Here is a 115,343-nt window from a genome sequence, read left to right on the forward strand (position 1 = left end):
GGATACGTCCCGCGGTAGTAGGCGTAGGTCGGCCGGACGACGCGGCGATAGCGATACCCGTAGGAGACCGGCGCAGTGTAGTAGGTCGTGGTGTAGCCGCCGCTGCAGCGATAGGGCTCGTCGTACCCATAGTGGTAGGCGTAAGGACCGCCATAGTAGCCGGCACCATATTAGCCGGGGCCGTCGTAGTAGCCATAGCCCGGCCCCCAGCCATATGCCGAGGAGGCGAGCCCGCCGATGACGGCGCCCGCAACCAGGCCGCCGGCGATGCCCGGTCCCCAGCCACCCCAGCCGCCTTGCCTATGAGCTTCGGCGGGAGACGCCGTGGCTACCGATGCCAGACCAAGAGCGCCGACCATCAGCGCCGACATTGCAATCTTCTTCATCGAGGATCCTTTCCACATTGCGCACGCCCCGGCGATAACGGGAAAACAGGCAATGGTTGCTGCTGGCCCCCGGCGGCGAGGGGCAATGGAAGGCTCGGCGCCGGGGCAGCGTCACTCGAAGCTTCGGGCTTGGAACCCAACGTTCATGGGTGAGACGAGTTCGATCACAATGCTGCGGCGCGAATTGCGCAAGCCGCCCGGAGGTCGCGTTAACAAAGTTGAATTCGCCGCCGGGCTTTTGCGCTAAGCTCCATTTCTCGCTTTTGGGGGGTCTCATGTTCGATCCGGCCACGACCGCGCTTCTGCGCGCCGTCCTCGAAGAGGTTTGCGAGGAAATCTCGCGTTCGGAAACTGGCGCTCGCACGCGCGTCGCCTCGCGAATTCTGGAAGCCGCCGCCAAAGGCGACGTCGCACCAGAGAGTCTGAAGCAGGTCGGCCGCGAAGCGCTTCACGACGCGCCCACCATGTGCCGATAGCGCGGGGCGCCGAGGCGTGAACTTCCAGGTCACGGTACTCAAGATCCTGGTGAGTTATCCCGATGGATTCGCCGTCATGGCGGACCTCAAGCGCGACATGGCGATCCTGTCGACGAGCGGGCGGGACTGGGCCGAGCGAACCAGGCGCCTCGCCGCACGCGTGCCGGACCTCGATATCTTTTCGCAGGCGCTGGTCGAGCGTCTGAACGGAGGATGGCGGATCACCGACAAGGGCCGGACGGTGCTCGAGTTCATGGGGAACAGGCCTTCCGCGCCGCAAACCACGCCGGCCGCTCCGGTCGAAAATCTCGCGACCGCAGGACCCGCGCCCTGACTTCTCGTCTCTACAAGGGACGGCCGCAGCCAACGCCTGCAGCGCCGCCGCGCCGCGCGAGCGCGCGCGTGTGCCAAGGCGTCCTGACTCCTTCGTCTGAGGATCGGGAAAAATCGGAAACCTTCCGGAGCGCCTTGAGTTGGCAACGACTGGGTTTGTCTCCGGAGAGTGAGCATGGCCGAAGACGTCGTCTTGAAGAACGCCACGGAGACCGCCTGGACCGTGTATCGGGCGCGGCACCCCAACGTCGACGCTCATGATGGCCGGCGCTGCCTCATGGAGCGCCATCTGCATCGGAGATGGGAAGAGCGACAGAGCGATACTGAAGAACTTGCCACCTTCGGGTTAGCCTACCTGCACCGGCTCCCCAGAGACGGACGTTGACGAGCATGAAAATGCTCGTCGCGCACCTAGCCAACGGAAGCACAAGGCCCGGTTGGACGTTGCTTGCGATTTCGTTTCTGATCTCCGCGACCATCGTGATCGGCCTGCGCATCGCGTTCGGGGCCTAGCTCGATGCGGATCGCTCAGCTTGCCCCGTTGGCCGAAAGCGTCCCTCCGAAGTTGTACGGTGGTACCGAGCGGGTGATCGCCTGGCTGGTCGACGAACTGGTCGACGTCGGTCACGACGTCACTCTGTTCGCAAGCGGCGATTCGAGTACGAAAGCCAAGCTTCACGCGGTGTGGCCCCGCGCGCTGCGCCTGGGGCGGCGCGGTGTCGACGCCAACGCCGCCTGCTCGCTGCTGATCGAGACCATCGCCGAACATGCGCACGAATTCGACGTCATTCATTCCCATGTCGACTGGCTTCCGCTGCCGGTACTGAGCCGGACGGGCGTGCCGTTTCTAACGACGATGCACGGCCGGCTCGACCTTCCGGGCTTGCCCGACGTGATCCGGACTTTCCCCAAGGCGCCGTTCGTCTCCATCTCCGACAATCAGCGGCGTCAGCTTCCGAGCGCCAACTGGATCGCGACGATTCAGCACGGATTGCCGAAGGATCTGTTTCGTCCCTCCTACGAAGCCGGGTCGTATCTGGCTTTTCTCGGGCGGCTGACCGCGGAGAAGGGGCCGGAAGCCGCGATACGCATCGCACACGCGGTCCAGCTGCCGCTCCGGATCGCGGCCAAAATACCCCGGGCCGAGGCGGCCTACTTCAAGAAGAAGCTCGAGCCCGAGATCGACGGCGAGAAGGTCCAGCTCATCGGCGAGGTGGACGAAATCCGGAAGCAGCCTTTCCTCGCCGGCGCCGCCGCCTTGCTGTTTCCCATCGATTGGCCGGAGCCGTTCGGCCTCGTCATGATCGAGGCGATGGCGTGCGGGACGCCCGTGATCGCCTACCGTTCCGGATCGGTGCCGGAGGTCGTCGAGGACGGCATCACCGGCTTCATCGTGGAAGGCGAGGCGCAGGCGATCGAGGCGGTCAAGAAAGCCGTCCGGCTGGACAGAAGAGAGGTGCGCGCCCGCTTCGAGGAGCGCTTCGTCGCGTGTCGCATGGCGAAGGAATACGAAGTTCGGTATCGCGAATTGACCTCCGCCCAAGCGCGACACCCGCTTCACGCAGCGGGTAAGTGACGAATCCTTTGGCGTTAGTCCCCGGCGTCTCCTACCGGGAACAAGCGGAACTGCCGGGCGTTGTGGGGGCGGCATCCGACCGGATGCTGGTCCACTGGAGGATATGATCTATGAAAAGGATTCTTGCCATCGCTCTGCTTGGCACTGCCGTGATCGGCGGGGCTGCATTCGCGCAATCCACGCAACCGGCCGATCGCGCTGCGCCGGCCGCCACCGCCGCTCACACGACCGACGCGAAAATGGCATTCAAGGGCAATTGGCGCGCCTCGAAGCTCATGGGCCTGAACGTCTACAACGAGAACAACGAGAAGCTCGGCGACATCAACGAGCTGCTCGTCGACAAGAGTGGCAAGATCAACGCGGTGGTGATCGGAATCGGCGGCTTCCTGGGAATGGGCGAGCACGACATCGCCGTCTCCATGGATAAGCTGAAGTTCGTCGAAGAGCCTGTCCGGACAAGCTCGACCAGCACCACTACCACTACTACGCGCGACAAGACCACCGGCGCGGCTTCGACCAACACCACGACCCGCAACGCTAACGATTGGGTCCCCGACCACGCCGTCATGAGCGGCAACAAGGAGCAGTTGAAGGCGCTCCCGCAGTTCAAGTACTCAGACTACAACTAAGGGGACGAAGCGTTCTCGGATCGAGGGCCTCCATTGGAGGCCCTTTTTCTTTGAGGTGCGATGACGCGGGCACAAACAGAAACGGCCCATCCGGATGCCGGACGGGCCGTTCGTACGAAAGTCAGTAGCTCAGTGCATATGAACCAGGAAATAGCCGACGCCGCCAACAACGAGGACGGCAGGAACGGCCCACAGAATCAATACGGGCATTTTCTCCTCCAATTGCTGTCAGTAGGTTCGCGGGCTTCCTTCGGCCCCCGAATGGTCGCTTACTGCTCGGTGCAAACCTTGGTGGTCTTCACGGCGGACTCGGCTTCCGTCTTGGTCTTGTAGACGCCGTCGCCCACGACCGTGGTGGTGGTCGTCGTCGGCTTGGTGTCGACGACGGTGCACTTCTTGGTGGACGCGTCGCGCACGATATAGAACTCGGCGGCGCTGGCGGCCTGGGTGCCAAGGGCGAAGGCGGCGAGCGCGCCGCACACGATCAACTTCTTCATGATGTCCTCCTCAGTGTTCGTAAGTAGTCACTGCCAACGGGGTTTCGTAGACGAAGTTCCGGTTGTTTCCACCCGCTCAAACCATCGTGCCATTTCGCTACAGCAGGAATCCTCCACGCCGGAAGAAACAAGAACGCTTTGCCTTTCCCGGAATCGGAACCGCGCGCGCCGGTAATGGTTGATCGTCGTCCACATTTGGAGGTTTCAGATGAACAAGCGTTTATTCTTGGCCACTACCGCTGCAGTCGCCCTAGCGACTTCGGCCTTCGCGCAGTCCTCTCCGAGCACGTCGAGCTCGAATCCAAGGGCCACCGAGCGTCAGCAGGATTCGTCGACAACGTCGCCGTGGTCCTCGACGTCGATCCCTTCCACCAGCTCGTCTTCAGGATCCGCGCAGTCTTCGACGAATTCCGCCCAGACGCAGTCTCCGTCTTCGACGGGACAGACTGCTGCAGGCCAGTCGTCCAATTCCGGTACCGGGACCAACACTACGCAGGCGCCGACCTCGAACAACTCCAGCAACCAGGCCCAGACCAATCAGCCGTCCGGCCAGAACACGACGCCGTCCAGCGAGGCGCAGACCAACACTCCGTCGAACACGAGCAACCAGACGCGGAGCGCCAACCCGCCGTCCTCCAGTACCAATCAGGCGCAGTCGCCGTCGGGTAGCGGTTCGACCAACACGGCCCAGCAGCCGACCAATCAGCAGAACGCCCCCGATCGTTCGTCGAACACCAACGTGAACGCGTCGGTGAACATCAACGACCAGCAGCGGACCCGCATCAGCGCGTTGATCTCGCACCTGAACGTGCAGCCGCTTACCAACGTGAACTTCTCCTTGTCGGTGGGCACCGTCGTCCCTCGCGATGTCCGCCTGCAGCCGCTGCCGGCCGAGGTCGTCGAGATCGTGCCGCAGTATCGCGGCTACAACTTCGTCTTGGTGAAGGACCAGATCGTGATCGTCCAGCCGTCGACCTACAAGATCGTGACGGTCCTGCCGTTCTCCGGTCGTTCGATCGCCGCTGCGCCGGCGCGGACGGAGCAGCGTAAGACGACGTTCACCGACCGCGATCGCGAAGTCGTCCGCAAGCACGCCAAGGCGCGCCCGGTCGAGGGCGAGAAGCGCGTGACCACCGGCAGCTCGGTCCGGACCGAGATCCGGACCGGCGAGCGCGTGCCGGAGGGCGTGGAGATCGAGGCGTTCCCCGAAGACGTCTATCGGGATGCTCCGACCCTTCGCGAGTACCGGTACATCAATCGGGACAGCCGCACCTACATCGTCGAGCCCCACAACGTCGCGTCATCGAAGAGATCGATTGATCTCGCAACGGAAGGAGAAGAACGTGAAGACCATTGTGCAGGGAGCGCTCACGGCGAAACCTGATGGCGGCGTCCGCGAATGCTGCGCCTCTTGCGCCCGCGGCCATCGCCTCGACCGGGGCTGTCGGCGTCGAGCAGATGCGCTGTCTGTGACGAGTTTGGCCGCTGCTACCGGACCCGCGGCCCCCTATGTCCAGCGCTACTACGGCGGGGACGACGGGTATGTGATGCGCTGAAGCTACGGCTACTATGGCGGTGGCCCGAGCATCGGGCTCAGCTTCGGTACCCGGAGCTGGTGAACTCAAGAAGGGGCCGCTCTCCGGCGGCCCCTTCGACGTCTGTTCCATCTGTGCGGGAATGAGATGTCTGCTGTCGCCAAGCTCCTGAATCAAAAAGGAGCAGTTGCTCGTGCGCCTCGTCCAGGTCCGAACGAGCGGGCCGAAATCCAGGCGCTTCTCGCGAGGATCGAGACGGCGCTAAAGTTGCTCGCCAGCCAGGGTTCCGCCGCTGTCGCGGCCGACGAATAGTGCTCAGCGAGCGGTTTCCGTGAAGCTTTTCCGAAGGACCCCCTGCCGGAGATGAAGGCCCCAGCTCTGCGGGGTAGGGGGCTATGAGCTGGGGCCAGTACGGGGTTCGCCCCTGGGGCAGGGGCATCGGGAAAACTTGGCACGCGCGCTATCGTTCCTTTGCGCGCAACGAGGTTTCGCGTGGATCATCGGCGACGCTCTTCTGGCCGGCGCCTGCAGGGGTGCGGAAGTTAAAATTAGCCGCGAGGATGCAATGCTCCCACAGCACATCGGTGCTAAGCTACCCCGAGCGGGGGGATGACAGTTGGCGATCTATCGGATACTTCAAAACTCACCTCTGGGGCCGGAAGAGATCGCGCGGCTTTCTAGGGCCTACGAAGAGGCGCTCCGCAGGATCGGCGTGCAGGATCGCAACGATCCTCTGACCGAACTGATCGCCAAGAAGATCATCGAGGTCGGTCAGACCGGCCTCAAGGATCCCGCCGAAATCTGCGGCCGGGCGGTCGAGGAATTAGGCCTGCCGAAAGGATGAGTCCGTGGCAAGCGCAGTACCGCGAGCCGTTCGACCTGGAGTGCCCCGTATCGCAGGTGGCGGCCAGTACCGCTGCTCTGAAGGATCGTGAGCGCGGCGGGCAAGGCCACTCGTTGACAGAAACGCGGCTTCGGGTGGTCAGGGCAACCAGTTGGGCCCCGCTTTGCCAAAATGGAACGACGTTCGTAGCGCATGCCGAGGCCGAACCCGGGCCATGGCCTAGTCGTGGTCAGCCTTCTTGCCTGTCTCCTGCTGCTCGGTGGACAGGCTTGCCTCAAGCTCAGCGATGATGTCCTGCAGCAGCCGCACGGCAAGCGGGTCGGTCGCCTCCGCGTGCAGCCTTCGGTATCGCTGCAGTTCTTCGAGTATCTTCGGCGATTGGGTGGCCATGGTCTGTCGCGATCTCCAAACTCTCTACGCCAGAACGGGTTTGGGGTTGCAGACACCTTCGGCGAAATTCAGCGCCTGCCGCGCTCATGCGTCGCGCGCGAGAGAGACCTGCACCTCGCAACCCTCCGGAAGAGGCCTTCTCATTACCGTCCCCTTCATCTGCGACGCCAACAGGCTGATCAACCGCGTGCCGAGCCCGCTCCTGACCTCGGTCGGACAGCCGACGCCGTCGTCCTGCACCGTCACGAGGATGCGGTCGTCCTTAGTGCGCACGTCCACCTCCACCGCGCCGCTGCGACCGTCCGGGAAGGCGTACTTGAAGCAGTTCGTCACCAATTCATTCACGATCAGCCCGATCGAAGCCGCTTGCGAGCTCCGCACCTCGATATTCTCGCAGCGGACACCGATCGAGATCGTGCGTACGCCACGATGGAAGTCGGCGAGGCTTCCGCATAGAGCTTCGATGTACGGCGCAAGGGCGATTCGGCTGCTGTTTGCGGTATCGCGCAAACGGTCGTGGACCTTGGCGACCACATCCACCCGGCTCACCGCTGAAGCGATCGCCGTCTGGACTGCCGGGTCGGTCGCCGAGCGGGCCTGAAGCCTGAGGACCGAGACTATGGTGGCGAGGTCGTTGCGCGTTCTATGCGCGAGCTCCTGCAGCAGAACTTCCGAATACTGGTTGGCTTCGGACAATTTCCGCAGCGTGCTCCTGAGGAGCTCGGTGACAGCAGCGATGCAGATGCCCGTCAGAATGAACAGGATGAGTGGGATCGCAGCGGAGGATGGGGGCCCCGGCATCAAGTAGGCGGCGGCGAGCGCGGCACCTGCCGCGGTGGCCACGATACCGCTGCCGCGATTGAAGAGGACGGCGGACAGAAATATAGCTGGTATGAACAGCAGAACAGGGTAGGAGCGCAGCTGATCGTCCAGCATCACCCGGGCGATGAAAGCGATGCCCACCAGACCGAGTGTCAAGGTATAGCGCACCCAGATCGGAAAGTCCGACCTCGCCGTCATGAGGCTTTGCAGAAAGGCTTCCATCCCGGAGCAACGTGCCCTCGAGGCTCGATGTTCCGATCAGAAGCCGCTCTTGCTTCGCAGGGGTTGCTTGCGCCAGGCCGGCCCGATCCAACGACCGCGTTTTATTCGGCCATCCAGCAGGAAGTTTTGCATCCGCTACTACGAAGCCGGTAAAGCTCGGAACGAGGAGCTGAGACAAAAGCTGGAGGCCCTGGGCATTCGAGGGCAATTGCCGCGGTGGCCGTCCGTTCCCTTTTTCGCGCGACCGGAATGCCGGTCAGGACGAGCCTCGGCTGCGCAACGTTGTCTGGTATCGATCCCGACCCAAGAGGAGGATGACGATGGAAACGGAACGGCGTGAAACGGGTACGCTCATCGGCAGCGACAAGGTCGAAGGCACCGCGGTGTACGGCGCCGGCGACAGAAGATCGGCTCGATCGAGCGCGTGATGATCGACAAGGTAAGCGGCCAGGTCTCTTATGCGGACCTCGGCTTCGGCGGCTTCCTGGGCATCGGTGACGATCACTATCCGCTGCCATGGCAGTCCCTGAAGTACGATACGAACCTCGGCGGCTATCGGACTAACCTCAGCGCGGACAGGCTGCAAGGAGCACCGCACTACGGCAACGACAACGAGTGGAATTGGGACGACCCGGGACGGGCGAGGGCGGTGAACGACTGCTACACCGGGTTTTAGGCGTCGCCACTCTTCCGAGCGCGCAGACGACGAGCGCCTCGGCGTTCCGGAAAGAGCGCCGAGGACATGGGCGTCTCGCCGCGAGCCCGCCTGAGGGCGTTCCGCCGCGCTACGTGCGCGTTGCCTGTGAGGACGATCCTGCTTGATCCCACCGCCCTCAACTGGGCGGACAGTCCGCTGAAGCCGCCGGCCAAGTAGACCCGAACGCAACTCGGCCTCGATAGGCGCTTGCTGTCGAGGCCGATCGCGCTGTCAAATTGTCCAAACGCCTTCGCCCCTCAACCCGCAGATCCGAACGTCGTTCCATCGAACGTGCCAACCGCGCCGCACTTGGGCGGACCCCTTGTCTGCGGGGGGACGGAGGGCGGAGCCCGGAGTGCCTAGGAGTCCGGGTCCCCGCAACCGTAACCGCAGAGGAGCACGCGCTCCTCCCGCTCGGTACATAACCAACTCTACGCCTGCGGGCCCGGTTCGCCTTGAGCCACCTCAATTTCGCGTGGCCGAATTGGACGCGATCTTTCCGCGGCGCTCTCGGATTTCCGCGGCGCAGCGCCTTACACGGATGAATCTCGGAGACAGCAAGGTGGAGCGTCGGAACTGGGTGCCGTCGTTCGTCTTGAATCCAGGCCGCTCAAAGGAGTTCAGCGTAACATGGCCCCACGTGCCAACTGGAAAGGCTTCCTGCGTCTGTCCCTGGTGACCTGTCCGGTCGCGCTCTATCCGGCCACCTCCGAAAGCGAGAAGATCTCGTTCAACCAGCTGAACCGCGCGACGCGCCACCGGACCCCCTCGGAAGCACCCTGGGAATTGAGGCTCCGCTCTTTCTCAAGGGATCAAGACACCGGTTGGTTCCAGTCTGAGGTGGACATGATCTGTATGGGGCACAGAATCCGGATCTCAGGCGAGGGCCGGCCGGGTTCCTTGTGAAAGCGCGTTGCGGATGTTGAAGCGGTTTAGCTAGTTCAGACAATCGCCATAAAGCTCAACGACACGCTCCCACAGTCAATCCTCACCAAGGCCGCTATGTCCCAATATTCGCTCGATCTATTGCGTCAGCGCTATGTCGTCGAGAGAAGACCGCTCGAGGCCAACGTCGAGCAGATCTTGCGGGCCGACACCCGTGCGGGAGCGCGGGCGATCCTGGCTTCGATCGATAAACGCCGCTTTGAAAATCGTTCCGAAGGGCAGCGCCTCCGCAAGATGCTCCGCTTCGAGACCTCTCTTTGGGAAAGCGGCCACCATGCCGTGGCAGGGGTGGATGAGGCTGGAATGAGCCCTCTCGCTGGGCCGGTCTCCGCTGGCGCCGTGATTCTGAAACCCGGCACGCGGATAGTCGGGATCGACGACTCGAAAAAACTCGACGCCGCGGCTCGCGAAGAACTCGCGAAAGAGATCAAGGAGAAGGTGGAGAGTTGGTGTGTGGCGTTCGTTGAGGTCGAGGAGATCGACGCGATCAATATCTATTGGGCAGGTATCCAGGCTATGCAGCGCGCGGTCCGGGGACTAGGGTTGACGCCGCAGCACTTGCTGATCGATGCGAAGCGGTTGAAGGAAATCGACATCCCTCAGCAGGCCATCATCAAAGGTGACGCCAAGTCCGCCAGCATCGCCGCCGCCTCCATCCTCGCTAAAGTCGAGCGCGACAGGGTCATGCGGACGCTCGACGTGCGTCACCCCAGCTACGGATTCGCGGATCACAAGGGCTACCCGGTGCCGGCTCATTATGAGGCGCTCGCAAGGCTTGGCGCATGCGCAGCTCACCGGCGATCGTTCGGACCAGTCCGTAAGGCTCTTGGGTTGCCGCCCCTCCCGCCATGGCCTTCGGCAGTTGAGCGCGAAGCGGGCTGAACACATCGTACGCTTCGTCTCGGCGGCGCTATTTTCGCGACCAGTTCTTTTCGCGAACGACGTCCTTGGCGTTCTTGTCGGACCGCAGGCCGAGATAGACCGGCTGGCGAAGCTCGCCCTTGCTGGTCCACTCCGCGAACTTCACTTCCGCAACCAACGAAGGACGCACCCAGGTCGTGACCAACTCGTCCTTCACCTTGGCAGGAAAGGGCGACTTGGCAGTCTTGAGCCTCACGAGCTTGCCGTGAACCTCCTTGAGAACTTGGTGGCTGAAGCCGGTACCGACGTGACCGATGTACCGCCAGGCCCCGTCTTCGCGAACCGCCAGCACGAGAGCGCCAAAGAAGGGCCGGGTTCGCCTCGGCGCCGTGAAGCCGGCGATCACTACCTCCTGCCGCTGCGCGGTCTTCACCTTCAGCCAATCCGCGGTCCGGCCTCCGGATGCATACGCGCTATCGGCGCGCTTCGCCATGATGCCTGTCAATCGGCGTTCGACTGGGACCCCCTATCGGCATCCAAAAGGGACCCCTTTGATCGGCGCGCTCTGCTGGTAGCGCTCGGGTCGTCGGAGCTGGTCGGGGTTGCGGAGACGGCGCGAGCGCGGGTTGTTTGAACATCGTCGCGGCTTTTGAAGCGCCAACTGTCGTTGCCGGTCTCAACGATGTCGCAGTGATGGGTCAATCGGTCGAGTAGCGCGGTGGTCATTTTGGCATCGCCGAACACGCTGGGCCATTCGCCGAACGCAAGATTGGTGGTGACAATGATGGAGGTGCGCTCGTAGAGCCGGCTGATGAGATGGAACAGGAGCTGACCGCCCGATTGCGCGAACGGCAGATAGCCCAGCTCGTCGAGAACGATGAAGTCCATGCGGGTCAGATGCTCAGCGAGCCGTCCCTGCCGTCCGTTGCGGGTCTCGGTCTCGAGCCGGTTGACGAGATCGACGACGTTGTAGAAGCGTCCTCTAGCACCATCGCGGATGCAACTTCTGGCAATGGCGATGGCCAGATGGGTCTTGCCTGTGCCGGTGCCGCCAACCAGCACGACGTTGCGTTGCTGGGCGATAAAGCCGCCGCCAGCGAGATCATTGACGAGAGTTTGATTGATCGGCGTGCCGTCGAACTGGAAGTCCGCGATGTCCTTGGCAAGCGGCAGCTTGGCAATGGTGAGCTGGTATTTGATCGAGCGGGCTTGCTTCTCGTTGATCTCGGCGTTGAGCAGGTCGCCGACAATGCGCTGGGGTTCGTGCTGGCGCTTGACGGCAGTTGCCATGATCTCGTCGAAGGCAGCCTTCATGCCGTAGAGCTTGAGTTCGCCCATGAGGTCGAAGATTTGGGTTCGTTCCATCAGATGGTCCTCCGGAGGTTGTCGTAGCGGGCACAATCGGCGATCGGTGCATGACGGAGTGTCAGTGCGGCCGGCGTCATGATGTTGGCCGGTGGGGCGGGTTCACGTTGACGGGCCAGGATATTGAGAACGACATCGGCGGAATGGACGCCATGACCGAGCGCTTCGGCACAGGCCGCTTCCACCGCGGGCAGACCGTCAGTCAGCACCGCGTTGAGGATGTCGACCATCTGCCGATTGCCATCGTCGGTGCTGGCAAGCTTGCGCCGGATCCGCTCGATCGCAGCCGGCAGCACCCAGTCTTTGAAGGGAGCACCGTTGCGCAAGGCGCCGGGTTTGCGGGCGAGCACCGGCACATAATGCCAGGGGTCGTAGACGGTATCGCCGCGGCCAAAGGATCGCGGGTGCTCGGCAACGATGCGCCCATCCTGACGGATCACGATACGATCGGCATAGGCTTGAACCTCGACCGGTCGTCCGACTGCGCTGGCTGCGACGGAGTACTTGTTGTTGTCGAAGCGCACCAGGCAGGTCTTCGAGACCGATGCCGTCACCGCATGGAAGCCGTCGAAGCGGCCGGCATAGGGAACGAGTTTGGGGCGCTCGGCTTCGAACACGTCCCAGATCGTCTGATCGGTCAGCTCCGGATGGCGATGAGCCTTGGCGTAGGCGATGCATTTGTCGAGCAGCCAGGCGTTTAACTCGTCGAGGTTCTTGAAGCGCAGCCGCGGGGTGAAGAAGCGTTCGCGGACCAGCCCGACCTGGTTCTCGACCTGCCCCTTCTCCCAGCCCGACGCCGGCGTGCAGGCGACCGGATCGACCAGATAGTAGCTGCACATCTGCAGGAAGCGGCGATTGTAGAGACGGCCTTTACCGACGAAGATCGTCTCTACGGCGGTCTTCATGTTGTCGTAGATGCCGCGGGTGCAGGTGCCTTTGAACAGGGCGAACGCCCGGTCGTGGGCGTCGAACACCATCTCCTGCGTCTCTCGCGGATAGGCCCGCACGAACAGCATGCGGCTGTGACAGAGCCGGACATGAGCAGCCTTCACCATCACTGTGGTGCCGCTCAGCAGGACGACCTCGTGGCTCCAGTCGAACTGGTAGGCTTCGCCTGGTGCAAAGCTCAGCGGCACATACGCCGACGCTGTCGAGGTGCCGCGTTCCTTGCTCCACCGTCGTGCGTATCGACGAACCGCATCATAGCCGCCGACATAACCGAGGCCGCGAAGCTCTTCGAATATACGGATCAGCGTCAGCCGTTCCCGCGCCGACTTGCTCTCATTCCCTGCCAGCAACCGGTCAAGCTCGGCACTCCAGGCACCCATCTTCGGGAGCGGCTGCGTCTCGCGCTCATACCGGAACTCCGTCGCTTGAGAACGAATGACCTTGCGAACCACCTTCCGCGATACGCCAAGTTCTCGGCAGATCGCCTTGATCGGACGACCATCAACAAAGTAGGCGCGACGGATCTTACCAATCGTCTCCACCACCAGCATCCCAACCTCGGCTTCCATGACTCGATGGAAGCCACTGTGGACCCTTGTCCCGGGGTCCCGATTGGATGCCGATTACCCCGAATACGGGGTCCTTATTCCATGCCGAAACACAGATGCCTTCAAGGCCTTTCTTCTCGGCCTCAGCAAAGAACTTTTTACCCTCAACTTTTCGGTGCCGGCTGAACGCGATCAGCGTGTCGCGCGGCAGGATGGCCTTCAGCCTTTCCTTGCGCTCGAGCAGAGGACGCTTCCGAAGGTCTTCCCCGTCAGCGAACATAAGATCGAACACGCAGTAAAGGAGCTTGGCTTCGTGTCTCAACGCGTTTTGCAGCAATTGGAAGTGCGAAACGCCGTCCTTACCGAGGGCGACGAGCTCGCCATCGATCACGGCGTCGCCCTTCACGCCTTCCAGGGCCTGCGCAACCTCCGCATACGAATGGCTGATGATCTTGCCGTTGCGGCTGTACAAGGCCACCTTGCCTCCGCGGATCTCGGAGACCATCCGAAAGCCGTCGTACTTGTCCTCAAACACCCAATGGGGATCGTCGAAAGGGGCATCGGTGAGCGTGGCCAGCATCGGCTGCAGGCGCTTAGGCAAGGTCGACTTTCGGGTCATTTCGAAGCCGACTGCCGATCGAGAACTGTCTCATCGGTGCGGCCGACACGGAATACGCCGAACACGCGCGTCCGAACCGAGACGAACACTTTCCAGAGTTTCGCAAACCAAGAGATTGTGAGCAGCTTCGGCTTCACAATGGCAAAAAGCCGCTCGACCACCAGAAGGCTGAATGCGTAGCACGCAATGATCATCGCAGTCCCGGTGATCCAATGGCCCTCTCCTGCCACCGCTGCCGCGACGAGCTTCAGAGGCTCTACGGTAGCTGCCGGTAGAGCCAGCAAGAAGAGCGACGGGTAGGGACCAAGTCCTTCGATCAACTTTCTTAAGCTCATGCGATGCTCCTCCGGGGAAGAACGAGGGCATCCTGCCGGTGGTTCCCGGTAACGGAACATACGTCGCCTGTTCTCGTTCCAGGGGTGCGGCGGGTGAATCTGACCTAAGTTGAAAGTGGCGATGGAGAGCCAAGCGAAGGCTCACCGGAAGATGGCCGCGCAGCGAGCCAAGATGTCCGCCGGAGCCTAGCTCTCCCGAGCAGTAAATTCCGATTGGGCTCGGGAACAATTGTCCGCTTTGGTACTTATTGAGTCGCCTTTGGCAGGGTGATTCCCGTGAACTTTTTCAGCAGCGACAGATTTTCGGGACCGAAGACACGGGAAGATCAGCGCTGCAAATGCGGCGCGCAACCCCGATTGGTTCACACGATGATGGACCCAGTGCGCGGCCTGAACGTGCGCATGTTCGAGTGCCGGTGTGGCGAGCGCTCTTGGACTGAGGACAAGGAGTAAGGCTTCTCGGTTTGATGCCTCTTGTCTGCGAGCGTAGTGGGCCGGGTTGATCTTGAGGCGTCGCCTATTCTGGAACGTGCACTCGTCTGTCAGCATTACTGGCATATGCCGCGCTATGTCTTCCACGTGACCCACAAACACTACGAACCTGACCTCGAAGGCGAGGAATTTCCGGACAAGCACGCCGCTTGGCATGAGGCCACAGTGACGGCGAGTCAGATGCTCCAAGGCCTCGACGGGAAGCTAACGCCGGACTGGACGCCTATCGAGATCGTGCGTACGCCACGATGGAAGTCGGCGAGGCTTCCACATAGTGCTTCGACGTAGGCTGCGAGTTCGATGCGGCTGTTGTCTGCAGTATCTCGCAAACGGTCGTGGACCTTGGCGACCACGTCCACCCGGCTTACCGCTGAGGCAATCGCCGCCTGGACCGCAGGGTCGGTCGGCGAGCGGGCCTGAAGCCTAAGGACGGAGACTATGGTGGCGAGGTCGTTCCGCGTTCTATGGGCTAGCTCCTGCAGCAGGACCTCGGTATACCGGTTCGCCTCGGAGAGCTTGTGCAACCTGCTCCTGAGCAGCTCTGTAACGGCAGCGATGCAGATGCCTGTGAGGATGAACAGGACGAGCGGAATCGCAGCGGACGATGGGGGGGCCCGGGATGAAGTATGCAGCGGCAAGCGCTGCCCCTGCCGCGGTGGCCACGATACCGCTGCCGCGGTCGAAGGGGACGGATGACAGGAAGATGGCCGGGATGAAGAGCAGAACGGGGTGGGAGCGTAAGTGATCGTCCAGCATCACCCGGGCGAAGAACGCGATGCCGATCAGGCCGAGCGTCAAGGTGTAGCGCACCCAGATCGGAAAGTTCGACCCAGCCGTGAAGAGGCGGTGCAGAAAGGCTTCCATTCAGGAGGAACGTGCCTTGCAGGCTCGATGTTCCGAGCGCTTGTCAGGCCGCTTCCGAGAGTTTTCCCAAGCGGCTCGCCTCGCGGGGCGGGCTTTCGCCTGCGCGGGCGAGATATGGCTGCTACGCCCCATCACAAGATGCGGAAGATGCATTCTCATCCCGAGAGCCGGCGGACTTCCCCTGGTTTGAGGTTTATCTCGCCGAACGTTTTCAACTGCTTCTCGGATAGAACCGCTGGGACGACCTGCGCTGTCCATCCCTCCGGTACGGCCGCGAGGACCAGGGTTACCGCCTGACTCGGCTTGGCAGCGCAAGCCAAATCTCAGTCGTCGATCCCGAATCGGCTGTCAGCTCAACGACCGAAAAGGCTTTTCCGAACGACTCTGCCATAAGGACCAATTCACGCGCAGTGCAGCCGTTTCTATCTGGCGGGCTCACTCAGGCGGTTTCAGTCCGGGGGATTGAAGCCACTGGTTCATGTGCGAGCCGGTCTCACACCGTCGCGCCTTTCGCACGATCTGATCGCGCAGGGACCCGTGAGGGAGCAACTCGGCTTGCTCACGCAAGCGCTTGGCCTCTTCAGCGAGGCGCTCTTCCAAAGATAAGGTCTGTTTGAACGACGGCGCTTCGACATGGCGCTGCTCCCTGGTTGGAGGGGGCGGGAGCGCTACCGGCGTTCTCATCACAGATAGTCTTTCGCGACCTTTCCGGAACTCTTTAGGAATGGCTCAAAGGACGCAATCGGCTCAAACCAAGGATTGGCGGCACTTGGATCAATTGGCATTTGACGCGAAAGCTCTTGGCCGCCCCGCACGATTGCGTGGACGGGCCAACTAGCCGACGGCCCTCTCGCCCTCGAGCGAAACATCGCGTGCCGCCGCCATCAGGCGGCCCGAGAGAGCGAGCGCCTCTTCTGGCGGAAATAGCGCGCAATCTCGGGCAAGGTCATTGCATTCAGCACCCTTTGCGGGGGCACGCCACCCTTCCGGGCCATCACGACGCCCCAGTGCATGTGGTCGAGTTCGGGGATCGAGTGCGCGTCCGGATTGATGCTCAGCATGCAGCCGAATTCGAGGGCCGCCCGGTGCCAGCGCCAATCGAGGTCGAGCCGCCATGGATGGGCGTTGATCTCGACGACAACGTCGTGCTTGGCGCAGGCCCGAAGCACCTTCTCGACGTCGATTTCGTAGCCCGGTCGCCGCTGGAGCTGCCGCCCGGTCATGTGCCCGATGATGGTCGTGTGAGGATCGGAAATGGCCCGAAGCAGGCGCTGGGTCTGCGCCATGCGGTCCAGTTTGAAGCGGCCGTGGATGCTGGCGACGACGAAGTCGAAACGTTCAAGCACCTCGGCGTCGTAGTCGAGCGACCCGTCCGTCAGAATGTCGGATTCGATGCCTTTCAGAATCCGGAAATCCTTGCCGAAGCGCTTGTTCAGCCGGTCGGCTTCCCGGTGCTGCTGCGCAATCTCCTCCACTGACAGACCTCCGGCATAGTGCGCAGACTTGGAATGGTCGGCGACTCCGAAATACTCGAACCCGCGCTGGCGTGTCGCCTTCGCCATGGTCTCTAGCGTCTCTGTCCCATCTGAAGCATCGGTGTGGCAGTGCAGGATTCCGCACAGGTCCTTGTCGGTGACGAGCTTCGGCAACTTACCCTTCAGAGCCAGCTCGACTTCCCGGCGGCCCTCACGAAGCTCGGGATCGATGAAAGGCAGCCCGAGAGCCTGGTAGATGTCGGTCTCCTCGCCCGCGACCAGTGTGTGACCCTTGTGCAAGCCGTCAGTGTCTAACCGCATGCCCTTCTCGGCGGCCAAGGCTTGAAGCTGCTCGAGGTGAGCGGCAGAGCCGGTGGCGAAGAGAAGGGCGGCGCCGAAATGTTTGCGGTCGCACACGCGGACTTGCAATCCTTCGGCCGATGGCGTCGACGCCTTGTCCGGCTTGGCTGCCTCCGCAACGATGGCGAGGTCGCCGATAAGCTCGCAGCCTCGACGGAAATCGCCGGCGATCGTCACGTGCCTGAGCTCAGGCCGGGCCTTCCGGATCGAGTCTTTCGCGTGCGCGAGCAGGGCGGCGGCCCTGTGCAGGTGGAGGCGGCCTTCTCCGCTTTTGGCTATCGCCAGGTTCTGAAGGATCTTGGTCTGCAGCGCGGCGCCGAGTCCCTTGGCCTTCTTGATGCGGTCGTCCTTGGCCGCAGCCTCCAGTTCTGCGAGCGAGGCGATGCCCAGATCTTTGTAGAGCCGGAGCACTTTCTCCGGACGAAGGCCAGGCACGGCGAGCATCTCGAGCACACCGTCGGGAATCTCCTTTCGCAGCTTTTCGAGGCTCGGGTGAGAGCCCGTCTTGTGAAGCTTGGTGAGGATGTCGGCGATGGCATCGCCGACGCCCGGGATCTCCGTTAGACGATCCTCGGCGATGAGCACGTCCAAAGGGACGGCAAGGGCCGCCACGCTGTCGGCGGCCCGGGAATAGGCTTTTGCCCGGTAAGGATTGCCGCCTCGCAAAGCCGTACGCTGCGCGTACTCTCGCAGGAGACTTGCCACAGCGCGAGCGTCGAGCGAAGGCATTCAGCGAGCCTCCCGGTCCACGCTTCGCGGCGCAACCGGGGCAAGGCGACCGCCGGAGCGGTCACTTGGCCGGCCATCAGAAGAGCGTTCGAGCTTCTGAGCTGCGCGAAAGTCCTCGAGGTGCTGGATATTGGGGCCGTAAGCAGCCTCCTTCTTGAGGAGATTGTAGATCCGGCCGGCCACCAGCTGCAGATGCTTAATCCTGCCCTGCGGCATAGATCTCGCTTTGCACAGAGCTCGGACGGCGTAGGCCCGAAGGTAGTCGAATGCGTCTGACATGATAGGTAAACGCCCGCTATCGATCGGAGTTCGATGCGGGAAGGATTGGCCTATTCGGCACTGCACTCTGAGAACGCGTTGTGGGCCGCTCAAATTCGATAGCTCATGGACCGGTGGGGTCGGAACTCCTCCCAGCCTGCGAAGTTGCGAGACTCGTTGAGTAAGGTAGGTAGACTGCCCGCCGTCGGCCCCAACCCGGCGGTGGGTTTTTTGTGAGTTGCGTAATGGCAAAGCGTACAAAGGCGCTCCGGGCCTCTGGGCCGGAGGTCCCTCCAATGCCGGGGTTCATCGGACCCAGTTGGCGAGCCTGAAGATGAAGGCACCTTCGGATTCTCGGTGGATTCACGAAGTCAAATACGACGGGTACCGCATCCAGCTGCGGATCGACGGTGACGATCGCCGGGCCTACGCCCGCAAAGGCTACAATTGGGTCAGCAGGTTTTCGAGGATTGCTGCCGCCTTCGATATCGGAGGTCAGGCAATTGTCGACGGGAAGTCGTCGTTATCCATCAGGCGCGCACGAATTTTTCCGAACTGCAGGCGGACCTCGGCGCAGGCGATTAGGACCGCCTGGTCTGCTTCGCGTTCGATCTGCTGTGGCTCGACGGCAAGGATTTACGGAAAGAGCCACAGATCGAACGAAAGAGGCTACTCAAAGAGCTCACCGATAAGCACAAGCTCGAGGAGCCCATCTACTACAGTGAACACCATGAAGGGGGACGGGCAGGCGCTCTTCGTTGCCGCCAGCAAGTTGAACTATGAGGGTATCATCTCCAAGCGCGCGGATGCGCCATACCGATCGGAGCGCGCCGAAGCCTGGCAGAAGATCAAGGTCGTCCAGAAGGGCAAGTTTCCCGTGGTCGGCTTCATCAAGGACCCATCCGGCGTGGCCGCGCTCTATCTGGGCAAGAGGGAAGGCAAGGATCTCGTCTACTTGGGGAAGGTCGGCACGGGGTGGAATCGAACCACCTCGGCGCAGATCCGCAAAGCGCTCGACACGGTGGTGAGCCCCAAGCAGAAGCTTACCAAGACGATCAGAAAGCCGAAGGCCACGTGGGTCGAACCCAAGTTCTACGCCGACATCGAGTTCCGTGACATCACCTCCGAAGGTCTCCTGCGGGCGAGCTCATTCAAGGGGCTGAGCAAAGGAACACGTCGTTCCTAACCGCGATTTCCGTGTATGTGGAGTACCGGTCATGGATCCGGAACAGCGAGTCGCGAAGGCCTTGGAAGACGCTCAGGGCATCCGGGCCCGGTATGTCGAGCCCGGCCCCAGAGATTGCGAGCAAACCAGAAACCAGCTGCTGGATGTGCTCGACGACGACGCCGTCGTGCAGGCGCTCAAGGATTCAAAGATGGAAAAACCAACTGCAGAACAACTCGCCGAGCTCAAGAGGCTCAACGCGATCGCACGGGTGCCGGACGAATGGGAGATCGTCACTTCGAAGGAAGAAGCCGAGATCCGGATCCGCGATCTGAAAGACAAGACGCGGATGGAATGATGCCTGAGAAGCCGATTAATGGCGTGGAGCCCGAACGCTCCGAGGATGACATCCAGCGCGCAGAGCTCGGTCCTCGTGGCGTACCTGGTAAGGCAAGCCCGGCGAAGATGACGCCTCAGCGGGAGAAGAAGACGCTGAAGCATGTTGACTTTGGACATCCTGAATGAATTCGATGGACACCTTCAATCCCGACTTGCCGTGTTGTGTCCATGACGGGTTCAACGACCAGATTATCGAAGGGAGACCTCAAAGGGCATTGATGTATGGCGAGTACCGGCGTGAAATGGGATGAAGGTGTCATAGCTTGGGACGGTCTGTTGCTCGACGGATGGGCTGCTCCCATCATGCATTCGCATCCCTGCGCCCACTGGGCAGTTTGATCGAAGCCCCGAGAGATGCAGGTGATTCCGATGCGCACAATTGGTGCCGCCAGCTTTGACCGCCTCGGCCGGCACTAAGAGCGGAACCCGAATGGCGGCGGACTGAACGAGCCGTCCCAAACGGGAAGCCACATCACGTTCACGGCTTCCTTTCGAAGTTTCGAGCGGACTGCCGGTCGCAATTCGACCATGCTACGCGATTTCGCACTCAACGATGCCGAGCTCGTCGGCATCGCCCTTTCGATGACGTCGACCTCCAGGTTGGGAATACTGTCAGGCGCTCGGCGCCGACGTTCCGCAAGTCATGCTGCTGCAGGAATGGTTCGCATCGCGGCACGAAAGGATGCGGGCCAGGCTTGCCATGCTGCTGCCGGGCACCGCCAGAATACTCGGGATGATGAATCCACGACGCCTCAGGCCTCCATCATGCGCATGAAAAGCCAGTAGCCACTGACCAGGCTGATCACAGCGGATACGGCATAGACCAGCCCAGTCGCCCTCATCGGCTTGGCGCGGTCAGTCGTGATCAGCCGGTCGAACAGGCCGAGCACCGGGAATACGATCGCGACGATCGCGACTTGGCCGATTTCGACGCCGATATTGAAGGCAGCAAGCGCCGGTACGATCGCATTCGTCGGCAGGCCGACTTCATGAAGCGCGCCGGCAAAGCCGAAGCCGTGGATCAGCCCGAACACGAAGGCCACGCGCCAGCGCCTGTCTATGTCGCGCGAGAAGAAGTTCTCAACGGCAACGAACATAATCGAGGCCGCGATCGCTGGCTCCACAACGCGGCTGGGGATCACGACGAGGTCGAGCGCCGCCAGAGACAGCGTGATCGAATGGGCGATGGTGAAGGCGGTGACGATCTTGACGACCGGAATGAGCCGGCGCGCCCACAGCACGACCGCGATCAGAAAGGCGATGTGATCGTAGCCGAGAAAGATGTGCTCGATACCAGTTAGGAGATAGCGCTGCATTGTCGACCCTAGCGGCGCCGCCGGCGCCGAGAGTGTGACGGTGGTATTGCCGGCATCGAGCAGCGCCTGCGCTTCAGACTTGCCCTGCGTGACTAGCACCACCTGGCGCGCGGTCGGATCCTTCTCGGTCAGGACGGTCGAGTGATAGACGATGTCGCCGGCAACGCCCTCGCAGGCAAAGCTGTTGCGATAGATGACACCGTCGCCATCGGCCAGGATGGCCGCAATACCGGGGGCGCAGGCCGTCCCTTCGGTCCCCAATACGGCCAGATGTGCCTTCATGTAGGCGAGGATGAACGCAGCGGCCGCGTCGACTGCGCCGGGATCGACCGCGTCTTCCTTTGCGTCGTAGATCTTGGTGCCGACGAGCCGGTCTATGTCGCTGCCCTTGAGCGCGACCTCGACGGTCACGGTGCGATCGGTAGTCAGCGCCACGCGCGCTGTCGAAAGGTTGACTTGGTGCGCGCGAACCGGCGCGCCGAAGCTGAGCAGAAACAAGCCGAGCAGCAAGAGGCGAGCTAAGTTCACGATCCCGCTCCGATGGCGCGGAGCAGCTCCGTCAAGCGGCGCATCTCGAACTCGGCCACGGTGACCACCGCGCCATTGGGCGCGAGCCGTGCGTAGCGGTCGAGTCTATCGGCGGATGCACCGAACTCTAGTCTTGCCAGCGGCGCGGCCGCATCGCGCGAGAATACCAGCACGATGAGGGTCGGCAGGTTGAGCCCATAGCGGGCGACTTGCGACGGATCAGCCGGTCCGACGCGCGTCTCGACTGCGGCGGCATCCAACGCGCGTATCGCCGCGTCGATGACGCGGGCCTGCTCGGGATCGGCGACGTGCACAACATTGCCGGCGGCGTGGTTGTGCTGGCCGAGGTGGCGGAACCAGTTGCCGTCAATGTCGCGCTCGAAGCGGGTGAGCTTGCCCGCGAAGATGATCTCGAACGCCCACACCTGCGCTATAGAGATGGGCAGCAACAAGCTCTTGCCACGGCTTGCCGCATCCGGCCCGGCTGGGCCGCGCAGGCGGCGCGCCATATCGAGCGTGACCTGCCACTCCTCGCCGAAATGACGCGGCATCAGGTACACAGCGGGACGCCCGGCGACCCGGACATAATAAGAGGTGCTCGCCGGATTGAGCGCGCCCAAATTCACGGAGATCGTCGAACCATCGGCCGTATCGATCACGGCCACGGTTGCGGGCGGGTCGAGCCCAAATGCAGCGAATTGTTCCACAGCGAGCTCGGCGGCCGGAATTTCGCGCGCGGGCTCGCTGACGGCGACGAGCCGCAGCGCTGTTTCGAGATGCGATCCGAGCTCGGCCGGCACGGCGCCATCCATCCCCTCAATCATCCACTCGCCGGTCTTGCGAAGCAGGACAACGCTCCCGCTACCCGAACGAATCTCCACCCGCCGCGCGTCGGCAGGCGCGATGGCCACGAGGCCCTTCGGCGCAAATGCGACCTTGCTGCGCAGCTCCGGCCATTGCCCGCTGACGATCAGGACGCCCAGCAGCGCCACCAGGCACACAGCGAGCAGCGGCACAAGCCATCGGGTCGTCCCGCGCTTGGCTCCCCCGTCCGTCACCGTCGCCTCCACCACATCGCAACACCGAACAGAGCCGTGCTCAGCGGCAACAGCGCCTCCAGCACGATGAAAGTGTCGCGCATCTGGCTGCTGGTCAACACGATCTCCGGCAGCTTGAAGGTCTGCGGTGCGACGCTCGGCGTGGCATCATCCTCGGCAAGCCAGCGAAGCATGGCAAGCGAGAGCTCGCCATTAGAGACGTAGGGGAAATATTCGTTGCTTGCGAACTTGCTGGTGCCGGCCACGACGAGGCGGAAGCGCTTGCCCGGCGAGGCCTCCGGCCAGCTGCCTTCGAGCGCGACCGCAAGCGGCTGTGCGCTCCGCCGCGTGTTCGTCGTGTCTCTCTCCGTCACGGCGGGAGCAGACTTGGGCGAGCGCAAATAACTATCCTGGCTGCTCGCCGCCAGCACGATCAAGCTGACCCCGGACGGCGGCTGCGCCACCGCGATCGGCCGCGCCTGCGGAAACACGGTCAGCGCCAGACGCTTCGTGATCGGATGCGGCGGATAGTAGGGCACGGCGACCTTGTCCGCATCGGTACGGAAATGATTGAGGGGATCGATGACGATCATGGCCTGGCTCGATAGTCCCACGGGCTTGAGCAGCAATCGCTCGAAATCGCCGTCGAGCTGGGACAGCGGATCGATCAGGAGCAGAAGCCTGCCTCCACCTCTTACATAATCGCCGAGCAGGGCAGCCTCGTCAGCGGCAAAGGCTGTGCGCGGGCCGATGTCGGCGACCGCCGAGCAGTCAGGTGGAATGCTGGACGCCGTCGCCGTGACGAGCTCGCGCATTTCGAAGCCGATCTGGTCGAGGGCGAGCAAGAGCCGGTCGAGTTGCTCGGGCGCCGTTTCCAGCACGTCGCCGGCGCCGGGCGTCTCGTGCCCCTTCAAAGTCTCGACATGGCTGAAATGAAAATGCGAAGGCAGCGGGCGGAACGTCTCGCCGTGGCCGGTGACGAAGCAGACGGTCTCCACGCGCTTGCGCAGCACGCGCAACGCCGCATAGCCGATGCGGGCGGGATCGATGACGTTTTCGACGAGGATCTTGCGATCGTCGGCCTGCAGCACGGCGGTGTTGTAGGCGCGTACACCGAGGTCGCGGGCAAGGCCGGGCTCCTTGTCGAGATCAATGGCGCGGAAGGCGAGAAGCGGATGGTTCCGCGACGCGGTCTGAACGAGGTCGCGGACCGCAATCGCATTGGCATCGCTCGCATTGTAGAAATAGGTCAGCGCGAGCGGTGTGCGCAGTTGCGCGATCACGTCGGTGAGCTGTTGCGGCGGCGTATTGCGACCTTCCCGGCTGACGTCGAAATGCACGTCGTGGCGATAGAGCGCCATGTTGGCGCCGAAGACCGCCGCGACCGCCGCGACAACGATCGGCGCGTTCCCGACCAAGGCCGACCAGCGCGAGCCGCCGCCGCGCAAAGGGAGTCGAATTGCCAGCGTGAAGAGTGCGAGCAGCGCGAGAGCGCAGCCGACGAACAAGAGGATGTTCGATGCAGTTTCGCCGAGCCCCGCGAATCCGAGCGCGCCGCAGAGGATGGCGCCAACCGTCAGGACGAGGAGAGCGACATTCGATCTAACGGATCCGCTCATCGCCTGCGCCTCTCACCGCCGTGCCAGGGCGCGGACTGTCAACAGCAGCGTCAGCAGGGTGGCGCTGAGGAAGAAGCCCACGTCGGACAGATAGATCGAGCCGACAGCGAAGGGGCGGAAATGGACCGAGAGCGACAAGTTCACCACCAGGGTGTCCGCGGGGCTCGGCAGCAGCCAGCCGAAATTGTCGATGATCCAGAGCAGGAGGAACACGCTGAGCGAGATCAGGGCGGCGATCACCTGGTTGGCCGTCAGCGCCGAGGCCAACAGGCCTGTGCCGACCAGTGCCGATCCGAACAGCAGCAACCCGAAATAGCCGCTGTAGATCGGCCCGAAATCAGGATCGCCGAACCAGGCGAGCGCGGCCGCGTAGGCTCCCGACAGCACGAGCATGACTACGATCAGGCTCATCGCCGCCAAGAACTTCGCCAGCACGATCGCGACTTCGGAGAGCGGGGCGGTCAGGAGAACCTCCAGCGTCTTGAGCTTCCGCTCTTCCGCGAACAGTCGCATCGTGATCAGCGGTACGGTCAGCATGAACAGCACGAACATCTGGAAGAATATGTGCACCATGCTGGGCTGGTGGCTAAGGAACAGGGTGAGCGTGAAGCTGTAGCCCATGATCAGCAAGAACACCGTCATCAGCACGTAGGCGATCGGTGAGGAGAACAGCGCGGTCACTTCCTTCTCTAGCAGCACCGCGAAGCTTCTCATGCGACCGCCTCCGGTCGCCGGGTGAGATCGAGGAACACCCGCTCGAGATCAGGCCGTAGCTCGGTCAGCTCGCGCACTGGAATTTGCGCGGCGACCAGCACGGAGACCAGCTCGGCTGCGAGCGACGGACGCCGCTGCGCCCTGACGAGGAAGCGTCCAGCACCCTCGGGATCCGAGACAACCTCGCGCACGCCGGCGACGACCTTCGTCGCGCCGTGGACGGCCTCTTCCGACGCGTCTACCGACAGGCGCAACGTTTGATCCTGTGTGACATCTTTCAGCGCATCGGACGTCAAGAGCACGCCGTCGAGCAGGATCATCACGCGCGAGGCAATTTTCTCGATCTCGGGCAGGATGTGCGAGGCCAGCAACACGGTGTGGCGTCCGGCCAGCGACTGGATCAGGCCGCGCACGGCGATCACCTGGTGCGGATCGAGCCCGCTGGTCGGCTCGTCCAGCACCAGAACTTTTGGATCGCCCAGGAGAGCCTGCGCGATCGAGACACGCTGGCGAAAGCCGCGAGACAGTTTGCCGGTCGTGAGCCTCATGACGCGCGCAAGGTCCAGCCGCTCCGCCGCCTCATCGATCGCGGTCCTCGCCTTCGGCCCGTGCAATCCCTTAATACCGGCCATGAAATGCAGGAATTCGCCGACCCGCATGTGGTCGTAGAGCGGTGCATCTTCCGGCACATAGCTGATGGCACGACGCACGCCGAGGGAGTTCTCGACCACGTCGTGGCCAGCGATCTCGATGCGTCCTGAGGTTGGAACCAGGTAGCCCGTGAGCATGCGGAAGATCGTGCTTTTGCCGGACCCGTTCGGCCCGAGCAGGCCGACGATCTCCCCCGGCGCGATCGCAAAGGACACGTCGGCGACGGCGCGTCGTGGCCCGTACCATTTTGTGACGCGCTCGGCGAGAACGACCGGAGAAACAGCCGGAAGCATGGAAACTTTAGACCCCCTCTGGCGGACACCGCGTAAGACTACCGAGCAAAATCCCGGGCGCGAAGGCCCGGGATGACGACTCGTGCGGGATGTCCCTGGGCTACTACCACTCACTCGTAGAATTCGGGCGAGTGCTTGTGCGCCTTGAAAGTGTCGGGGTCGTGGGCATAGATGATGTCGGCGCCCTCGGTGTCGCGAACGCGCTTCACCCAGGCGTAGGCATCGAGCATGCCGACGGGATCATAGACGCTGCCGATGCTCGGCAGGATGTTCTTGTCCAGGTTCTCCTGGAGATAAACGGCGTCGCTGGTCAGCACCACCGTGCCAGTTTTCGGCAGGCGCACCACCAGGATCTGGCTTCCGGGCGTGTGCGACACGGTACGGTGGATGAAGACGCTATTGTCTCCGAACAGGTCGAGATCGCCGTCGAGCTCGATGGTCTTGTATTTGGAGGGCATCCCCCCGCCGACGCTGTTGCGCAGCATGGCGAAATCTTCAGAGATGAAGAAGGTCGCGTAGCCCGGCGCAGGCCAGAACGCGTTCCTCATCTCGTCGCGCTGGTACACGAAGGTCGAATCCAGGAACTTGCCGATGTTGCCGGCGTGATCGACGTGGAAATGACCGAGGATGACATATTTGATGTCAGATGTCTTGACGTTGATCTTGGAAAGCTGAGCGTCGATGGCGATGTCGGGCGAACGACCCGGATCAAGCGCCTTCACGAATGGCCCCCAATAGTCCGGCTCCTTGATAATGCGGTCGTTGTTGCCGCAGTCGAACAGCACGTCGCCCTTGGGGTGGCGGATCAGGAAGAAGCCGACAGGAATTTGGATCTTGCCGCTACTGCCGTTCTGAATGATCGACTTGTCGAGATTGAGCGCCCCCGAAGAGAAGACGTAGAGCTTCATCTCCTTTGGCGGTTCAGCGGCCATCGCGGTAGCCGACATAAGAAAAAGTCCTGCGGCCAGCGAGCCAAGGACTTTTAACGCAGTCCCCCGCATGTCGTCCTCCCTGTTTTCGACGCGCTTTTTTCAGCGGATGTAGCATCCTACCATAGTTTAATGCGGCTGTGCAGGCTCAATGGGCGCGAGCGGGCGAATAAAAGATCAAGATGCGAGGCCTGACACTTTTGTGCGACGCAATTGTCCCACTGATGACCCCGTCCTGCTCAGGCGACAACGCCGGCCACGACTGCCTTCAGAACGTCGTGCACGTCGGCTGGTTTGAGCCGAACCTGCAAGCCACGTTGACCGCCATTGATATAGACTGCTCCTGCCGAAGCGCGCTCTGCTCGACCACGGCGCGCACGAGTCTTCACTGCCCGAAAGGGCTGATCCCGTCGATCTTGAAGCCGGCAAGGCGTTCCAGCCGGCCTCATCATCTGCGCCGACTTGCCGCCGCCGGCAGCGGCGAGCTTCTTCATCGACGATCCTCGTCGGACGGCACGAGGACTCGGACCGGCTTCCTGTCAACCACCGCCTTCAGCGTCCTTCGCGCAGGATCCTCGCCGAGTGCTGCAGTCCGATGCTCTCGTTTGCCGAGGCTACGGTTCAGCGCTGAAAGACGACCTTGCCGCCGACCAGCGTCAGATCCGCCTTGATGTCTTTGATCTGCTCTTCCGGCACGGCCATGTAGTCCGCGGAAAGCACCACGATGTCGGCAAGCTTTCCGGGCTCAATCGTCCCTTTCCGCGCTTCATCGAATGTGTAGCGCGAAGCTGCGCTGGTGTAGAGGCGCAGGGCCTGCTCGCGAGTAACGGCTTCCGCCGCCCCAAAGACGTTTCCGTTCGGATCCTTCCTGGTCACCATAATGTACATGTTGAGAAAAGGGTTGATCGGATTGACGGGGAAGTCCGTTCCGGCGCCGAGGCTATCAAGGCCCATTTTCGCGATCAACGTCCTGGTCGGCACGGCGCGGTCAGCGGTCGCCCGCCCCAGAAACCGCTCGACGGTCGCGGCCTTGTCCCACAGGAAGACGTTCTGGAAATCGATGCGGACTCCTAGATTGTGCGCGCGCTCCATCTGCTCCGGCCTGATCAGACTGGCATGAATAAGGACGAAACGACGATCTCGGATCGATTTTTCTTTGTCGGCTGATTCGAGCGCGTCGAGCACTTGGTCGATGCCGAGGTCGCCGACGACGTGCACGCCGACACGCCAGCCGTAGCGGTTGCAGATCGAGACGAGTTGCTTCAGCCGGTCGGGTGTCTGCTGCGCAATGCCGTGGTAGTTGTCATGTGAATCGGGATAGACGTCGCGCATGAGCGCTGTTTTCAGCGTCATGCCTCCATCGTAGAAGATCTTGATGCCGGCGAACTTGAGCCAGTCGTCGCCAAAGCCCGACGAGGCCCCGTTGCCCGACATGATAGCTTCCACGCGGTCAGATCAGCTGGCGGTTCTGGCCGGAACATCACGCCGATGCGCAAGGTGGCTTTTCCGGACGCGGCAAGCTTCTGCAGCGTGCGGATATCACGGGCTTCCGTTGCGCCTTCGACCGCGCTGGTGATTCCAAAGCTGTTCAGCACGCTCTCCGCAATCGTGAACTGCCGAATCTCGTCGTCTTCCGTCCAAGGCGGCACGGCTTTCTCGACCCGATCGATCGCTGCTTCGACAAGCACGCCGGTCAATTCGCCGGTAGCGTCGCGCTCGAATGATCCACCGCTCGGATCCGCGGTGGTCTTGTCGACCCCTACCGCTTGCAGGGCCATGGTGTTCGCCATCGAGAAATGCCCGACGGTGCGCAGGTAGACCGGATTGTTCGGGGCGACGCTGTCGATCTCTTGCCTGGTCAGATAGCGTTTCTCGGAGAGTTGCGACGGCGGATGCCATGCGCCACCCACGATCCACTCGCCCGGCTTCTTCTTCGCCCCGAACGCCTTGATCGCCTCGAGCGCGTCCGCAACAGTCTTCGCTCGGCCCATGGCGACGACATAGTCGCCAAGTCCAGCGGCCTTGAAGTGAGCGTGCGTATCGATCAACCCGGGAATGACGCTCTTGCCGGACACATCGAGCACGCGCGTGCCAGCGCCGGCAAGCGCCCTGATCGATGCGTTGCTTCCGGTGGCGAGAATCTTTCCGTCTCTGATGGCGACCGCCTCTGTAACGGTGGATCGTTCGTCCAGCGTCAGAACGTTTCCGTTGATGAGGACGAGGTCAGGCGCGTTGAAGTTTCCCTGCTGGCTTGCCGCAGGTGCAGCGCCAGCGAGCCACATCCCCGTCCCGAAAACCGCAAGTGCCATCAACTTGGAGACCATTGGATCCTCACCAATTTTGTTCAAGAGACGAACGTTTGTTCTATTTTTGAGGCTAGTTCCAATCTCGACGCGGTTCAACGCCTCTTGGCAAAGCCCGGCGACAGTTCACCTTGGGTCAAAAGCAGGCGCCCCGCCACTCGGTTGAGCGCCGTCTGGCTTCCATCGGATAGCAGACGTGCCGATGGGCTCCCGTAGTATTGAGATTAGGGCTAGTTGCCGACTTCGGTAGAGAATGCACAAGACGGCGCTTGCTCTTTATGTTGCTTCAAGTTTGCGACGTCAACAACATGGTCTGGACGCAACTCCTCCAGTAGCGCGGAGGCTACCCCGCGTTGGCCTTCAGCCCCGCCGCCTGGATGCCCGCGACCGCACAGGCCTCGTCATTGTCGGAGGTATCACCGGACACGCCCACCGCGCCCAGAAGGGTCGCGCCGTCCATGATCAGCACGCCACCAGGGACCGGCACCAGCGCGCCCTTGGCGATCGTGTTGACGGCATCGATGAAATAGGCCTGCTCCTGGGCGCGCTGGAACAGGGCGCGCGAGCCCATGCCCATTGCGAGTGCGCCATAGGCCTTGCCGTGCGCGATCTCGGCGCGCATCAGGCTGGTGCCGTCCTGCGCGGCGGCGATCTTGAGTACGCCGCGCGCGTCCAGGATGGTGACGACCAGCGGCTTCAGCTTCAGCTCGACGGATTTTGCGAAGGCGGCGTCGAGGATCTTGCGGGCGGTGTCGAGGGTGAGGTCAGCCATGGCTGGTTTCCTTTGCAGCGGTTGAGGTGGAATTGGTTCCGGCACGATCGAGGCTCATTGCCAGGACGCGTGCGACGTGAAGCGCCTCGCGCTGGGCACCGTCATGGATCTGGTGCCGGCACGAGGTGCCGTCGGCGACGACCAGCGTGCTCTCGTCAGCGCGCCGCACCGCCGGCAGCAGCGACAGCTCGGCCATCTCGATTGAGGCATCATAGGTGTCGGCACCATAGCCGAAGGCGCCGGCCATGCCGCAGCAGCTGGACTCGATTGTTTCGACCTTCAGGCCGGGCACGAGCCGCAGCACCTGTTCGACCGGCTTGAAGGCGCCGAAGGATTTTTGATGGCAATGGCCGTGCACGACGGCTTTTTCGGCGATCTGGCCGAGCGGCAATTGCAGCCGGCCGGCCTCGGCCTCGCGCACCAAAAATTCCTCGAAGGTGAGCGCATGGGCGCCGACGGCCTTGGCGTCGTTGTCCTTGCGCAGTGAGGCGAGTTCGTCGCGCAGCGTCAGCAGGCAGCTCGGCTCGAGGCCGACGATCGGCACGCCGCGCGCGGCAAACGGCGCGAAGGCGGCGACGAGACGGTCGAGCTCGGATCTGGCTTCATCGACGAGACCCGCCGAGAGGAACGTGCGGCCGCAGCAGAGCGGGCGGTTGCCGCTCGCAGGCTTCGGCAGATGCACGCGATATCCGCCGGCCGTCAGCACGCGCAGCGCGGCCTCGAGGTTCTCGCGCTCGTAGATGTGGTTGAACGTATCGGCGAACAGAACGACCTCGCGGCCGGCCTCCGGTCCGACGCTGTCGGCCGGCGGCACGAACACGTCGCTGCGGAAGGCGGGCAGGGCGCGGCGCGCGCTAATGCCGGCAAAGCGCTCGAACAGCTTTCGCAGCAGCGGACTGCTGTTGCGCAAATTCGTCAGCGGCGCGAAGCGCGCGGCGAGGCCAGCATAGCGCGGCAGATAGCCGACCAGGCGGTCGCGCAGCGTCAGGCCGTGGGAGGCGGCGCGCGCGGCCAGCACCTCGATCTTCATCTTGGCCATGTCGACGCCAACAGGGCATTCATGGCGGCAGGCCTTGCAGGAGACGCAAAGTTTTAGCGTCTCCATCATCGCGTCGGAGGCGAGCGCATCGGGGCCGAGCTGGCCGGAGATCGCGAGGCGCAAGGTGTTGGCACGGCCTCGCGTGACATCCTTCTCGTTGCGCGTGGCGCGATAGGACGGGCACATCACGCCGCCCTCGAGCTTGCGGCAGGCGCCGTTGTTGTTGCACATCTCGACCGCGCCCTGGAAACCGCCGCCGGCGCCGGGCCAGGCGGACCAGTCGAGCTTCGTCTTCAGTTCGCCCACGCGATAGTCCGGCTTGAAGCGGAACAGCGAGCGATCGTCCATTTTCGGCGCATCGACGATCTTGCCCGGATTGAGCGTGCCGTCGGGATCGAAGCGGTGCTTCACCTCCCTGAAGTCGGCGACGAGGCGCTCGCCGAACATCGTCTCGTGGAATTCCGAGCGCACCAGGCCGTCGCCATGCTCGCCGGAATGCGAGCCCTTGTATTCGTGCACCAGCGCGAAGGCTTCCTCGGCGATGGCGCGCATCGCCTTGACGTCCTTCTCCAGCTTCAGGTTCAGCACGGGCCGCACATGCAGGCAGCCCTCGGAGGCGTGCGCATACATCGTGCCGCTGGTGCCGTGCTTCGCGAAGACCTCATTCAGCCGCGCGGTGTAATCGGCGAGATGCGGCAGTGGCACGGCGCAGTCCTCGACGAAGGAGACCGGCTTGCCCTCCTGCTTCATCGACATCATGACGTTGAGGCCGGCGGCGCGGAAATCGGCGATGCCGCTCTGCAGCGCCGGTTCGGTGATCTCGACCACGCCGCCCCATTTGCGCGGGTCGTTATTCCAGCCGAAGCCGAGATCGCCCATCAGTTCGGTGAGCTGCTTCAGGCGTTGCAGATTGTCCGCCTGGTCTTCCTCTGCGAACTCGACCACCAGCACCGCATCCGGATCGCCCTTGATCGCGGCGGAGATGATCGGGCGGAACATCGCGATGTCGCGGCCGAGCGCGATCATGGTGCGGTCGACCAGCTCGACCGCGATCGGCTTGAGCTTGACCAGGTGCTGGGCCGCGTCCATGGCCTCGTAAAAGCTACCGAAATGGCAGACGCCGAGCGCCTTGTTGCGGATCACGGGCCAGAGCTTCAGCTCGACCTTGGTGGTGAAGGCGAGGGTGCCTTCGGAGCCGACCAGCAGATGCGCCATGTTGTTCGGCGCGTTGCGCGGCGCCAGCGCATCGAGATTGTAGCCGCCGACCCGGCGCTGCACTTTTGGAAAGCGCGCCGCGATCTCGTCGGCCTCGCGCGTGCCGAGATCGAGCATGTCGCGAAACAGCGCGCGGGTGCTGTCGGGTGCCTCGACGTCGGAGAGATCGCGCGACACCTCGCCAAAGCGGCTCAGCGTGCCGTCGGCAAGTGCGGCCTCCATCGATAGCGTGTTGTCGCGCATGGTGCCGTAGCGGAGCGAGCGGCCGCCGCAGGAATTGTTGCCGGCCATGCCGCCTATGGTGGCGCGCGAGGCGGTGGAGACGTCGACGGGAAACCACAGGCCGTGCTTTTTGAGCTGGCGGTTGAGGTCGTCGAGCACGATGCCGGGCTCGACGACGCAGGTGCGGCCTTCGACGTCGAGCGACAGGATACGGTTGAGATGCTTCGAGAGATCGACCACGAGGCCGTCATTGACGGTCTGGCCGCATTGCGAGGTGCCGCCACCGCGCGGGGTGACCTTGCGGCCCTCATCGCGGGCGATCGCCAGCGCCCGCAGCGCCTCGTCCATGGTCCTGGGGACCACCACGCCAGCCGGCATGATCTGGTAGAACGAGGCGTCGGTGGCGTAGCGGCCGCGGCTGAAGGGGTCGAACAGGACGTCGCCGGTTACTTCCGACCGCAGGCGCCGTTCGAGCGAGGAAGCGTTTGTCATCCCTGATCCCGGACTGCCCCAGCGAGGCCCAGGCCTTGTGAGTCATTCATTACGGTTCCCGATCGATTATATTATGAATTCAAAATGAGCAAGCCGGCTGCCCTCAAGGCGAAGCCGGCGCGTGCTCTTGGGGCTCGGTCAGGTGCTCGATCGCAGCGGTCCGCTTGTTGCGCAAGTGCTGGAACAGGATGTCGCTGAGCTCGCTGGCGGCTCTGCGGCGCAGCGCATCGAGGATGGCCTCGTGCTCGCGCATCGCCTCCGCCCAGCGCTGCCGCTTGCGGGCGAAGTTGGCGGAGTAGCGGACGCGCCGAATGCGGCCGGCGAAGTTGGCGTAGGCGGTTTTCAGCGTCTCGTTGCGCGCGGCCGCGACGATGCTCTCGTGGATGCGCTGGTTGGTCTGGAAGTAGCCGTGCATGTCGCGGTGCAGGTAGTGGCCGTACATCTCGTAATGCAGCTGCTCGATCGCGGTGATTTCCGCGTCTGTAATGGCCTCGCAGGCGAGGCGCCCGGCAAGGCTTTCCAGTCCCGCCATCACGTCGAACAGCTCTTCCAGGTCGCGCTGGCTGAGCTGGCGGACGCGCGCGCCACGGTTGGGCAGCAGCTCGATCAGGCCCTCGGCGGCGAGCACCTTCAAGGCCTCGCGCAGCGGCGTGCGGGAGATGCCGAGCATCTCGCAGAGCTGCCGTTCCGGAACGCGCGCGCCTTCGGGGATGTTGCCCTCGACCACGTAGTCGCGCAGCCGCAGCAGGATCTCGCCGTGAAGCGAGGCTTCGTGACGGTTTTCCTGGCGATCGCCGCCATTGCTGGCGGGCGGAGGGGCGATCGGAACCCCGGTGTCGGGAATCGTGGATTTCATTTGCTGCACAGTAGTTTGCTCGCTCGGGCGCGTCGACATCCACAATCGAATACCAAATTTCGATTGAAAGGACAAAAAATGAATGCAAAATTCCTCCAGAGCCGGCCAGAATTCGCCGACAGGGAGGTTTTTATGCATCAGGGACGCCATTTCCTTCAGATTCCGGGCCCGAGCCCGGTCCCCGAGCGCGTTCTGCGCGCCATGGACATGCCTGTGATCGACCACCGCAGCGCCGAGTTCGGCGAGCTCGGCCGCACCGTGCTCGAAGGCAGCCAGAAGATCTTCCAGACCAAGGGCCCGGTCGTGATCTTCCCCTCCTCGGGGACCGGCGCCTGGGAAGCCGCGATCGTCAACACGCTGTCGCCGGGCGATAAGGTGCTGATGGTCGAGACCGGCCATTTCGCCACGCTGTGGCGGCAGATGGCGGGTCGCTTCGGCATCGAGGTCGATTTCGTTCCGGGCGACTGGCGCCGCGGCGCCGATCCCGCCGTGATCGAAGCAAAACTCACCGAGGACAAGGCGCGCGCAATCAAGGCCGTGATGGTCGTGCACAACGAGACCTCGACCGGTGCGACCAGCCGCATCGCCGAGATCCGCGCCGCGATCGAGCGCACCTCGCATCCGGCGCTGCTGATGGTCGACACCATCTCCTCGCTCGGCTCGGTCGACTACCGCCACGACGAGTGGAAGGTCGACGTCAGCGTCAGCTGCTCGCAGAAAGGTTTCATGCTGCCGCCCGGCCTCGGCTTCAACGCGATTTCGGAGAAGGCGCTGGCTGCGTCCAAGACCAACAAGATGCCGCGCTCCTATTTCGACTGGGAGGAGATGCTCAAGCCCAATGCCAAGGGCTTCTTCCCCTACACACCGGCGACCAATTTGCTCTACGGGCTGCGCGAGGCGATCGCGATGCTGCTCGAGGAGGGGCTCGACAACGTCTTCGCGCGGCATCAGCGGCTGGCGGCTGCGACGCGCGCCGCGGTCAATCATTGGGGTCTCGAGATCCTCTGCCAGGAGCCGTCGGAATTTTCGCCGGTGCTGACCGCGGTGCTGATGCCGCCCGGCCATGACGCCGACCAGTTCCGCAAAGTTGTGCTCGAGAACTACAACATGTCGCTCGGCTCAGGCCTGTCGAAGGTCGCCGGAAAGGTCTTCCGCATCGGCCATCTCGGCGAATGCAATGCGCTGACGCTGCTCGGCGCGCTTACCGGCGTCGAGATGGGCCTGTCGGTCGCAGGCGTGCCGCATCGCTCCGGCGGCGTCGATGTCGCGATGAAGCTCTTGGAGCAGCGCCCGCAAGGCAATGCATCGCCACACCTGAAAGTGGTCGCCACTTAAGCCGCGCGGGACACGCGGCCGAAAATCATAACAAAGCGATCAGGGAGGGTGGAGATGAAGATTCGGTTCAAGGCCACACATGTCGTGCTGGCGATGCTCTGCGCGATGTATTTCATCACCTATGTCGACCGGGTGAACATCGGCACCGCCGCGAGCGAGATCCAGAAGGAGCTGGGTCTGTCGAACACCCAGCTCGGTCTCATCTTCTCCGCCTTCGCCTATCCCTATCTCTTGTTCCAGGTGATCGGAGGCTGGGTCGGCGATCATTTCGGCCCGCGCAAGACGCTGTTCTGGTGCGGCATGATCTGGACGGCCGCTACCATCATGACCGGCTTCGTCAACGGGCTCGCGGCACTCTTCATCGCACGCTTCGCGCTCGGCTTCGGCGAGGGCGCGACGTTCCCGACGGCCACGCGCGCGATGCAATATTGGACGCCGGCGAACCGCCGCGGCTTCGCGCAAGGGCTGACCCATTCCTTCGCCCGGCTCGGCAACGCGGTGACGCCGCCGGTGGTGGCCCTCTTGATCCTGTGGCTGACCTGGCGCGGCGCCTTCGTCGTGCTCGGCTTCGTGAGCCTGATCTGGGGCGTGATCTGGGTCTGGTATTTCCGCAACGAGCCGAAGGACCACGCCTCGATCACCGAGGCCGAGCTCGCGGCGCTGCCGCCGCGCCCGACCGGCGAGCGGCCGCGCGTGCCGTGGGGCCCGCTGCTCGGGCGGATGTGGCCGGTGACGCTGACCTATTTCTGCTACGGGTGGTGCCTGTGGCTGTACCTGAACTGGCTGCCGCTGTTCTTCAAGAACAACTACAATCTCGACATCAAGAACTCGGCACTGTTCGCCTCCGGCGTGTTCTTCGCCGGCGTGGTCGGCGACAGCGACGGCGGCGTGCTCTCGGACAAGATCCTCGACCGCACCGGCAATGTCCGCCTGGCGCGGCTCATCGTCACCGTAACAGGGTTTACGGGGGCGCTGCTCTCGCTGCTGCCGATCCTGTTCGTCCACGACATCACCATCGTCGCGCTGTGCCTGTCGGCGGGCTTCTTCTGCGCTGAGCTCGTGATCGGCCCGATGTGGTCGATCCCGATGGACATTGCTCCGAAATATTCCGGCACCGCGTCGGGACTCATGAACACCGGCTCGGCCTTCGCGGCCATCGTCTCACCGCTGGTCGCGGGCTTCGTGATCGACTCGACCGGCAACTGGTACCTGCCGTTCCTGATGTCGATGGGGCTTTTGCTGCTCGGCGGCTTTTCGGCCTTCCTGATGCATCCGGAACGCCCGTTCACCGAGGCCGAGGGCCAACTGCCCTCAGGCCGGGTGGTGGCTGCGGAGTAGGGGCGTTCACAATTGCCCGTCATGCCCGGGCTTGTCCCGCCTGCGCGGCCGAAGCCGCTTCGGCGCGGCGAAGGCCCGGGCATCCACGTTCTTCGCGCTGCGGGGCAAGGCGAGGACGGCCGGGACAAGCCCGGCCATGACGCTGTGGAAATAGGGGCGGCGGGGGGCCCGCCGGTTATGCATGGGAGACGTCTTTAGGAGAGGGGACAAGCCGGTCAAATGGTGCTATTCGGCGGCCACCAAAATCAAGGCTAGACCGGGAAGGACGCCGATGACCGTGCATACTGGAAGGCATTTCTTACAGATTCCAGGACCGACCAACGTGCCCGACCGCGTGCTGCGGGCGATGGACATGCCGACGCTGGACCATCGCGGTCCGGAGTTCGCCGAGCTCGGTTTCGCCGTCCTCGCCGCGATGCAGCGCGTGTTCCGCACCAAGCAGCCCGTGATCATCTTCCCCTCGTCCGGCACCGGCGCCTGGGAAGCGGCGATGGTCAACGTGTTCGCGCCCGGCGACAAGGTCTTGATGTGCGAGACAGGCCAGTTCGCCGTGCTGTGGCGCGGCATCGCCGACAAGTTCAAGCTCGACGTCGACTTCATCCCGAGCGACTGGCGCCATGGCGCCGACCTCGCCGAGATCGAGCAGCGCCTGGCCGCCGACAAGCAGCACAAGATCAAGGCGGTCTGCGTCGTGCACAACGAGACCTCGACCGGCTGCCTGACGCCGCCCCTGGAGGTGCGCAAGATCCTCGACCGCGTGAAGCACCCGGCGCTGCTGATGGTCGACACCATCTCCGGCCTCGGCTCGATGGAATACGAGCACGACGCCTGGGGCATCGACGTCTCGGTTGCGGGCTCGCAGAAGGGCCTGATGCTGCCGCCGGGCCTCGGCTTCAACGCCGTGTCGGAGAAGGCGCTCAACGTCGCCAAAACCAATCCGGGCATGCGCTCCTATTGGGACTGGCAGGAAGTGATCAGCTTCAACAAGCTCGGCACCTTCCCCTATACGCCGGCGACCAATCTGCTCTACGGCCTGCGCGAAGCGGTGAAGATGCTGGAGGAGGAGGGCCTCGAGAACGTCTGGGCCCGCCACAAGCGTCACAGCGCGGCGACGCGCGCCGCGGTCAAGGTCTGGGGCCTCGAGACGCAGTGCGCCGATCCCGCCGCGCATTCGCCGGCGCTGACCGGCGTGCGCGTGCCGGAAGGGTTCGACGCCGACGCCTTCCGCAAGGTGGTGCTGGAGAATTTCGACATGTCGCTCGGCACCGGCCTGAACAAGGTCAAGGGCAAGGTGTTCCGCATCGGCCATATCGGCCATTTCAACGATCTGATGCTGATGGGCACGCTTGCCGGCGTCGAGATGGGCCTCGATCTTGCAAAAATCCCGCACCGGAGCGGCGGCGTGCTGGCGGCCATGGACGTCCTGAAGGGACGCGACGTGGTGCCGATGACCAAGGCCCAGGTGGCGTAAGGTTCAGGCGGCCTGAACCAACCTAAGAAAGTGAGCGCGCGATGAACGCACCGACGACTGCCAACGAAGACCTGCTCTACTCCGTCACGGACGGCATCGCGCGGATCACCTTCAACCGCCCCCAGGCGCGCAACGCAATGACCTTCGCCATGTATGACCGCATGGCGGAGATCTGCCAGGAGATCAACGCCGACCGATCGATCAAGGCGCTGATCCTCACCGGCGCCGGCGACAAGGCCTTCGCCTCCGGCACCGACATTTCGCAATTCCGCGCGTTCAAGACCGCGCAGGACGCGCTCGACTACGAGGCCCGTATCGACCGCGTGCTCGGCACGCTCGAGCAGTGCCGCGTGCCGGTGATCGCGGCGATCGCGGGCGCCTGCACCGGCGGCGGTGCCGGCATTGCGGCCTGCTGCGACTTGCGCATCGGGACCGAAACGACGCGCATGGGCTTTCCGATCGCGCGCACGCTCGGCAATTGCCTTTCGATGTCCAACATCAGTCGCGTCGTCGCGCTGGTGGGACCGGCCCGCACCAAGGATCTGATCTTCAAGGCGCGCCTCGTCGAGGCGCCGGAAGCGCTTGCGCTCGGCCTGCTGAATGAGGTGGTGCCCGACGTCGAGACGCTCCAGCGCCGCGCCGACGAGACCGCAAAGCTCGTCGCCAGCCACGCGCCGCTGACGCTCGAAGCCACCAAGGAAGCGGTGCGCCGCATCCGCCGCACGCTGTCGCGCGAGGAAGGCGAGGATCTGATCCTCAAGGCCTATATGAGCGAAGATTTTCGCGAAGGCATGGACGCTTTCCTCAACAAGCGTACGCCCGTCTGGAAGGGCAAGTAGCGCGTCCGGCGCGATCCTGCGCCGCGCGATGCGCGGCGTCATGACGATCGGCATCACCGTATCGCAGGCAAGATGCAGCATTGCATCGCGAGGCGTATGGATACTGTCATGTGTTCGGAATAGCCTGCTGCCGCGTGATAGGCGGGGATGCTGCATGATGAGGAAGATTGGGCTCGATCAGGCTGCGAGCTACGGCGGGCGGCCGCTGCGACACATGCTCATGTTGCTCGGCGTCGCCGGCTGGATGCTTGTGGGTGCCACCGGTGCCCACGCCCAGTCGTTCCGCCAGGGCGTCGCCGCGTTCCAGCGTCAGGACTATGTGACGGCTTCCCGCATCTTCATTCCGCTCGCCGAGCGCGGCAATGCGCCGGCGCAGACCTATCTCGGCTTCCTGTTCGAGACCGGCCGCGGCGTGCCGATGAACTACACGGAAGCCGCGATGTGGTACCGCCGCGCGGCGGAGCAGGGCGACAGCCGCGCGCAATATTCGCTGGGCCTGCTCTATGACCGCGGCCAGGGCGTGCCGCAGGACATCGTCGAGGCCTCCAAATGGCTCAACCTGTCGACGGCTGCCGCACCGCCGCCGGTGCGGGAGTCGCGGGCCCGGATCCGCGATGCCGTCACCACCAAGATGACACGCGGGGAGATCGCGCAGGCCCGTCTGCGGGCGCTGGAATGGGCGCCGAGCCGCGAGCATTGATCGCGAATATTCCGGCTGGCGCGCCGCGGCCATGGTGACATCGTGCCAGTGTTTTGCCCGACGTGTCAAATGGATTCCGTAAAATCCGAAATTGCCCTGCGTCGGCCGACAAGTCATTGATAAAGCTGTCCCCGTCTACTGTGCATGGGGTTGTTTTCGAGCTTTTGTACGGGGCGGGCTGCCAATCACGGCCAGTGGCGGTATGAGGCCTTAGCCCGGCCAGCCGCCGAGCCAGTTCACATACCAGGTCTCGCCCAGCCAGCCGATCCAGATCGCCGGCGCCAGGAACAGCCCAAACGGCAGGAAGGCGGTCGCGCGCAGCCGCTTCCTTTGCAGCACGGCGTTGCCGACATAGGCGCCGATCGCGAGCAGCGCGGCAAGCTCGATCACCGCAACCACGGTGGCAAGATCGAGCCAGGCCCCGCACACCGCAGCCAGCTTGACGTCGCCGAGCCCGAGCCCGTCGCGGCCGCGCCAGTAGCGGTAGACCAGCATCAGCAGCAGCAGTGGCAGCGCGACTGCCACCGCGCGGGCCAGCGGCCAGAGCAGCGCCTCGATGCCGATGTCGGGTACGAACGCGCCGGCGCGGAGCAGGGCGAGGGCGAAAGCTGCGCCCGTCAGCTCGTTCGGGATGAGGTAGTGGCGCGCGTCATTCGCCGCGATCGCCAGCATCAGCGCGGCCAGGAACGCGCCGTAGAGGCCTTCCGCGCCGGGCGCGATGACGAGGCTCGCGAACACACCCAGCAGCAGGGCGATGCCGAGCGCCAGTGAAGGGGCCGTCTCTTCGTCCGCCACCTGATCCGTCCCGGTTGTCGTCTGGGCATGGTCCTTCCGGAAAGCCGCCGCGCGCTTGTCCGGATCATGCTCTAGCGTGCCACCTTGGGCGGGTTCACGGTTACCACGGGATTGCTGGTCCCGACCAGGCGGCTGTTCATCTTCGTGCGCATCTCCTCCGCGATGACATGCGCATCGACGCCGTCCTTGATCACGGTCGGCCTGATGAACAGGATCAGCTCGGTGCGTGCACGCGTGTTGGTCTGATGCGAGAAGGCATCGCCCATGCCGGGAATGGAATCGAGGATCGGAATGCCCTGGCGCTGCCTGTTCTCGGTCTCGCTGATCAGGCCGGCCAGCAGCACGGTCTGCCCGCTCGTCACCGCGATCGAGCTCTTGACCCGGCGCTGCGAGATCGTCGGCGTCAGCGAGTTGGCACTGCCGGCAGCGACGCTCGAGATCTCCTGCTCGATGTCGAGCACGACGTTGCCGTTGGCATTGGCGCGCGGCAGCACGCGCAGGATGATGCCGGTGTTCTTGTAGTCGATGGTGTTGACCACAGTGTTGTTGGCGGTCAGCACGGTCGCGGTGCCGGTCGAGAACGGCACCTGGTCGCCGACCTGCAAGGTTGCGGCCTGGTTGTCGAGCACCACCAGCGAGGGATTCGACAGCACCTTGACGTCGGTGACGTTATGCAGCGCATCGAGCACGACGCGCGGCGAGTTTTCGGAGCCGATCAGGAAATTGAAGCCGGGCAACGCGCGCCCGAGCAGGGCGCCGGCGGCGGCGTTGACCGCGTTGCTCGTCGGCTCGGTGTTGCTGCCGATCGTGGCGCTGTTGCTGATGCCCGAGATGGTGTTGGAGATCGAGCCTTTCTGGCTCGCCAGGAAGAACTGCACGCCATAGTTCAGCTGATTGTTCAGCGTCACCTCGGCGATGGTCGCCTCGATCGCGATCTGGCGCTGCGGCCGGTCGATCTGGCGGATGGTCTGCTCGACGATGCGCTGGGCGTCCTGGTTGGCGTAGACGAGCACGGCGTTGTTGGTGACGTCGGCGGTGATCCGCACGTTCTGCAGGATGCTGTTGGCGCCGGGCTTCGCGCCGCCACCGCCCGACAGTCCGCCGCCGAGGCCGTTGTCCTGTGCCGGCGTCGCCGAGGCGACAGGGGCGGGACGGGCGCTGAACGACGAGCCGGCGGGTCCGCTGACCGGCGTGGTGGCCCCGGCAGCGGCGGTCGGCAATGCGCTCAGCGAGGCGATGGGATTGGTGGAGGACGATGACGTCGTCGACATCCCGGAGCCGGGCGAGATCTGGCTCGAGGCGCTGTCGAGCGTCGAGCCGTTCGCCGAGCCCTGGTTGAGCAGCATGTCGTTCAGCATCGCCACGATCACCTTGGAATTGCCGTAGCGCAGCGGATAGGATTTCAGGTTCACCCCGTCGGTGTCGGAGCGGTCGAGCCGCGCGATCCATGTCTGCGCGCGCTTCAGATACTCCGGCTTCTGGCTCACCACGAGGATCGAGTTGAGCCGCGAGATCGCCTGCAGCTTGATCACGTTCTGGCTCATCCCGCCTTCGCCGGAATCCATGATCTTCTCGATCTCGCTGATGACGGGCTCCGGCGCGGAATTGTGCACCGGGAAGATGCCGACGGATTGTCCGCGCATCCAGTCGGCATCGAAGGAGAGAATGGTGTCGACGGCGGACGCCCGGTCGGAGCCGCTGCCGCTGATGATCAGCGTGTTGCGGGCGTTGTCGGGACGCATGGTCGAGGCCTTGACGCCGAACGCGTCGAGCAGCTTGAAGATGTTTTGGGCCGAGACATAGCGCAGCGGCACCACGGAGATGCCCTGGCCGGCCGCGACGTTCGCGCGGTCGACGCCGCCGGGACCTGCCTCCGGGGCCGGCAGCAGCCGATAGCCGGTGCGGTCGCGCACCAACGCGACGCCGGACATGCGCAGCGCATTCTCTAGCACGTAGAGCGCGTCCGCCTTGGGCACTGGGCGCACCGAGGCCAGCGTCACGGTACCCTGCACGCGCGGGTCGATCGTGTAGCCGACATTCAACACGTCACCGAGGATCACCTTCGCGACGGTCGCCACCGGCGCGTTCTCGAAATTGAGATCATATCCGCTGCCGCCGCCATCATCGCGCTCGGCTACAGCACTGCCCTGGGGCGTTGCATCATCGCCGAGATAGATCGCAGGCTTGGACGATTTCGACTGGGCGATGCCGCTCGCGCCGGTATCTGCGGGTTGGCGCGGCTGCAGGTCGAGTGAGCGAACTTTATCGGCAATGTCCTGCGCGCGCGGATCTTTTGGGTCGGCCTCGATGGATTGGTCGGCGGTGACGATGCAGGCGCCGAGCAGGAAAGCGGACGACAACAGCATGACCGCTCCAGGCAACGCTGTGCGGAGGCGCAAAAGCGGTTGGAGTAGTTTGAACGAAATATGACGAGTGCCGCTTCGAGTGGCCGAAAAATGTGTTTGATCCGTCATGGATCGTATGCGCCGAAATTTGCGTCGCTGCCATTTCTTGCTAGTAAACCTATCGTGGACTCCATGGTCGTGGGCAGGCCAGATGGATGTGTTGCTAACGAGCGTGGTGCGGTGAAGGGCATGCAAGACGTCGCGGTCGACACCTTCAAGCAGCATCTTCTTGCAAAGCGCTCGTTACCGTCACGTGCGCTTGCGCGCCTCGATGGTCCGACAGATGCCGGATCCGGTCGGTCGCTTCGCGAGCTGTGGGAGACAATGGACCTTTCGTCAGCTGAATTTGCCGACGAGGTCTCGGAACATTTTCGGCTGCCGCGGCTGGGTCTTCCGCAGTTACTGTCAATCACGCCTTGCCTCGACGGCTTCTCACATAGATTCCTGCGGGAATCGACCGTATTTCCATTCCGCTCTTCGAGCGGAACTTATGGAATAGCGATTGCCGATCCTTTGGATGCCGCCGCCATCCGCGCCGCCGAGATTGTCTTCGGCACGCGGGTCGACATTGTCGTCGCGTCGTATGAAGATATTACGACAGCTCTCGACCAAAGGACCGGCGCCGCCGAAACAAGTGCGGACGAAGGCGTCCGGTTGCAGCAGCAGTCCGACGACGACATCGAGAGCCTGCGCGATCTCGCCAGCGGCGCACCTGTGGTGCGCGCGCTCAACGATCTATTGGAGCGCGCGGTGGACTTGCGTGCCAGCGACATTCACGTCGAGCCATTCCGCGCCGGGCTCACCGTGCGCATGCGCGTCGACGGCCTGCTGCGCGCGCTGCCGTCGCCGCAAGCCATCCCGCCGCAGGCGCTGATCTCGCGCATCAAGATCCTCGCCAGCCTCAACATCGCCGAACGGCGCCTGCCGCAGGACGGCGCCGCGCGCGTGCGCGTCGGGCGCAGCGAGATCGACGTTCGCGTCGCCACCATGCCGACGCAGCATGGCGAGAGCGCCGTCATCCGTTTGTTGCCGCGCGACCGCGGCCTCCTCGAAATGAGTAAGCTCGGCCTCGGCGCGCGCGACGAGGGCGCGATGACGCGGATGCTGGCGATGCCGCACGGCATGATCGTCATCACCGGGCCGACCGGCAGCGGCAAGACCACGACGCTTGCGACCATGCTGTCGATCCTGAACGAGCCGACACGCAAGATCCTCACCATCGAGGATCCCGTCGAGTACGAGATCCCGGGCATCAACCAGTCCCAGGTCAAGCCGTCGATCGGGCTGACCTTCGCCTCCGCCATGCGCGCCTTCGTGCGTCAGGACCCCGACGTGATCATGGTCGGCGAGGTCCGCGACGCCGAGACCGCTCATATCGCCATCCATGCCGCACTGACAGGCCATCTCGTGCTGACGACGCTGCACACCGAGACGGCGGCGGCCGCCGTGCCGCGCCTGATCGATCTCGGCATCGAGGGATTTTTGCTGAAGTCCACCTTGCGCGCCGTGGTGGCGCAGCGCCTGGTGCGCATGCTCTGCGAGCGCTGCAAGGTGCCGCACACGCTGACCGAGGCGGATATTGCCAAGGACCCGCGCTTTGCGGTGATCGGTTTCAAGTGCGGCGAGGTCGTGCACGAGGCCGGCGGCTGCGAACGCTGCGGCGGCACCGGTTATCGCGGTCGCAACGGCGTGTTCGAGATCCTCGAAATGTCCGACGAGGTGCGCGGGCTGATCGGGCCGCGGACCGACTCCCACTCCATCGATTCCGCCGCGATGCGCGGTGGCATGACGACGATGCTGGAGGATGCGGTCGCCAAATGCCGGGCCGGGCTCACCACCGTGCCCGAGGTCTTCCGCGTCACGACGGTGCGCTAGAACCCATGCCGAACTATCGCTACCGCGCGCTCAATGCCAACGGCGAACTGATCTCCGGCGCCATTGCCGCGCCCGCGCCGGGCGACGTCGGGCCGCGGATCGAGCGGCTTGGCCTCGTGCTGGTCGACAACGTCACGCCGGAGGAGGGCGGCGCGGCCGCCGGCGTCTTCAGCCTGTTCAACAAGCCGAAGCCGGAAGACGTCACCATCTTCACCCGCGACCTCGCGCTGTTGCTGCGCGCCGGCGCCCGCATCAACGACGGATTGGAACTGCTCGCGGCTGATCCCGATTTCGGTCGGCTGCGCCCGGTCGTGGCCGACATCCGTTCGCGCGTGGTTTCAGGCGAAAGCTTTGCCGAGGCGCTGGCGCGGCACGAGGGACTGTTCCCGCCGATGTATATCGCGCTGGTCCGGGTTGGCGAAGCCTCGGGATCCCTCGATCAGGTGCTGGAGGTGTTGGCCGGCGAGCGCGCGCGCGGCGAGGCCCTGCGGCGCCGGCTGTCGGATGCGATCCGCTATCCGATATTCGTGCTCGGTGCTGCCGGCTGCGTGCTGCTGTTCTTCCTCAGCTTCGTGCTGCCGCAGTTTGCCAGCGTGCTGCAGGATTTCGGCGCCAAGGTCGATCCGGTGGTCGGCGTCTTCCTCAGCATCTCGACCTTCCTGCGCAGCAATTCCGACACGATGCTGGCCGGCCTTGCCGCCACGATCGTGGCGGTATGGCTGTTGCTGCGGCAGCAGCGGATCCGCCGCGGCATCACCAATGCGATCGTGCGTCTGCCGGCGATCCGCAACGTGATGAGTGCGTACCGGACGGCGCTGTTCTGCCGCAATCTCGGCCTGCTGCTCGGCAGCGGGGTCAATCTCACCACCACGCTGCGCATCCTGATCGACATGATGGCGACGACCGGACCGTCCGCGGTCTGGAGCGATGCCGCCGACCGCGTTCGCCATGGCTCCAAGCTCTCCGACGCGCTGGCCGAGACCGAGGCACTGCCGGCGATGGCGGTGCGCATGCTGCGGCTCGGCGACGAGACCGGGCAATTGCCGATGCTCTCGGGGCGCGTCGCCGAATTCTACGAAACGAAGTTGCAGCGAACGCTCGACCGTGCGGTCGGCATCGCGGGGCCGGCGGCGATCATCGCGATCTCGCTGGTGGTCGGTGGCCTGATCACCTCGGTGATGACGGCGCTGATGTCGGTGAGCCAGATTGTCGGTTAGGCCAGGCTACGCGAGTAACGGGCAAGTAAGCGGAGAGACTTGAAGTGACTAAACATCCATCGTCAAGCCGCGGCCGGCGGCGCGCAGGCCGAGGCGAAGCCGGCTTCACGCTCGTCGAGATGCTGGTCGTCATCACCATCATCGGGATGATCATGGCGCTGGTCGGCCCGCGGGTGCTGAACTATCTCAGCGAGTCCAAGGCGAAGGCGGCGAAGATCCAGATCGAGAGCTTTTCCAGTGCGCTCGATCTCTATTACCTCGATCTCGGCCGCTATCCGACGTCGAACGAGGGCCTCACCGCGCTGACCCGTAGCAACAACCAGGCGGGCTGGAACGGGCCCTATTTGCGCGGCGGCATGGTGCCGAACGATCCCTGGGGTCACCTCTACGTCTATCGCTCTCCGGGCGCGAGCTCGCCTTACGAGATCATCTCGCTCGGATCGGACGGTCAGGAAGGCGGCAGTGGAACGGCGGCCGACATTGTCAGCGGCGCGCGCTGAGGGTCTCGTCGACGCGCGCGGCTTCGCGCTGATCGAGATCCTGTGCGTGCTTGCCATCATCGGCTTGCTCGCGGCGATCATCCTGCCGGCTGTCCCGCACACGACGACGCGCGCCAAGCTGGAGAGCTATGCGGTCGAGACCGCAGCCCTGCTGAAAGCCGACCGCAACGCGGCGCTGCGCCGGCAGACCAGGGTGACGACCACGGTGGATGCGGAGGCGCGTGCGATCCGTTCCGGCGTCACCGGGCAAATCATCCGCCTGCCCCGCGATGTGGTCGTGGCGGCGACGCTGGCCTCGCGCTGTGCCGACCGGGCGGCGGGGCAGTCGATCGATTTCTTTCCGTCGGGCATGTCGTGCGGCGGCACGATCGCGCTGGCGCGGCCCGGCATGGGCTATGAGGTGCGCGTCAACTGGCTGACCGGAGGCGTCGAGATTGTCCCGCAGAAGCTGCTCTGACGGCGCCGCCGGCTTCACCCTGATCGAGGCGCTGGTGGCGCTCGCGATCTTCGTGGCCGTGCTCGGAACCATCGGCTCGGTCATCGCCACGACGGCGAAGGGCACGCGTTCGATCGACCAGCGTCTGGCGCTGGCCGGCACCGCCGAGCGGCTGCTCGCGGATCTGCCGCCGCGGGCCTTGCTCAAGCCGGGCCGGCAGAGCGGCGAGCTGGCCGGCAGCCGCTGGCGCGTCGACATCGCGCCGATGAACGTGCCGGGCGACGATCCCGCCGCCAACCGCTTCGTGCCGATGGCCGTCAATCTGCGCCTCCAGCGCGCCGACGGGGCCGCGATCCAGATCACAACGGTGAAGCTGGTGCCGAGGGCCACACAATGAAGCGCCTGCACCGCACGCTCGCGGATGAAGCGGGCTTCACCCTGCTAGAAGTGTTGCTCGCGACGCTGCTGATGACGCTCATCCTGGCGGCGCTGGCGACGGTGACGGCGCAATGGCTGCCGAACTGGAATCGCGGCATCGCCCGCGTGCAGCGGGCAGAGCGTCTCGCGACCGGGCTCGACCGCATCGTCGCCGACCTCTCGGTCGCCGAGCAGATCACCGTGAACGGCGATGCCAAGGTGCCGCTGTTCGACGGCGCCGAATTGTCGGTGACCTTCCTGCGCACCGCGATCGGCCCGAGCACGCGGCCGGGCCTCGAGTTCATCCGCCTGATCGAGAAGGCGGACTCGCAGGGGCTGGCGCTGGTGCGCGAGCGCGCGCCGTTCGAGCCGATGCCGAGCGACGGGCAGATCCGCTTTGTCGACCAGGTCGTGCTGATCCGCGCGCCGTTCCGCGTGAGCTTCTCCTATGCCGGGCCGGATGGCCAGTGGCAGCCGACCTGGCGCGGCCAGCCGCAGCTGCCGGATCGCATCCGCATCACCATGCGCAACAGCGCCACCGGGCAGGTGCTCGCGGTTTCGGGCGCGGTGATCCCGCACATCACGGCGCCCGCCGAATGCGCGCGGGCCAAGAATCCGGCGACCTGCGTCGCGGCGCGCGGCGGGCCGCAACAGGCGCAGAAAGAGGAGCAGCAATTGTGAGCCGCCCGGCGCAGAATTGCGCAGAGCTGCGCGATCCCCGCGGCTTCATCGTCGTCGCGGTGCTCTGGATGCTGGCGGCGCTGGCGACGCTCGCGCTGATCTATCTGACCTATGTCACCAACACGGCCGTGACCGTCGCCGTTAGCGCCGACCGGTTGCAGACCGATGCGCTGATCAATGCCGGGCTCGAGCTCACGGCCTACCGGCTCTCGGCGCAGAACGAAGCCGTGCGTCCAACCAGCGGCACCTTCAATGCCCGGCTCGGCGCCGGCCGAGTCAGCGTGACGTTCCGCTCGGAGGCCGCGCGCGTCGATCTCAACATGGCGCCGAAGCCGATGCTGGCGGGCCTGATGACGGCGCTCGGCGTCTCCGCGAGCGATGCGCCGGTCTATGCCGACCGGATCCTCGCCTGGCGCACCTCGACGGAGGCTGGCCAGGACAATCCGGAGGATTCCTACTACCGCACGTTCGGCGCGCCCTATCTGCCGCGTCATGCGCCGTTTCCGCACAGTGACGAGCTCTGGCTCGTGCGCGGCATTCCGGCGGCCGTCATCGAGCGTGTGCTGCCCTTCGTCACGGTGTTCAGCAACATGCGGACGGTGAATTTGCTCGACGCCGCGCCGCAGGTGCTGGCGGCGCTGCCGGGCATGACGCCCGAGACGCTGCAACAGGTGCTGCGCGACCGCACGGACCCCAAGGTCGATCCGCGCTCCCTGGTCAGCCTCGCCGGCAGTGCCAATGCGACGACCGACGGCTCGCGGGCATACCGGCTGACGGTCGTGGCCGAGGCGCCGTCGCATCGGCGCAACTCGGCCGAGATCGTCATCCTGCTTCTCGAAGGCAGCGATGAGCCATATCGTGTATTGTCGTGGCACAACGCCTATGACGGCTCTGCCGGAAAGCCACTGTGAGATGAGTTCGCTCGATTCCCTTCGCGCCATTCTCGATTCCTGGACCGGCACCGTGGCCGCCGCGGCGGTTGCCGGCCTCGAGCGGATGGTGTCGCCGCGCGTGGTGCGGCTGGTTGAGACCGAGACCGGCGCGTTCGCCCTGGAGACGGCGAAGCCGGAGAACGGTTCGAAGGAGATCGCGTTCGAGGACGGCAAGTTCGCAAGTTCCAACCTCGCGCAGATCGTCCGCGGCAGCCGCGTCGAGATCGTGCTGCGGCCGGCGCGCTTCCTGTTCCGCCCGCTGGAGCTGCCGGCGCGCGCGGCCGATTTCCTCGAAGGCATCGTGCGGGCGCAGATCGACCGGCTGACGCCGTGGAGCGCGGGCGACGCCGTGTTCGGTTGCAGTGCTCCGGTGGCGCATGGCAGCGAGAGCATCACCACCGAGATCGCGGCGGCTCCGCGCAAGCTGGCGATGAGCTATGTCGAGGCGGTCGCGCCCTTCCATCCGGCCGCGATCGCGGTCGCGACGCAGACGGCCGAGGGCGGACGCATCAAGGTGTTCGAGCAGAGATCGCGCGGCGCGGTCGACCCGGCCCGGCTGAGCCGGACGCTGCAACTGGTGCTGGCCTTGGCCGCCGTCACCGCGGTGATCGGATCGGTCGCCGCAGGTTATCTCGCCGACAGCCTCAGCGCGCAGGAGAGCGAGCTCGAACGGCAGATCGCCGAGCGCCGCGCCGCGCTGCGCGGCGCCGACGGCAGCGAGCGTTCGCCGCTCGCGCAGCTCGAACGCCGCAAATACGAGACGCCGGCGAGCGTGATCGTGCTGGAATCGCTCAGCCGGATATTGCCTGATCATACCTATGTCAACGAGCTGCATCTGGCCGGCAACAAGCTCCAGATCGGCGGCATCACCCGCGATGCGCCCTCGCTGATCCTGCTGATCGAGCAGTCCCAGCATTTCACCCGCGCGACCTTCTACGCCCCGACGACGCGCAGCTCGTCCGATCCCGGCGAGCGCTTCCACATCGAGGCGCAGATCGAGCCGAGGAACGTGCCATGAGCAGCGCCAAGGTCACCGGCGGAAATGCGCTCACACGAGCGCTTGCAAGCTCGCCTCTGATCGCGGTCACGCTGTATGTGGCGGTTACCGGCGGGCTGCTGCTGATGGCAGGCCTGTCGATCGCTGACGTCATCGCTCACCGCCAGGCGCTGGCGCAGACCTCCGACCTGCTCGACCAGCTGCGCGGCCGCAAGGGCGGCGCCAAGAATGCCGCGGCAGCGTTGGCCGAGCACCAAGGCACGCCGTTCCTGGAAGGCCCGACGGTAACGGTCGCGGGCGCCAACCTGTTGCAGCGGGTCGCGGCCGCCGTCGGCAATGTCGGCGGCTCGGTGCAGTCCTCGCAGGTCGACGTCACAGGCGCACAAGTGAAGGACGGCTTCGTCGGTCTCGTCGTGAGTTGCGAGCTGGACCAGCCGGCGCTTCAGAAGCTGCTCTACAATCTCGAAGCCGGCATGCCGTTCCTCTACGTCGATCAGCTCGACGTTCAGGTGCCGCAGACCACCGCGCTGAACGAGGCCGGCACCGGCCGCGTCAGGGTAATCCTGGGTGTCTCCGGCCAATGGCAGGCAGGCAAGTAGGGGCGTTGGCCGGGCCGCCGGTTCCGGTTCGATGCGGGTTGATGGCGGGCCGCATCGGAACTAGTTTGCTGGGACGAGCGTGCCGCGAGCTTCCAAGGGAATTTTCCATGTCCGGGTGGCTGAGACCGACAGGATGGGCCGCGCTGTGCGCGGCGGCCGCACTCGCGGCGCAGGGTATTGCCGAGAGCCCGGCCGCGACCTCGTCGCGCATGGATATCCTGTCCGACGATGCCGCCGGCAGCCCCGCTGAAGGCATCGATGTCGGCGCGATGCGGCCGATCGCGGCGCCGGCGCAGCCTGTCAGCAAACCCGTCCCCCGCGGCAATCCGCTGTGGGCGGTGCCGTTCTCGGCGCTAACGGCGACCCAGGAGCGTCCGGTCTTCTCGGCCTCGCGCCGGCCGCCGCCGCGCGCGGTTGCCGCCTCTCCGGTCGAAGAGGTGCAGGCACCGCTGCCGCCCAAGCCGGCCGAGGCGCCACCGCCGCTGCTCCTGGTCGGGGCCGTGGTGGGCGAGGGGGATGCGATCGCGATCCTCGTCAACCGCACCGACCAGTCGGTCGTGCGCTTGCGGCAGGGCGACACGCTGGGTGGCTGGTCGCTGACCTCGGTGCAGCCGCGCGAGGTGACGTTCAGGCAGGGCGATCGCAGCGAGATGTACTTGCTGCAGCGGAAGGTTGAACCCGCAAGTCCACCCGTCGAATAGCGCCCCGCCTGCACGGTGCGTTCCCGGCTGACAGCCGATCGGGCCTATTGGCCTTCTGGGGTCTTTGATCGATTGCAGTCCATCTCGCCAGCAGCGAGACGCCATCTGTCGCGACCGGAGCAAAGCGCAGAAGATCGATTGCGCCCAGGCGCTTGCAATCCATCTCATTCCAAAGTCATAAGCGGTGCGGTGCCGGCCCGGCTTGAACTGGCCGGTATTCGCCCGCACAATGCAATCCGCGATACTTCGCGAATTGCCAATCCGAACAAGAACATAGGCAAATAACTTGGGGAAGACGCGCGTGGGACATGGAATGAAGGCCGCAATCACGCTGGCGGTCGCGCTTTGCGGCACGCCGGCCTTTGCGGGGTGGGAGCCGACCAAACCGGTCGAGATCGTGGTGGCAGCGGGCGCGGGCGGCGCCTCCGACCAGATGGCGCGCATGATGCAGGCCGCGATCCAGAAGAACAATCTGATGAAGCAGCCGATCGTGGTCTCGCTCAAGGGCGGCGCCTCGGGCGCGGAAGCGCTGATGTACATGAAGTCGAGCGAGGGCGATCCGAACAAGGTGCTGATCGCCTATTCGCTGATCTACATGCTGCCGCTGTCGGCGAAGATCCCGTTCAACTGGCGTGAGCTGACCCCGGTCTCGGTGATCGCGCTCGACCAGTTCGTGTTGTGGGACAACAGCGCAGGCCCCAAGTCCGTGAAGGAGTTCGTCGAGGCTGCGAAGGCCGCGAGCTCGCCCTTCAAGATGGGCGGCACCGGCTCCAAGCGCGAGGACCACGTGCTGACCGTGTTCCTGGAGCAGAAGACCGGCGCGAAATTCTCCTATCTGCCCTACAAGTCCGGCGGCGAGGCCGCGACCCAGCTCGTCGGCAACCACACCGAGTCCAACGTCAACAACCCATCCGAAAATCTCGAGGTCTGGCGCGCAGGCCAGGTCCGTCCGCTCTGCGTGTTCGACAAGGAGCGCATCTCCTACACCAGCAAGGTCACGGACACGCAGTCCTGGGCCGACATCCCGACCTGCAAGGAGGAGGGGGTCGACGTGCAGTATCTGATGCTGCGCGCGATGTTCCTGCCCGGCAAGGTCACGCCGGAGCAGCAGGCATTCTATGTCGAGCTGTTCCACAAGGTGACGCAGACCGCCGAATACAAGGACTATATGGAGAAGCAGGCGTTGAAGCCGATCTTCCTCACCGGCAAGGACATGGTGCAATTCCTCGAAGAGGACGATGCCCAGAATAAGTCGTTGATGACGGAAGCCGGTTTCGTCGCGAAGTAAGATGCTGTACTCCCTCGCCCCGTTCTTACGGGGGGCGCGACGAGCTTCGCTCGCGCTGGGAGGGTCGGGGTGAGGGGCTCTCTCCACGAGCTCAACTCTCACCGTCCCCGTGGAGACTCCCCCTCACCCCAACCCTCTCCCCGCAAGCGGGGAGAGGGGGAATTGACCGCACTCCGTCCCTGACAAAGCATGTCTCAAACCGAACTTGAAATCGTCGTCGACGATCCGACCGCGCCTGAAGACGACTCCCCCTCCGTCGTTTCCTCCGGCGCGATCGAGATATGCGTCTGCCTGCTGCTGCTCGCGCTCGCAGCAACGCTCGGCTACGACAATTGGCGCACCGGCGCGTCCTGGGACGCGACCGGGCCCGAGCCAGGCTATTTTCCGTTCTATCTCTCCGTCATCCTCGGCGGCGGCAGCCTCTATGGCCTGGTCGTGGCGCTGATCGCCCATCGCAAGGCGTCCGAGATCTTCGTCACGCGCGCGCAGGCCCGCCGCGTCATGGCGGTGTTCGTGCCGACGCTGCTGTTCTGCGTGGTGACGCAGTTCCTCGGCCTCTATGTCGCGAGCTTCCTCTTGATTGCGGGCTTCATGCGCCTCGTCGGCAAGATCGCGCTGTGGAAGTCGCTGCTCACCGCTTTCCTGTTCACGGCGATCATGTTCGTCACCTTCGACATCGCCTTCGACGTCATCATGCCGAAGGGGCCGCTCGAAGCGGCCTTCGGCCATTAGGACAGACGCGCGATGGAAGCTCTCGGTCTCCTGCTTCACGGCTTCGCCGTCCTGCTGACGTGGAAGACGCTCGTGCTGATGATGGTCGGGCTCGTGCTCGGCATCTTCGTCGGCGTGCTGCCCGGCCTCGGCGGCCCCAACGGCGTTGCGATCCTGCTGCCGCTGACTTTCACGATGGACCCGACCTCGGCCATCGTGATGTTGTCCTGTATCTACTGGGGCGCGCTGTTCGGCGGCGCGATCACCTCGATCCTGTTCAACATCCCCGGCGAGGCCTGGTCGGTCGCGACCACCTTCGACGGCTATCCGATGGCGCAGCAGGGCAGGGCGGCGGAGGCGCTGACCGCAGCGTTCACGTCGTCCTTCGTCGGCTCGCTGGTCGCGGTGCTCTTGATCACCTTCCTCGCGCCGATGATCTCGTCCTTTGCGCTGAGGTTCGGCCCGCCCGAGTTCTTCGCGGTATATCTGTTGACCTTCTGCTCCTTCGTCGGCCTCGGCCGTGAAGCCAAGCACAAGACTGTCATCTCGATGGCGCTGGGCCTGCTGCTCGCCGGCATCGGCATGGACACGGTGTCGGGCAATCTGCGCATGACCTTCGGCTCGTCCGAGCTGCTCCGCGGCATCAATTTCCTCGTCGCCGTCATCGGCCTGTTCGGCATCAGCGAGATCCTGCTGACGATGGAGGAGCGCCTCGCGCTGCGCGGCCACGCCGCGAGCATCTCGCTCCGCGTGGTGCTCGGCGTCTGGAAGGATCTGCCCAAATACTGGGTGACGCTGCTGCGCTCCTCCTTCATCGGCTGCTGGCTCGGCATCACACCGGGCGGTGCGATCGCGGCGTCCTTCATGGGCTACAATCTGGCAAAACGCTTCGCCAAGGAGCCCGAGAGCTTTGGCAAGGGCCGCATCGAAGGCGTGTTCGCGCCGGAGACGGCGGCGCATGCCTCCGGCACTTCGGCGCTGCTGCCGATGCTGGCGCTCGGCATTCCCGGCTCCGGCACCGCCGCGATCCTGCTCGGCGGCCTCATGGTGTGGGGACTCAATCCGGGCCCGCTGCTGTTCGTCGAGCACAAGGATTTCGTCTGGGGCCTGATCGCATCGATGTATCTCGGCAATGTCGTCGGCCTCGTGCTCGTGCTGACGACGGTGCCGATCTTCGCCTCGATCCTGCGCGTGCCGTTCGCGGCGGTGGCGCCGATGATCGTGGTGTCCTGCGCGATCGGCGCCTATGCGATCCAGAACGCGATGTTCGACATCTGGCTGATGCTCGGCTTCGGCGTCGTCGGCTATGTCTTCAAGAAGATCGGCGTCCCCTTGGCGCCGTTCACGCTGGCGCTGGTGCTCGGCAACCGCGCCGAGGATGCCTTCCGTCTGTCGATGATCGGCTCCGGCGGAAATCTGAAGGTGTTCTGGTCGAACGGACTGGTCGGTTCGATCACGACGCTGGCGATCGTGCTGCTGTTTTGGCCGGTGATCGATCGCTTGCTCGCCCGCGTCCGATCGCCGGAACCGACGTGCGCAAGACGGTGAACTTCCGCGACCTCAGCCTCTTCTGATTTTGGAAATCAGGCCGGCCCGATCGGCGGACAAGTGTGATCGAGTTGGAGCGATCGACGTTCGATCGCGCGCGCTCATCGTTCGAGCGGGTGGACGGGCAACGTCGTCTCGAAAAGCCCGGCGGCGACGTCGGGCTTCGTTATTTGATGGTGAAACAGTCAGAGCCCGTGACGCTTCTCTCGCTTGTCGGCGACGTTAATCAGGATCACAATGCAAGCGTAGATAGAATTTTTCCGACCTGATTTTTCGGAGGATATCATGAGCATTGAACGTTATCGTGCTCGCAAGGGCGCCGAGATTTCACACGCGGTCGCGGCCGAAGCCCGCGGAGGCTACACGATCGAGGTCCATTTTCTGGGTGGACTGACAACCAAGCAGAAGGCTGCTTTCAAGCTCGCAGCAAACCGGTGGACGCACGCCATCGTGGGCGATCTGCCTGACGTCACGGTCGGTGGCGAAAGGATCAACAATCTTCGCATCACGGCGCAGGGCACCGACATCGACGGTCCCGGCAACGTTCTCGGCCAGGCGGGGCCGAACCGTTTGCGTCCGAAGAATGCCGGCGCCGCTGCGTTCCTGCCGGCAACCGGCGACATGCAGTTCGACACGGCCGATCTCGCAGCGATGGAAGCCGATGGCACGCTGAACGACGTCATCACCCACGAGATGGGGCACGTGATCGGCATCGGAACGATCTGGACGAACAAGAAATTGTTGAAGGGGGCCCTCACCAGCAATCCGACATTCGTCGGTACCAACGCCATGCGCGAATACGGTAAGCTCCGCGGCTCAGCGACGCTGCCCGTTCCCGTCGAAAACACCGGTGGTGAAGGGACGCGGGATTCGCATTGGCGCGACACGGTGTTCGGCGCGGAACTGATGACTGGCTTCGTCAATGAAGGCGGCAATCCGATGAGCCGGGTGACGATCGCCAGCTTGCAGGATCTCGGCTACGAGGTGAATATGGACGTTGCCCAGCCGTACCATCTGCCGGATCATCTGCACATGGCGGAGGCGGGGCTCCTCGCCGCGCGTGCCGCCATGACAAGAGGTATCGTGCTGCGGCGGATTCCGATCACGTTGCCCGAGGAAAGCTTGGGCGCTTAGGCCTAAAGCATGATCCGGACCCGAAGGGCCGCGTTGCGCAAAGTGCGAAGCGGTTTTCCGAAAAGATCATGCTCAAACAACACCTAAAGCGTGATGATGATTCATCAATCTCATCGCGCTTTGGGGCCTGCCAAGCCAAAGGCCTGCCAAGCGAGGCGCTATCGGGCCGCAAAACTTAGGGAAACCGGATCATGGAGGGCATGAAGCGGCCGGAAGCGATCGTGCTTCCAGATTCGTCATTGATCCCGTCGGGCTGCCTGATCTCGCCACCGCCCAATCAGTTCACCCACGAGGTGGCGAGATCGCAGCCGTTCTATGCCTCGCGCGGTCTGCCGAGCGGACCACCGGCCGGACAGTTCGAGGCTGGAGACAAAGTCGTTCTGCTCTATCATGACGGCGGAGAGCTTTGCCGGGTTGTCGATGCCGCCGGCCATTATGTCGACACGCGGTTCGACGGCTTGCGCAAGATGTAGACGATCGCGCAAGCCGTCGGTGCCGGCGCTCGTGATGACAGGATCGGGCGAGGAACGGCCGCGCCGTCACACCACCTTGGCGTCCCGCAGTTTTGCGATCTCGTCCGCCCCGAATCCGAATTCCTTCAGCACCTCTTCGGTCTGCTCGCCGAATTCCGGCGGCCGCGCCACCATCCTGCTCGGCGTGCGCGACAGCGTCACGGGCTGGCCGACCAGGCGGATGTGGCGGTCCTCGTCGTTCGGCACGTCCTGCGCGATGCCAAGATGCTTGACCTGCGCGTCCTCGAACATCTGGTCGATCGCGTAGATCGGCCCGCAGGGCACCCCGGCCTCGTTGAGCTCCCGAACCCAGGTCTCGGTCGATTTCGTCACCGTGCGCTTCTCGATCTCGGCGTTGAGCGCATCGCGGTTCTTGGAGCGGGCAGGGGCCGTTGCATAGTCGGGATGGCCAAAGAGCTCTGGTGCGCCGATCGCCTGCGCGCAACGTTCCCAGATTCGGCCGCCCGTGGTGGCGATGTTGATGTAGCCGTCGGAGGTCTTGAACACGCCGGTCGGGATGCTGGTCGGATGATTGTTGCCGGCCTGCTTGGCGACCTCTTTCTCCATCAGCCAGCGCGCGGCCTGGAAGTCGAGCATGAAGATCTGGGCCTGGAGCAGCGAGGTCTGCACCCACTGGCCCTTGCCGGAGACCTCGCGCTCGAGCAGCGCGGTGAGGATGCCCATGGCGCAGAACAGGCCCGCGGTGAGGTCGGCGACGGGAATGCCGACCCGCATCGGGCCTTCGCCCGGCGCGCCGGTGATCGACATCAGCCCGCCCATTCCTTGCGCGATCTGGTCGAAGCCCGGCCGCTTGTGGTAGGGGCCGTCCTGGCCGAAACCGGAGATGCTGCCATAGACGATGCGCGGGTTGATCGCGGCGAGGCTCTCATAGTCGATGCCGAGCTTCTTCTTCACGTCGGGCCGGAAGTTCTCGACCACGACGTCGGCCTTGGCGGCGAGACGCTTGAACACAGCGAGCCCGCGCTCGTCTTTCAGGTTCAGCGTCATGGCCCGCTTGTTGCGGTGCAAATTCTGGAAGTCCGAGCCGCGCCGCGGTCCGCCCGGCTGTTCGCCACCGGCATCCTCGGTCAGCGCGTCGATCTTGACGACATTGGCGCCCCAATCCGCAAGCTGCCGCACGCAGGTTGGCCCGGACCGGACGCGGGTCAGATCGAGCACGGTGAAGCGTGACATGGCTTCCGAGGCATGCGGAAAGGGCATCGTGAAAGGCTCCAGGACCAGATTGTTAGCTCACCATAGTGCCGAAAGACCGAGCGGCAAGCCCGACCCAACGCGGACGTCGCCTGTCGAAATGCAAGGCCCGAGGGCAATGCCGCGGAGGGGCGGCAGCGACGTGCTGGTGCGGTCGTGGCAGTGGACTGCTGATCTGGGGCCCTGTGGGTGGGAGTGTGTTTGGAAGGCATTGCACAAGCGGTCTAATCACCTTAAGAGGCGGCTTCAACGCGCTGATCGCCGGGAAGGATGCGGCTTGACCGACACGCAGACCGACGCGCCCGGCAAGCCCGATGGTCGCAGTGGGACCGGCGGTTCCGGACGCGTCCGGCGGCTCATGCATGGCTGGTCGGCGAACCTGGTCCAGATGGGGCTGGGGCTGACGCAGCAGCTGCTGCTGATCCCGGCCTTCCTCCACGTCTGGAGCGGCGACCTGCTCGCGGCGTGGCTCGCGATCTTTGCCGCAGGCGGCCTCGTCATCGTGGCGGATGCGGGACTGCAGCTCCGCGCGATCAACCGGTTTCTGGCCTTCAGGTCCTGCGTCGACTGCGACGGGCGCACCGCGCGCCTCTATCGCGACATGCTGCGGATTTATTTCGCCCTCGTCGCCGCTCTTGGTCTGCTGCTGTGCGGAGCCATCTATCTCGCGCCGCCCTCGTTGGTGCTTGGCTTTCATGCAACGCCGACCTTCGATGCCGCGATGCTGGTGATGACGCTCGGCACGCTTCTGAGCCTGCCCGCCAATCTTGCCGCTGGCCTCTATCGCGTGCGCGGTCAATATGGCCGCATCATCTGGCTGCAGAACGCCGCGCTGCTGCTCGGCCAGATCGCACAGCTTGTTGCGCTGTTCGCGTTCGGAAGCCTGTTCGCGGTGGCGATCGCCTGCGTGTCGATGCAGCTGCTGTTCACGATCTTCGTCGTGGCCTTCGATGCGCCGCGCCTGTTTCCGTTCCTGCGCCGTGCACACGGACTGCCGTCCGTCGCTGCGTCATGGCGCTGGAGCATCGGGCAGCTCGGCCGCGCGTTACCCTTCGCGGTCGCCAACATCTCAGAGCTCGCGCTCGTCAACGCTCCGGTCCTGCTGGTCTCGGCGCTCGTCGCCGACCGCGTCGCGGTCGCGCAATGGGGGCTGACGCGCGTGATCGCGAGCTTGGTGCGCGGACTCAGTCTCCAGCTTGCCCTGCCGTTCGGCGCCGAGCTAGGCCATGATCACGCGATCGGCGACAAGGAGCGGCTGCGCCGCCACTACGCCTACGGATCGGCGTTCGTGACCGGGCTCGCCTGCCTGGTTGTTGCGGGCATGCTGCCGCTCTGGCCCGACTTCTTCGTGCTGTGGACCCATGGCAGCATTCCCTATGACGGCCCGCTTGCGGTGATGCTGCTGCTCGGCTCGGCCGCGGCCGCGCCCTCGCAGCTGGCGCTGGTCTTCGCCAGTCATAGCAATCGCGGCGAGCTCCTGATCCGGATCAAGGGGCTCCAGCTCGTCGTTTTCTTGGCTCTGTCCTTCGTCCTGATCCCGCGGTTCGGACCGCTGGGCGCGGCCTTCGCCGTGGTCGCGAGCGACATCCTGATTCAGTTCGGCCTGCTTGGACTGGTGATCATGCAACAGACCCTGCGCCGCCCGCTGAGGCACATTGCGTTCCTGCTGCTCATGGCAGTCACCGTCGTGGCGTCCGGCTGGCTGATTGGGACAGCGATCGGGGAGGTCATGCCCGGGAGCGGGCTTGCAAACTTCATCGCAAAATGCGCGGCCTGGCTGATCGTGGTTGGCGCGCTCGCAAGCCCGCTGCTGAGCAAGCCCTTGCGCGAGCGGCTGCGGGCGCTGGTCCCGGCCTAAAGCGCGATGGCATGAAGATGAACCATCATCTCATCATCGCGCTTTAGGTTATTGTTTGAGCACGATCTTTTCGGAACACCGATACGCATTTTTCCGGATTATGCTCTAGCGAGGCGTCAGCGCCAGGCGGTGTTTCAACCGCTCGAGGTGCCGGGCGAATTGCCGGCGTCCGACCTCGGTCTCCTCAGTGAACTGGGCGAGGCGGAGCTCGCCGGCGGCGCGCAGCCGCTCGCGTGTGCCCTCGTTGCCAAGCTTGGCGATCGCATCCGCGAGCGAGCGCGGATCGTCGTAGTCGAACAGGATCGCGGCATCGCCGGCCTGCGCCTTGAAGGCTTGAGGATAGATCACCGGCGTGCCGACCGCCCAGGCCTCCAGCGGCGGCAGATTGGTCGGGCCGAAATAGCTCGGCATCACCAGCGCGGCGGCGCCGCGGTACAGCGCGGCGAGCTCGGCGGACTCGACGAAGCCGATGATGGAAATCTGGTCGGACAATCCGTAGCTCTGGATCGCCCTGTCGAGCTTGTCGCGGCCGCTCCGGTTCGAGCCGCACAGCACCAGCCGTTCGATGATGCCCTGCTCGCGCAGCAAAGCGAGCGCGGCGAGCAGCGTGATGTGGTTCTTGTGCGGCCAGAACTGCGCCGGGTAGAACAGATAGCCCGGCTCGAGCTTGTATTTCGCCAGCACGGCCGCGTCGGCCGCTGCATCGGGGGCGGACCGGCTGACATAGGTCGAGGGCGAGAACGGGATGCAGATCGCGCGCTCCCGTTCCATGGCGTAGCGCCGGCAGAGATCGTCGATCAGCTCGGGTGCATTGACGATCACTGCAACGGCCTTGGTGCTGGCGAGGCGGAACAGGATCTCGCGGCGCTCGAATTCGCCGAAGGTGCGGACCTCCGGAAACTCCGGCGCATCGCGGTGGCAGCCGTCGAAGATCGTGATGATGAAGGGCAGCTCGTAGAGCAGCAAATGCCGCTTCGAGGTCGAGGTGAAGTGCACGACGTCGATGCCGTCGCGGATCAGCGCGCGCTCCAACGGCGATTTGAGCTCTAGCGCGATCTGGACGAGATCGAAGGGACCGCAATATTTCAGGAACAGGAAAAGGTGGTCGGAGAAGCCGAACTTGCGCAGCCGCGCCTCGATGCCGAATTCCTTCAGGATCGCCAGCGTCTTCGGGTAGGGCGAGTAGACCACGATCTCGTTGCCGGACTCCGCGGCCCACTCGCGCAGCCAGAGCAGGTCGTTGAGCGGCTGCTGGAAGCCGCCGCCGAGTTCGAGGGCCTGTTCGAGCATGACGGCGAGCCGTAGTGGTCTCACGGCGTGGGGCTCTTTCTGGCCACCGCATAGGCCGCCCAAATCTTCGAATTCGGCGCGTCCTGCGTCAGCCATGCGGCGTGCGCGGCAGGCTGGAAGCCGCTCGCGGCAAGCGCCGCGTCGATCTCGAACGGAAACCAGTAGCGCATATGGTGCGCTTCATCGACCCGGCGGATCGTGGCGCTCTTGGTGTCCTCGCAGAACAGCGTGTAGTTCACGGTGACGGTCGCGGCCCGTTCGTCATGGTCGGATTGCGCGATGCGGGTGAGGCGGAGTGGCGTCTGCTCGATCACCTTGACCCGGGTCTCGACGCCCTGCGCCAGCACGGCGCCGCCATACCAATAGTCGAAGAAGAATACGCCGCCCGGCTTCAGCGCGGCATAAGCGGTGCGGAACATCGCCGCCAGTGCATCGCGGCTGGTCTGATAGCTCGCAACGTGGAACAGCGACACCACGGCGTCGAAGTCGCGTTCGGGGCCGGCCTTGCAGGCATCGCCTTGCCGGAACGGGATCGACAGCCCGGCTTGCTCGGCGCGCGCCTTCGCGCTCGCGATCATCTCGTGGCTGAGATCAATGCCGGCAACGCTCCACCCCTGGCGCGCGAAGGAGAGTGCGTGCAGACCGGTGCCGCAGCCGAGATCGAGCAGCTTGCCGGAGGAAACGCCGTAATCGCGCAGGCGCGCTTCGACAAACGCCGTCTCCGCCGCGTAGTCTTTGTCGCGGTAGAGGAGATCGTACCAGGGCGCGTAGTCGGCGAACACCGTCACGCCAGGATCTCCGTCAGCGCCTGCGCCGAGCAAGCGATCTCGTCGGCGGTCAAGGCAAGCCCGCTTGGCAGGTAAAAACCGCGCCGGGCGATGTATTCCGCGTTCGGATGACGCTCCTCGAGCATCAGGCCCATCCGGCGTAATACCGGCTGCTCGTGCATGCACCAGAAGAACGGCCGCGTGCCGATGCCCTTCTCGCCGAGCCGGCGCATCGCCTCCTTGGCGTCGAACGGCACGTCGTCGTTCAGCACGATGCCGTAGACCCAGTAGATGTTGTCGGCATAGGAGGTGCGGGCGACGGGACGTCGGATGCGGTTGAGACCGCCGAGATGCTCGTCATAGAGCCGGCCGATCCGGCGCTTGAGCTCGACGGTGCGCGGCAGGCGCTCGATTTGCGCGACGCCGAGCGCGGCCTGGAGATTGGTCATGCGCGCGTTCCAGCCGAGCTCCTCGTGGACGAAGCGCTGCTGCGGCTGGAAGCAGAGATTGCGCAGGCTTTGGAGCCGGTCGGCGAGCGCGGCGTCGTCGGTGAGGATCATGCCGCCTTCACCGGTCGTGACGTGCTTGTTGGGATAGAAGCTGAAGGTCGAGACGTCGCCGAAGCCGCCGCAGGGCGCGCCGCGATAGGTCTGGCCGTGCATCTCGGCGGCGTCCTCGATCACCTTCAGATCGTGCTTGCGCGCGAGCGCCAGGATCGGATCGAGATCGACCGGCAGGCCGTAGATGTGGACCAGCATGATCGCGCGCGTGCGCGGCGTGATCGCGGCCTCGACGCCTTCGGCCGTCATGTTCCAGGTCGCAGCGTCGCAGTCGACCCCGACCGGAACGAGGCCGGCGCGCACGATCGCGGCGGCGCAGCTGATGATGGTGAAGGTCGGGACGATGACCTCGGAGCCCTCTTCGAGCCCGAGCGCATGAACGGCGATGTCGAGCGCGACCGAGCCGTTGGTCACGGCGACGCCGTGACGCCGTCCGGCGGCCTCGGCCATCGCCTGCTCGAAACGCTTGATGAACGGCCCCTCCGAGGAGATCCATCCAGTGCGGATGCATTCGGCGAGATAGTCGGCCTCGTTGCCGTCGAGCAGGGGCGTGTTGACGGGAATGAACGGCGCGCTCACAGGTTGGGGCCCTTGATCCGGATTTCGGACGGCGCGGCTTCCGGGAAGCGGGTCTTGTCGTTCTCGCCGGAATAGGGACCTTGCTTGACCTCGAACATCTCGAGCGGCTCGAGCACGTGGAAGCCGTGTGCGCCGCTGCACAGCAGGATGAGGTCGCCCGCACCGAGCACGCGGCTTTCGAGATATTTTTCCTCGACCGTGTAGAAATCGACTTGGAGCTTGCCCTTCTGGATCAGCAGGACTTCCTGGGTGTAGTGCACTTCGCGCGTCACCTTGTTGTGGCGATGCGGCTCGATGCTCTTGCCCTTCGGATGGCTCATGAAGGCGAGCTGCTGCGACAGTTCCGGCGTCGAAAAGAAATGGATACCCGGCTCGCAGAACGAGGCGCGCACGATGATCGCATAGAGCTGGTCGCCGAATCGAACATGTTCGACGTGTTCCATCCTGAGCCTCGACAAAAACCGCTGTGATTAGAGTGAGATAGATATCTCGCGGTGCACTTTGGTCATTTTGGCCGGGACCGTCAAGGGCGAACGCAATATGACGGTCGCTGCGCGCTCAATGCGGATTTATCCGACGAAAGCCAGGATTTCCTCGACGCGCCTGCGGAAGGTGTGGGCGGCAAATGTCCTGGCTTGTCCCGACTTTGCAATGGACAGGCGCGCCGCGTCGTCGGCGAGATACCGATCGATCACTGCAAGGCAGTCCTCGACGGTACGCCACGCAACGACCTCGCGGCCGGGCTCGAACAGCGTGTGCAGATTGTCCTTGAAGTCGGTGAGCAGGAATGCGCCGACGCCGGTCGCTTCGAACAGGCGCGCATTGCCGGCCTCGCGGCCGGCCAAGTCGATATGCGAATTGAGCGTGACGCGCGAGGCGCGCAGCGCCTGGTACATTTCGACACCCCACACCTCGCCCTGGTAGCAGCTGTGCAGCGGCGAGGAGGCGGGAAGGCTTTGCAGTCCGCTGCCGAACAGTTTGAGGTCGTAGCGCTGCGCCACCGCCTCGAGCTGCGCGACGCGGAGCTGGTGATCGGCCGAGACCGCGCCGACGAAGGTCACGTCGAACTCTTGCGCCGGCGGCGGAGGAAGCGTGTCAAGGATCCCGGGCTCGAAGGCGAGATGGACTACTTCCGCGCGCGCACCGCGAGAACGGAAGAAATCCACGACGGCGCCCATTTGCGAGATCATGAGATCGTAGACTGACCAGTCCTCGCCGCGCGAAGGCGAGATGCCGGTCTGACCGACTAGGATCGGGCGGCCGATCTGTTTGATCCGGCGTGCCAGGCCCGTATCGACGTGAAACAGATCCTGATTGAGGACGAGATCGGGTTTGAAATCCTCGATCTGCGCCAGCAGGATCTTTTCCGCTTCCGTATCGAGTCGCGGGCTGAGCCCGACCTTGCGCGCAAGCGGTCTCAGCATTGGCTTGAACGGCGCGACCGCGCGTTGTAGCCAGCCAGGAACCGCATCGCGCCCGGCGGGGGCGCCGGGCGGCGGCGGCTCGACGACGTCAAGACCATGCTCGCGTGCCCAGGCCGCTCGCATCCACGGATTGTTGACATGGATGTCGGCGGCGACATGCCCAAGACCGGCCAAATTGCGCGAATAGAAATCGGCAACGCCGAATAAGCTGGCGTTCCGCGCGGCCATCTGCGCCGCATAAGCCTCGTTCTTTAGGCTAGGCCGACGCCGGTAGAGCCACGCCAAAAAGCGAGGATAATCGGCGTTCAAGACGAGGATGCGCATTATCGGGGAGCCCAACCGAACATTGAAGCCACATAGCAGATTGGCGCGTGGAACAAAATTGCGGCTCGATGACTGTTATGGCCGGTGCGCGAATTGCCGCGGCAGCGATGGGACAGGAGATTTGGGAAGGTGCGCTCTTCCGTATGCCGTTGCGCTATGCGGTCAGCGCGACAGGCGCTTCAGCTCGGCGCGCGCCTGCTCGGCCAGCGGGTCATCGCTGTGGCGCGCAATGAATAGCTCGAATGCCTCCCGGGTTCCCTTTCGCCGGGCGGCTTCGTATTCCTCCGCCACGGCGGCGGCGGGATCGCGCGCCATCGGCATGGAGGCTGCGCATCCTGCTTTCGCGCTTTCCTTGGCTCTATCGTCCGCTTTGGCTTTCCCGACCATGACAGGCTGTTCTCCGAAAGGCCTTTGATCAGGCCCGGCGAGCACCGCCAGCACCCCGATCAGACCGGCTAAGAGCGGGCCCAGTCTCATGATTTCCCTTACCGTTACAGATAGGCGGAACCTGCATCCCGCCTTGCCCCGTATCACTACGGAATTTGATGGCCAACACGGTATTATGGAAGGGGAATGCGCGCCGATGCCCAATTTAAACCAAATGTATAGCTCTCAAGCTAGAATGATGCGCCTGCACTTCGAATCTTGCTGAAGCGCTGCTCCGGAGAGTTCCTTGGCTAACTCTGTCACTGGCGGTGCCACCAACAACGCCGAGATCGACGGCGTGCTGTCGGGCTACAAATGGTCCGGCACGATCACCTACAGCTTTCCCGACTCGCCCAGCGACTACGCCAATCCCTACAGTGGCGGCAGCAGCGAGCCGACGCAGGCCGGCTTCGCCACGGCGCCGAGCCAGATGCAGGCGGCGATCAATTACGCGATTGGACTGATCCTCAGCTACACCAACGCCGACATCCGGTACGCGGGCACAAACGGCGCCGATATCATGATCGCGCAGTCGCCCGCAGCCAATCCGACATCTTATGCCTATTATCCCGGCAATTACGCGTCCGGCGGCGATATCTGGTTCGGCACCAAATACAATTATTCGCAGGCGCAGCTCGGCAATTACTACTTCACGACCGCGCTGCACGAGCTCGGTCACGCGTTTGGCCTCAAGCACAGCCAGGAGACCGGCGGCCCGGCCAACATCGCGGTGCCGAGCGCGCATGACGACAGCGAATACACCGTCATGAGCTATCGCAGCTATGTCGGTGCTTCGACGACGTCTGGCTACACCAACGAGGCCTACGGATATCCGCAGACCTACATGGCCAACGACATCCTCGCGCTGCAAACCATGTACGGCGCGGACTACACGACCCAGAACAGCAACACGATCTACACCTGGAGCCCGACGACGGGGCAGGAGTTCATCAACGGCGTCGGACAGCTCGCGCCGGGCGGCGGCGCCGGCGGCTCGGCCAACCGCATCTACGAGACGGTCTGGGACGGCGGGGGCGTCGATACCTACGATCTGTCGAACTACACGACGAATTTGAGTATCAATCTCAATCCGGGCGCGGCGTCGGTGTTCTCCGCCGTGCAACTCGCCAATCTCGGCGACGGACATTACGCGTCAGGCAATGTCTACAACGCCTATCTCTATAATGGCGACGCGCGCTCCTATATCGACAACGCCACCGGCGGCTTCGGAAACGACACCATCATCGGCAACATCATCGCGAACGTGCTGAATGGCGGCGCCGGCAACGACACGATCACCGGCGGCGGAGGCAACGACACCATCATCGGCGGCGCGGGCGCCGACACGGTGGTGTACTCGGGCAGCGAGCTCAGCTACGGCATAACGTACAGTTCGAGCACCCAGACCTTCACCATCAGCGATCTGCGCTCAGGCTCCCCCGATGGGAACGATACCGTAACGGGGGTCGAACAGTTCCAGTTTGCCGACGGTACGATCTCGAGCGCGGCGCTCGTTGACCAGATCACGCCAATCACGATCGAGGCGATCGGCGCGACCAGCCTCGTGCAGGTCGGAGGCCATTATTCCCTGAATCCCGTTGGCGCCCCTGCGGGACCTCTGCTGAAGGTCGGTGGCTTGGCGGTGACGGTCGGTCAGTTCGGCCTCTCGCCGATCGGTGCGGAACAGGTCGCAGGTGGTGGATATGACTTAGCGTGGAAAGCAGCCGGTGCGGATCAGTACGCCGTATGGTCCGTCGACAGTAGTGGCAACTTCGTCTCTAACCTCACTCCAGGCGGGGTGGCGGGTGGCAGTACCAGCTTGGAATCATTCGAGACGGCCTTCCAACAGGATCTGAACGGCGACGGATTTATCGGAGTCCCCCCGACGATCGTGATCGAAGCGATCGGCGCAACCAGCCTCGTGCAAGTGGGTGGTCAGTATCTGCTGAACCCCGTTGGCGGTGCTGCTGGACCATCGCTGAAAATCGGTGGCGCGGCGGTCACGGCCGGTCAGTTCGGCCTCTCGCCGATCGGTGCGGAACAGGTCGCAGGTGGTGGATATGACTTAGCGTGGAAAGCAGCCGGTGCGGATCAGTACGCCGTATGGTCCGTCGACAGTAGTGGCAACTTCGTCTCTAACCTCACTCCAGGCGGGGTGGCGGGTGGCAGTACCAGCTTGGAATCATTCGAGACGGCCTTCCAACAGGATCTGAACGGCGACGGATTTATCGGATTCCCCCCGACGATCGTGATCGAAGCGATCGGCGCAACCAGCCTCGTGCAAGTGGGTGGTCAGTATCTGCTGAACCCCGTTGGCGGTGGTGCTGGACCTTCGCTGAAAATCGGTGGCGCGGCGGTCACGGCCGGTCAGTTCGGCCTCTCGCTCATCGGCGCGGAACAAGTCGCAGGTAGCGGATATGGCGTGGCCTGGAAAGCAGCGGGCGCCGATCAGTACGCCGTCTGGTCTGTCGACAGCAGCGGCGAATTTATCTCCAACCTGACTCCCGGCGGGGTGGCGGGCAGCAGCGCCGCATTAGGGTCATTTGAGACGATCTTCCATCAGGATCTGAACGGAGATGGCATAGTCGGCTTTCCCAGCCAAACTGTGCAAATCGTGATCGAGGCGTTTGGCGCGACCAGCCTTGTGCAGGATGGCAGCATCTATTTATTGAATCCCGTCGGTGGTGGGAGCGGCCCATCGTTGAAGATCGGCGGCTCGGCGGTGACATCCACTCAGTTCGGACTCCTGCCAATTGGTGCGGAGCAGCTTGCGGGCGGCGGGTATGACGTGGCTTGGAAAGCAGTGGGCGTCGATCAATACGCTGTCTGGTCGGTAGACAACAACGGCAATTTTATCTCGAACCTTACCCCTGGTGGGATGGCGGGTAACAGCGCCGCACTGAAGTCATTCGAAACGACGTTCCATCAGGATTTGAGCGGGGATGGAGCGATCAGCATGCTGCCCGCGTCTACGAGCACGACGGCATTTACCGAGGGTGAAAATGGGGCGTCTGGCTTCGTCTTTCGCCCGAAATCGGGCACGAACAATGCGCCAGCTCAGAATACCGGTCCTGCGGAATTGACTTTAGGCACTACTCTCCCGAGTGAGTTTGGGTGGATACTAGATAGCGCTCCATCTGAACATCTTCCCGCAACGGCCCACGAGCCCCTAAATTTGGGGATCGAGATGATTGCTGGTCATTTCGATCATTTCTTTTTTCACTGACTTCGGGCGGGTTGACCAAGGCGGGATGAGATCGAGATGAATCGTCATCGCGCTTTTGAGCTGCCGTACGTTTAAAGCGCGATGAGATTAGGATGAATCGTCATCGCGCTTTAGGTTGTTGTTTGAGCATGATCTTTTCGGAAAACCTCTGCGCACTTTTCCGGATCATGCCTCAATCCAACACGCGCTTGAAATACTTTATGGTTTCCTTGAGCCCGTCATCCAACGGTACCTTTGGTTGCCAGTCGAGCACCGCCTTGGCTTTTTCAAGATCAGGCTGCCGCTGCCGGGGATCGTCCAGCGGCAATGGCTCGAAGATCAACTTGGAAGCCGAGTTGGTGAATTTGATCACCTTCTCGGCCAGCTCGAGAATGGTGAATTCCGAGCTGTTGCCGAGATTGATCGGGCCGGTGCACTCATCCGGGGTCAGCATCAGTCGAGTGATTGCCTCGACGAGGTCGTCGACATAGCAGAATGATCGAGTCTGCCCTCCGTCTCCGAAGATGGTGATGGGGTCGCCCTTCAGCGCCTGAACGATGAAGGACGAGACCACTCGTCCGTCATTGGGTTGCATTCGCGGACCGTAAGTGTTGAAGATGCGACCTACCTTGATCGGCAATCCATGCTGCCGCCAATAGTCGAAAAACAACGTCTCAGCGCATCGCTTTCCCTCATCGTAGCAGGAGCGAATGCCGATTGGATTGACGTTGCCCCAATAGTCCTCCTTCTGAGGATGAACAACTGGATCGCCGTAGACCTCGCTGGTCGACGCCTGGAAGATCCGGATCTTCAATCGCTTGGCCAGCCCAAGCATGTTGATGGCGCCATGCACGCTGGTCTTGGTCGTCTGCACTGGATCGCGCTGATAGTGAATCGGCGAGGCTGGGCAGGCAAGATTGAAGATGGCGTCGACCTCGAGATAGAGGGGGAAGGTCACGTCGTGCCGTATCGCCTCGAATAGCGGATTGTTCAGAAGACTTGCGATATTGCGACGGGTGCCCGTGTAGTAGTTGTCCACCGAAATCACCTCCGCGCCTTCAGTGAGCAACCGTTCGCACAGGTGCGAGCCGACAAAGCCCGCCCCGCCGGTTACGAGGATGCGGCTGTTTCGATACTGATCAAGGGGCATCGGTTTTCTCGTTCTTCCATTGGTGGTCCTGTGAACTAGTGGGCGGGGAGTGGTATCGATATCGATCGGATTAGCAATACCTATCTCGGGTTGAGGTGTTATGGTACCTCCAAGGCTGATGGGGCGAGACAAGATGCGCGCGAGAACGCTGCGTAGGATCGCATGCCGACCCTGGCAGCCTGCCGCCTGCCGTCGCTTCGACGCGCGGGCGTGGTTCCCGAAGGGCCGGGCCGTGTTTGCTCCAGCAACCATGGTCGATCGGGTGGCCAGCTAACCTTGTACGAAGCTGCTGTGGCTCTCGCGCAGCAGCATTTGAGACTGTACGGGATCGGCCCCGGTGAGCGAGAGTCTGGTACTGCAGCAGGCTTTCGGCTAAATGTGATTTGGCTTTGTCGCTTGTCGACTTCCGGACTGTAATCATCCGCGCAGCCCCGGGCCGCGTCTCTCATGCACAGTTCACAACAATTGAAACTCAAGTGCTGAGGAGAGCACTTCAAATGGCTGAGCTCGTCTCCATCATAACCCCGGCTTACAAGGCGGCGGGGTACATAGAGAAAGCCATCACGTCGGTCCAACAGCAGACCTACCCGCATTGGGAGCTGATCGTGGCCGATGACTGCTCCCCCGACGACACCGGCCGGATCGTCGCCCGCTATGCCGAGCAGGACCCACGCGTGAAGCTGGTCGTGCAGCCCGTGAATCAGGGACCGGCAATGGCGAGGAACGCTAGCCTTGGCAAGGCGCAGGGCAGGTTCATCGCATTCCTGGACTCCGACGATTGGTGGCTGCCGAGGAAGCTTGAGCTTCAGCTCGATTTTGCGGGTCGGTCAGGGGCGGCGCTAACATACACCCAATTCAAACGGGTCGATCAGGATGGCAACAACGAAGGTCGCCTGATGAAGGTGCCGGACCGGCTTACCTACCGCATGCTCCTCGGCAACACCGCGATCGCAACATCCACGGCAATGGTCGATCGGAAGCAGACAGGCGATTTTCGGATGACGAAAACCTACTACGACGATTTCGCCCTCTGGCTGAAATTGCTGCGCGCCGGACACGTCGCGAACGCGCTGCACGAGGATCTAATGCGCTATCGGGTACTGAAAGGGTCGGTATCGCGCAGCAAGGTCAATTCGGCAAAGAAGGTCTGGTCCACGTATCGAGAGATCGAGGGCCTCGGCATCGCAAGCTCGTCCGTCTATTTCTCTATGTATGCCTGCAACGCTCTTCTCAAATACCTCCGATTTTGAAGCCCATGAAGCCGGCAAATGCATTGCCGCCATCAAAATGAGACGAGCGTTCGGTAGAGCGTCGGCTAGCAGGAAATCGAAGGAATGAAGCAAGGCGTCGCCGGGAACATCGAGCGCGAGGTCATCGTCGGGAAAAACTCGACTGTCTGGCGCGAATTGGCGAGACGGCCGGATATCGCAGCAAAATTTCAAGTTGCGCTCGGCCACACCGAGATTGCCGATGCTGGACTTCTGCCGACCGACCGTTTGTGGGTTTTTGCGTATTCGAGGAAGGTGGACGAGAACGCGGCGCTGATCGAAGAACTGGCACGCGCCGGCGCCGCCGAGTACGTCTACGTGTCGTCGGCAACGACAAACGTCGTTCCGTATACCAGATGCTACAACTATCCCACGGCCAAGCTGCTGGCGCAGAACCTGGCGCGCGAGAAGCTGAACGCCCGCGTTCTAACCATCGGCGTTGTCTTTGCCCGAATCTCCGAACTGCCCGCCGGCGCAACGATCGCGACAAGCTACGACGATCTGGCCGGTTTCATGCTGGCGCCGAAATGGCCCGATACCGTCGACCAGGCGGTTTGTCTGTTCAAGACTTGCGAGCGCCCTTTCAGCAGCAAGGTGGAAGCAATCGCATTCAGGCTTTACGGCTACGGCATGCGCGTGCTGCGAAAATGGCCTTGTATTCTCCGCCCGCTGGATTTCGTCCTGCGAGGAATGGGATACAGATGGTACGGCTACCTCTATCTGAGTAACAAGACGTGGTTTACGACGACATCATAGTTGGCTCTGGGCTGGCGGCGCTTGCGACCGCCCTTGGGCTGGCACCATCGCGAAAAGTTCTCGTTGTTGGCGGGCCCGAGACGGGGCAACTGGAATTCTATGCTGATCAGAAATCCATCCCCTCCTCCTATAGCGGGGTCGGGGGACTGGGCAATTTTTGGCACGGCGTCATCCCGACAGCAATGAGGGCTCCTTATGCCCGCGAATCCCGCAGCGAAATCGCCGAGCTCTTTCAGTATTTTTATCCCCGAACTTCAATCCAGGAGAAGATCGACCAGCGTTGGCTTTTTGTGCCAAGGAGGCCAGTGCGGCCGCGGCGGGAATGGGAAAGATTGTCGCGCGAGCGTGGTGACAATCTGCGGTTTGTGCCACTTGCCGTGGACCGATTTGACATGGGTAGTGGCGGCCAAACGGTCTTTGCTGCCGATGAAACGTTCAAGTCGAGACGGCTCTGGATAGCGGCAGGCGTGCTCAACTCGCCCAAAATCCTGTCCAGATCCGTCTCGCCCGATCTCAGGCGAGCGTTCGTATCGGACCATATCATCTGCTATGCGGGACAGCTCCACCAGCATACGCCGGACTATTCTCCACCGCAGGTGGAAAGGGCAAGGGACGGGTTTTGGCTCGCTTTTGAATTCAGCTCGGATGGAGATGCGCTGCTCACCCGGCGACCTGCGCGCTTCGACTACCGCACGCTCGATCGCGGGATCGAGCAGCGGGCGGTATACGGCCTCCCAGCGACCGGCGCGATGGTCAGGCTCCTGACGACGACTTCGCCGGGGCTGGTGGCGGAAGCGCTCTTCAACAAATTTGGATTGTTCCCGCGTGGGCCTGTGTTGAGTGTCTACGCCCAGCTGTTGGTCAGCGACGCGCTGGACTTCTCTCAAGAGGATGCTCCGTTGAACCCGGTCAACCACAACGCTGCGCAGGCCGTGTCTCGCTTGTCGCTTCCCTGGCCGGCGTTGCTCAAGACCCGGAGACCGGATTTATTCCTCCGCGGCATACACCTTCACCACTCGATCGACTTGGACGCTTTGAAAGCTGCAGGACTAGGGTCTGACGAATCGGCCGTCAGGGTCGTCGATGCTTCGACGATCAATGCTATCGGCCCTGAACACCATAGTTTCTACACGATGGCGCGAGCCTATCGCGTCGCCCGTGAGGCCAGTTCGTAAGCGACGATCTGCTGGGTCCGCGGTCTGTCCGACAGACTACAACCTCAATGTCAGCTAGTCAGTTTTCAAGCGGGCAAGTCACGGCAACCTTCCGGCTTGCGCCCAGCGGGCATGAACGATAGGGGTATTAGCAGTGCACTTCTCCGGGGCGCTCGTGGACCACAAAAATACCGCCCATTTTGACGTGGTGCGAGGCGTGGCCGCGATTTTTGTGTTAGCCGCGCACGTTGCTCAGGCCTTCCTTTGGCGGCATTACGGCGCAGGCTCGTGGGCGGACCTGGCGTCCGGCTGGGCTGCACGCTTCGCGGTGTTGGCTTTCTTCCTACTGTCGGGGCGCCTGATTGTCGCCAGTATCGTTTCCAATGTCCGGAGGAACGGTTCCTTTGACCCTATCGATTATTTCCTCAACCGGATCGCCCGCCTTTATCCACCACTTCTATTTGCAATCGCGCTGAGCGCGGCAGTCGTCGCGACAATTCATCTATGCGGGTTACCGGGATCGCAGGGCAGCTCCCTCGGCACTCTGCGCCCGTCCGGCATTTCGCTTCGGCTCACTGACCTCGTGCAAAGCCTCTTAATTTACAACGGACTGACTATCGCGAACGGCCCGCTTTGGACTCTCTACATTGAGGTGAAGCTCTACATCGCGGCTTCAGGTGGCGCGATGCTGACATTCGGACGAAACTTGCCAGCAAGAATGATCGGCTGTGCTTTGGTGCTGTTCGCCGTATCGACGGGCATAGACCATCATCGTTTCTGTTTTTTTGCGGTGATCTGGTGCCTCGGCGCGTTCACGAACCTGCCTGGCGCCAGGAAGCCGGGCATCTTCCTCGCGGCATCTACGGCGGCAGTAGCGCTTTGCTATATGACTCCGGGCTATTCCGACTATATCGATGGATCTTTTGGGACTTTGGCGCAATCTATAGGTTGCGCCGCAATTGCCTACGGCTTGCTCGTTTGGAACGGGGAGGGATGCGACTTCCCGAGATGGCTGTTAAAGACAGGTGATTTCTCCTACACGTTTTACGTGACCCATTTTCCTATTCTGGCGCTCGCCCTGTCGATATCGCTTGCAATCAGCGACAAGTCGTTTGTCGTAGCAGGGCTAGCTGCTTTTCTGGCTTCTGCAGCAGCGCTCGGGCTCTCCGCTTGCGCTGCGTCGCGGCTCGAGGATACGCCCAAAATCAAGCGAGCGCTGGTGACGGCCCTTGATCACAAATTGAACCTGATTGACTCCGCTCGATATTGCGGCCGGCAGTAGCGGCCACCAAGTGGAACAGGTGGTGTCCGAGGAGATTCATTTCTTTAAAGCGCGATGAGATTAGGATGAATCGTCATCGCGTTCAGTGATTGTGTGCGCATCATCTTTTCGGAAAACCGCAGCGCACCTCTCCAGATTATGCTTTAGGTCTGTTGATTTTTCCCTTGGAGAGGGACCGGTACCATCAACACAAGCGGGTAGACCTCGTCCAATCGATCGGGATCGACAGGTTCCAACGTATTCTTTCTGCCCTTCAAGAGTAGCTTCAGAGATCGCCAGATCTTGGAGCGCCCGGTGTCATGCATTCGAATGGCATGTAGCTCGTAGCCTGGTATCGAGCGCGCAATATTGACTAGGTTGGGCTGCGCCTTTGTGAAGAGCTCGAAACCCACGAGTGGCCTGTATTGCCGCAGAAGTGGCTCAAGCGACTCGATGATCTCCTGCTCCATCCCCTCGACGTCTATCTTGATGAACGCGCGCGATAGTTGGTCCCCGTATTGCGCCACGAAATCATGTGCTGATTTGAGTTGGATAGAATATCGATTTCCGAATTTCTCTTCGGAAAGGCCGAATGTCTCCGGCGGCAGCACAGACCTCTCTGCTACGCGGCTGATGGAATGCTCGTCCGGAGACTCCTCGAGGGTCACGATTCCCTCGGTCTTGCCCAAACCGAAGTTGTGGCAGGACAAATGCGATATTCGGTTGCGCAATACATTGGCCTCCAGCACCCGATAGAGGATCGGATGAGGCTCGACCGCTTCCACCCGGCGGAACAGCGGCGCCAGCGCGATGCTGTGGTTACCGATGTTCGCGCCGATATCGATCATCAACTCCGTGGTGCCGGAGCGGGAAAGGACGTAGCGTAACGTCTCTATCACGCCCTTTTCGAACAGGCCTTCCGACAGGATGTGCCGATCGACGGTGCTCGATACTTCGACAAACATCGTTGCGGGCCGCTTGCGGGCATGGCGCGCCAGGAGCGTGAGCAGTCCGAAGCTCGTAAGATAGCGGATCGCATCGAAGCCGGGCTTCACCTCGAAGAAGGCGGTACGTTCTATCCTGTTTGACTGCACTCCACCTCCCCGACGGGTCTCTGGGAGACCGGCCTCTTTCGCACTGCTTCGAGCAACATCGCGAGATGCTGCGGATCGATCAATGGCCATCGTCGCCCCCCTGCGCGAGGAAAAATCGAGCTGGCAAGACAGGCTCTGATGAAATCATGCTTCTCGGTCTCCGACAATATCCGCGCCGACCGGAGAGTCGCGACGATAGTTTCGGCCCAACTGTCGATCGACGCGAGGTCGAGATAAACAGCGCCCGACCGCGCAAACCAATAGCTCGTGTTGCTGAAGGTAAATATGGGTTTGTCGCGAAGTGCGGCTTCGATGCCGACGCTGCCGGCGCCCAGCAGCACCGCATCGCTTCTTGCCATCACCTTCGCTGAATATTCGAGCGGCGGTACCATTACGACATTGGGGATCGATCTGAGCCGCTCGTAGAACACCGGGTTGCGCGCCCCGAGCATGTGCGGGTGCTCTTTGATAGCCACCATGCAGCGGCCTGATAGTGCAGCGACGATCTCGACCGTCTTGTTTTCGTAGTCGATGATCGATTTGTCCTTGATCCAGTAGTCGATCGCCGCTTCGGGAAAATAGGCCAGCGGCACGAATACGGTTGGAGAGGACGACTTCTTCTGCAGGGAGGTTAGCTCGGATTGCCAGTCGTCGCTGAAGCAATTCGCGGATGGAAAATCCCGAATTCTGCGCCGCTCAGCCAGATAGGGAGTTATCGCATAATGTACGTGAAGAGGATCGCGCTCCAGATATCCCTTGGCGAGAAAGACGATGCGCTTGACATAGTAGCGACCAATGCCGAGCACGTGGCGGCGCAGCGAATAGTTCAGGCGTTGGTTGTAATCCTGCCGGAAGAACGGCTTCACCACGGCGGCAATGGCTTTCTCGACCTCCTGCGAAGACGGAATCCTGATGTCAAATGCATCGCCGTTCGCAGAGCTGGTGAGCTGGAGAAGGCCCGGAAATAGCGAGTAGGCATAGCCCACGAACCGAATGCCGCGCCGTCGGGCGAGGATGCTCAGCAGATGCGTCACGTATTCGTCCACCCAGTGGCAGATGACGGCCTCGGGATTCAAGCGGTCCAGCCACTCCTGGAGCGTAGCCGCCATTGCATGAAGTCGTCGCTCGGCGTCCTCCCGGTCCAAGTTGCGCAGGAGGCGGCAGCGCCGAATGCAATCGTCGCTTTGATCTGCATCCAGCAGCGTCGGAGGCCGCCCGGATCGCAAATGGCGGTAGAAGGCCTCTCGCGTGTCGGCAGTCCCCTTTTTCCTGCCGTCCGTGAGAAAGAACAGCTTCTCCCCGCGCGGGAGCGCAGCGAAATTGGCCTTGAAATCGTCGACCAGATACGGACGACAAAAAACAAGGATTCCAGAGGGATCTGATGAGGCTGCTTCGGTCAACGGAGGTTACCTGCACTTTCCGGAATTGGCGTTTGCCATCGGCAGCCTGCCGGGGCTTTACTCACTGCGACGCAATCCGCTAAACATTGGAAGCAGTCAAAGTCAAGCGAGAGGATCAGGGTGTTTGTCAGCTCACATGTGCGGGAATCATCACGTTTGCGCTGCGCTGGTCGGCGCTAATGTCCTATTCCGAACTTGGCGCTCGCTCGCTGCTCGACGCTGACTGGCAACGGTTGATGGTTGCAATGGGCAAGCCATACCGAAACCGGAAATGGACGGACGCGTTTTCGCCCAGGTTCGCCCATATCGTACTGATTCGGTGGGCTTATGCCTTCCACAGATCGGGCTGGCGCCGGCTCGGAAAACTGACATCCCTGTTGAACTTTGGCCTGTTCGGCATGGAAATCCCGAGCAGTCTCGAAATTGGCCCTGGCCTGATCATACCACACACGAATGGAATTATCCTCGGCGCGGCGCGGATAGGGGCCAATGTGACCATCTACCAACAGGTGACGCTGGGGGCGAAAATGGCCGACTGGGACTACGACCTGGCCCAAAGGCCGGTGGTCGAGGATGGCGCTACCATCGCTGCCGGCGCCAAGGTGCTGGGGCCCGTTGTCCTGGGGAGCAGATGTGTGGTCGGCGCGAACGCCGTGGTACTCAGCGACGTAAACCCAGGAGCGGTCGTGGGCGGAGTTCCCGCCCGCGTGCTCTCGTCCGAGAGGTGATCGGGAGCTTCTCGGCTGCCGCGCTCGGGTGCGTGACTACAGGCCTAGCGAAGGTAGACTCGATTTACATATGGATCGAGCGCGACACCATTTTGCTCCGGCGTAAACTTTGCGACAGGCCGCTTGGGGCCGCCAACATATTCGACGAGAGAATAAAGGACCTGAAAAAGCAGACGGGTTCGCGTCTTTGGCGGGACACCGCGGTGAATGCCATAAGTGTTTTCGAGGAACGCAGTGCCGGCGGGTCCGGAAAAGGACAACATATTCTCCCTGCCGAACTCGCGGGCAACTTCCTCTTCCGAAAGCCTGCGGATGTTTGTCAGCTTGTCGATGTTGTGTGTGCCGCGCACAAAAGCGTGGGGACCTGACTCGTCGTCGACATCCGTCAAATAGATGAACAATTTGACGAAGCGATAGTCGTCGACATCGCGATGATAAAGTTCTGCTTCCTGGGCGCGCTCGCCGTGCGCGATGGACCACCAGGCGGCCATCAAGCTGATCGTCGGCTTGGCGCCGAGAACGTCCGCCACTGCGGAGAGCACGATAGGGTTGTTGGCTATGGCCAAAGCGTGGGGACAGCTAACGACGTCGAGGTGATCAAAGTGCGCAACGTGGGTGCCTTTTGGCGCGCCGTCCGGCACATTGAATTTGCCGAGATCGGGACGATACGGGTCAAAGGCGAGACAGGCCTCAAAATATCGACGAATGTCGCTGACCTGCTGCGGCGATACCAACTCGGGAAGCATGGCATAGCCCTCGACGTTCAAGCGCTCGAATGTGTCGAAGGCCTGTGGCAGATTCACGTAGCTGGGAAGCCGAGCGACAATGCGGTCCGCGGCCGCATTTCTCTCCTTGAGGCCAACCACGCGACGTTGGAGGTACATGTGCCGGTACCGAGGATCGTAGAGAAACTTCGCCCTGTTGCTGATCGCAGACTTAATTCCCATTTAATTCCCGTTCCATGATTTGCCCGCTGCGCAGAGTAGAATGCTGGAATCTCCTGGTCAATCAGCAGGGCGGGTCGTCATCGCTGCTCGATCCCTTCGCGCGACCATGGTAATTGCGACGGTCATCTGGGCCGCTCGCGCGCAACCCATCGACAGCATGTAGGCCTCGAATCCCAACTGGAAGAACGAGACAACGAGAAAGAGTGCTGTCCAGACAAGTACAAAGACCACCGCTCCGGCGAAGACTGCTCGCTCGCTGTCGAGCGCGATGAGGGCCCAATCGAAGACGGGGCTGATCTGAAGCGTCAGAGCCATAACGGTCAGGACTGCGTCGGACCAGGAGAGCCGGTATTTTGCCCAATATATGTCGGGATAGACCTGGTTCAGCAGTAGGAAGGAAGCCGCTGCTCCGACCGCCATGAAGACTGCCACTTCGGCCGAGCGCGCCATCGCGGCTTTGAGGATGCCGCCACGCTGGGCAAGTCTCGTACGAATAAAGTCCGGCCCCCATTTCTGAACAAATATGCTAGTCACAGTGTAGGCCGCGCTTAACCAGATGCTAAGAAACGCATATTTCGCGCTATCAATTCCTGATGCGGAATGAAGTACCCAGCTTCGGTCGAAGCTGATCGGGATAAGCGCGGTACTCATCGCTGCAAAGAGCCAGACGCCATCTGCCTCCCGGCTGACGAAGGAATCCTTGTCGCTTACAACGAGATTCGGAACTTTGGCCCGCGAACGAATGATTGCCCGAAAATAGAGGAGTACGGCAACGCCGATCAGTGCAGAAGACGCGGCTTCCGCCCACAGGCCCGCCTCCCAGTTGAACAGCGATGCAAACGTCGCGCAGAACACCAAGGCGCAAACCGCGCGCAACATCGTCGCAGCGCTCATTGCGAACAGTTTATCGTACGCCCTGAACAATGAAGCTGAAATCGCGAAGGCATTCGTGGCGAACGCGAGCACGGCAACGGCGGAAGCCACGGTCGTCATTCGTGGTCCGTAGACGACGAGCGCGATCAGGGTAAGGATGCCCAACGCTGCCAGATGTCTCCAGGCGAGTTTTCGTACGTCCCATCCAAGTGTGCGGCGCAGTTCATCGGAGCGGCCGAACGCGACCAGGCGTGTGAATTTCTTGACCATGCCCTCGGCAAGGCCAAAGCTAATTGCGCTTGCTGCGAGACTCACGAAAGCAAACGCCGCTGAATATTGAGCAAAGTCCCCCGGTGATAGCATGCCTGCTAGAATCGCAGACTTGCCGAGGGTTACCACGCTCGCCAATGCCATGAGCGTGAAGAAGATGTAGTGGGACTTCACCCTTTTGACTTCGGAAAGGTTTTCGCCGGACAACCGATTGCGATAGAATTCGGAGGAACATCTTTTGTGACGACCGCACCGGCGCCAACGACGGAGCCTTCACCAATAGTTACACCCGCAAGGACGGTTGACCGATATCCAAGCCAGACACCCTTTCCGAGAACAATCGGTTTGGACACATGCGAATAGGGTAACGGGCCGCCGATATCGAGACCGCCAGTCTCAACGCAGGCGCCCTCGGATAGCCTTACATAATCACCCATTGTGATGCCTCCCATCGCTCCCAGGACACAATTAGGGCCGATCCGAATACTGTGGCCTAGTACAATGCGGTCAGGATACTTGACGCGGCAATTCCAGAATATATACGTATCCTTTCTCCATGAATCTGGCCATAAATAGCTGGAATAAGCTCGATTGGCTATTCCTTCGGCGGCCGAGTGCACTTTGGCAAGGGCGCGCATTAGGCCTCGTGAGCCGCTTGTCGCGAAGACGCGTGTGATCATTATTTTCGTCATGGTCCTGCCATAGTATCAGTAGCGCTAGTTCGATATCAATCATGGACAATATGCCGGCTTTTTACATCAGCTGTCGCCTGTTGATTACTCTTGTCGCTGGAACTCTGCTTGTTCCGTTGGCCTTAGTCCTAAGCCTCCGATACATGACTGCATATGGCACGTGGCCATCCATTAGCGTCGGTTCTTGCGCTTTCTTTCTCGGATGGTATCTCGCGTTCTTTCTGGGGTTTTTCCTTCCGGTCCGATGGAAATCTACGATCGGCTGGAACGCGGCCGACCAGAAAATCTGGGATACAAACTTTTGGGTAATCAGTCTCTCATGTGCCGCAGCCGTCGGTGCGGGACTCATGACCTATAATTTCGCGATTGTTCGCGGCTTTGGATTTGATGTCCAGGTAACAGAATTGCGTTCGATGGTGATCGACGCTGCGTCTGCAGGCTATGTCGGTTCATGGTTGGGAGGGGTGGGCCGGCTTCTCATCTCTGCAATTGCGGTCGCGTGGATTGTCGCTTGTTTGAAATGGAGAGATCTTTCGGCGCAGGCTCTGACATTGCTGCTAATCTCAACGACAGTCGTCTTTGCTTACCAAGCGAAATTTGAGGGAGGACGATTCTTTTCTTCAGCCATTCTGCTGGCGGCTTTTTTTGCAACGATCGGTTTCTTTGTTTCGGACGTCACGCGAGAGCGCCGCGTCAACATTCTCGCCGTCCGACCAACGCACGTCGCGCCCGTCGCGATCTTGTTGCTGATGTTGGTCGGAGTAACTTCCTATAGTGAGCTGGTTTTCGTTTCTCGTGGCGCCCGATCCGCGCAAAGCTTCGCTCAGCTGAAGGCAGCCGACGCTCCGGCTGCAAAAAAGGTCGAGCAAATAGTCGGGGTGGAGAGACTTGCAGATGATCAACATCCCCTTGCCATTGCCTATCTGCAGTATGCTGCCAACTTCGCTATCGATCTCTCATCTGCTCGCGATTCTCAAAGAATCGCAACGAGCTATGGCCAAGCGATGGCCTGGATCTACCTTACGCAAGGAATTGGCGAATTCGACAGAATTTTCCGCATCGAAAACCTACGCCACTCCTCGGGTTTCTACCAGTTTTCGCAAATCGCACAGGTGCTGAGCAAGCTGACTGGTGCCGACATGCGCTACGCAAACAATCTATCGAACTACGGCACGTACATCACACTGCCGGGTGCGCTCTATGTCGATTTCGGTACGGTCCTGGCGCTCGTTCTTGCAGCTCTCTCGGGGATCTGTTTGCGCGCCGGTGTTGAATCAATGTTCGCGGGCGCCGCGACCTTTTTGGCCATTCTGGCGCCGATTCTCTTTGTGATCGTTGCTACGGGACCTGTCACCACATTGGTGACCAATCTCTGGCCGTGCGCTTTCTGGATAGCGCTCACGCAGATTCCGATCTCCACGAAATCCCTTGGATCGAGATGATTTGCCTCGTGATCGCCCTCTTCGAAGAGCCCCTTATTCTCGCGGAGTATGCTCTTAAGATCTTTGCAGCGCGTTCGTCTGATAATCGCAGTTGCGAAGAATTGGCCGGGAAAGCTACCCGGCATTCATTGCCTCGGACTGTGGAGGAGACACCGCAGGAACTCGCTACGGTAGGCTAGACTTGGTCAGCCCTTTGCGAACCGGTATGCCTGCATCCGCCATAAATTTCTTCGCCTCAGCGGGCGTCTTGTCAGTGAAATGAAAAATGCTCGCTGCCGCCACAGCACTGGCCCCGCAGAGTTTAACGGCATCTACAAAGTGCTGATAGTTTCCTGCGCCGCCTGAAGCAATGACGGGAACGTTCACCGCGCTAACCACTGCTCCAATTAATTCAAGATCATATCCTTCCATCGTTCCGTCGCGCTCGACCGAAGTGAGCAAGATTTCTCCTGCTCCGAGATCGGCCACTTTTCGCGCAAAGGACACCGGATCCGTACTTTCTGATTTCGACCCGCATCGGCTCATACACACGTGCGTTCCGTCCTCATTCCGGACAACATCTATGCTGACCACAACACACTGAGAACCGAAATAACGCGCGGCCTCCGAGACCAGCTTTGGGTTTTCATGAGCAGCGGTGTTGATGGAGACTTTATCGGCACCAGCTCCGAGTAAGCCGGCTATCTGGTGTATGTTGGTGATGCCGCCCCCGACCGTTAGGGGAACCGAAACACTCTTACCCAAGCTTCGTACAGTCGCCACATCTGGGTCTCTGCTTTCGGCAGTTGCAGCAATGTCCAAGAGCGCCAACTCATCGACATCCCTCTTGTCATATATCTTGATGGCCGGCAAAATCGAGCCAACGCGCCGCCAGCTATCAAAGCCAATGCCTTTGACCAGCCCATGTCCCTTCCACAGCAACGTTGGGATGATGCGGACCTTGAGCACGCCTAAACCTCTAAAAAGTTCTGTATTACGCGCGCGCCCGCCGTTGAACTCTTCTCGGGATGGAATTGAGCTCCAAAAATGTGCCCGCGCTCAATCGCAGAAGTAAACGGATGGCCATACTTGGTCGTGGCAGCGGTGCTGGAGGTATCCTTGGGCTCGAACGCAAAGCTGTGGACGAAATAGAAGTCGGTCCCGGACGCAATGCTCAGAAATAGGACGCTGTCGTTCATTGGATAGACGCTGTTCCACCCAACGTGAGGAATTCGAAGTGACGAATCCTTGGCCCTCAATGCGGTGACGCGACCCTTGATGAGGCCAAGACCGTTCGTGATGCCGCCTTCCTCACTCTCGTCCGCAAGGAGCTGCATACCCAGGCAGATGCCCAAAAGCGGCATTTTACGATTCAGGACAGCATCACGTATCGGCCCCACCCATCTGAATTCAGTCAAGTTGGCCATGGCCGCTGCGAAAGCTCCCACGCCGGGCAATATGAGCTTGTCTACCTGATTAATATCGCCTGGCTCGTCGAGGACTACGGGAGTAGTACCCAGTCTCGCAAGCGAATTGCAGACCGAGGCGATATTGCCCATTCCATAGTTGATAATGCCAACGTTCATCGGTTGTCGTAATTCTGCTTCTGAAGATTTCCGTGCTTATCCTTCTTGAGATTCCCCTTGCCATCACTTTGGAAGATGCGCCGGTTCGTGAACTGGTCGCAAATATCGATGAACTCGTCCACTGTGAGGTCTAGCGGTTCAAGGATATCTTCCAGCGATTTGCCCAGGTAACTCCAGGGAAACTTGCCATCGTGACGGCGAACCATTTCGAGCCCGTCTTCCCGAGAGATCCGACCGCGGCGAATATGAAGACATGCTATGTCCGTAGCACGCCCGAAGCCAAACTTCAGAAACTTGAAGTAATCGTGGATGCCAGTTTGATAGTTGTCAAGATTCTCATAATCGACTACCGACCCTTCGATGGCCTTGCCGTAGGTTCTGAGCCCGTTTGCTTGCGCAATCAAGGCGTTCGCCAAGCCGTCCCACGGCATGTAGTGCCCGAGAAACAGGCCGGTGACGCCTACTCGCTGTAGATCGTCGTCGGATGGATATTGGTAGGGGATAATATCCCCGGGTGTAAAGCCATACACGTCGCAGAGGTCCGAAACACGCAGACCCAGAAGCCCGCCGAATTCCTCGAGCCAAGCTCGCGATAGAGTATTGTTCTCGGCTGCGGCTGCTGGTCCACCATATTCATTTTGCGAGTTCTCACCCCAAACTATGAGTGGAACGTCAAACTGGACGGCTGCCCGAACCGGAATAGTGAAAATTCCGACGTGCTCGGGCCATGAGATGTCACCAACTTCGGTCAGTCCAATTCTGTTCAGCCTTGCGCGGACGAGAGGGTTCGGTGACATCTCGATGAGGTCGACACCTAGCCGCTTAATATTATCGAGATTGTGCCGGCCGATATCCGACAAGTCGCACGTCGTTGACGTGACACAGAGAGGCCGCAGTCCGAGTTGCAGCATTCTGACGACTTGTGTGGTACTATCCTTACCGCCACTCACCGGGACGATGCAGTCCCAGTTCGTTCCACCGCGACGATATTTCTCCAGAATCCTCAGCAGCTCATCTCGCCGCGCGTCGAAATCGATGACTTTCCTGTTCTCGTAAGAGCGGCAAGCGCTACAGACGCCATGATCGTCAAAGTGTAGGTCCGGCTTTGTGCTCGGCATCACGCATCGCTTGCAGTAGATCAGCATCGGTTTACGCGCCTTTCTTCATCAGGAACCAACTGATATCGTCTTGGGGAAAAGCGGGGTCACGATGGTACGCGAAACCGTAGTCGACCAGACGCAGATCAGAAAACCTATCCATGATCTCCCCGGCGAAGTCGCGCTTGAAAAGTCGATCATGGTGGCCGCGGTAAGGTATCGAAACCGGGCTCGGATTGTAATACTCGCAGACCAGGAGATAGCGAGACGTCGCGCCGTACAGTTTGTCGTACACCAAGGGAAGCTGTTCTGGATTGATGTGAATAAGTACGCCCTTGATCAGCGCCAACTCGGAAGCTTCGGCACAAGCGTAATCCAGGATCGAACCGCAGAAGACGTTCGATACGCCGATTTCGTTGCCAAGCAGTGCAGCGGCCTTTTCGTTGATTTCCACACCCCTCAAGGTGCAGTCGGGATATAGGTGACGGATCGCCTTCAGGTTCATTCCTATGTTCGCGCCGAACTCAATGCAGCTCTTGGGAGGGAGGGCAGCATCGAGGCCTTTGCTGAAGAACTTGATGTTAGAAGCAAGAAGCGCGGGGCTCATGTTTCTCGCGATATAATCATTCCCGAAATCGCCAGCCCAGAAGGCTTCCTGAGCACTGTGAGGATCAGATTTCGGCATGGTTTCATTCTCTTTCGGTTTTGATCAACGGCTCCGTCGAGGAATAGTCAACGGTAGACGTTGGTGGGGCGGCTTGTAGGCGCACAGGTCGGAGGCCAAGCGAGGGCGCTAGGTCCCGCGGGCACGTTGCTGCATCGTCGACTATCGGGTTCCCCTCAGGCGATACTGAAAGATGCGTTCCGCGATTTCAAGGTCCTCGGGCGTATCAATGTCAACGGCCGTGTCGCGCGGGACCGGAAGGATGGCTGATGAAACGACGTCGTACGAAGCGCCTGCAAGGGCGGTCTCGGTTTTGGACAGGTAGAATTGCCCGGCATCGTGATATGCGGTGGGCAGATCCTGCGACCGCGCAGAATAATATTCGGGATGCGCCATTCGCACGCGCCCGTCGTCGTTCATGAAGAGAGCGCGCTGGATTCGCGAGGGAAACTCAACGGCCGAGAAGACCATTTCGCAATTCAGTCTCTCGATCGCATCCACGGCGCTTTTGATGTCATCGGCGGAAACGAACACGGCGGTTGGATAGACGGTAAGGATCAGATCGGGCCGACAGCGGTTGCTGACGAACCAGTCGACCGCGTGCTTTGTCACGGCCGCAGTGCCCGTGTAGTCGTCTGACAGCGAGGCAGGACGCATAAACGGCACCTCGGCGCCGATGTTCCGGGCCACCTCCGCGACCTCCTCATTGTCCGTCGAAACCAGAATAGTCGCGACGAGACCGGACGACTTCAGCATGCCTATGGGCCAAGCCATCATCGGCTTGCCATGAAAGAGGGTTATATTCTTGCGAGGAATTCGCTTGCTTCCGCCGCGTGCGGGGATGACCGCCAATATCGTTGGTAGCGTCACGCCGAGTGCACCTTGGAAAATGATCTCATGGCTCGCTTCAGCGCCCCCATCGAAACGAAACGATCTCGAACACTCGCCTTCGCCGCAAGGGTCACTTCCAGGTTCGGCCAAAGTGCGGAGCCCGTCCTGTAGGGTGTTCTGATTCGGGAATACAGAACGAGCGAAGTTCGTTCTTAATCGTCGGACGTCTTGTGATCGGCCCGTTTGCTCTGCAATTCCGATTACACAGCGCAAGCATGAAGATCAACCCTGCCGGTAAGCACTAGTAAGGGGGAAATTGCCGACTTGGCCGTCGATCGCTATGGATGTTGCACGGCCTTCCGACTCATGCGTTCTCTGAATGTTCCATTTGAGGCAAGGGCACACCAGGCTGCTTCCATCAGGCAGGTCCGAGGGGAGGGTGTTGGCCGTGGGGCGCTCCAGATCGTGCGCAACCCACGGGCACCTCTGCCTAGCGGAGGTGCTTAAGTTCGCCGACGGTCTTGACGACGTAGTGCTGCTCGGCGTCCGACAACGTCGGGAACATCGGTAGGGTCAGGATTTCTCTATAGGCAGCCTCGGCTTGGGGACACAACCCGGGCTGATATCCGAAGCGTTCGCGGTAAAAACTGTGATGATAGACCGGGGCATAGTGGACGTTCGCGCCGATCCCGGCTGCCCTGAGATGATCGAACGCCCGACGCCGATCGATCTTGAGCTGAGCAAGGTCGAGGCGGATTACATACAGGTGGTAGGCATGAGATCGGCCTGGATGGTTCGCGAGTGGACGCACAAAGGGAATTTCCGCAAACATCTCGTCGTAGCGGGCGGCGATAGCGCGACGTCGATCCAGCCACACCGGCAAATGCTTCAGCTGCGCGATTCCAAGCGCGCATTGCACGTCCGGCAGTCGGTAATTGAAACCGAGTTCGACCATATCGTAGGAAAATATGCCGCTCTTTTCCCTCGACCTATGATCAGAATCGATCCCGTGGTTGCGGAAGCGGCGCATGTGCGCAGCCATCTCGGGGTCGTCTGTCAACACCATCCCCCCTTCGCAGGTCGTGAGGTGCTTCACAGGATGGAATGAGAAGGCCGAGAGGTCGGCTAGCGTCCCCACCTTGCCGCCCTTGTAGGTTGCTCCCGGAGCATGGCAGGCGTCGGCGATCAGCCTGATGCCGCGGCCGGCGAGAAGTGCGCGCAGGGCGTCGTAGTCGGCCGGCTGTCCGCCGTAGTCGACGGCGATGATGGCGCGGGTGCGGGCAGTTATTTTCTGGTCGACGGATGTCGGGTCAATCAGTAGCGTTTCCGGTTCTACATCAGCGAAGACGGGAGTGCCTCCCTCATAGACCACCGCATTTGATGAAGCCGCAAACGTGATCGCCGGAACGATCACCTCGTCGCCGGAACTGATTTTCACGGCGCGCACGGCGGCATGAAGCGCAGCGGTTCCGCTGTTGACAGCAACACCTTCGCGCGCCCCGCAGAACTCCGCGAATGCACGCTCGAAATCGCCGACTTTTGGGCCGGTCGTGAGCCAGGCCGAGCGCAACGTCTCGGCTACCGACGCGATATCCTCATCGTCTATGATTTGTCGGCCGTAAGGAATTGAACTGCTAGCCATGCAGGCTCGCGGGATTTTCGAGCATGGCCTTCAGCGCCGCGGCGTTGAGCCATTCCGGATTGTTGTCGCTGGCGTAACGGAAGCCTTCGGGGACTAGCCGGCCAATATCGCCGTACCCCTTGTAGCTCCACCAGGCGAGCGCCGGCTGCACGACGTAGCGGTCCTCCAATTCAATCGTGAAGCGCGCATCGTCTTCGGTGATCATCACCTCGTGAAGCTTTTCGCCCGGCCGAATACCCACGATCTTGTGCGGACAGTCCGGCGCCATTGCCTTGGCCAGATCGACGATTGACATCGACTTGATCTTCGGAACGAACAATTCCCCGCCCTGCATCATCCTGGCGCTCGAGAGCACGAAGTCCACGCCTTGGTCGAGCGTGATCCAGAAACGCGTCATGCGCGGATCGGTAATCGGCAGATGGTCACTTCCCTTGGCAATGAGATCTCGGAAATACGGAACGACCGAGCCACGGGATCCGACCACATTTCCGTAGCGAACGACGGCAAATTTGGTCCCAGTGTTGCCGGACAAATTGTTGGAGGCGACGAATATCTTGTCCGAGGCGAGCTTGGTGGCGCCATACAGATTGACCGGGTTGCAGGCCTTGTCCGTCGACAGCGCCACGACCTTGGGAACGCGGTTCGCGATTGCAGCCTGGACGACGTTTTCGGCGCCGACGACGTTAGTCTTGACGCACTCCATGGGATTGTACTCCGCGATCGGAACGTGCTTCATGGCCGCCGCGTGGACCACGAGGTCAACTTCGCGCATGGCCATGTTCAAGCGGTTGAGATCGCGGACGTCGCCGATGAAGAAGCGCAGCCGGTCATCGGGCAACGCCTGCGCCATGATGGCCTGCTTGTACTCGTCGCGCGAGTAGACGATGATCTTGCCGAGGTTATGATCCCGCAATAGAGTCTTGACGAGCTCCGTGCCGAAGGAGCCGGTACCCCCGGTGATGAGAATGGCCTTGTTGTCGAGCATGGTTCCGATCGTGGATCGTTGAAAAATCGATCGGTAGTAGTCAGTTCAGGCCAATATTGCAAGGGAGAGTGGTTGAAGAGAGTTGCTGGCCGCCTCTGGACGTTCCAGCTTGCGAGGGCTCAGGGCGATCGATGGCCTCGAGTGCCAAGGCGGTTCAGGTCGTTGATCAGGTGATCGCTGACCACGTCAACGCCTCACCATAGGCGATGTCGCGCGCGGCCGTACGTCCAATGATGTCGGGCAGGTGCTTCGGTGGCAGACCAAAACCGGGTCTGATCACGCGCACATTCTCCGGCGTGAACGGTTGGCCCGCCTTGATCGACTTGACCGCGTAAATCGAGCGCCGGAAGCGAGTATTGGCGGCTTCGCTCGGGGCCAAGCTGTAGTCGACCCTGCCAAGAGCGGACCATGCCGACTTGCAGTCAGAGACCAACTTCCTGAATTCATTCGGTTCCAGCGAAAAAGCTGCGTCGGGCCCTCCCTCGGCACGAGAGATCGTGAAGTGCTTTTCTATGATGGCGCCCCCCAGCACAGTGGCGGCGACACACGCGGCGGAGCCAGGCGCATGATCCGAAAGGCCTGATACCACGCCGAACGCATCTCCAAGGTGCCCCACCGTGCGAACGTTGGCTTCCTCGATTGGCGCAGGATAGGCGCTGGTACAGTGCAGCAGGGCGATGCCGCCAGCGCCATGGCTGCGCGCTGTTTCGAGCGCTTCCTGGATCTCGCCCAGATTCGCCATGCCAGTCGAGATGATCATGGGCTTGCCGCGCTTAGCGACATATTTGATCAGCGGCAGATCAGTCACCTCGAAAGAGGCTATTTTATAGGCCGGGGTCTCGAGACCGGCGAGCAGGTCGACTGCGGTTTCGTCGAAGGGCGTCGAAAAGATCGTGATGCCGACCTCGCGCGCCTTCGCGAACATCTCTGCATGCCATTCGAACGGCGTGTAGGCTTCCTTGTAGAGCTGATGCAGTTGATAGCCGTCCCACAGTCCACCTTTGATTTGGAAGTCCGGACCGTCGTGCGGAATCGTCATAGTGTCCGGCGTGTAGGTCTGAATCTTGATGGCATCGGCTCCGGTCGCCGCTGCCGCCTCGATCAACTCCAAGGCTTTCGCAAGGCGTCCGCCATGATTGGCCGACAATTCAGCGATGATATAAGGGGGGTGATTGCGACCGATCTTGCGGCCGGCGATTTCGAGTTCCGCGTCCAGGCTCATCGTTGGCCTCTCGCAACACATTGCAGCATCTGCGCCAGAGGCTGCCGGCCGAGCGAAATTTCGCGTGTCATCCGCTGTTCCCGTGCTTCAGTTATTTCCTTCGGCCGCGGCGTGCAAAGAAAGCCGATAAACCAGGAACTCAGCCTCTTGGCCGGTAAGCATGAAGCCGGCCTTCAGGAAGATTCTCTGAGAGGCTAGATTTTCCCGCTTCACTCGTGCCTCGACGCGCTCGCAGAACCCCTGGCCAAATGCCTCCTGGCAGGCCAAGGCGAGGGCAGTGCCACCGTAACCCCGTCCGCGGACGTTACGAGCCATTGCAATACTGACCACGGCCGTCCCCGTCAATTCGATGTGAAATCGCACGTTGCCGCAAGGTCTTCCATCGACCTGGAGGATGAAAATCAGGGTGTTTGCATCCACGATGCGGTTGTTGAACCATTTCGTGTGGGTATCCCAAGGCAGGGGCCGGCTATCGCCGGACATTGTGCGGGCGTCGGGATCGTTGCGCCAGAGCCAGAGCCGCCGTGCGTCATCGGCAGTAGCACGGCGCAGCGTTAGCTGGCCGGTTCGTTCCTGCTGCACGAGCGCATCGATGGCCTCGCCGACGCGTTGCGCGCCAGCGCCGTCGCAAACTTTGGCCGCCCGCCGCGACATCCGGGCGAGTTCGTCGGGCTGTCGGGTGAGCTCAGCCAGGATGCGCGCAATCGCATCAGGGACGTCGCCAGCGAGTGGAACGATCCGGGCTGCACCCGTCTGCTCGAGCGCGCGAGCATTCTCGCGCTGGTTCTCAGCTACAACGAGCTGGATCGACGGAAGACCGAGGCAGCACCGCTCCCAACTCGACGTGCCAGGCGTTCCGATCGCGATGTCGGCATTTGCCATCAACGTGGCAATCTCGGGAGGATCGACATGGACTTGAATCCGCGTTGTTTCTTCCCGAAGGGCGACGATCTCATCGAAAGATGATGCGGTCGGGCCGATCACCACGATGATGCGCGAAAACGTCCCCGCGGTTACCAGAGACCGGGCGATGGCCGCCGTCTGGCCTCCGACATCGGTGAGCCCAAGCGAGACGAATATCGATCTCGGCTCAAATGCCGTACATCGTCGCGCAAGCGAAACGGCGCGCAGCTCACCGAACGCACTGCGCAGCAGCGCATAGGACGAGCCGGCGAGCACGCGGCAGTGCTGCGGGATCAATCCGGCGTAGTCGTCGGCGCTCCGGCCCAGCGTCGTGTCTACGAGAAGGTCGCAATCATGTGGGCGCACGGGCGCATCGTCGATCACGAGGATCGGAGATCCATGTCGGCGTAGCGAGCGCTCGAACGCTTCGCCGAGCCGATAGGAGTCGATGACGATTAGGTCGATCCGCGTCCGCGCAAGCTCGCCGTCCACGAGCTCCATATTCCAGCCGTACTGATCAGCCTCGAGGCAGCGGATGCCGCTGTGAGCGAGGGCGGGCACGGTATCGCAGGTTCCCGAACAACACACGAAGAGAACATCCGCGCCACGCTGTTGCATTTCGGTTGCCAGCGTCAGGCATCGCATGACGTGGCCGCCGCCAGTGGCCGGATCGGCATCGGCTCGGAAAACGATCAGCATCGCACTCTTGGCTCAGGCCGGGGTCAATTCGGAGCGTTCAGTCCCGCTTCAGTGCTACGCGGGGGGTAATATACCAAAGCACGAGCAAAACGAGAAATCCATGGGTCAACAGGATCACCGTGAGGGGTACATTGAGAAAAATCTGCGGTAACAAAGCTGCGGACATCAGGACAAAGCGCGGCGGCAGTCCCGCGGACACGCGGTTTCCAAGCGCGACCACAAGTCCGCCAGCGAAGGCCGTCGTCGGCGCCCACCAATTACCCACTGACGCAATTCCCTCGGTAGCGAATAGTGAGGCATTGAAATACCCGCCAATTCCGAACGCCTTGTAGATGACAATGCCCAGCGGCTCGCGATATGGGCAGGTGGCAAGGGCTTTCAGAACGCTTATTTGGCAGAACAGTGTGAGGTCATTCTTAGAGAAGAATTCATTATAGTAGTCCATGGCCAGCGAGGGAAATGTCATCGTGCGGAGATTGATCAACGCGAAATAAGGGTGCGCCTCTGAAGTCTGCAATATCCCGAATTTCCACAGGATAATCATCAATATGCCAATCACTGTGGGAGCCAGGAGAGAAACGACTACGAGCAATCGTGCTTCTATGAGCCGGGCCGCCAACGCGATCAGGCTGATCCAGGCGGCACTGAACAGGGCGAACTTGCTAAGGGTAACCGGATAAATGAGAAGCAGAAGTCCCAATGTCGTTGCAGCCCGCTTGATCATGCGGCGTTCCACAAAACAGGCGAATGCGAAAGGCAGCAGTGCGCTCGCGGTAATTGCAAGAAGATAGTCGAGGAGCTTCGGGAACTTGAGCGTGTCGCGCGAGATGTAGATGTCGCCGTCAAGCCTGATCAGCTTGAGCAATTGGCCAACATCAAAATGGTACGCTGCGCCGGCGAGTAGCGTCGCTCCAGCGCCTAACAGGACCGCATCGAGAAGGCGGTCGAACCCAACCCGAGAGGGCGTCCAGAGCTGCCTGAGGGGAGCTTTCAGAAGTACCGCAGGCAAGATAAAGGCAACCGCAGAAGCGTACGCCGAGACGCCTGCCAGCCGATGGTCGTATTGGAATTCGGAAAAACAGTTCAACCAAAGATAGCCCGCTATCATCGAGTAGAAATAGAACCCGATGAGATAGCCGAAGCTGAATTCGGAAATCGCAAAGACAGCGGCGACCGGGAGGAATGCCGCCACGGCGGCCAGCGCGAAAGGCAGGCCGTCCCTCCGAAAGGCCATGTGATACGCGGGGTAGAGCTGTGAGGCTATAAACAGCGTGAGGCAGAGTGCAGCCACATGGAGGTAAATCGGCGCAAGAAGTCGAATATGTCGCATGGTTGCTGCCTGATGTCGTTTTCCTCGTCTGCCTAGCGTAAAGCTCAACCTCGTATCCGAATCAGGACACGTGAACAAGTCGGAAAGATCGGACCTGCGTCGTGCCCCGAACGATCAAGACAAGCCGACGCCGCCCGCACGATCGCCGTTGGTGAGACACGCGATAAGCTGTGGAGGGGCGCACATGGCTTACATCATGGCATTCGTCGAGGACGCATTGCAATTAGGAGACGGCGGCCGCATCCAGCTTCAATTCGACGTCACGAGACTGTGCCAAGCCCGGCGCATCACGCTGCGCTCTTGATTGCATTAATCTTAGTTTCTATAGAGGCCCTCCAAGGGATAGCATAGATGTATGTGATCGGGATCAGCTCAGGTATTAAACACGGGCATCATGACGGTGCGGCCGTGTTGTTGCACGATGGCGAACTGATTGCGGCCGCCGAAGAGGAGCGTTTTACGCTGGCCAAACATGCGCGCGGCGAGCTGCCGCGCGGCGCCATCGGGTACTGCCTGAAGCAGGCCGGCATCACCATGCGCGACGTCGACTGGATCTGCTCGCCGCTGAAGACCTATACGAACTACACGCAGCGCCTCACCGAATATTTCAAGTACCAGTTCGGGCACAGCCCGAAGATCGAGCTCTACGACCATCACCTCTGTCACGCCGCGAGCTCGTTCTACGGGTCCGGTTTCTCCGAGGCGACCGTTGCCTGTTTCGACTTCTCCGGCGATTCCAGCTCCGGTCTCGTCGCCCATGCGCGCGGCAACGATTTTCGCGTGCTGACGCGGTTCGGCCGCCACAACAGTCTCGGACTCTATTACGGGATGCTGACGCAGTATCTCGGCTATCAGATGACCAATGACGAGTACAAGGTCATGGGCCTGTCGTCGTATGGCAGCCCCGAATATCTCGACAAGTTCGCCAAGCTGCTGCGCCCGGCCGGTATCAATTACGAGCTCGATCCCGAGCTCGACAAGCGCAGGCGCGACGCCGACATCTTCACCAGCGATTTCTCGACGCGGCAGGAGCGCATCTTCACCGAGAAGATGGAGGAGATATTGGGCCCGCGGCGGCTGCGCGGCGCGCCTCTCGACCAGCGGCTGACCAACATCGCCGCGAGCGGCCAGAAGCAACTCGAGATCGTCACCACCGAGGTGATCCGCTCCGCGATCGCCGAGACCGGCTGCGGCGACGTCTGCATCGCCGGCGGCGTCGGGTTGAACTGCAAGATGAACATGGAGATCGCGGCCGAGCCGTCGGTGAAGCGTCTCTACGTCCCGCCGGTGCCGCACGATGCAGGCGTGGCGCTGGGTGCCGCGATGATGAAGTGCGCGGAGGCCGGCCATGCGATCGCACCGCTGACCCACGCCTACTGGGGACCGGAATATTCCAACGACACGATCCGGGAGACCCTGGACAAGATCGGCGCGAAGTTCGAGCTGCTCGACGATCCCGTGGCGCGCTGCGTCAGCGACCTGACGGAGCAGAAGACGGTGGGCTGGTTCCAGGGGCGGATGGAATACGGTCCGCGGGCGCTCGGCAACCGCTCGATCCTGGCCGATCCGCGCCACGCGGGCATGAAGGACCGCATCAACCTCACGATCAAATATCGCGAGGAGTTCCGTCCGTTCTGCCCCTCGGTGCTGTACGAGCGCCAAGCCGAATATTTCGAGGACACGTTCGACGCGCCCTTCATGGTGGTGACGTTTCCGGTCAACGAGAAGGTCGCCGAGACCATGCCGGCGGTGGTCCACGTCGACAACACCGCACGCATTCAGAGCGTCCATGCGGACAGCAATCCGCTCTACAGCCGCCTGATCGGTGAGTTCGCGAAGGCGACCTCGCTACCGGTCCTGATCAACACCAGCCTCAACATCAACGAGCAGCCGACGGTGAACGCACCGCTGGAGGCTCTGCATACCTATTTTTGCTCCGGTCTGGACGTGCTGTATCTCGGGCCCTACCGGCTGTCGAAGCCGCGCTAAAGCGCGATGAGATTTGGATGAATCGTCATCGCGCTTTAGGTTGTTATTTACGCATGATTTTTCCGGAAAACCGCTTCGCACTTTTCCGGATCATGCTTTAGGTCGCAGTCCGTCCCTTGTGGCTGGGCTTCTCGCGAAGCGAGCCGCCTCACGTCGCAGGCTGCTCGATCTCCGTCGCCGCGATGAGCCAGGTTGGCAGGCTCACTTGGGTTGAAGAGCGCAGGTTCAGCGCATGGAGAGCGCTTGCCGCACGAAGGCTTCGAGGTTTCCGTCCTGGAACAAGAGGCCCTGAATGCCCGCAGCCTCGGCCGCTTCCAGGTCGCTTGGCTTGTCCCCGATCAGGATGCTTCTGTCGGCTGCCACCGGGAAGCGCTTGAGGAGGTCGGTGATCATGCCCGGCGCGGGCTTGCGACGGTCGCTTACGCGCCGATAACGCTCGATGATGGCTTCGGGATGGTCGGGGCAATATTCGAACGCGTCGATATGCGCGCCAATCATCGCCAGCTCCTGCGAGATCCAGCGGTGGAGAGCCTGGACGTCGCTCTCCTCGAAGAACCCGCGGGCCACACCCGACTGGTTGGTGACGACAAAGGCAAAATAGCCCGCGTCGTTGACGAGCTTGACCGCTTCACGGGCGCCGTCTCTCCACTCGAACTTGCTCGTCTCGAAGACGTAGCCGTGATCGTGATTGAGCACGCCATCGCGGTCGAAAAAGACCGCCGGGCGCACCATTGTCGCTGCCATCTGCCGCCCCTGATCGTTGTGATCTTCCCTCACAGCTCTTCAAGCGGTTTGTCAAGGAGGCGAAGCCGGCCGCGAGCTGCGTCGCGAGGAGCCTTCCGCTGCAATCTCGAGCGCCGGAACGCCCGCAGAATGGCACGCCCGCTCGATGCTAGCGGATGGAATGACAGCCCTTGTCGGCGTCGTCGGATCGGCCGCGCAATCTCAGCAGTTTTTGGACGCGCCACGCCATTGAGCGGTTACCGCTCGTCCGCGATCATCTTGCCGTCGTTCGGCAGCGCGCCCGGGTTGACCAGCTCGACGGTGCCGCCGAGTTTCGTCACCGCGCGCAAGGTGGTGGCGATCTCCTCGCGTAACACATCGCTCGCGGTGGCCGTTTCCACTTTCAGCGTCATCGCGTCGGTCTCGTCCTGGCGCGTGACGACGAGGCGCAGGCGGCCGAGCGCGGAATGGCGCTTGCCGATCTCGGCGACCTGTTCGGGCCGGACGAACATGCCCTTGACCTTGGTGGTCTGGTCGGCGCGGCCCATCCAGCCCTTGATCCGCATGTTGGTGCGACCGCAGGGGCTGGCGCCCGGCAGCACTGCAGTGAGGTCGCCGAGCGCAAGCCGGATCCAGGGATGGTGCGAGTCGAGCGAGGTGACGACGATCTCGCCGACATCGCCCGGAGCCACGGGATCTCCGGTGCCGGGCTTGACGATCTCCATGATCAGGTCCTCGTTGACGACCATACCCTCGCGCGCTTCGGTCTCGAAGGCGATGAGGCCGAGATCGGCGGTTCCGAAGGCCTGGTAGGCGTCGATGCCGCGCGCCCTGATCTCGGCCTGGAGCGAGGGCGGGAAGGCCGCGCCCGAGACCAGCGCGCGCTTGATCGAGGAGACGTCGCGGCCCGCGTTTGCCGCTGCGTCGAGCAATATCTTCAGAAAGTCCGGTGTGCCGCTGTAGCCGACCGGGCGATAGGCCTCGATCAGCTCGAATTGCTGCTCGGTATTGCCGGGGCCGGCGGGGATCACCGCACAGCCGAGCGCGCGCGCCGAGGCGTCGAAGATGAAGCCGCCTGGGGTGAGGTGATAGCTGAAGGTGTTGAGCACGACGTCATCGGGGCGGAATCCGGCCGCAAACAGCGCCCTCGCGCCGCGCCAGGGATCGGCCTGCCGCCCCTCCGGCTCGAAGATCGGGCCGGGCGAGGTGAAGAGGCGGGCGAACGATCCCGGGGCCGCCGTGACGAAGCCGCCAAAGGGCCGGGAGGCCTTGTGCAGGGCCGGCAGCTCCGACTTGCGTAGCACCGGCAAGCCCGCCAGCGCCGCCCGGGAGGTCACGGCGGTGGGATCGATGCCCTTCAGCCGCGCGGCATAGGCGGGCGCTGCCATCGCGCTGCGCAGCACCTCCGGCAGGCGGGAGAACAGCTCGGTCTCGCGCGCGGCCGGTTCGCGCGTCTCGCGGGCGTCGTAATGGGCGGTCATGGTGGGTCTTTCCGGGTTGGCATCCGTTGCGCGCCGCCGCCGGCATGGGTATCAGACGGCCATTGGCTCGGCTTGAAGAGGACGTGATGGCGGACGAAGGAATGATTGCGGCGGACGTCGTCCCGCGCCTGAAGCGCCGCATGATCGAGGACGCGCTGCCGCTGTGGTCGACGATCGGCTGGGATGATGCCGCAGGCGGCTTCATCGACCGGCTGCACCGCGACGGCACGGCGGACGCCGCCGCGCCGCGGCGCGTGTTCGTGCAGGCGCGTCAGATCTGGTGCTACGCCAAGGCGGCGCAGATGGGCTGGTATCCGCAAGGTCGCGCCATCGCGCTGAAGGGGCTGGAGCATCTGCTGGCCAAGGCGAAGGCGCCCGACGGCAAGCCCGGCTATGTGCACCGGCTGACGCCGGAGGGCGCGGTGCTGGATGCCCGGCGCGATGCCTATGACCACGCCTTCATCCTGTTTGCGCTCGCGGCCGTCTACGCGCTCGACCAGGACGTCCAGGTGCGCGCCGAGATCGACGCGCTGCTCGCTTTCCTCGACGGCCACCTGCGCTCGCCGCATGGCGGCGTCCACGAAAGCCTGCCGGTCTCGCTGCCGCGGCGGCAGAATCCGCACATGCACCTGTTCGAGGCGATGATCGCGTGTTTCGACGCGACCCACGATCTGTCGTTCCAGAACCGCGCCGGCGACTTCTTCGCGCTGTTCCTCGCCAATCTCTACGACAAGCAGAAGCACATCCTGACGGAGTATTTCGAGGAGGACTGGTCGAAGATCGAGCCGGTCAGCGTCGAGGCCGGCCATCAGGCCGAATGGGTCTGGCTCTTGAAGGGATTTGAACGCATCACGGGCTGCCCGACCGGCCAGCGCCGCGCCGAGCTGCTCGCGACCGCGCTGCGCTATCGCGACGAGGCGACCGGTTGCCTCACTGACGAGGGTGATGCGAGCGGCAACATCCGCCGCGCGACGCGCCGGCTGTGGCCGCAGACCGAGATGGCGAAGGCGTGGATCGCGCAGGCCGAGTCCGGCGAGGCGGGCGCGGCGGACGAAGCGCGCGCGGCGCTGGTGCTGCTCGAACGGCATTATCTCAGCCATCCCGTCAAGGGCGGCTGGTACGACCAGTTCGATCGCGACGGCAAATCGCTGGTCGACACCATTCCTGCGTCGTCGTTCTATCATGTTCTCTGCGCAGTCACGGAAGCTGAGCAGGTTTTGGAAGGTTAGAGCCACCGCTTGCGCCGCTTGAAGCTCTTGAGGTTCTTGAAACTCTTGCGCTGGTCGCCGGCGCCGCCGAGGTAGAACTCCTTGACGTCCTCGTTGTCGCGCAGCTCGTCGGCGGTGCCGTCGAGCACGACCTTGCCCTGCTCCATGATGTAGCCATGGCTCGCCACCGACAGCGCGGCGCGCGCGTTCTGCTCGACCAGCAGGATGGTGACTCCGAGGTCGCGGTTGATCTTCTGGATGATGGAGAACACCTCTTTCACCAGCAGTGGCGACAGGCCCATCGACGGCTCGTCCATCAGGATCATCTTCGGGCGCGCCATCAGCGCGCGGCCGATCGCGAGCATCTGCTGCTCGCCGCCGGAGAGATAGCCGGCAAGGCCAGTGCGCTCCTTCAGGCGCGGGAAATAGTTGAAGACCATGTCGAGGTCGGCATCGACCTCGCGGTCCCGGCGGGTGAAGGCGCCGAGCCTGAGGTTTTCCAGCGACGTCATGTCGGCGACGATGCGCCGGCCCTCCATCACCTGGAAGATGCCGCGGCGGACGATCTTGTCGGGATCGATGCCGTTGATGCGCTCGTCCTCGAACAGGATCTCGCCGCGCGTAACCTCGCCGTCCTCGGTCTTGAGCAGCCCCGAGATCGCCTTCAGCGTCGTCGACTTGCCGGCGCCATTGGCGCCCAGCAGCGCCACGATCGCGCCCTTGGGGACGTCGAGGCTGAGGCCGCGGAGCACCAGGATCACGTCGTCATAGACGACCTCGATGTTGCGCACGGCAAGGAGTGCGGCGGGTGCCACGGCGATGGGAGTGGGACGGGTTGCTTCAATGGTTTGGGACATGCGTCTTCATTCTCCGCCGTCGTCACCCGCGAAGGCGGGTGACCCAGTATTCCAGAGACGCCTGACGTTCCCCGAGAGACCGCGGCGTACTGGATCCCCCGCTCCAGTGCGCAATGCGCACAAGGCGGGGGATGACAGTTGTCGTTGGGTGAGCGCCAGGCTCACCAGCCCAGCAGCTCCGGCTTGCGCGGCAGCTCGACGGTCTTGACCTTCTCGAGCTTGATCGTGCCCTTGGCCATGAGGTCGTTGAGGTCGCCGTCGGTCGCGCCCGACACCTTGGTGCGGTAGAGGTCGACCTTCAGCGTGCCGCGATGGTCCTTGTCGGTCCAGGTCGAGGGATTGCAGACGCCCTCCATGCCGGCCGGCACCCAATCCTTCTTCTGGTAGAAGCCCTTGGCGACGTTCTCGCCTGTGGCGCCGCCGTTCTTGGCGGCCCAGTCGAGCGACTCCTTCATGTACAGCGCCGAGCAGACCGCCGCGATGTAATGCACCGGGCGATAGACCTTGCCGGTGGGGTCCGACATCTTGGAGATCTCCATCACCGTCTTCATGCCGGGCGCATCGCCGCCCCAGCTCACCGCGGTGCGCAACGGGAAGATCACGCCATTGGCGGCGTCGCCTGCGGTCTTGGCGGCGTTCTCGTCCATGCCCCAGACATTGCCGAGGAACTGGATGTCGACGCCGGCGGTCTTGCAGGCCTTCATCACCGAGATGTTGGAGGCCGCGGTGTTGCCGAGATAGGCGTAGTTGGCGCCCGAGGATTTCAGGCTCAGGCACTGCGCGCTGTAGTCACCCGGCGAGAGCGCGAACACCAGCGGCGGCAGCACCTCGAAGCCGAGCTCCTGCGCCATGGCTTCGCCGGCGGCCTTCGGCGCGTTCGGATAGGGATGGTTGGCACCCATGTGCACGAATTTCGGCTTGCCGGACTTGCCTTTGGCCTTCCAGTCCTCGGCGGCCCATATCAGCATCGCGCGCAGCGAGTCCGAATAGCTCGGGCCGTAGAAGAAATTGTACGGCGCGGGCTTGGCCTTGCCGCTGACTCCTTCGGGATCGGTGAGAGCGGCGGCATAGGAACCGGAAAGATCGGGGATCTTGTCCTGCGCAAGGAAGCCGGTCAGCGCCTCGGTATCGGCCGTGCCCCAGCCCATGATCGCGGCGACCTTGCTGTCCGGCGCCGACCATTTCTTGTACAGCGCGATCGCGCGCGGCACCTGGTAGCCATAGTCGTTGGTATCGACATTGAGCTGCTTGCCATTGACGCCGCCATTCTTATTGACCCAGGCGAAGGTGTCGGCGACGGCCTGGCCGTAGGGCGTACCGACGTCGGAGGTGCCGCCGGAATAATCGGCGAGGTGGCCGATCGCGATCTGCGCTTGCGCGCCCGCCGAGAATGCGGCAATCGCGATCGCGAGCGACGCGGTGCTCAAAAAGGATTTTGTCTTCATTGGTTGCCTCCTCCTGTTTTATTCGTTGGTTCGTCAGTTTCCGTGCTCAGTGCGAGAACGGGTAGAGTTTCCAATACGCCTTGATCTGCCGCCAGCGATGCGCAAGCCCGTCGGGTTCGAACATCAGGAATGCGATGATGATCACCCCGATCGCAATCTCGCGCAGGAAAGTGATGTTGTTGTTGAGCGAGAGCGCCTTGTCGATCGCGCCGCCCTTCAGATAGAGGCTGATGAACTCCATCGTCTCCGGCAGCAGCACCACGAAGGCGGTGCCCATCAGCGTGCCCATGATCGAGCCGGTGCCGCCGATGATGATCATGGCCAGGAACAGGATCGAGCGCTCGATGCCAAAACCCTCCTGCGACACCACGAGCTGGTAATGCGCGTAGAGCGCGCCGGCGATGCCGGCGAAGAAGGCGGCGAGGCCGAACGACAGCGTGCGGTACTTGGTGAGGTTGATGCCCATGATCTCGGCGGAGAGATAATGGTCGCGGATCGCCACCAGCGCGCGGCCGTCGCGCGTTCGCATCAGATTGGTGACGAGGATGTAGCTCGCCAGCACGTAGGCCAGCACGACGTAGAAATACTGCTTATCGCCGCGTAGCGTGTAGCCGAAGATCGAGAACGGCTCGGCGCTGGCCGGCACCGAGCCGCCGGAGAACCATTCGGCGCGGGAGAAGAAGTCGAGCAGGATGTATTGCGCGGCCAGCGTCGCGATGACGAGGTAAAGGCCCTTCAGCCGCGCCGCGGGGATACCGAAGATCAGCCCGACCAGCGCGGTGACTACCCCTGCGAGCGGGATCGCGAAGAACACCGGAATCGGCGCGTTGTTGGAGATGTAGGCCGAGGTGAAGGCGCCGAGCAGGAAGAAGGCGGCGTGCCCGATCGAGATCTGGCCCGTGAAGCCGACCAGGATGTTCAGCCCGAGTGCCGCGATCGAGAAGATACCGATCTGGATCAGGATGCTGAGCCAGTATCCGCCAAGGAATTGCGGCACGAGGCAGAGCAGCAGCACGCCTGCGATCGCAAAGTTGCGGCTGGTGTTGGTCGGAAAAATTGTGGTGTCGGCCGCATAGGAGGTGCGGAAATCACCAGCGGGAATGAGGGCAGGGCCGGCCATGAGTCAGATCCGCTCGATGTCGTGGGTGCCGAACAGCCCGTAGGGCTTGATCATCAGCACGATGATGAGGACGTAGAACGGCGCGATCTCGTAGAGATTGCCCCAGTGCAGATATTGGCTGTCGACATATTGGGCGACGTTCTCGAGCAGCCCGATGATGATGCCGCCGAGTACGGCGCCGCCGACTGAATCGAGCCCGCCGAGGATCGCCGCCGGGAATACCTTGATGCCGTAGGCGGCGAGGCCCGAGGACACGCCGTTGACGACGGCGACGACGACGCCGGCGACGGCCGAGACCGTCGCCGAGATCGCCCAGGCCATCGCGAACACGCTCTTGACGGAAATGCCGAGCGACTGCGCGACCTGCTGGTTGAACGCGGTGGCGCGCATCGCAAGGCCGTATTTCGAGGCACGGAAGAACCAGGCCATGCCGATCATCATGGCGACCGAGACCACGAGGCTCATGACATAGACGGTCTGGATCTGGAGGCCGAACAGGCTGACCGACTGGCTCTCGAACACACGCGGGAACGGTTGCGGGTTGACGCCGAACATCCATTTCAGCGTCGCCTGGAGCACGGTGGAGAGACCGATCGTCACCATGATCACGGAGATGATCGGCTCGCCGATCATCGGCCGCAGGATCAACACCTGGATCGCGATACCGAACACGAACATGAACACCAGCGTGATCGGCATGCCGATCCAGAACGGCACCTGGTATTTGGCGAGCAGCGCCCAGCAGACCCAGGCGCCGACCAGCAGCAATTCACCTTGCGCGAAGTTGACGACCTGCGTCGCCTTGTAGATCAGCACGAACGACATCGCGACTACGCCATAGAGCGTGCCGACCACGAGGCCGTTGACCAGGAGCTGGATGAGGAAGGCGGTGTTCATGTCGGTTGACCCAGCTCGTCATTGCCGGGCTTGACCCGGCAATCCATCGATGCGGAAGGAAGATTATTCGGAAGAGGATGGATGCGCGGGTCAAGCCCGCGCATGACGACCAATTGTATCACTCCGCAGCCTCCGCCATATGCCCGTGTCCGCCGAGATCGACGACGCGCAACGTGGTGCGCACCCTCTGCGTGGTGCCGTCCTGGAAGCGGATCACGGTGTCGACGGGGATGTCGGCATCGCCGCGGTAAATGGCGTCGATGATGCCTTCGTATTTCTCGTTGATGACGCCGCGGCGCACCTTCCTGGTGCGGGTGAGCTCGCCGTCGTCGGCATCGAGCTCCTTGTAGAGCAAGAGGAAGCGCGAGATGCGCTGGGCCGGCGGCAGCGTGGCGTTGACGGTCTCGACCTCCTTCTGGAGCAGCGCATAGACCTCGGGCCGCGAAGCGAGGTCGCTGTAGGTGGTGAAGGAGAGGCGGTTCTTCTCCGCCCATTTCGAGATGATAGAGTAGCGGATGCAGATCATCGCGGCGAGCGCGTCGCGGCCGGCGCCCAGCACCACGGCTTCGGCGATGTATGGCGAGAACTTCAGCTTGTTCTCGATGAACTGCGGCGAGAAGCGTTCGCCGCGCGAGGTCTCGGCGAGATCCTTGATGCGGTCGATGACGACGAGCTGGCGGTTGGCGTTGAAATAACCGGCGTCGCCCGACAACATCCAGCCATCCTTGATGTCCGCGACGCTCGCCTCGGGGTTCTTGTAATAGCCGAGGAACATGTTGGGATGCCGCACCACGATCTCGCCAACGCCGTGGACGTCGGCATTGTCGATGCGGATCTCGACGCTGTCGGCCATCGGCACCCCGGTCGTGTCGGGATCGACCTTGCCCTCGGGGTGTAGCGTATAGGCGCCCAATAGCTCGGTCTGGCCGTAGAGCGTGCGCAGCGGCACGCCCATCGCCTGGAAAAACTTGAACGTATCAGGGCCGAGCGCGGCGCCGCCGGTCGCGGCCGAGCGCAGGCGGGTGAAGCCGAGCCGGTCACGGAGCGCACGGAACAGGATCGCGTCGGCAAAGCTCGAGCGCTTGCCCTGTTCGAGCGCGGCAAGACCCGACTTCATGCCGATGTCGAACAGGCGCTGCTTGAAGGGCGTCGCGTCCATCACCTTGGCGCGGACGTCGGCGGCGATCGACTCCCAGACCCGTGGGGCAAAGAGCACGAAGGTCGGCGCGATCTCGCGCAGATCGTTCATCATCGTGTCCGGCTCTTCGACGAAGTTGATCTTCATCCGGCAGAGCAGGCCTTTGCCGAGCACGTAGACCTGCTCCATGATCCAGGGCAGCGGCAGCACCGAGACGTATTCGTCGTCCGGGCCCTTCGGATCGAAGGCGAGATAGGTCGCGCAATGGCCGAGCACGCGCCCGGCGGCGAGCATCGCGAGCTTGGGATGCGAGGTGGTGCCCGATGTGGTGCAGAGGATCGCGACGTCCTCGCCCCTCGTGGCATCGACGAGCTTGTCGTAGAGCTCCGGCTCCCGTGCGGCCCGCGCGCGGCCGAGCTCGGCGAATTGTTCCGCCGACATCAGGCGCGGGTCGTCGTATTTCCGCATCCCGCGCGGGTCGGAATAGATGATGTGCCTGAGTTTTGGCACGCGGTCGGCCAGCGTAAGCAGCTTGTCGACCTGCTCCTCGTCCTCGGCGAAGACGAGCTGCGCTTCGCCATAGTTGAGAAGATAGGAAGCCTCTTCATCCAGCACATCGCGGTAGAGACCGAGGCTCAATCCGCCGATCGCGTGCGTCGCGACTTCCACCGCGACCCAGTCCGGCCGGTTGTCGCCGATGATGCCGATGACGTCACCGCGGACGAGACCGAGCTCGACTAGGCCGAGAGCGAAATCGCGCACCCGCGTCTGGTAGTCGTTCCAGGTGAACAGGCGCCAGAGGCCGAGATCCTTCTCGCGCAGCGCGATCTCGTTGCCATGCTCCTTCGCGTTGAGCCGGAGCATTTTTGGATAGGTGTTGGCCTGCGCGACGCGCCCTGCGTAATCCATCATGCCGCGCTCTCCTGTGCGGGCGGGGCATCGTCGGGATCGACCAGCACCTCGTCTTCTTCACCAAGGTAGGCGCGCTTGACGTGGGGATCGGCGAGCACGGTCGCCGGATCGCCCTCGGCGATTTTGCGGCCGAAATCCAGCACCATGACGCGATGGGAGATGTCCATCACCACGCCCATGTCGTGCTCGATCATCACGACCGTCATCCCGAACTCCTCGTTGAGATCGACGATGTAGCGGGCCATGTCCTCCTTCTCCTCGAAGTTCATGCCGGCCATCGGCTCGTCGAGGAGGATGAGGCGCGGCTCCAGCGCCATGGCGCGGGCGAGTTCCACGCGCTTGCGCAGGCCGTAGGGCAGGGTGCCGGCGGTCGCCTTGCGCACCGACTGGAGGTCGAGGAAATCGATGATTTCCTCCACCTTGCGGCGGTGCTCGAGCTCCTCCTTGCGCGCGCCGGTGAGCCAGTACAGCGAGCCCGTAAGGAAATTGTTCTTCAGGAGGTGATGGCGCCCGACCATGATGTTGTCGAGCACGCTCATGTGGTGGAACAACGCCAGATTCTGGAAGGTGCGGCCGATGCCGAGGGTCGGACGCGCATTCGGCGTCAGGCCGGTGATGTCGCGGCCCTGGTAGAACAGCTGGCCCTCGGTCGGCTTGTAGCGACCGGAAATACAGTTCACGATCGAGGTCTTGCCGGCGCCGTTGGGGCCGATGATCGAGAACAGCTCGCCCTCCCTGATGGCGAAGCTGACATCGGTCAGCGCGCGAACGCCGCCGAATCGCAAGGACACGCCGCGCACTTCGAGACTGGTAGCCACCAAACAAATCCCTCCCGGTGATGGCGCATTCAGTGGCGCTCTTCGTCCGTTCGTCGGTGCGATCCTAGTACGGCCGAGCCGGCGAGGCCATGCAGCGATTGGTCCCGTCCGGAGCCGCGCCACTTGATCCCGAACGGGATCAAAAGCCGCATCGCCCAAGGTGGCTCTCAATAGGGGAAAGCGCTATTTTGAAATGTCTCCGGCCTGACAATTCTGCGACAAAGTTTTTCGGACCGAGGCGGCCTCCATCTTTCGTCGGATGGCAGCGGAATTAATCATGTTGCAATGCAACAGAAGGGTGGAGTGACAAGACGGTGCGGCTGGCCTCGGGATCATGATTTCAGAGGATCATCTGAAGCGCGTCGCCGCCTGGTCGCGCGAGCTCACGCCAGTGGAGATCGAGGTCGCCCGCGCCGGGATCACGGAGCGGTCCTACGGCACCGGCGAGACCGTGTTCATGCGCGGCGACACATTTGCCTATTGGGCCGGTATGGTCAGCGGTCTCGCGCGGATGGGCGGGGTCTCGCGCGACGGCAAGGAGACGAGCCTTGCCGGGCTGACGGCGGGGGCCTGGTTCGGGGAGGGCAGCGTGCTCAAGAACGAGCCGCGCCGCTACGACGTGGTCGCGCTGCGCAACTGCCGCGTCGCGCTGATGGAGCGCAGCGCCTTCATGTGGCTGTTCGAGAACAGCGTCGGCTTCAACCGCTTCCTGGTGCGCCAGCTCAACGAGCGGCTCGGCCAGTTCATCGGCATGCTCGAGGTCAATCGTACGCTGGACGCCACCGCGCGTCTCGCCCGCAGCATCGCCTCGCTGTTCAATCCGATCCTGTATCCGGAATCGACCCGGCATCTGGAGATTACCCAGGAGGAGATCGGCGCGCTCTCGGGCATGTCTCGCCAGAACGCCAATCGCGCGCTGAACAGGCTGGAGAAAGAAGGTCTGCTGCGGCTCGAATATGGCGGCGTCACCATCCTCGATATCGACCGGCTGCGCGGTTACGGGGATTAGAGCGTTTTCGAGCAAAGTGGATACCTGTTCGCGTCAAGAAAACGCGCCCAAACGAGAATCTAGAGCCCGTTCCGATTCATCGGAGCGGGCTCTAGCGCGCGTTCGCCGGTGCGTGCACCGGCCAGAGGTCGGCGCGCCAGCGGATCGCGATCGCCAGCATCGCGACGAAGCCGGCTGCGGCGTAGAGCGAGCCCGTCGCGGAATAGCCGATGATGTCGATCAGGCTGCCGGCCGCGAGCAAGCCGATCGGCAGGCCGTAGATCACCATCATGCGCACGCCCATCACGCGGCCGCGCAGATGCGCGCTCGCGGTGCGCATCAGGATCACGGCTGCCGAGATCATCGACATGCTCTGGGCGATGCCCGCGAGCACGAGGCAGGCCATCGCCACCGGCATGGTCCTGATCTCGACGAACACCAGCAGCATGGCGTACCAGGCCAGCGTCGCGCCGATCAGCAGCCGGGCGATGCGCAGTCCGCTGACGAGGCTGAGCGTGATCGAGCCGATCAGCGAGCCGACGGCGAAGCTCGCCGAGAGGTAGCCGAGGCCGGTCTGGTCGGTGTGAAAGATCTCCCGCGCGATGTAGGGCAACAGTCCACCGGTGAAGGGAAACGCCGTGAGATTGGCCAGGAAGGCAACGCAGAGCGCCGCGCGCATTCCCGGGCCATTCCAGGCGTAGACGATCCCTTCCTTCAGATCGTCCAGCAATCGCGACATCGCGTGGCCGTTTGCCGGAAGATCGCTCGTGGCGACAATCCTTTTGGGCCGGGTCAGGCAGAGCATGAGAAGCGCGGCCACGAGATAGAGGCAGGCGATCGCGACATAGACGAGGCCGATGCCGAGCACGGCGAACAGGCTTGCGCCCGTCAAGGCTCCGGCGATGCGCGCGCTGTCCTGGGTCGTACGTGCCACGCTGATGGCGCCCACGAGGTGCTCGGCCGGCATGATGTCAGCGAGCAGCGCGCCGCGCACGCCGAGATCTGAGGGCCGGATCAGGCCCATGATCGCGACGATGATCATGACGCCCAGCGGCGACAAATGACCGGTCAGCGCCAGAGCCATGATGGTCGACGAGAGCACGGTGTAGGCAAGACGCATCACGACCAGGAGATCGCGATGACCGATGCGGTCGCCGATCATGCCGAATACCGGCGCGACCAGGGTCCCGACGAACTGGAGCGAGGCAAGCACGGTCAGCAGCAATACCGAGCCGGTCTCGACCATGATGTACCAGCCAAGCACCAGCGTCTCGACCTCGAACGCCCAGGAGGTGAGCAGATCGGATGGCCACTGGAAACGATAGTTGCGGATGCGGAACGGCGCGAGCGCGGAAGGTCTCGTGGGTGTGCTCAAGATGCGTTGACGGGTTTCAGGGCGATTCCCGGTCCTTATTATTTGTTCTTCTGTTCGGCAGCGTAGCCCCGGCGATGCGTCTGTCAATTGGCGCTACAGCATGCCGCCATGCTTGCCGATGATCTACGGTGCGTCTGTGCGTCTGCAGCATTGCCTCGTTGCCCAGCCGATACGAAGAGGTAGACGAGCCACCGCTTGCTCTTCCGGCGCACAAAGCCCATTCTGGTCCGCAATTGAGGCCCGTTTGAAAGGGCCAACAGATCGCGCCATCGCGGCTTCCGCGAGGTCTTGGGCCATGAACTGCTCCGGTTGCGGTTTCGAGGTTCAGAGCGGCTTTGCCTTCTGCCCGAAGTGCGGCACGAAGCAGCCGAACGCGTGCCCCGGCTGCGCCTTTCCATGCGCACCGGATTTCGCGTATTGCCCGAAATGCGGCGCGCTGGTCGGCGAGGTCCCTCAACCCCGAGCAGAGGCGCGGCCGACGGCGCCGGTCAGGGCATCCTCACCGCCACTGGCGCCGACAGCAGACCCTCAACAGGCATTTCGACCGCAGCCGGACAAGATCGACAGCGAAGCCAATCGCCGCACCATCACCGTGCTGTTTGCCGATCTCAGCGGCTTTACCGCAATGAGCGAGCGTCTCGACCCCGAGGTCATGCAGACGCTTCAGAACGAGTTGTTCGAGGAGCTGACGGCGGCCGTGCAAGGCTTTGGCGGCTTCGTGGACAAGTTCATCGGCGATGCGCTGCTGGCGCTGTTCGGTGCGCCGGCTGCGCACGAGGACGATCCGGAGCGGGCGGTCCGCGCTGCCATCGACATGATCGAGCGGACGGCGCAGCTCAGCGAACGGGTGAAGGCGTTTGCCGGTTCACCCCTGCTGCTCCATGTCGGCGTCAACACCGGGCACGTGGTCGCGGGCGGACTGGGTGTAGGCGTTGCCAAATCTTACTCGGTGACCGGCGACACGGTGAATACCGCTCAGCGGTTGCAGTCGATGGCGCCGCCGGACCAGGTGCTGGTCGGGCCGTTGACCTACCGTCTGACCCGGCACGCATTCGCGTATGAATCGCTTGGCGAGATCTCGCTCAAAGGCAAGATGGGCAGCGTCCTGGTCCATCGTCTCAAGGGGCTGCTCGACATGCCGCGCGCGGCACGAGGCCTCGACACGCTGGGCCTCAGTGCGCCCCTGATCGGCCGCGACGCCGAACTTGCCCGCGTGATCGGCAGCCTCGATCGCGCGTGCGGCGGGGCGGCGCAACTGGTGCGGCTGGTCGGCGAAGCGGGCATCGGCAAAACGCGCCTGGTGAACGAATTCGTCGCCCGTGTCCGCGATGAAGACCGCTTCGAAGGCGTGGCGATCCGGCAGGCGGTCTGCTCGCCGCTCGGCGAACAATCCTACGGCACGCTCGCCGCAGTGCTGCGCAGCGCCTATGGCATCGCGCAGAAGGCCAGCGCCGCGGAGACTGAGGCCAGACTGACTGAAGCGCTGTCAGAGCTTGGCCTTGCGGCCGAGGAGGCGGAGCGGTTGATGCCGCTCTATGTCCACGTTCTCGGTCTCGGGGGCGCGGACGCCGTATTGCAGCATATCGAGCCCGAACAGCTCCGGCGGCAGATATTCTTTGCGATCCGGACCGTCTTCGAACGGCGCCTGGCCTTGTCGCCGCTCCTGATCATTGTCGAGGATCTGCACTGGGCGGATGCCGTATCTCTCGAAGCGCTGCGATTCCTGATGGACCGGCTGGAGCGCACGCGGCTGATGCTGCTGTTTACGCATCGGCCAATGCTGGAGCTGGATCAGTTCGGTTCGGGTCGGATCAGCCACACGACCATCCGATTGCCTCCACTCGGTGACGCCGACGGACAAAAGCTGCTCTCGGCTTTTTTCAGTCTCGGTTGGCGTGAGCCGCCCGGAAGTCTGTTCAGTCGCATCCTGGAGCGCGCGAGCGGCAATCCACTTTTCCTGGAGGAGATTATCCGCGGTCTCATCGAAGCTGGCGCCCTGGAGTGCGACGGCTCGCAATGGCGGATCAAGTCGGATGAAGCCGCCGCCGATATCCCGGCGAGCATTCAAGCTCTGTTGTTGGCGCGCCTGGATCGGCTGCCGCAGGAGGTGCGTCGGTTGGCGCAGGAGGCCGCGGTGATCGGCCCCCGCTTCGATGTGGCTCTGCTTGGCGCGGTAGCCACTGGGCAGGCGAAGGTCGAAGTGGGAGTAGAACGTCTGTGCGACGCCGAGATTGTCGAGGAAGTCGCGGGCGCTAATTCGATTTCGCTGCGATGCTACCGTTTCACGCAGACCATGCTTCAGGACGTGATCTATCAAAACCTGCTCTTGCAGCGGCGGATCGAGCTTCACGGACGCATTGGTGCCGCGCTGGAGCAGCTCTACGGCAACGAGCCCGAGCGGCTCGAAGACCTCATCCTGCTCGGACACCACTTCAGCCTCAGCGCGCGCAAGCCGAAAGGCGCGCGTTATCTGCGCGCGGCCGGCGATCGCGCGCGCACAACCTATGCCAATGACGATGCCATCCGCCTCTACCAACAGGCTCTCGCCGTGCTGTTGACCGGTGGCGAATGCGACCCGGAGCGGCTGGTTCTGTACGAGCGGATCGCGGATCTCTGTGGCGCGGCCGGCCGTCGCAACACGGCCGAGGAGCACTACCAGAGCGCGCTGGAAGGGTATCGCGTCGCTGCCGATCGCGTTGGCGAAGCGCGAATTCTTCGCAAGCTTGGCCGGTTGTTGTGGGACGCCGGCAAGCGGATCAAGGCCGAGACGCATTACGCCGAGGCGGCGGAACGGCTTGGAGGGACCGAAGCGCCCATCGAGCGCGCGCACCTGTCGCAGGAACGTGGCCGTCTCGCTTTTCGCATGGGCGATCATACGGCCGCCGCGAGATGGGCCGACCAGGCGCTTGGCTACGCCCGATCCGCGCCTGCGGCCGCGGACGAACAGACCGGACTCGAGGCGGCGCGCGCCATTGCCGAGGCCCTCAATACCAAGGCGGTTGCCCTGGCGCGCCTTGGACGACACCAGGATGCGGTGCGCGAAGTGGAGCAAAGTGTCGCGGCAGCCGAAGCCGCCGGCCTTCTCAACGTGGCATGCCGCGGCTATACCAATCTCGCGGTGCTCTACACCATTGTGGACCCGGCGCGGGCCATGGAAGTTTGTCGGCGCGGGCTGGATGTCGCGCATCGTATAGGCGACCTCGGGTTCCAGGCGCGCCTTCTTGCCAATTTTGCCGTCGCCTGTTGCACCTTCACGGATAAATGCACCGACGAAGGTGTGCCCGCTGCCGAAAAGGCGATCGAGATCGACCGGGCGCTCGATCAGCGCGAGCATCTCGCCGTACCCCTGATCGTACTCGGGCAAATCCATCAATGCCATTTCCGGCCCGATCAGGCTGCCCGCTGCTACAATGAGGCCATCGAGGTCGCGAGCGAAACCGGCGAGCCGCAACAGCTCTTTCCATGCTATGATGGCCTAGCGACATTGAACCTTGATCGCGGCGACATGCCTGAAGCCGAGCGCTATTTCGCGCTGGCTGATGATGTCTGCACCAGGCACGGGCTTGATCCCGCCGGACTGATTGTACTGCCATTTCTCGACTAGGTCATGTGAAGGAGTTCAACCATGTCAGAACGCCATGTCGATGGACCGCTTCAACCGGGCGATCGCGCACCCAATATCGTGCTGGACGCCATCACACGCGAAGGGAAGGTCGCACTCGAGGATTTTCGCGGGCGCAGTCCGATATTGGTAGGCCTGTTTCGAGGTTTGCATTGCCCGTTCTGCCGCCGCCATATTGCGGCACAGGCGCAGCTTGACGCAGCCCTGCGCGACAAGGGTGTCGAAAGTCTCACCGTCGTCAATACGCCGACCGATCGGGCGCGGCTCTACTTCCGATATCACCCGTTGCCCAATCTGCTCGCCGCGTCTGATCCCGAACGGGTCTCGCACCGCGCGTTCGGCCTGCCAAATCTCGAATTCACGGAGAACGAAACCGAGTGGCCGCGCAAGGTGGCCGTGGACGCGGTCATGAGCATGCAAGTGGATATGCCCGGCGAACTGCCCAGCCCGATGAACCGGCCGGCGGCGGCAGAGTACCTCAACAACAAGGACGGTTACGAGATGACGGAGGCCGATCAGCGCATGGCGGCAACCGGCACGGGCCAGCTGTTCGGCCAGTTCCTGCTCGACCGGGAAGGGATCGTGCGCTGGACGTTCACCGAGGTCCCTGACGGCGGCCATCGCATGTTCGGGATGCCGAGCCCGCAGGAGTTGATGTCGGCTGCCTCGCAGGTGGTAGGTTAGAGATCTCAGCGATTAACGCGCCACCTTCGGGCGTTTCTCGGCGAGCGCTGCCGCCATCGCCGAGATCAGCGGGCGCATGAAATAAGCGTCCTCGGGAGGCGAGACGTCGGCGCGCAAGCCATGTCCGGCGAGTTCGCCGGACACCGCGGGCCCCACCGACGCGATCAGCGTCCGCGCGAAGCCCTTGCGCAACTTCGCCTCGCTGCCGCCGGCCTTCGCCGCTTCGATCAGGCGGCGGACCTGGCCGAGATTGGTCAGAGCGATGCAATCGATCCGTCCCTCAGCCATGTCGTCGATGGCAGCGATGATATTGGCATCCGCGGCCTTGGAATCGTAGACATAGGGCAGCACGCTATCGACCTCGGCCCCCTGCGCCGAGAGCGCGCCGGTCAGCGTGCTGTGGTCCTTGTCCGGATAGAGCTGGAGGCCGAGGCGATGCCCCTTCAGGTCGAGCTTGCCCAGCATCTCGATCACGCCCTCGGTGGTCGGCTTCTCCGTGGTCTGCTGCGCTTCGAGCGAGACCTCGCGCAGCGCCTTGCCGGGCTTCGGCCCGCGGGTGAATTTTCGCGATTTGGCGAGCGAGGTGACAAGGGGCTGGTCGAGGCCGCGAGCGCGCGCGAGCTTCATGATCCGCCGCAGGCCTTCGCCGGTCATCAGCACGAGATCGTCGAGTGGCTCGTCGATGGCGCGGCGGATCCAGGCTTCGACCGGGGCGGGGTCCGGCGCATCCTCGATGGTGAACATCGGACATTGCACGACCTCGGCGCCTTGCTCGGCCAGAAGCTTGGAAAACTGAGCCTCCTCGCGCGTTTCCAGGATCAGGATGCGGGTGCCATTCAAGCGGTCGGCCATGGGCGTGCTCCGGTCAGTCAAATCGCAATGGACCATTCATCCTGACTCCGCGGTCGGGATTGGCGCAAGGGCAGGGTCGGTGCTAGAGCAGGGCGCAAATCGCGGAGCGTTCCGCAGCCCTTGCACAAACCTTCATCAAGAGCCATGCCCGACCATCAATATGTGCTGACCCTGTCCTGTCCGGATCGCCCCGGCATCGTCTCGGCGGTGTCGACCTTCCTGGCTAATTCCGGACAGAACATTCTCGACGCCCAGCAGTTCGACGACGTCGAGACCAAGAAGTTCTTCATGCGCGTGGTGTTCACCGCCGCCGATCTCGCCGTGGAACTGTCTGCGCTTCAGACCGGCTTTGCCGCGATCGCGGAGCGTTTCGGCATGGACTGGCAGATGCGCGATCGCGCTGCGCATCGCAAGGTGATGCTGCTGGTGTCGAAGTCGGACCATTGCCTGGTCGACATCCTCTATCGCTGGCGCACCGGCGAATTGCCGATGACGCTCGCCGCGATCGTCTCCAACCATCCGCGCGAGGTCTATGCCGGGCTCGATTTCGGCGGCATCCCGTTCCACCATCTGCCGATCACGAAGGACACCAAGCCCGAGCAGGAGGCGCAGATCCTCGATCTCGTCGCCCAGACCGGGACCGATCTCGTCGTGCTCGCCCGCTATATGCAGATCCTGTCCGACGATCTCTCGGCAAAGCTTTCCGGGCGCTGCATCAACATCCACCACTCGTTCCTGCCGGGCTTCAAGGGCGCAAAGCCCTATCACCAGGCGCATGAGCGCGGCGTCAAGCTGATCGGCGCGACCGCCCATTACGTCACGCGCGACCTCGACGAAGGCCCGATCATCGATCAGGACGTCGAGCGCATCAGCCATCGCGACACTCCGGAAGATCTCGTCCGCAAGGGCCGCGACATCGAACGCCGCGTGCTCGCGCGCGCGATCCGCTATCATCTCGATGACCGCGTGATCCTCAACGGGCGCAAGACCGTGGTGTTCGTAGATTAGCGAATAGTGAGTGGCGAGTAGCGAATAGAAGCGTGGCCATTCGCCACTTTTATTCGCCATTCGCTCCCTTAACGCACCGCGCCGCCCGACGTTGACCCCGTCGCGCCCTTCTGCGCCTGCTCTTCCTTCTCGCGATCGGCCGCCGGCATCAGTCGCTTGCGTTCGCGTTCCTTCATGTAGGCGTCGTATTGCGGTGTGCCCGGCCGCGGCGGGGCATCCGCCGGCAGGCCGCCGGCCCATTGCGGAATGTAGTCGCCCATGCCGGACGACAGTCTCTCGTTGACCGTGCCGCAGCCGCACAGCCCCGCGGCGAGCACGGTGAGGGCGAGGACGGAGCGGAAAGGCTTGGGCATTGTGGGAGCGCGGCTTCTGTCATGGGGCGCCAGTTCGGGCTGGCGTCGGGAGAGTAGCCTTCAACAAGGTAAAATAGGCTTATTCGAGGTAGGTAATTGGTTACCGAGTCTTAACCACCACGACCTCGCCGATGTCCGAATTCTGCAAAAGGTGGACGAAATCCTCCATCCACGCGGCTGCTCACGTTCCTAGACTGCGACGGAAGGCTCGCGACAAATTGGCTTGGGCAGCGGAGGGGCTTTTTCGTTGACAGGTCCATTTTATTTGTACAATCGTCCAAATGGAGGCGGGCACGAGCGGGAAACTCAGTTACCCTAACGTAACCGCGACACCGCTCCTTGCCGTCGGCAAATCGGAACGCTCGGCTTGCGCCGAAGGGTCGCCAAACGTCCGATTGACAATGAGGGCGCGAAAGACGCCATGTGGCGCGCGATATCGCGCGTGCGTGAGCTAAACTGAGGCAAGGACCGGGCACTCGGTCCGCCGCACAAGAGGTCAGGAATGAAGGGGAGGGACATTTGATGTTCGAACGCAAAGTGTTTTCGCGCACCGCAGCAGCGGCCGCTATCGCAGGCCTTGCAGTGCTCGCGCCGGCCAAGGCCGAGGACACCGTCAAGGTCGGCCTGATCCTGCCGATGACCGGCGGCCAGGCTTCGACCGGCAAGCAGATCGAGAACGCGATCAAGCTCTACATGCAGCAGAAGGGCGACACCGTCGCCGGCAAGAAGGTCGAGATCATCCTCAAGGATGACGCTGCGATTCCCGACAAGACCAAGACGGCCGCGCAGGAGCTGATCGTCAACGACAAGGTCAATTTCATCGCCGGCTTCGGCGTGACGCCGGCGGCTCTTGCCGCTGCGCCGCTCGCCACGCAGGCCAAGATTCCGGAAGTCGTGATGGCGGCCGGCACCTCCATCATCACCGAGCGCTCGCCCTACATCGTGCGCACCAGCTTCACCCTGGCGCAGTCTTCCACCATCATCGGCGACTGGGCGGTGAAGAACGGCATCAAGAAGGTCGCGACGCTCACCTCCGACTACGCGCCGGGCAATGATGCGCTCAACTTCTTCAAGCAGAATTTCACTGCCGGCGGTGGCGAGGTGGTCGAAGAGGTGAAGACGCCGCTGGCCAATCCCGATTTCGCGCCGTTCCTGCAGCGCATGAAGGATGCCAAGCCCGACGCGATCTTCGTGTTCGTGCCGGCCGGCCAGGGCGGCAACTTCATGAAGCAATATGCCGAACGTGGCCTCGACAAGGCCGGCATCAAGGTCATTGGGCCGGGTGACGTCACCGACGACGACCTGCTCAACAACATGGGCGACGCCGTGCTCGGCACGGTCACCGCGCACCTCTACTCGGCGGCGCATCCCTCGCAGATGAACAAGGACTTCGTCGCGGCCTACAAGAAAGCCTTCGGCAACCGTCCTGGCTTCATGGCGGTGAGCGGCTATGACGGCATCCACCTCATTTACGAGGCGCTGAAGAAGACCAATGGCGATACCAACGGCGACAAGCTGATCGAGGCGATGAAGGGCCAGAAGTGGGAGAGCCCGCGCGGCCCGATCTCGATCGACCCCGAGACCCGCGACATCGTGCAGAACATCTACATCCGCAAGGTCGAGAAGGTCGACGGCGAGCTCTACAACGTCGAGTTCGCGACCTTCGAAGCCGTCAAGGATCTCGGCAAGACCAAGAAGTGACACGCGAAAGCGCGTCATCCCGGGGCGCGCTTAGCGCGAACCCGGGATCTCGAGATTGTTGAAACGAGATTCCGGGTTCAGCGCTGCGCGCTGCCCCGGAATGACGAACGACTATCAGGATCAATCCAGCCTCGATGACCGCGATCCTCACCAACCTGTTCGATGGCGTTGCCTATGGCATGCTGCTGTTCGTGCTTGCATGCGGGCTCGCGGTCACGCTCGGCCTGATGAACTTCGTCAACCTCGCCCACGGCGCCTTCGCCATGGCCGGCGGCTATGTCTGCATGGTGCTGGTCAACAGGATGGGCTGGCCGTTCTTCGCCGCGCTGCCGCTCGCCTTCGTCTCGTCGGCCGCGATCGGCATCTT

At 62.6% G+C, this 115,343-nt stretch carries 103 protein-coding genes and 7 pseudogenes (1 of these 110 running past the window's edge); 51 read left to right on the top strand and 59 right to left on the bottom strand.

Annotation, left to right across the window (positions count from 1 at the left end):
• Window positions 1–170: 170 nt before the first annotated feature.
• Window positions 171–386, bottom strand: a complete 216-nt coding sequence (locus QA642_RS17245) for a hypothetical protein (protein ID WP_283085690.1) — start codon at window positions 384–386, stop codon at window positions 171–173.
• 275 nt (window positions 387–661) lie between these two features.
• Between QA642_RS17245 and QA642_RS17250 the strand changes: the two genes are divergently transcribed.
• The 5 genes and pseudogenes from QA642_RS17250 (at window position 662) to QA642_RS17270 (ending at window position 3,400) form a co-directional block, all read left to right on the top strand.
• A complete protein-coding gene (locus QA642_RS17250; RefSeq protein WP_283085691.1) occupies window positions 662–862 on the top strand; it encodes a hypothetical protein in 201 nt (66 codons plus the stop codon).
• A 16-nt stretch (window positions 863–878) separates the two neighbouring features.
• Window positions 879–1,283, top strand: a pseudogene (locus QA642_RS17255) (hypothetical protein).
• Between the two features lie 87 nt (window positions 1,284–1,370).
• Window positions 1,371–1,580: a hypothetical protein gene (locus tag QA642_RS17260; RefSeq protein ID WP_283085692.1), complete on the top strand. Its 210-nt coding sequence runs from the start codon at window positions 1,371–1,373 to the stop codon at window positions 1,578–1,580.
• 132 nt (window positions 1,581–1,712) lie between these two features.
• Window positions 1,713–2,771, top strand: a complete 1,059-nt coding sequence (locus tag QA642_RS17265) for a glycosyltransferase family 4 protein (protein ID WP_283085693.1) — start codon at window positions 1,713–1,715, stop codon at window positions 2,769–2,771.
• Window positions 2,772–2,881: 110 nt separating this feature from the next.
• Window positions 2,882–3,400, top strand: coding sequence for a PRC-barrel domain-containing protein (locus QA642_RS17270; RefSeq protein ID WP_283085694.1), 519 nt, complete (start codon window positions 2,882–2,884; stop codon window positions 3,398–3,400).
• Window positions 3,401–3,669: 269 nt separating this feature from the next.
• Here QA642_RS17270 and QA642_RS17275 read toward each other — a convergent pair whose 3' ends face one another.
• Window positions 3,670–3,897, bottom strand: a complete 228-nt coding sequence (locus tag QA642_RS17275; protein WP_038959943.1) for a hypothetical protein — start codon at window positions 3,895–3,897, stop codon at window positions 3,670–3,672.
• A 178-nt stretch (window positions 3,898–4,075) separates the two neighbouring features.
• Between QA642_RS17275 and QA642_RS17280 the strand changes: the two genes are divergently transcribed.
• Window positions 4,076–5,281 (top strand): DUF1236 domain-containing protein, encoded by a 1,206-nt coding sequence (locus tag QA642_RS17280; protein WP_349253852.1) that lies wholly within the window; start codon window positions 4,076–4,078, stop codon window positions 5,279–5,281.
• Between the two features lie 767 nt (window positions 5,282–6,048).
• The gene (locus tag QA642_RS17285) at window positions 6,049–6,276 is read left to right on the top strand and encodes a hypothetical protein (protein ID WP_283085695.1); all 228 of its coding nucleotides are present in this window, start codon (window positions 6,049–6,051) and stop codon (window positions 6,274–6,276) included.
• Between the two features lie 219 nt (window positions 6,277–6,495).
• On the opposite strand, the gene QA642_RS17290 is transcribed toward QA642_RS17285, so the two are convergent.
• Both QA642_RS17290 and QA642_RS17295 read right to left on the bottom strand, forming a co-directional pair.
• Window positions 6,496–6,666, bottom strand: a complete 171-nt coding sequence (locus tag QA642_RS17290) for a hypothetical protein (RefSeq protein WP_283085696.1) — start codon at window positions 6,664–6,666, stop codon at window positions 6,496–6,498.
• Between the two features lie 84 nt (window positions 6,667–6,750).
• Window positions 6,751–7,710 (bottom strand): sensor histidine kinase, encoded by a 960-nt coding sequence (locus tag QA642_RS17295; RefSeq protein WP_283085697.1) that lies wholly within the window; start codon window positions 7,708–7,710, stop codon window positions 6,751–6,753.
• A 320-nt stretch (window positions 7,711–8,030) separates the two neighbouring features.
• Here QA642_RS17295 and QA642_RS17300 point away from each other — a divergent pair.
• The 3 genes and pseudogenes from QA642_RS17300 to QA642_RS17310 all read left to right on the top strand — a co-directional run bounded on the left by QA642_RS17300 (window position 8,031) and on the right by QA642_RS17310 (window position 10,234).
• Window positions 8,031–8,386 (top strand): annotated as a pseudogene (locus QA642_RS17300) (PRC-barrel domain-containing protein).
• A 651-nt stretch (window positions 8,387–9,037) separates the two neighbouring features.
• A pseudogene (locus tag QA642_RS17305) lies at window positions 9,038–9,169 on the top strand (Ku protein); the annotation flags it as partial.
• Window positions 9,170–9,409: 240 nt separating this feature from the next.
• The gene (locus QA642_RS17310) at window positions 9,410–10,234 is read left to right on the top strand and encodes a ribonuclease HII (protein ID WP_283085698.1); all 825 of its coding nucleotides are present in this window, start codon (window positions 9,410–9,412) and stop codon (window positions 10,232–10,234) included.
• Between the two features lie 28 nt (window positions 10,235–10,262).
• Here QA642_RS17310 and QA642_RS17315 read toward each other — a convergent pair.
• The 7 genes and pseudogenes from QA642_RS17315 to QA642_RS17350 all read right to left on the bottom strand — a co-directional run.
• Window positions 10,263–10,727, bottom strand: a pseudogene (locus tag QA642_RS17315) (DNA ligase); the annotation flags it as partial.
• Entirely contained in the window at window positions 10,715–11,578 is an 864-nt protein-coding gene (gene istB, locus QA642_RS17320; RefSeq protein ID WP_166107168.1) for an IS21-like element helper ATPase IstB, read from the bottom strand. The gene istB and the pseudogene QA642_RS17315, both read right to left, overlap by 13 nt.
• A gap of 8 nt (window positions 11,579–11,586) precedes the next feature.
• Window positions 11,587–13,077: pseudogene (gene istA, locus QA642_RS17325) on the bottom strand (IS21 family transposase); the annotation flags it as partial.
• Window positions 13,078–13,189: 112 nt separating this feature from the next.
• Window positions 13,190–13,693, bottom strand: a pseudogene (locus QA642_RS17330) (DNA ligase); the annotation flags it as partial.
• Entirely contained in the window at window positions 13,690–14,028 is a 339-nt protein-coding gene (locus QA642_RS17335; RefSeq protein WP_283085699.1) for a hypothetical protein, read from the bottom strand. The pseudogene QA642_RS17330 and the gene QA642_RS17335, both read right to left, overlap by 4 nt.
• A 668-nt stretch (window positions 14,029–14,696) precedes the next feature.
• Window positions 14,697–15,158, bottom strand: coding sequence for a histidine kinase dimerization/phosphoacceptor domain -containing protein (locus QA642_RS17340; protein ID WP_283085700.1), 462 nt, complete (start codon window positions 15,156–15,158; stop codon window positions 14,697–14,699).
• A 1,110-nt stretch (window positions 15,159–16,268) separates the two neighbouring features.
• On the bottom strand, window positions 16,269–17,948 hold the full coding sequence (locus QA642_RS17350) for a DNA polymerase/3'-5' exonuclease PolX (protein WP_283085702.1): 1,680 nt from the start codon (window positions 17,946–17,948) through the stop codon (window positions 16,269–16,271).
• Window positions 17,949–18,821: 873 nt separating this feature from the next.
• On the opposite strand from QA642_RS17350, the gene QA642_RS17355 reads away from it, so the two are divergent.
• From QA642_RS17355 to QA642_RS17370, 4 genes are read left to right on the top strand one after another with little or no spacing between them, the layout of a single operon-like run.
• Window positions 18,822–18,989: a hypothetical protein gene (locus QA642_RS17355; protein WP_283086918.1), complete on the top strand. Its 168-nt coding sequence runs from the start codon at window positions 18,822–18,824 to the stop codon at window positions 18,987–18,989.
• Window positions 18,937–19,392: a hypothetical protein gene (locus QA642_RS17360; protein WP_283086919.1), complete on the top strand. Its 456-nt coding sequence runs from the start codon at window positions 18,937–18,939 to the stop codon at window positions 19,390–19,392. Before QA642_RS17355 ends, QA642_RS17360 begins: the two co-directional genes overlap by 53 nt.
• A gap of 31 nt (window positions 19,393–19,423) precedes the next feature.
• Window positions 19,424–19,729 carry a hypothetical protein gene (locus tag QA642_RS17365; RefSeq protein ID WP_283085703.1) on the top strand — a complete coding sequence of 102 codons (306 nt, stop codon included), beginning with the start codon at window positions 19,424–19,426 and terminating at the stop codon, window positions 19,727–19,729.
• The gene (locus QA642_RS17370; RefSeq protein WP_283085704.1) at window positions 19,726–19,896 is read left to right on the top strand and encodes a hypothetical protein; all 171 of its coding nucleotides are present in this window, start codon (window positions 19,726–19,728) and stop codon (window positions 19,894–19,896) included. Before QA642_RS17365 ends, QA642_RS17370 begins: the two co-directional genes overlap by 4 nt.
• Window positions 19,897–20,522: 626 nt before the next feature.
• Here QA642_RS17370 and QA642_RS17375 read toward each other — a convergent pair.
• The 12 genes and pseudogenes from QA642_RS17375 to QA642_RS17425 form a co-directional block, all read right to left on the bottom strand.
• Entirely contained in the window at window positions 20,523–21,614 is a 1,092-nt protein-coding gene (locus tag QA642_RS17375; RefSeq protein ID WP_283085705.1) for a HupE/UreJ family protein, read from the bottom strand.
• Window positions 21,611–22,630 carry a DUF4340 domain-containing protein gene (locus tag QA642_RS17380; RefSeq protein ID WP_283085706.1) on the bottom strand — a complete coding sequence of 340 codons (1,020 nt, stop codon included), beginning with the start codon at window positions 22,628–22,630 and terminating at the stop codon, window positions 21,611–21,613. Before QA642_RS17380 ends, QA642_RS17375 begins: the two co-directional genes overlap by 4 nt.
• 38 nt (window positions 22,631–22,668) lie before the next feature.
• Complete coding sequence (locus QA642_RS17385; RefSeq protein WP_283085707.1) at window positions 22,669–24,270, bottom strand: Gldg family protein; 1,602 nt, start codon at window positions 24,268–24,270, stop codon at window positions 22,669–22,671.
• 12 nt (window positions 24,271–24,282) lie between these two features.
• On the bottom strand, window positions 24,283–24,984 hold the full coding sequence (locus tag QA642_RS17390; protein WP_283085708.1) for an ABC transporter permease: 702 nt from the start codon (window positions 24,982–24,984) through the stop codon (window positions 24,283–24,285).
• On the bottom strand, window positions 24,981–25,928 hold the full coding sequence (locus tag QA642_RS17395) for an ABC transporter ATP-binding protein (protein ID WP_283085709.1): 948 nt from the start codon (window positions 25,926–25,928) through the stop codon (window positions 24,981–24,983). The genes QA642_RS17390 and QA642_RS17395 overlap by 4 nt, the downstream gene beginning before the upstream one ends.
• A 110-nt stretch (window positions 25,929–26,038) precedes the next feature.
• Window positions 26,039–26,875 carry an N-acyl homoserine lactonase family protein gene (locus QA642_RS17400; protein ID WP_283085710.1) on the bottom strand — a complete coding sequence of 279 codons (837 nt, stop codon included), beginning with the start codon at window positions 26,873–26,875 and terminating at the stop codon, window positions 26,039–26,041.
• A gap of 221 nt (window positions 26,876–27,096) precedes the next feature.
• A pseudogene (locus QA642_RS17405) lies at window positions 27,097–27,446 on the bottom strand (YbaK/EbsC family protein); the annotation flags it as partial.
• A gap of 32 nt (window positions 27,447–27,478) precedes the next feature.
• Window positions 27,479–28,291: an amidohydrolase family protein gene (locus tag QA642_RS46560; RefSeq protein WP_349253853.1), complete on the bottom strand. Its 813-nt coding sequence runs from the start codon at window positions 28,289–28,291 to the stop codon at window positions 27,479–27,481.
• Window positions 28,207–29,181 carry an amidohydrolase family protein gene (locus QA642_RS46565; protein ID WP_349253854.1) on the bottom strand — a complete coding sequence of 325 codons (975 nt, stop codon included), beginning with the start codon at window positions 29,179–29,181 and terminating at the stop codon, window positions 28,207–28,209. The genes QA642_RS46560 and QA642_RS46565 overlap by 85 nt, the downstream gene beginning before the upstream one ends.
• A 322-nt stretch (window positions 29,182–29,503) precedes the next feature.
• Window positions 29,504–29,932 carry a heme-binding protein gene (locus QA642_RS17415; protein ID WP_283085711.1) on the bottom strand — a complete coding sequence of 143 codons (429 nt, stop codon included), beginning with the start codon at window positions 29,930–29,932 and terminating at the stop codon, window positions 29,504–29,506.
• Window positions 29,925–32,900, bottom strand: coding sequence for an FAD-binding and (Fe-S)-binding domain-containing protein (locus tag QA642_RS17420; RefSeq protein ID WP_283085712.1), 2,976 nt, complete (start codon window positions 32,898–32,900; stop codon window positions 29,925–29,927). The genes QA642_RS17415 and QA642_RS17420 overlap by 8 nt, the downstream gene beginning before the upstream one ends.
• Before the next feature lie 103 nt (window positions 32,901–33,003).
• The gene (locus QA642_RS17425; protein WP_283085713.1) at window positions 33,004–33,756 is read right to left on the bottom strand and encodes a GntR family transcriptional regulator; all 753 of its coding nucleotides are present in this window, start codon (window positions 33,754–33,756) and stop codon (window positions 33,004–33,006) included.
• Between the two features lie 132 nt (window positions 33,757–33,888).
• Here QA642_RS17425 and QA642_RS17430 point away from each other — a divergent pair, with 132 nt between their 5' ends.
• The 5 genes from QA642_RS17430 (at window position 33,889) to QA642_RS17450 (ending at window position 39,439) form a co-directional block, all read left to right on the top strand.
• On the top strand, window positions 33,889–35,091 hold the full coding sequence (locus QA642_RS17430) for an alanine--glyoxylate aminotransferase family protein (protein WP_283085714.1): 1,203 nt from the start codon (window positions 33,889–33,891) through the stop codon (window positions 35,089–35,091).
• 54 nt (window positions 35,092–35,145) lie between these two features.
• Window positions 35,146–36,429, top strand: coding sequence for an MFS transporter (locus QA642_RS17435; protein WP_283085715.1), 1,284 nt, complete (start codon window positions 35,146–35,148; stop codon window positions 36,427–36,429).
• Window positions 36,430–36,700: 271 nt separating this feature from the next.
• The gene (locus QA642_RS17440; RefSeq protein WP_283085716.1) at window positions 36,701–37,900 is read left to right on the top strand and encodes an aminotransferase class V-fold PLP-dependent enzyme; all 1,200 of its coding nucleotides are present in this window, start codon (window positions 36,701–36,703) and stop codon (window positions 37,898–37,900) included.
• A 41-nt stretch (window positions 37,901–37,941) separates the two neighbouring features.
• Entirely contained in the window at window positions 37,942–38,739 is a 798-nt protein-coding gene (locus QA642_RS17445; protein WP_092219954.1) for an enoyl-CoA hydratase/isomerase family protein, read from the top strand.
• Window positions 38,740–38,893: 154 nt separating this feature from the next.
• Window positions 38,894–39,439, top strand: coding sequence for a tetratricopeptide repeat protein (locus QA642_RS17450; RefSeq protein ID WP_283085717.1), 546 nt, complete (start codon window positions 38,894–38,896; stop codon window positions 39,437–39,439).
• Window positions 39,440–39,649: 210 nt separating this feature from the next.
• Here QA642_RS17450 and QA642_RS17455 read toward each other — a convergent pair whose 3' ends face one another.
• Both QA642_RS17455 and gspD read right to left on the bottom strand, forming a co-directional pair.
• Complete coding sequence (locus tag QA642_RS17455) at window positions 39,650–40,234, bottom strand: A24 family peptidase (RefSeq protein WP_283085718.1); 585 nt, start codon at window positions 40,232–40,234, stop codon at window positions 39,650–39,652.
• A gap of 71 nt (window positions 40,235–40,305) precedes the next feature.
• The gene (gene gspD, locus QA642_RS17460) at window positions 40,306–42,600 is read right to left on the bottom strand and encodes a type II secretion system secretin GspD (protein WP_283085719.1); all 2,295 of its coding nucleotides are present in this window, start codon (window positions 42,598–42,600) and stop codon (window positions 40,306–40,308) included.
• A 219-nt stretch (window positions 42,601–42,819) separates the two neighbouring features.
• Between gspD and QA642_RS17465 the strand changes: the two genes are divergently transcribed.
• The 16 genes from QA642_RS17465 to QA642_RS17540 all read left to right on the top strand — a co-directional run bounded on the left by QA642_RS17465 (window position 42,820) and on the right by QA642_RS17540 (window position 56,148).
• Entirely contained in the window at window positions 42,820–44,514 is a 1,695-nt protein-coding gene (locus QA642_RS17465) for an ATPase, T2SS/T4P/T4SS family (protein WP_283085720.1), read from the top strand.
• Window positions 44,515–44,519: 5 nt separating this feature from the next.
• On the top strand, window positions 44,520–45,731 hold the full coding sequence (locus tag QA642_RS17470; protein WP_283085721.1) for a type II secretion system F family protein: 1,212 nt from the start codon (window positions 44,520–44,522) through the stop codon (window positions 45,729–45,731).
• A 44-nt stretch (window positions 45,732–45,775) separates the two neighbouring features.
• A complete protein-coding gene (gene gspG, locus QA642_RS17475) occupies window positions 45,776–46,231 on the top strand; it encodes a type II secretion system major pseudopilin GspG (protein ID WP_283085722.1) in 456 nt (151 codons plus the stop codon).
• The gene (locus QA642_RS17480; protein WP_283085723.1) at window positions 46,194–46,688 is read left to right on the top strand and encodes a prepilin-type N-terminal cleavage/methylation domain-containing protein; all 495 of its coding nucleotides are present in this window, start codon (window positions 46,194–46,196) and stop codon (window positions 46,686–46,688) included. Before gspG ends, QA642_RS17480 begins: the two co-directional genes overlap by 38 nt.
• A complete protein-coding gene (locus QA642_RS17485; RefSeq protein WP_283085724.1) occupies window positions 46,666–47,064 on the top strand; it encodes a prepilin-type N-terminal cleavage/methylation domain-containing protein in 399 nt (132 codons plus the stop codon). The genes QA642_RS17480 and QA642_RS17485 overlap by 23 nt, the downstream gene beginning before the upstream one ends.
• On the top strand, window positions 47,061–47,765 hold the full coding sequence (locus tag QA642_RS17490) for a general secretion pathway protein GspJ (protein WP_283085725.1): 705 nt from the start codon (window positions 47,061–47,063) through the stop codon (window positions 47,763–47,765). Before QA642_RS17485 ends, QA642_RS17490 begins: the two co-directional genes overlap by 4 nt.
• A complete protein-coding gene (locus QA642_RS17495) occupies window positions 47,762–48,676 on the top strand; it encodes a type II secretion system protein GspK (protein WP_283085726.1) in 915 nt (304 codons plus the stop codon). The genes QA642_RS17490 and QA642_RS17495 overlap by 4 nt, the downstream gene beginning before the upstream one ends.
• A gap of 1 nt (window position 48,677) precedes the next feature.
• Window positions 48,678–49,715: a PilN domain-containing protein gene (locus QA642_RS17500; RefSeq protein WP_283085727.1), complete on the top strand. Its 1,038-nt coding sequence runs from the start codon at window positions 48,678–48,680 to the stop codon at window positions 49,713–49,715.
• Window positions 49,712–50,293: a type II secretion system protein GspM gene (gene gspM, locus QA642_RS17505; RefSeq protein WP_283085728.1), complete on the top strand. Its 582-nt coding sequence runs from the start codon at window positions 49,712–49,714 to the stop codon at window positions 50,291–50,293. Before QA642_RS17500 ends, gspM begins: the two co-directional genes overlap by 4 nt.
• A 107-nt stretch (window positions 50,294–50,400) precedes the next feature.
• Window positions 50,401–50,994 (top strand): hypothetical protein, encoded by a 594-nt coding sequence (locus QA642_RS17510; protein ID WP_283085729.1) that lies wholly within the window; start codon window positions 50,401–50,403, stop codon window positions 50,992–50,994.
• Window positions 50,995–51,307: 313 nt separating this feature from the next.
• Window positions 51,308–52,282, top strand: coding sequence for a tripartite tricarboxylate transporter substrate-binding protein (locus QA642_RS17515; protein ID WP_283085730.1), 975 nt, complete (start codon window positions 51,308–51,310; stop codon window positions 52,280–52,282).
• Between the two features lie 189 nt (window positions 52,283–52,471).
• On the top strand, window positions 52,472–53,014 hold the full coding sequence (locus tag QA642_RS17520) for a tripartite tricarboxylate transporter TctB family protein (RefSeq protein ID WP_283085731.1): 543 nt from the start codon (window positions 52,472–52,474) through the stop codon (window positions 53,012–53,014).
• A 12-nt stretch (window positions 53,015–53,026) separates the two neighbouring features.
• Window positions 53,027–54,541: a tripartite tricarboxylate transporter permease gene (locus QA642_RS17525; protein ID WP_283085732.1), complete on the top strand. Its 1,515-nt coding sequence runs from the start codon at window positions 53,027–53,029 to the stop codon at window positions 54,539–54,541.
• A 62-nt stretch (window positions 54,542–54,603) separates the two neighbouring features.
• Complete coding sequence (locus tag QA642_RS17530; protein ID WP_283085733.1) at window positions 54,604–54,810, top strand: hypothetical protein; 207 nt, start codon at window positions 54,604–54,606, stop codon at window positions 54,808–54,810.
• 16 nt (window positions 54,811–54,826) lie between these two features.
• On the top strand, window positions 54,827–55,675 hold the full coding sequence (locus tag QA642_RS17535; RefSeq protein ID WP_283085734.1) for a leishmanolysin-related zinc metalloendopeptidase: 849 nt from the start codon (window positions 54,827–54,829) through the stop codon (window positions 55,673–55,675).
• Between the two features lie 191 nt (window positions 55,676–55,866).
• Window positions 55,867–56,148, top strand: coding sequence for a hypothetical protein (locus QA642_RS17540; RefSeq protein WP_283085735.1), 282 nt, complete (start codon window positions 55,867–55,869; stop codon window positions 56,146–56,148).
• Between the two features lie 66 nt (window positions 56,149–56,214).
• Here the strand turns inward: QA642_RS17540 and QA642_RS17545 are convergent, their stop codons facing one another.
• Window positions 56,215–57,408: a CoA transferase gene (locus tag QA642_RS17545; protein WP_283085736.1), complete on the bottom strand. Its 1,194-nt coding sequence runs from the start codon at window positions 57,406–57,408 to the stop codon at window positions 56,215–56,217.
• A gap of 268 nt (window positions 57,409–57,676) precedes the next feature.
• Between QA642_RS17545 and QA642_RS17550 the strand changes: the two genes are divergently transcribed.
• Window positions 57,677–59,257, top strand: a complete 1,581-nt coding sequence (locus QA642_RS17550) for a hypothetical protein (RefSeq protein WP_283085737.1) — start codon at window positions 57,677–57,679, stop codon at window positions 59,255–59,257.
• Between the two features lie 105 nt (window positions 59,258–59,362).
• Here QA642_RS17550 and QA642_RS17555 read toward each other — a convergent pair whose 3' ends face one another.
• The 6 genes from QA642_RS17555 to QA642_RS17580 all read right to left on the bottom strand — a co-directional run bounded on the left by QA642_RS17555 (window position 59,363) and on the right by QA642_RS17580 (window position 64,588).
• On the bottom strand, window positions 59,363–60,571 hold the full coding sequence (locus tag QA642_RS17555) for a glycosyltransferase (RefSeq protein ID WP_283085738.1): 1,209 nt from the start codon (window positions 60,569–60,571) through the stop codon (window positions 59,363–59,365).
• The gene (locus tag QA642_RS17560; RefSeq protein WP_283085739.1) at window positions 60,568–61,335 is read right to left on the bottom strand and encodes a class I SAM-dependent methyltransferase; all 768 of its coding nucleotides are present in this window, start codon (window positions 61,333–61,335) and stop codon (window positions 60,568–60,570) included. The genes QA642_RS17555 and QA642_RS17560 overlap by 4 nt, the downstream gene beginning before the upstream one ends.
• Window positions 61,332–62,453, bottom strand: a complete 1,122-nt coding sequence (locus QA642_RS17565) for a DegT/DnrJ/EryC1/StrS family aminotransferase (RefSeq protein WP_283085740.1) — start codon at window positions 62,451–62,453, stop codon at window positions 61,332–61,334. Before QA642_RS17565 ends, QA642_RS17560 begins: the two co-directional genes overlap by 4 nt.
• Complete coding sequence (locus QA642_RS17570) at window positions 62,450–62,896, bottom strand: hypothetical protein (protein ID WP_283085741.1); 447 nt, start codon at window positions 62,894–62,896, stop codon at window positions 62,450–62,452. Before QA642_RS17570 ends, QA642_RS17565 begins: the two co-directional genes overlap by 4 nt.
• A 126-nt stretch (window positions 62,897–63,022) precedes the next feature.
• Complete coding sequence (locus QA642_RS17575) at window positions 63,023–64,105, bottom strand: glycosyltransferase (protein ID WP_283085742.1); 1,083 nt, start codon at window positions 64,103–64,105, stop codon at window positions 63,023–63,025.
• 258 nt (window positions 64,106–64,363) lie between these two features.
• Window positions 64,364–64,588, bottom strand: a complete 225-nt coding sequence (locus QA642_RS17580) for a hypothetical protein (RefSeq protein ID WP_349253855.1) — start codon at window positions 64,586–64,588, stop codon at window positions 64,364–64,366.
• Between the two features lie 286 nt (window positions 64,589–64,874).
• On the opposite strand from QA642_RS17580, the gene QA642_RS17585 reads away from it, so the two are divergent.
• Complete coding sequence (locus QA642_RS17585; protein WP_283085744.1) at window positions 64,875–67,853, top strand: M10 family metallopeptidase C-terminal domain-containing protein; 2,979 nt, start codon at window positions 64,875–64,877, stop codon at window positions 67,851–67,853.
• Between the two features lie 172 nt (window positions 67,854–68,025).
• On the opposite strand, the gene QA642_RS17590 is transcribed toward QA642_RS17585, so the two are convergent.
• Window positions 68,026–68,982 (bottom strand): UDP-glucuronic acid decarboxylase family protein, encoded by a 957-nt coding sequence (locus QA642_RS17590; RefSeq protein ID WP_283085745.1) that lies wholly within the window; start codon window positions 68,980–68,982, stop codon window positions 68,026–68,028.
• A 497-nt stretch (window positions 68,983–69,479) separates the two neighbouring features.
• Between QA642_RS17590 and QA642_RS17595 the strand changes: the two genes are divergently transcribed.
• The 4 genes from QA642_RS17595 (at window position 69,480) to QA642_RS17610 (ending at window position 73,442) form a co-directional block, all read left to right on the top strand.
• The gene (locus tag QA642_RS17595; RefSeq protein WP_283085746.1) at window positions 69,480–70,232 is read left to right on the top strand and encodes a glycosyltransferase family 2 protein; all 753 of its coding nucleotides are present in this window, start codon (window positions 69,480–69,482) and stop codon (window positions 70,230–70,232) included.
• Between the two features lie 84 nt (window positions 70,233–70,316).
• Complete coding sequence (locus QA642_RS17600; RefSeq protein WP_283085747.1) at window positions 70,317–71,006, top strand: hypothetical protein; 690 nt, start codon at window positions 70,317–70,319, stop codon at window positions 71,004–71,006.
• Window positions 70,985–72,181, top strand: a complete 1,197-nt coding sequence (locus QA642_RS17605; protein WP_283085748.1) for a hypothetical protein — start codon at window positions 70,985–70,987, stop codon at window positions 72,179–72,181. Before QA642_RS17600 ends, QA642_RS17605 begins: the two co-directional genes overlap by 22 nt.
• Window positions 72,182–72,335: 154 nt before the next feature.
• Window positions 72,336–73,442, top strand: a complete 1,107-nt coding sequence (locus QA642_RS17610; RefSeq protein WP_283085749.1) for an acyltransferase — start codon at window positions 72,336–72,338, stop codon at window positions 73,440–73,442.
• Between the two features lie 143 nt (window positions 73,443–73,585).
• On the opposite strand, the gene QA642_RS17615 is transcribed toward QA642_RS17610, so the two are convergent.
• Both QA642_RS17615 and QA642_RS17620 read right to left on the bottom strand, forming a co-directional pair.
• The gene (locus tag QA642_RS17615) at window positions 73,586–74,515 is read right to left on the bottom strand and encodes an FkbM family methyltransferase (protein WP_283085750.1); all 930 of its coding nucleotides are present in this window, start codon (window positions 74,513–74,515) and stop codon (window positions 73,586–73,588) included.
• Entirely contained in the window at window positions 74,497–75,915 is a 1,419-nt protein-coding gene (locus QA642_RS17620; RefSeq protein WP_283085751.1) for a hypothetical protein, read from the bottom strand. Before QA642_RS17620 ends, QA642_RS17615 begins: the two co-directional genes overlap by 19 nt.
• A gap of 179 nt (window positions 75,916–76,094) precedes the next feature.
• On the opposite strand from QA642_RS17620, the gene QA642_RS17625 reads away from it, so the two are divergent.
• The gene (locus tag QA642_RS17625) at window positions 76,095–76,643 is read left to right on the top strand and encodes a serine acetyltransferase (RefSeq protein WP_283085752.1); all 549 of its coding nucleotides are present in this window, start codon (window positions 76,095–76,097) and stop codon (window positions 76,641–76,643) included.
• Window positions 76,644–76,687: 44 nt separating this feature from the next.
• On the opposite strand, the gene QA642_RS17630 is transcribed toward QA642_RS17625, so the two are convergent.
• The 3 genes from QA642_RS17630 to QA642_RS17640 all read right to left on the bottom strand — a co-directional run bounded on the left by QA642_RS17630 (window position 76,688) and on the right by QA642_RS17640 (window position 79,170).
• The gene (locus QA642_RS17630; protein WP_283085753.1) at window positions 76,688–77,527 is read right to left on the bottom strand and encodes a phytanoyl-CoA dioxygenase family protein; all 840 of its coding nucleotides are present in this window, start codon (window positions 77,525–77,527) and stop codon (window positions 76,688–76,690) included.
• Window positions 77,528–77,647: 120 nt separating this feature from the next.
• Window positions 77,648–78,907 carry a hypothetical protein gene (locus tag QA642_RS17635; RefSeq protein WP_283085754.1) on the bottom strand — a complete coding sequence of 420 codons (1,260 nt, stop codon included), beginning with the start codon at window positions 78,905–78,907 and terminating at the stop codon, window positions 77,648–77,650.
• Window positions 78,904–79,170: an acyltransferase gene (locus QA642_RS17640; RefSeq protein WP_283085755.1), complete on the bottom strand. Its 267-nt coding sequence runs from the start codon at window positions 79,168–79,170 to the stop codon at window positions 78,904–78,906. The genes QA642_RS17635 and QA642_RS17640 overlap by 4 nt, the downstream gene beginning before the upstream one ends.
• A 296-nt stretch (window positions 79,171–79,466) precedes the next feature.
• On the opposite strand from QA642_RS17640, the gene QA642_RS17645 reads away from it, so the two are divergent.
• A complete protein-coding gene (locus QA642_RS17645) occupies window positions 79,467–80,867 on the top strand; it encodes a hypothetical protein (protein WP_283085756.1) in 1,401 nt (466 codons plus the stop codon).
• 165 nt (window positions 80,868–81,032) lie between these two features.
• On the opposite strand, the gene QA642_RS17650 is transcribed toward QA642_RS17645, so the two are convergent.
• The 10 genes from QA642_RS17650 to QA642_RS17695 all read right to left on the bottom strand — a co-directional run bounded on the left by QA642_RS17650 (window position 81,033) and on the right by QA642_RS17695 (window position 91,853).
• Window positions 81,033–81,815: an imidazole glycerol phosphate synthase cyclase subunit gene (locus tag QA642_RS17650; RefSeq protein ID WP_283085757.1), complete on the bottom strand. Its 783-nt coding sequence runs from the start codon at window positions 81,813–81,815 to the stop codon at window positions 81,033–81,035.
• A 2-nt stretch (window positions 81,816–81,817) separates the two neighbouring features.
• A complete protein-coding gene (gene hisH, locus QA642_RS17655) occupies window positions 81,818–82,432 on the bottom strand; it encodes an imidazole glycerol phosphate synthase subunit HisH (RefSeq protein ID WP_283085758.1) in 615 nt (204 codons plus the stop codon).
• Window positions 82,429–83,577 (bottom strand): N-acetyl sugar amidotransferase, encoded by a 1,149-nt coding sequence (locus QA642_RS17660; protein WP_283085759.1) that lies wholly within the window; start codon window positions 83,575–83,577, stop codon window positions 82,429–82,431. Before QA642_RS17660 ends, hisH begins: the two co-directional genes overlap by 4 nt.
• A gap of 4 nt (window positions 83,578–83,581) precedes the next feature.
• A complete protein-coding gene (locus QA642_RS17665) occupies window positions 83,582–84,214 on the bottom strand; it encodes a pseudaminic acid biosynthesis-associated methylase (protein ID WP_283085760.1) in 633 nt (210 codons plus the stop codon).
• A gap of 141 nt (window positions 84,215–84,355) precedes the next feature.
• Window positions 84,356–85,174: a pseudaminic acid cytidylyltransferase gene (gene pseF / locus QA642_RS17670; protein ID WP_283085761.1), complete on the bottom strand. Its 819-nt coding sequence runs from the start codon at window positions 85,172–85,174 to the stop codon at window positions 84,356–84,358.
• Between the two features lie 340 nt (window positions 85,175–85,514).
• Window positions 85,515–86,666 (bottom strand): UDP-4-amino-4,6-dideoxy-N-acetyl-beta-L-altrosamine transaminase, encoded by a 1,152-nt coding sequence (pseC, locus tag QA642_RS17675; RefSeq protein WP_283085762.1) that lies wholly within the window; start codon window positions 86,664–86,666, stop codon window positions 85,515–85,517.
• Complete coding sequence (pseB, locus tag QA642_RS17680) at window positions 86,659–87,651, bottom strand: UDP-N-acetylglucosamine 4,6-dehydratase (inverting) (protein WP_283085763.1); 993 nt, start codon at window positions 87,649–87,651, stop codon at window positions 86,659–86,661. The genes pseC and pseB overlap by 8 nt, the downstream gene beginning before the upstream one ends.
• Window positions 87,652–87,817: 166 nt before the next feature.
• The gene (gene pseI / locus QA642_RS17685) at window positions 87,818–88,873 is read right to left on the bottom strand and encodes a pseudaminic acid synthase (RefSeq protein WP_283085764.1); all 1,056 of its coding nucleotides are present in this window, start codon (window positions 88,871–88,873) and stop codon (window positions 87,818–87,820) included.
• 87 nt (window positions 88,874–88,960) lie between these two features.
• Window positions 88,961–90,475 (bottom strand): UDP-2,4-diacetamido-2,4,6-trideoxy-beta-L-altropyranose hydrolase, encoded by a 1,515-nt coding sequence (pseG, locus tag QA642_RS17690; protein ID WP_283085765.1) that lies wholly within the window; start codon window positions 90,473–90,475, stop codon window positions 88,961–88,963.
• A gap of 37 nt (window positions 90,476–90,512) precedes the next feature.
• The gene (locus QA642_RS17695) at window positions 90,513–91,853 is read right to left on the bottom strand and encodes a hypothetical protein (RefSeq protein ID WP_283085766.1); all 1,341 of its coding nucleotides are present in this window, start codon (window positions 91,851–91,853) and stop codon (window positions 90,513–90,515) included.
• 303 nt (window positions 91,854–92,156) lie between these two features.
• Here QA642_RS17695 and QA642_RS17700 point away from each other — a divergent pair, with 303 nt between their 5' ends.
• Window positions 92,157–93,794, top strand: a complete 1,638-nt coding sequence (locus QA642_RS17700) for a carbamoyltransferase C-terminal domain-containing protein (RefSeq protein ID WP_283085767.1) — start codon at window positions 92,157–92,159, stop codon at window positions 93,792–93,794.
• Window positions 93,795–94,019: 225 nt separating this feature from the next.
• Here the strand turns inward: QA642_RS17700 and QA642_RS17705 are convergent, their stop codons facing one another.
• Together QA642_RS17705 and QA642_RS17710 are read right to left on the bottom strand one after the other, a co-directional pair.
• The gene (locus QA642_RS17705; RefSeq protein ID WP_283085768.1) at window positions 94,020–94,526 is read right to left on the bottom strand and encodes an HAD family hydrolase; all 507 of its coding nucleotides are present in this window, start codon (window positions 94,524–94,526) and stop codon (window positions 94,020–94,022) included.
• A gap of 248 nt (window positions 94,527–94,774) precedes the next feature.
• Window positions 94,775–95,998, bottom strand: a complete 1,224-nt coding sequence (locus QA642_RS17710; RefSeq protein WP_283085769.1) for an AMP-binding protein — start codon at window positions 95,996–95,998, stop codon at window positions 94,775–94,777.
• 86 nt (window positions 95,999–96,084) lie between these two features.
• Between QA642_RS17710 and QA642_RS17715 the strand changes: the two genes are divergently transcribed.
• Complete coding sequence (locus QA642_RS17715; protein ID WP_283085770.1) at window positions 96,085–97,227, top strand: AGE family epimerase/isomerase; 1,143 nt, start codon at window positions 96,085–96,087, stop codon at window positions 97,225–97,227.
• Here QA642_RS17715 and QA642_RS17720 read toward each other — a convergent pair.
• The 6 genes from QA642_RS17720 to QA642_RS17745 all read right to left on the bottom strand — a co-directional run bounded on the left by QA642_RS17720 (window position 97,224) and on the right by QA642_RS17745 (window position 104,393).
• Complete coding sequence (locus QA642_RS17720; RefSeq protein WP_283085771.1) at window positions 97,224–98,063, bottom strand: ABC transporter ATP-binding protein; 840 nt, start codon at window positions 98,061–98,063, stop codon at window positions 97,224–97,226. The genes QA642_RS17715 and QA642_RS17720 overlap by 4 nt on opposite strands.
• Before the next feature lie 161 nt (window positions 98,064–98,224).
• Window positions 98,225–99,508 carry an ABC transporter substrate-binding protein gene (locus tag QA642_RS17725; RefSeq protein ID WP_283085772.1) on the bottom strand — a complete coding sequence of 428 codons (1,284 nt, stop codon included), beginning with the start codon at window positions 99,506–99,508 and terminating at the stop codon, window positions 98,225–98,227.
• Between the two features lie 46 nt (window positions 99,509–99,554).
• Window positions 99,555–100,628 carry a branched-chain amino acid ABC transporter permease gene (locus tag QA642_RS17730; protein ID WP_283085773.1) on the bottom strand — a complete coding sequence of 358 codons (1,074 nt, stop codon included), beginning with the start codon at window positions 100,626–100,628 and terminating at the stop codon, window positions 99,555–99,557.
• Window positions 100,629–100,631: 3 nt separating this feature from the next.
• Entirely contained in the window at window positions 100,632–101,525 is an 894-nt protein-coding gene (locus QA642_RS17735; RefSeq protein WP_283085774.1) for a branched-chain amino acid ABC transporter permease, read from the bottom strand.
• Window positions 101,526–101,643: 118 nt separating this feature from the next.
• A complete protein-coding gene (locus QA642_RS17740; RefSeq protein ID WP_283085775.1) occupies window positions 101,644–103,575 on the bottom strand; it encodes a long-chain fatty acid--CoA ligase in 1,932 nt (643 codons plus the stop codon).
• The gene (locus tag QA642_RS17745; protein ID WP_283085776.1) at window positions 103,572–104,393 is read right to left on the bottom strand and encodes an ABC transporter ATP-binding protein; all 822 of its coding nucleotides are present in this window, start codon (window positions 104,391–104,393) and stop codon (window positions 103,572–103,574) included. The genes QA642_RS17740 and QA642_RS17745 overlap by 4 nt, the downstream gene beginning before the upstream one ends.
• Window positions 104,394–104,727: 334 nt before the next feature.
• Between QA642_RS17745 and QA642_RS17750 the strand changes: the two genes are divergently transcribed.
• Window positions 104,728–105,402, top strand: coding sequence for a Crp/Fnr family transcriptional regulator (locus QA642_RS17750; RefSeq protein ID WP_283085777.1), 675 nt, complete (start codon window positions 104,728–104,730; stop codon window positions 105,400–105,402).
• Window positions 105,403–105,493: 91 nt separating this feature from the next.
• Here QA642_RS17750 and QA642_RS17755 read toward each other — a convergent pair whose 3' ends face one another.
• Window positions 105,494–106,756, bottom strand: a complete 1,263-nt coding sequence (locus tag QA642_RS17755; protein ID WP_283085778.1) for an MFS transporter — start codon at window positions 106,754–106,756, stop codon at window positions 105,494–105,496.
• Between the two features lie 295 nt (window positions 106,757–107,051).
• On the opposite strand from QA642_RS17755, the gene QA642_RS17760 reads away from it, so the two are divergent.
• Both QA642_RS17760 and QA642_RS17765 read left to right on the top strand, forming a co-directional pair.
• Window positions 107,052–110,360, top strand: coding sequence for an adenylate/guanylate cyclase domain-containing protein (locus tag QA642_RS17760; protein ID WP_283085779.1), 3,309 nt, complete (start codon window positions 107,052–107,054; stop codon window positions 110,358–110,360).
• A 21-nt stretch (window positions 110,361–110,381) separates the two neighbouring features.
• Window positions 110,382–111,062, top strand: coding sequence for a redoxin family protein (locus tag QA642_RS17765; RefSeq protein ID WP_283085780.1), 681 nt, complete (start codon window positions 110,382–110,384; stop codon window positions 111,060–111,062).
• Window positions 111,063–111,074: 12 nt separating this feature from the next.
• On the opposite strand, the gene QA642_RS17770 is transcribed toward QA642_RS17765, so the two are convergent.
• Window positions 111,075–111,914, bottom strand: a complete 840-nt coding sequence (locus tag QA642_RS17770) for a uroporphyrinogen-III synthase (protein ID WP_283085781.1) — start codon at window positions 111,912–111,914, stop codon at window positions 111,075–111,077.
• 144 nt (window positions 111,915–112,058) lie between these two features.
• On the opposite strand from QA642_RS17770, the gene purU reads away from it, so the two are divergent.
• Window positions 112,059–112,922 (top strand): formyltetrahydrofolate deformylase, encoded by an 864-nt coding sequence (purU, locus tag QA642_RS17775; RefSeq protein ID WP_283085782.1) that lies wholly within the window; start codon window positions 112,059–112,061, stop codon window positions 112,920–112,922.
• 68 nt (window positions 112,923–112,990) lie between these two features.
• On the opposite strand, the gene QA642_RS17780 is transcribed toward purU, so the two are convergent.
• Window positions 112,991–113,275 carry a hypothetical protein gene (locus QA642_RS17780; protein WP_283085783.1) on the bottom strand — a complete coding sequence of 95 codons (285 nt, stop codon included), beginning with the start codon at window positions 113,273–113,275 and terminating at the stop codon, window positions 112,991–112,993.
• A gap of 522 nt (window positions 113,276–113,797) precedes the next feature.
• On the opposite strand from QA642_RS17780, the gene QA642_RS17785 reads away from it, so the two are divergent.
• Window positions 113,798–114,976 carry an ABC transporter substrate-binding protein gene (locus QA642_RS17785; RefSeq protein ID WP_283085784.1) on the top strand — a complete coding sequence of 393 codons (1,179 nt, stop codon included), beginning with the start codon at window positions 113,798–113,800 and terminating at the stop codon, window positions 114,974–114,976.
• A 134-nt stretch (window positions 114,977–115,110) separates the two neighbouring features.
• Window positions 115,111–115,343 carry the start of a branched-chain amino acid ABC transporter permease gene (locus QA642_RS17790; protein WP_027564908.1) on the top strand. 637 nt of this gene lie beyond the right edge of the window, so 233 of the gene's 870 nt are visible here — the first part of the coding sequence; the start codon lies at window positions 115,111–115,113; the stop codon falls past the right edge of the window.

The organism is Bradyrhizobium sp. CB2312, assembly GCF_029714425.1.
Classification (GTDB): domain Bacteria; phylum Pseudomonadota; class Alphaproteobacteria; order Rhizobiales; family Xanthobacteraceae; genus Bradyrhizobium.

Coding starts and splice junctions, on each gene's coding strand:
- QA642_RS17245 (WP_283085690.1), bottom strand. CDS start 386: ATGAAGAAGATTGCAATGTCGGCGCTGATGGTCGGCGCTCTTGGTCTG.
- QA642_RS17250 (WP_283085691.1), top strand. CDS start 662: ATGTTCGATCCGGCCACGACCGCGCTTCTGCGCGCCGTCCTCGAAGAG.
- QA642_RS17260 (WP_283085692.1), top strand. CDS start 1,371: ATGGCCGAAGACGTCGTCTTGAAGAACGCCACGGAGACCGCCTGGACC.
- QA642_RS17265 (WP_283085693.1), top strand. CDS start 1,713: ATGCGGATCGCTCAGCTTGCCCCGTTGGCCGAAAGCGTCCCTCCGAAG.
- QA642_RS17270 (WP_283085694.1), top strand. CDS start 2,882: ATGAAAAGGATTCTTGCCATCGCTCTGCTTGGCACTGCCGTGATCGGC.
- QA642_RS17275 (WP_038959943.1), bottom strand. CDS start 3,897: ATGAAGAAGTTGATCGTGTGCGGCGCGCTCGCCGCCTTCGCCCTTGGC.
- QA642_RS17290 (WP_283085696.1), bottom strand. CDS start 6,666: ATGGCCACCCAATCGCCGAAGATACTCGAAGAACTGCAGCGATACCGA.
- QA642_RS17295 (WP_283085697.1), bottom strand. CDS start 7,710: ATGGAAGCCTTTCTGCAAAGCCTCATGACGGCGAGGTCGGACTTTCCG.
- QA642_RS17310 (WP_283085698.1), top strand. CDS start 9,410: ATGTCCCAATATTCGCTCGATCTATTGCGTCAGCGCTATGTCGTCGAG.
- istB (WP_166107168.1), bottom strand. CDS start 11,578: ATGGAACGAACCCAAATCTTCGACCTCATGGGCGAACTCAAGCTCTAC.
- QA642_RS17335 (WP_283085699.1), bottom strand. CDS start 14,028: ATGAGCTTAAGAAAGTTGATCGAAGGACTTGGTCCCTACCCGTCGCTC.
- QA642_RS17350 (WP_283085702.1), bottom strand. CDS start 17,948: ATGCCTTCGCTCGACGCTCGCGCTGTGGCAAGTCTCCTGCGAGAGTAC.
- QA642_RS17360 (WP_283086919.1), top strand. CDS start 18,937: ATGAAGGGGGACGGGCAGGCGCTCTTCGTTGCCGCCAGCAAGTTGAAC.
- QA642_RS17365 (WP_283085703.1), top strand. CDS start 19,424: ATGGATCCGGAACAGCGAGTCGCGAAGGCCTTGGAAGACGCTCAGGGC.
- QA642_RS17370 (WP_283085704.1), top strand. CDS start 19,726: ATGATGCCTGAGAAGCCGATTAATGGCGTGGAGCCCGAACGCTCCGAG.
- QA642_RS17385 (WP_283085707.1), bottom strand. CDS start 24,270: ATGAGCGGATCCGTTAGATCGAATGTCGCTCTCCTCGTCCTGACGGTT.
- QA642_RS17390 (WP_283085708.1), bottom strand. CDS start 24,984: ATGAGAAGCTTCGCGGTGCTGCTAGAGAAGGAAGTGACCGCGCTGTTC.
- QA642_RS17395 (WP_283085709.1), bottom strand. CDS start 25,928: ATGCTTCCGGCTGTTTCTCCGGTCGTTCTCGCCGAGCGCGTCACAAAA.
- QA642_RS17400 (WP_283085710.1), bottom strand. CDS start 26,875: ATGTCGGCTACCGCGATGGCCGCTGAACCGCCAAAGGAGATGAAGCTC.
- QA642_RS46560 (WP_349253853.1), bottom strand. CDS start 28,291: ATGTCGGGCAACGGGGCCTCGTCGGGCTTTGGCGACGACTGGCTCAAG.
- QA642_RS46565 (WP_349253854.1), bottom strand. CDS start 29,181: ATGGTCTCCAAGTTGATGGCACTTGCGGTTTTCGGGACGGGGATGTGG.
- QA642_RS17415 (WP_283085711.1), bottom strand. CDS start 29,932: ATGGCTGACCTCACCCTCGACACCGCCCGCAAGATCCTCGACGCCGCC.
- QA642_RS17420 (WP_283085712.1), bottom strand. CDS start 32,900: ATGACAAACGCTTCCTCGCTCGAACGGCGCCTGCGGTCGGAAGTAACC.
- QA642_RS17425 (WP_283085713.1), bottom strand. CDS start 33,756: ATGAAATCCACGATTCCCGACACCGGGGTTCCGATCGCCCCTCCGCCC.
- QA642_RS17430 (WP_283085714.1), top strand. CDS start 33,889: ATGCATCAGGGACGCCATTTCCTTCAGATTCCGGGCCCGAGCCCGGTC.
- QA642_RS17435 (WP_283085715.1), top strand. CDS start 35,146: ATGAAGATTCGGTTCAAGGCCACACATGTCGTGCTGGCGATGCTCTGC.
- QA642_RS17440 (WP_283085716.1), top strand. CDS start 36,701: ATGACCGTGCATACTGGAAGGCATTTCTTACAGATTCCAGGACCGACC.
- QA642_RS17445 (WP_092219954.1), top strand. CDS start 37,942: ATGAACGCACCGACGACTGCCAACGAAGACCTGCTCTACTCCGTCACG.
- QA642_RS17450 (WP_283085717.1), top strand. CDS start 38,894: ATGATGAGGAAGATTGGGCTCGATCAGGCTGCGAGCTACGGCGGGCGG.
- gspD (WP_283085719.1), bottom strand. CDS start 42,600: ATGCTGTTGTCGTCCGCTTTCCTGCTCGGCGCCTGCATCGTCACCGCC.
- QA642_RS17470 (WP_283085721.1), top strand. CDS start 44,520: ATGCCGAACTATCGCTACCGCGCGCTCAATGCCAACGGCGAACTGATC.
- QA642_RS17490 (WP_283085725.1), top strand. CDS start 47,061: ATGAAGCGCCTGCACCGCACGCTCGCGGATGAAGCGGGCTTCACCCTG.
- QA642_RS17500 (WP_283085727.1), top strand. CDS start 48,678: ATGAGTTCGCTCGATTCCCTTCGCGCCATTCTCGATTCCTGGACCGGC.
- gspM (WP_283085728.1), top strand. CDS start 49,712: ATGAGCAGCGCCAAGGTCACCGGCGGAAATGCGCTCACACGAGCGCTT.
- QA642_RS17510 (WP_283085729.1), top strand. CDS start 50,401: ATGTCCGGGTGGCTGAGACCGACAGGATGGGCCGCGCTGTGCGCGGCG.
- QA642_RS17515 (WP_283085730.1), top strand. CDS start 51,308: ATGAAGGCCGCAATCACGCTGGCGGTCGCGCTTTGCGGCACGCCGGCC.
- QA642_RS17520 (WP_283085731.1), top strand. CDS start 52,472: ATGTCTCAAACCGAACTTGAAATCGTCGTCGACGATCCGACCGCGCCT.
- QA642_RS17525 (WP_283085732.1), top strand. CDS start 53,027: ATGGAAGCTCTCGGTCTCCTGCTTCACGGCTTCGCCGTCCTGCTGACG.
- QA642_RS17535 (WP_283085734.1), top strand. CDS start 54,827: ATGAGCATTGAACGTTATCGTGCTCGCAAGGGCGCCGAGATTTCACAC.
- QA642_RS17540 (WP_283085735.1), top strand. CDS start 55,867: ATGGAGGGCATGAAGCGGCCGGAAGCGATCGTGCTTCCAGATTCGTCA.
- QA642_RS17545 (WP_283085736.1), bottom strand. CDS start 57,408: ATGCCCTTTCCGCATGCCTCGGAAGCCATGTCACGCTTCACCGTGCTC.
- QA642_RS17570 (WP_283085741.1), bottom strand. CDS start 62,896: ATGGAACACGTCGAACATGTTCGATTCGGCGACCAGCTCTATGCGATC.
- QA642_RS17575 (WP_283085742.1), bottom strand. CDS start 64,105: ATGGCCGCGCGGAACGCCAGCTTATTCGGCGTTGCCGATTTCTATTCG.
- QA642_RS17580 (WP_349253855.1), bottom strand. CDS start 64,588: ATGGTCGGGAAAGCCAAAGCGGACGATAGAGCCAAGGAAAGCGCGAAA.
- QA642_RS17590 (WP_283085745.1), bottom strand. CDS start 68,982: ATGCCCCTTGATCAGTATCGAAACAGCCGCATCCTCGTAACCGGCGGG.
- QA642_RS17595 (WP_283085746.1), top strand. CDS start 69,480: ATGGCTGAGCTCGTCTCCATCATAACCCCGGCTTACAAGGCGGCGGGG.
- QA642_RS17600 (WP_283085747.1), top strand. CDS start 70,317: ATGAAGCAAGGCGTCGCCGGGAACATCGAGCGCGAGGTCATCGTCGGG.
- QA642_RS17625 (WP_283085752.1), top strand. CDS start 76,095: ATGTCCTATTCCGAACTTGGCGCTCGCTCGCTGCTCGACGCTGACTGG.
- QA642_RS17630 (WP_283085753.1), bottom strand. CDS start 77,527: ATGTACCTCCAACGTCGCGTGGTTGGCCTCAAGGAGAGAAATGCGGCC.
- QA642_RS17640 (WP_283085755.1), bottom strand. CDS start 79,170: ATGGGTGATTATGTAAGGCTATCCGAGGGCGCCTGCGTTGAGACTGGC.
- QA642_RS17645 (WP_283085756.1), top strand. CDS start 79,467: ATGGACAATATGCCGGCTTTTTACATCAGCTGTCGCCTGTTGATTACT.
- hisH (WP_283085758.1), bottom strand. CDS start 82,432: ATGAACGTTGGCATTATCAACTATGGAATGGGCAATATCGCCTCGGTC.
- QA642_RS17660 (WP_283085759.1), bottom strand. CDS start 83,577: ATGCTGATCTACTGCAAGCGATGCGTGATGCCGAGCACAAAGCCGGAC.
- QA642_RS17665 (WP_283085760.1), bottom strand. CDS start 84,214: ATGCCGAAATCTGATCCTCACAGTGCTCAGGAAGCCTTCTGGGCTGGC.
- pseC (WP_283085762.1), bottom strand. CDS start 86,666: ATGGCTAGCAGTTCAATTCCTTACGGCCGACAAATCATAGACGATGAG.
- pseB (WP_283085763.1), bottom strand. CDS start 87,651: ATGCTCGACAACAAGGCCATTCTCATCACCGGGGGTACCGGCTCCTTC.
- pseI (WP_283085764.1), bottom strand. CDS start 88,873: ATGAGCCTGGACGCGGAACTCGAAATCGCCGGCCGCAAGATCGGTCGC.
- pseG (WP_283085765.1), bottom strand. CDS start 90,475: ATGCTGATCGTTTTCCGAGCCGATGCCGATCCGGCCACTGGCGGCGGC.
- QA642_RS17700 (WP_283085767.1), top strand. CDS start 92,157: ATGTATGTGATCGGGATCAGCTCAGGTATTAAACACGGGCATCATGAC.
- QA642_RS17705 (WP_283085768.1), bottom strand. CDS start 94,526: ATGGTGCGCCCGGCGGTCTTTTTCGACCGCGATGGCGTGCTCAATCAC.
- QA642_RS17710 (WP_283085769.1), bottom strand. CDS start 95,998: ATGACCGCCCATTACGACGCCCGCGAGACGCGCGAACCGGCCGCGCGC.
- QA642_RS17715 (WP_283085770.1), top strand. CDS start 96,085: ATGGCGGACGAAGGAATGATTGCGGCGGACGTCGTCCCGCGCCTGAAG.
- QA642_RS17720 (WP_283085771.1), bottom strand. CDS start 98,063: ATGTCCCAAACCATTGAAGCAACCCGTCCCACTCCCATCGCCGTGGCA.
- QA642_RS17725 (WP_283085772.1), bottom strand. CDS start 99,508: ATGAAGACAAAATCCTTTTTGAGCACCGCGTCGCTCGCGATCGCGATT.
- QA642_RS17730 (WP_283085773.1), bottom strand. CDS start 100,628: ATGGCCGGCCCTGCCCTCATTCCCGCTGGTGATTTCCGCACCTCCTAT.
- QA642_RS17735 (WP_283085774.1), bottom strand. CDS start 101,525: ATGAACACCGCCTTCCTCATCCAGCTCCTGGTCAACGGCCTCGTGGTC.
- QA642_RS17740 (WP_283085775.1), bottom strand. CDS start 103,575: ATGATGGATTACGCAGGGCGCGTCGCGCAGGCCAACACCTATCCAAAA.
- QA642_RS17750 (WP_283085777.1), top strand. CDS start 104,728: ATGATTTCAGAGGATCATCTGAAGCGCGTCGCCGCCTGGTCGCGCGAG.
- QA642_RS17760 (WP_283085779.1), top strand. CDS start 107,052: ATGAACTGCTCCGGTTGCGGTTTCGAGGTTCAGAGCGGCTTTGCCTTC.
- QA642_RS17765 (WP_283085780.1), top strand. CDS start 110,382: ATGTCAGAACGCCATGTCGATGGACCGCTTCAACCGGGCGATCGCGCA.
- QA642_RS17770 (WP_283085781.1), bottom strand. CDS start 111,914: ATGGCCGACCGCTTGAATGGCACCCGCATCCTGATCCTGGAAACGCGC.
- purU (WP_283085782.1), top strand. CDS start 112,059: ATGCCCGACCATCAATATGTGCTGACCCTGTCCTGTCCGGATCGCCCC.
- QA642_RS17780 (WP_283085783.1), bottom strand. CDS start 113,275: ATGCCCAAGCCTTTCCGCTCCGTCCTCGCCCTCACCGTGCTCGCCGCG.
- QA642_RS17785 (WP_283085784.1), top strand. CDS start 113,798: ATGTTCGAACGCAAAGTGTTTTCGCGCACCGCAGCAGCGGCCGCTATC.